Source organism: Pseudomonas sp. B8(2017) (assembly GCF_002113575.1).
Lineage (GTDB): Bacteria > Pseudomonadota > Gammaproteobacteria > Pseudomonadales > Pseudomonadaceae > Aquipseudomonas > Aquipseudomonas putida_Z.
Window position 1 is genome coordinate 1 of the sequence record NZ_NEIO01000005.1, and the last position, 113,334, is coordinate 113,334.

The window sequence follows — 113,334 nt, forward strand, 5'->3', positions numbered from 1 at the left end:
AAGCGCAGCGATTCATTCATCGCTTTTCTAGGCATGGATCTGAAAGTTGCCGAATCAGGCCAGAAATCCGGACGCCGATGCTTAACCAAGCGAGGCTGCTCAGAAGTGCGCCGGCTACTGCACAATGCAGCCATGGCGGCTAGCAAGACAGCTGCGTGGAAAGAGGTGTATGAACATTATCGGAATACAGGTAAGGCAACCACTCAGGCCCTTGTCATCCTGTCCCGAAAGCTGGCCAGAATTGCATTCGCCTTGATGAAGACTCAAGGCGAATACATGAGCAAAGGGGGCAAAAAGCATTGCCCACAACCATAGAATCTCCCACAGGGGATTGCGCCAACTTTAAGAAATTGAGCAAGACAGTTGCTCCCACAGGGTATGCGGACCGCTTGCGAATTCGGCTCTCTACGCGACAGCGCAGCCCAAAGGGCTTTCCGCTATCCAGCTGTCATCTGACTGCAACGAATATTCAGCAACCTTTCTGCCATCTCCCCGTGCCTCATTGCGAGTTCGAATGGGCCATCCCGCGCTGCATCTGCCACAGGACCACGACCTGTTCGGCCTGCTCTACGCCTTCGCCTTCCGCCCTGGCCAGCCGGGGCGCGAAATCGATTCGGCGCAGTTGTTGCGCACGCTCGGCCAGCCGCTGGAACCTGGCGAGTTTCTGTGGGTGCACCTGAACCTGGCCCACGCTGCCTGTGAGCGCTGGTTGCGCACCCACCTGCAGTTGCCCGAAGCCTTCTTCGAAACCCTGCGCGAAGGTTCGCGCTCGACCCGTATCGAACACGCCGACTCGGCGCTGCTGGCAGTGGTCAACGATGTGGTGTTCAACTTCGGCCTGGTGTCCTCGGACATCTCCACGCTGTGGGCCTGCGCCAGCAGCCAGTTGCTGGTGAGCGCGCGGTTGCAGCCGTTGCATTCGGTGGACAAGCTGCGCTCCTCGGTCAAGCGTGGCGAGCGCTTTCATTCATCCATCGAGTTGCTGGTCCATCTGTTGCGCGACCAGGGCGATGTGCTGACCCAGATCGTGCGTGAAACCACCACCAGCGTCGACCGCATCGAAGACCAGTTGCTGTCCCAGCGCCTGAGCGACAACCGCGCCGAACTGGGCAGCATGCGCCGGGTGCTGGTGCGCCTGCAGCGCCTGCTGGCGCTGGAGCCAGGGGCGTTGCTGCGCCTGCTCAACCGGCCGCCCGACTGGCTGCAGGAACAAGACATACGCCAGCTGCGCGCGGCCACAGAAGAGTTCACCCTGGTGATCAGCGACCTCACCGCCCTCGGTGAGCGGATCAAGCTGCTGCAGGAAGAAATCGCCGCCAAGCTCAACGAACAGACCAACCGCACCCTGTTCACCCTGACCGTGGTGACCGTGCTGGCGCTGCCCATCAACATCATCGCCGGCTTCTTCGGCATGAACGTCGGGGGTGTGCCGCTGGCGGAAAACCCCCATGGTTTCTGGGTGCTGGTGGCGCTGGTGGCGACCTTCACCGTGCTGGTGGGGCGCTGGGCGTTTCGCAAGCGGCGTGAGTACTGAAGCGACAATCGTCGGTCAGTTCGCCTCCCGCACTGCACTCAGGAACGCTCGGGTCCGCTCCTGTTGCGGGTTTTCGTAGATCTGCGCCGGCGTCCCCTGTTCGTGGATCTGCCCCTTGTAGAAGAAGCACACCCGATCCGCGAACTCCCTGGCAAAGCCCATCTGATGCGTCACCATCAGCATGGTCAGGTTGTGCTCGCTGCCCAACCGGCGGATCACGTTCAGCACCTCGCCACACAGTTCCGGGTCCAGCGCCGAGGTCACTTCGTCGAACAGCATCACCTTGGGCCGCATCGCCAGCGCCCGGGCAATCGCCACGCGCTGTTGCTGGCCACCGGACAACTGCGACGGGTAATGCTCGAACTTGTTGCCCAGGCCAACCATCTCCAGCAGCTCGGCAGCCCGTTCGCGCGCCTCGGCCGGCTTCACGCCCAACACCTGAACCGGGGCCTCGATCACGTTCTGCAAGGCACTCATGTGCGGGAACAGGTTGAAACTCTGGAAGACCATGCCGATCTTCGCCCGCACTTTGCGTACATGGCGCTCGTTGGCGATGAGCTGCGCGCCGTTGCGCCCGGGCATGTGGGTGAGCGATTCGCCATCGACTTCGATCATGCCCTGGTCGATGCCCTCAAGCGTCATCAGTACCCGCAGCAACGTCGACTTGCCCGAGCCGCTGGGGCCGATGATCGCCACCTTTTCGCCGGGGGCGACATCGAGGTTGAGGCCGTCGAGCACGGTGAAGCTGCCGTAGCGTTTGGTCACGTCCTTGAAACTGACGATCGGTTGGGCAATGGCCGGTGTGGGCATGTGGGTGTCCAGCGGCTGGGTGGCGGTGGCAGTGGCGAAGTGGGTCACAGGGGCGATCATCAGCGGAGCTCCAGGCGCACTTCAAGGCGCCGAACGAGGTAGGCCAGAGCGACGCTCAAGGCCAGGAAGAACAGACCGACCAGGGTGATCGGCTCGAGGTAGCGGAAGCTTTCGGAGCCGACGTTCTTGGCCTGCTGCATGATTTCCACCACGGTGATGGCCGACAGCACCGGGGTGTCCTTGAGCATGGCGATCAGGTAGTTGCCCAACGGCGGCAGGATCGGCCGAATCGCCTGGGGCAGGATGACTGCCCGGTAGGCGGTCCACGGCGCGAAGTTGAGGGCGACCACCGCTTCCCACTGGCTGCGCGCCACCGAGTCGAGGCCGCCGCGGTAAACCTCGGCCAGGTAACAGGCGTAGTGCACGCCGATACCGATGATGCCGGCCTGCATGGCCGTCATGTTGACCCCGTAGTTGGGCAGCACGTAGTAGAGGAAATACACCTGGATCAGCAGCGGCGTACTGCGGATGAACTCGATCAGCAATGCCACCGGCCACGACAGCCAGGCCTGGCGGCTGCGTCGGGCGATGGCCAGGAACAGGCCCAGCACCACTGCGATCAGGAAGCCAACCAAGGTGATGCCCAGGGTTTTCAGCGACGCCTGCAGCAAGTCGGGCAGGATTTGCGCGACGTAGTTCCAGTCCCAGAAATTCATGACAGGCTCCCCCGCAGGCGACCGCGGCTCAGGCGCCGTTCGACCCGACGCATGAGGAAGTTGATGACCTGCGCCAGGACGAAGTAGAGCAGCAGGGTGAGGCTGAAGATTTCCAGGGTCTGGAAGGTCGCCTGGTCCAGCTGACGGGCGCGGAAGCTAAGGTCCGACAGGGTGATCAGCGACACCAGCGAGGTGTTCTTCAGCAGTTCGATCAGCAGGTTGGTGCCAGGTGCGATGGCCGCCAGCAATGCCTGCGGCAGGATGATCCGCCGGAAGCGGATGGTGGCGGGCATGTTCAGCGCGGTGCAGGCTTCGTACTGCCCCTTGGCCACCGAGCTGATCGCCCCGCGCATCACTTCGGCACCGTAGGCACCGATATGCAGCCCGAGGCCGACGATGGCCACGGTGTAGGCGCTGAGTTCGAGGTTGAACGGTGGCAGCGGCAATACGAAGAACAGCCAGAACAACTGCACCAGCAACGAGGTGCCGCGGAACAGCTCGATGTAGGCCACGCACAGCCAGCTCAATGGCCGCCATGACGAACGCCGGCCGAGGGCGGCGAGGATCGCGGCGACGATGGCCAGCAGCGAGCCGAAGAAGGTGACCTGGATTGTGATCCAGGCGCCTTGCAGTAACAACGGTATCAATTCACCCATGGTTCGACCTGAATAATCGGATTACACAGGGAATGGCACGGCAAGCGCCATGCCACCTCGATTCACTGCTGGGCACAGAGCTCGGCGGCGGTCTTGTCAGTCACGTTGCTGCGGTCGAAGCCGAACGGCGCGACGGTCTTCAGATGCTCCTCGCTGCCCAGCCACTTCTTCATCTCGGCGTTGACCGCGTCGCGCAGGGCTTTGTCCTCGGGGCGGAAGGCCAGGGCACCGTAGCCGGTGTGGGCCGGGTCATCGGTGAAGTCGCTGATTGCCTCGACCTTGTCGCCACCCTTTTTCGCCAGGCCCTTCATGGTCAGCTGGGTGCCCACGGCAGCATCGGCGCGGCCGGCGCGCACGGCCTGCAACTGGGCGGTGGTGTCCGGCACCTGAAGGATCTGCGCATCCGTGATGCCTGAGTCGCGGGCATAGGCTAGGTTGACCGTGCCGGCCATGATCGCCAGCTTCACGTCCGGGTTCCTGGCGATGTCGGCGTAGCTGTGCAGGTTCTTCGGATTGCCCTGTGCCACCAGCAGGGTGTCGGGCAGGGCGTACTGCGGGTCGGTGAAGATCACCTGCTTGCAGCGTGCCGGGGTGATGTACATGCCGGCGGCAATCACATCGAAGCGCCCGGCGCGCAAGCCCGGGATCAACGAACCCCACTCGGTGAGCACGCCATCGACCTGTTTGATGCCCATCTTCTCGAAGATGATCTTGGCGATTTCCGGAGACTCCCCGGTTACCCGGCCATCGGTTTCGGTGAAGGCGAACGGAGTTTCGTTGGCGTAGCCGATGCGGATGTGGCTGGTTTCCTTGATTTCGTCCGGGCTGGCGGCCTGGGCGCTGGCAAGCACACCGAAGGTGGCACAGGCTATCAGCAGGCGCTGGAAGGGGCGTGGAACGTTGAAAGGCTGGCTCATCAATGAAGCTCCTGTTTGTTATAAAAACCGTCGTCGACGGCTCTGTGTTAGGAGGCAGTGGAGCAAAACAGCGAAAGCAGGTCGGTCTTTTGTTCGAAGCTGCCGGGCAGCGGGAGTTCGACCTTGGGCCGAGCATACAAAAGCTGAAACGGCGATGGCATTGCACTAGGACAATTGCCCGAAGCACTTGTACGGGGGATGCTGTGACCCTGGCCCCGGCAAGTGAAGCGAACATCATGATGCACAGTTGGAAGGCAGCCCTGGATGCCGCCCGCATCGGCGAGTCCAAATACAAGATCCTGGTCCAGGCCGTCACCGGCGAGATCGAGCGCGGCGTATTGGTACATGACCAGCGCCTGCCACCGCAGCGGCAGGTAGCCGATGCCCTGGGCATCAGCGTGCAGACCGTGACCAATGCCTACAAGGAACTGGAGCGCCAAGGCCTGGTGCGTTGCGAGATCGGCCGTGGCAGTTTCGTCAGCCGGCGCATGAGCGACCGTGTGTCGGATGACATCATCGACCTGCCCGAGCGTACCCTGGTCGACTTCTCCATCACCCGCATCCTGCATACCCAGGTGCATGAGCGCATCTGGCGCGACACCTGCGCCGAGCTGGCCGTGGAAGAGGAGCAGCCGTGGATCCATGCCTACCGGCCCATCGCCGGTTTCGAGAGCCACCGCGAGGCGGCGGTGCGCTGGCTTGCCGGCCTGGGCATGCAGGTCGAGCGTGACGATGTGCTGGTCACCAACGGCGCCGCCCACGCCATCTTCCTGGCCCTGGCCTCGCTGGCCGGGCCGGATGATGTGGTGCTGTGCGAGGGGTTGACCGACCATGGCGTGATCGGCAATTCACAGGTGCTCGGTTTCACCCTCAAAGGCTTGGAGATGGACCGCGAGGGCATCAACCCGGAACATTTCGAGGATATCTGCAGCAACGAGCGGGTGACCGCGCTGGTGTGCACACCCAACCTCAACAACCCGACCGTCAGCCTGATGCCCGACAGCCGTCGCCAGGAGATTGCCGAAATTGCCCGGCGCTTTGGCGTGCATATCATCGAAGATGACGTTTACGGGCCGCTGCTGGGTGGCAGCCATGCCAGGCCGCTCAGTTCCTATGCGCCGGAGCTGTCGTTCTACTGCACCAGCATGACCAAGTCGGTGCTTACCGGCCTGCGCGTGGGCTACCTGGCCATGCCCAAGCGCCTGGCGCTGCGCACCGAGAGCATCTTGCGGGTCAACAGCTGGATGGCCACGCCCTTGGTGGCGGAGATTGCATCGCGCTGGATCAACGATGGGCGCGCGACGCAGCTGGTGGCGCTGCAGCGCACCTTGCTGGGCGAGCGTCAGGCCTTGTTGCGTGAGTACCTGGGGGATTATGTGCGTGGTCAGCACGCCCATGCCCTGGGGGCATGGCTGAACATTCCCGAGCGCTGGGAAGTGGACAGCCTGGTGCGTGCCTTGCGCCGCCGGCAGATTGCGGTGACGCCGCCGGAGCCGTTTCTGGTGCGCGGTACACCGCGGCCACGGGCCGTGCGCTTGTGCGTGGGCGCCGAGTGTTCCGAGGCAAAGTTGCGCCAGGCCTTTGGCGATATGCGGGAGTTGTTCGGGCAGTATCCGCAGATCCACGAACTGTAAATCTCCTGCAGCGGCCTCTTCGCGGGCATGCCCGCGAAGAGGCCGGTACAGGCAAAAACAAATTCCCCGGCAAATTGCCCTAGTACATTCATCACGACAATTTTCGCCTCATACACTCCGCCCAACATCAGCTCACTTGTTGGGTCCCGGTCATGTCAGCGCTCTCGCTTCACGATCTCTACCTCGCCCGCCAGCGTATCCACGGCCTGGTGCGCAGCACGCCGCTGGAACTTTCCCCCAGCCTGTCGCGGCACCTGGGCACGCCGGTCTACCTGAAGCTCGAAGCCCTGCAGACCACCGGCAGCTTCAAGCTGCGCGGCGCCAGCAATGCCATCGCCGCACTCAGCGCTGAACAACGCGCTTGCGGCGTGGTTACGGCCTCCACCGGCAATCACGGCCGGGCGGTGGCCCACGCTGCTGCGCAACTGGGCGTGAAGGCAACCGTGTTTCTTTCGCAACTGGTGCCAGCCAACAAGGTCCAGGCCATCCGCGACCTGGGCGCCGAAGTGTGCATCGTCGGCCACTCCCAGGACGATGCCCAACAGGCCGCGCAACAACATGCCGAGCAACAGGGTGCAACGCTTATTCCACCTTTCGATCACCCTCAGGTCATCGCCGGCCAGGGCACGCTGGGCCTGGAAATCATCGAGCAGTTGCCCGAGGTGGAGCAGGTGCTGATTCCGCTCTCCGGTGGTGGCCTGTTCGCGGGTGTGGCGTTGGCCATGAAAAGCATCAAGCCGGCGATCACCACCCATGGCATCAGCATGCAGCGCGGCGCGGCGATGTACGCCAGCCTGCAGGCCGGCAGGCCAGTCGAGGTAGAGGAGCTGCCGACACTCGCCGACTCGCTTGGTGGCGGCATCGGCCTGGGCAACCAGCACACCCTGAGCATGACCCAGCGTCTGCTCGACCAACTCCACCTGCTGCCGGAAGCGTCGATCGCCAATGGCATGCGCCACGCCTACCAGCACGAGCGGTTGGTACTCGAAGGTGCCGGCGCAGTCGGCATCGCCGCGCTGCTCGACGGCCTGGTGACGGCCCGCGGCCCTGTCGTGGTGGTGGTCAGCGGGCGCAACGTCGACAGCGCACAGCATCAGCGCGTCCTCAACGGCGGCGACGCCTGAAATTCACGTTTCCTTCACTGGAGGTATTCGAATGCCGGCCATCACCTTGCTCAGCGAAGCCGACCTGCGTAGCTGCATCACCCTCGACCGCAACGCGATCGATGCCATCGAGCAGGCCTTTGCCCTGCTTGCCACGGCCAAGGTGGCGATGCCGCCGATCCTGCGTCTGGATGTGCCCGAGCACAACGGCGAGGTGGACGTGAAAACCGCCTACCTGCCTGGGCTGGAGCGTTTCGCGATCAAGGTCAGCCCGGGCTTTTTCGACAACCCCAAGCTTGGCCTGCCCAGCCTCAACGGCATGATGATGCTGCTGTCGGCCCGCACTGGCCTGCTCGATGCCTTGCTCCTCGACAATGGCTACCTCACCGCCGTGCGCACCGCTGCAGCCGGTGCGGTAGCTGCACGCTGGCTGTCGCGGCAGGACAGCCGCAGCGTGGCCTTGATCGGCAGTGGCGAACAGGCACGCCTGCAGCTGCAGGCACTGCGCCTGGTGCGGCCGATCGAGCAGGTCAAGGTGTGGGGGCGCGATGCGCAGAGAACCGCAGCGTTATGTGACGACCTGGGGCGTGATGGGCAACTGCAGGTACAGGCCTGCGACAGTGTCGACCAGGCCATGCAGGCGGTCGATATCGCCATCACTTGCACCCCCAGCCGCGAGCCGCTGATCCAGCCGCATCACCTGCAACCGGGGCTGCACATCACTGCCATGGGCTCGGATGCCGAGCACAAGAACGAGATCGCGCCCACGGCCCTGGCCCGGCTTGATCGTTATGTCGCCGACCGCCTGAGCCAGACCCGCGTGCTGGGTGAACTGCACCACGCATTGCGCGCTGGCGCGGTCAGCGAGCAGGCCGTTCATTCCGAGCTGGGCCAGATCATCGCCGGCCTGCACCCGGGCCGTGTACAGGCCGAAGAGGTCACCCTGTGCGACCTGACCGGCACCGGGGCCCAGGACACCGCCATCGCCAACCTTGCCTTCGAACGCGCAATCGCCGCCCACAAAGGCCTGGCGTTTCACAGCTGACAGTTTTCACAACCCACTCACAAGAAGGGCATCCGTATGTCACAGACAGTGGTCAACCTGCCGTTCAGCCGGCAGGAGTACGCCCAGCGCCTGGCCAAGACCCGCGCTGCCATGCAGGCACAGGGCCTGGAGCTTTTGCTGGTTACCGATCCATCGAACATGGCCTGGCTCACCGGCTATGACGGCTGGTCGTTCTACGTGCACCAGTGCGTGCTGCTGGCGCTCGATGGCGAGCCGATCTGGTTTGGCCGCGGCCAGGACGCCAATGGCGCAAGGCGCACGGTGTTCATGCAGCACGACAACATCGTCGGCTACCCGGACATCTATGTGCAGTCACGCGAGCGCCACCCGATGGACTACCTGTGCCAGGAGGTGATTCTGGCCAAGGGCTGGGGCGGCCTGAGCATTGGCGTGGAGATGGACAACTACTACTTCAGCGCGGCGGCCTACCAGGCGCTGTGCAAGCACCTGCCACAGGCGCGTTTCAGCGATGCCGCCGGGCTGGTCAACTGGCAGCGGGCGGTCAAGTCGCCGCAGGAAATCGAATACATGCGTATCGCCGCGCGCATCGTCGAACAGATGCACGGGTGCATCCTCGAACGCATCGAGCCGGGCATGCGCAAGAACGAGCTGGTGGCCGAGATCTACCGCAGCGGCATCCTCGGTGTCGATGGCCATGGCGGCGACTACCCGGCCATCGTGCCGTTGCTGCCGACTGGCGCTGATGCCAGCGCGCCGCACCTTACCTGGGACGATTCACCGTTCACCCGCGGCGCCGGCACGTTCTTCGAGATTGCCGGCTGCTACAAGCGCTACCACTGCCCGCTGTCGCGCACCGTGTACCTGGGCAAGCCGCCGCAACACTTTCTCGATGGCGAAAAGGCGGTGGTCGAAGGTATCGCGGCCGGCCTCGATGCCGCGCGGCCAGGCAACACCACCGGTGACATCGCCAGGGCGTTCTTCCGCGTGCTGGAGAAGTTCGGCATACACAAGGACAGCCGCTGTGGTTACCCGATCGGTATCAGCTACCCGCCAGATTGGGGCGAGCGCACCATGAGCCTGCGCCCGAGCGACACCAGCGTGCTGCAACCGGGCATGACCTTCCACTTCATGCCGGGGCTGTGGATGGATGACTGGGGCCTGGAGATCACCGAAAGCATCCTCATCACCGAGACCGGGGTCGAGACCCTGTGCAACGTGCCGCGCCAGCTGTTCGTGAAGGACTGACCCATGAATGCAATCGCACAGGCCGCCGCCACGGTGGCCAACCCCATCACCTGTACCTTGGATTTCGAGCAGGACGGCGTGCAGCACGGCTTCCTCAAGCTGCCGTACTCGCGTGACGACTCGGCCTGGGGGGCGGTGATGATTCCGCTGACGGTGGTCAGGAACGGCAATGGCCCGACAGCCTTGCTCACGGGTGGCAATCACGGTGACGAATACGAAGGTCCGGTGGCGCTGAGCAAGCTGGCCCAGCAGCTGCAGGCCGGGCAGGTAAACGGGCGGGTGATCATCGTGCCGTTCATGAACACACCGGCGTTCCAGGCGGGCACCCGCACCTCGCCGATCGACCGGGGCAACCTCAACCGCAGCTTCCCTGGCCGGCCTGATGGCAGCGTGACGGAAAAGATCGCCGACTATTTCCGCCGCACCTTGCTGCCGTTGGCCGATATCGTCCTGGACATCCACTCCGGTGGTCGCACCCTCGACTTCCTGCCGTTTGCTGCATGCCATGTGCTGCCCGACAAGGCCCAGCAGGCCCGTTGTGAAGCCGGCATGCAGGCCTTCGCCGCGCCCTACAGCATGCGCATGCTCGAGCTGGATGCGCAGGCGATGTACGACACCGCGGCAGAAGAGCAGGGCAAGGTGTTCATCACCACCGAACTGGGCGGTGGTGGCACCTCCACGGCGAAAAGCGTGGCCCTGGCGGAGCGCGGCGTGCGCAATGTGCTGATTCACACCGGCATCCTCGCCGGCGAAGTGGAGCAGGGCGAGACAACCCTGCTGGACATGCCCGATGGCGATTGCTTCATCGCCAGCGAGCACGACGGCTTGCTGGAGATGTGCCGCGACCTGGGCGAAACGGTCAGCCAGGGCGAAGTGATCGCCCGTATCCATGACATCCGCCGCACCGGCAGCGCCCCGGTCGAGTACCGCGCCCGACGCAATGGCTTGCTCGTAGCCCGGCACTTTCCCGGCCTGGTGCAGTGCGGCGACACCCTGGCGGTGATCGCCGACGTACTGGCCTGAACCTGGCGCCACGACAACGAGGTATGGAGAACAGTCATGTCACACCACTACCCATTCAACAGCCTGTGCCACGTCGATGGCCAATGGCTGCACAGCCACAGTGGCAACAGCGTCGCCGTGCATGACCCGGCCAACCGCCAGGTCATCGGCCATGTGCCGCTGCTCGACCATGAGCAGATCGTCGCCGCGGTGGATGCCGCCCAGCGGGCTTTCCCGGCCTGGCGCCAGCAGAGCCTGGACAGCCGCGCTGCGCTGTTGCGGCGCTGGGCCGAATTGATGCTCGAGCACCAGGAGGCTCTGGCGCGCATTCTCAGCGAGGAGCAGGGCAAGCCGCTGGCCGAAGCACGCGGTGAAATTGCCTATGCGGCAAGCTTCATTCCCTGGTTTGCCGAGGAGGCCCGGCGCCTCAACGGGCAGACCATCCCCAGCCATATTCCGGGTGCCCAGCTGAGTACGCTGAAGGAGCCCGTCGGGGTCTGCGCGCTGCTCACCCCGTGGAACTTTCCCAGCGCCATGATCACTCGCAAGGCGGCTGCGGCGTTGGCGGCCGGCTGCACGGTGGTGGTCAAACCGGCCCATGAAACACCGTTTTCGGCGCTGGCCCTGGCCCAGCTGGCAGAGGACGCCGGCTTCCCGCCGGGGGTGTTCAACGTGGTGATCGGCGAGCCGCAGATGGCCATGGAAACCCTGGTGCGTGACAGCCGCGTGCGGGCGGTCAGCTTCACCGGCTCGACCCGGGTCGGCAAGCTGGTGCTGCAAGCCGCGGCTCAGGATGTGAAGAAAGTGGCGCTGGAGCTGGGCGGCAATGCGCCGTTCATCGTCTGCGCCGATGCCGACCTGGAGCTGGCCGTGCGGGTGGCCGTGGCCGCCAAGTTCCAGACGTCTGGCCAGGACTGCTGCGCGGCCAACCGGATCATGGTGCAGCGGCCGTTGTACGAAGCATTCCTGGCGCGCTTCGCCGAAGCGGTGCGGGCGCTGAAGGTTGGCCCGGCGATGGTCGATGGCGAGGAGACGGCCGCAGAGGTCGGCCCGTTGATGCACCAGGCCGCGTTCGATGCCACCCAGGCCCGGGTCGAGGACGCCCTGCAGCGTGGCGCCCGGCGCCTGGTCGGTGGCGAGGGCCATGCGCTGGGTGGCTGGTTCTTCCAGCCGACGGTGCTTGCCGATGTCACGCCGGCGATGCGCATCTACCAGGAAGAAAACTTCGCGCCGATTGCCGGGGTCATGCCGTTCGACACGCTGGAGCAGGCCATCACCATGGCCAATGACACCGAGTACGGCCTGGCTGCCTACATCGTCGGCAACCGCCTCGATGTCGTGCACCCGCTGGTGCGCCGGCTCGACCACGCGATGGTGGCGATCAACGGCGTCAAGTTCACCGGCCACCCCATCCCGTTCGGCGGCATGAAGGCCTCGGGCCTGGGCCGCGAAGGCGGCAGCGAGGGCTTCGAACCCTTCGTCGAAACCAAATACGTTTGCTTGCACCACCACGGTCAGTTCTAAGGAGTGTTTGCCATGAGCCAAGATTTCAGCCAGCTGTTCGAACAGGACCGCGCCCACTTCATGCACCCCTCGACCCACGCCCATGACCACGCCAGCGGCGCGCTCAAGGGCCGGATCATCACCGGTGCCGAGGGCATCCGTCTGCGTGACCATGAAGGCCGCGAACTGATCGACGCCTTCGCCGGCCTGTACTGCGTGAACATCGGTTACGGGCGTACCGAGGTCGCTGACGCCATCCATCGCCAGGCCAAGGAGCTGGCGTATTACCACACCTACGTCGGCCACTCGACCGAAGCGATCATCGAGCTTTCCAGCCGCATCATCGACTGGGCGCCGGCCGGGATGAAAAAGGTCTATTACGGCCTGTCGGGGTCCGATGCCAACGAGACCCAGGTCAAGCTGGTGCGCTACTACAACAACATCCTCGGTCGCCCACTCAAGAAGAAGATCATCTCTCGCGACCGCGGCTATCACGGCTCGGGCATCATGACCGGCAGCCTTACCGGCCTGCCCAGCTTCCACCAGCATTTCGACCTGCCGGTGGAAGGCGTCAAGCATACGGTCTGCCCGCACTGGTACCGCAAGGCACCGGCCGGCATGGATGAGCAGGCCTTCGTGCGCTATTGCGCCGACGAGCTGGAGCAACTGATTCTGGCCGAAGGGCCCGACACCGTTGCCGCGTTCATTGGCGAGCCGCTGATGGGCACCGGTGGCATCATCGTGCCGCCGAAGGGCTACTGGAAGGCGATCCAGGCTGTGCTCGATCGCTACGACGTGCTGTTGATCGCCGACGAAGTGGTGTGCGCCTTCGGCCGCCTGGGCTCGAAGATGGGCAGCCAGCGCTACGACATCCGCCCGGACCTGATCACCACGGCCAAGGGCCTGACCAGCGCCTATGCGCCTCTGTCGGCAGTGATCGTTGGTGAGAAGGTGTGGAACGTGATCGAAGAAGGCTCGCAGAAGGCCGGCCCGATGGGCCACGGCTGGACCTACTCCGGGCACCCGATCTGCGCGGCGGCGGCGCTGGCCAACCTGGATATTCTCGAGCGCGAGAACCTGACCGAGAATGCCGAAGTGGTGGGGGCATACCTGAACCGGCGCATGCGCGAAACCTTCGAAGGCCACCCGCTGGTAGGTGAAGTACGGGGTGACGGCATGCTTTGCGCGGTCGAATTCATGGCCGATCGCGAGGCGCGCACGGCGTTCGACCCGGCGTTGAAAGTCGGGCCACAGGTGTCGGCAGCGTGCCTTGAGCGCGGGATGATCGCCCGGGCCATGCCGCATGGTGACATTCTCGGTTTTGCACCGCCGTTGGTGCTGAACCAGGAGGATGCCGAAAAGATCGTCGCCATCACCAAGGCGGCGGTCGATGAGGTGGCTGGCAAGGTGCTCGGCTGAGCATTGCAGGGGCCGCCATGCGGCCCCATCGCCGGCCTCGGCAGGCGAACCGACTGACGGTCCCCCCCACCCCGCATCCTTGCCTACGCTGATATTCCAACCCGCTGAAGCAAGGAGAACCGTCATGGCCTTCCAATACAAGCGTCTGGACAAGAACAACGCCGCCGTGCTGCTGGTCGACCACCAGACCGGCCTGCTCTCGCTGGTAAGGGACATCGACCCCGACCGCTTCAAGAACAACGTCCTGGCCCTGTCGGACCTGGCCAAGTACTTCAAGCTGCCGACCATTCTCACCACCAGTTTCGAGACCGGCCCCAACGGCCCGCTGGTGCCCGAACTGAAAGAGCAGTTCCCCGACGCCCCGTACATCGCCCGGCCTGGCAACATCAACGCCTGGGACAACGAAGACTTCGTCAAGGCCGTCAAGGCCACCGGCAAGAAGCAGTTGCTGATCGCCGGCGTGGTGACCGAAGTGTGCGTGGCCTTCCCGGCACTGTCGGCGCTGGAGGAGGGCTTCGAGGTATTCGTCGTCACCGATGCCTCCGGCACCTTCAACGAACTGACCCGTGACTCGGCCTGGCGGCGCATGGAGGCCGCCGGGGCGCAACTGATGACCTGGTTCGGCGTGGCCTGCGAACTGCACCGTGACTGGCGCAACGACATCGAAGGGCTGGGGACCCTGTTCTCCAACCATATTCCGGACTACCGCAACCTGATGACCAGCTACAACAAACTGGCCAAGTAATCCGGCCTCGAAGGCACCCCCGTACCCTGTGGGAGCGGGTTCACCCGCGAATGCGTCGGTAGCTTCAATGACGCATTCGCGGGCAAATCCGCTCCCACACCCTCCCCGGAACACTCACCAGCACCTGCAGAATCAATGAGATAGAAGCAAGCCTGCGAAATCCACAAGCGAAGCGGCAAACTGCCATGGATCGACCATACTGACTCTTCATTCGCCCTCAGGAGAGTGCCATGTCGAAGTCGTCCAGGAAAAAAGACCTCAAGGACCAGCCGGAGAAACTGGGCGGCAAGGCGTACGAGAAGGCACTCAAGCAGCTGCATGTGGAACTGGTGAAGCTGCAGGAATGGGTGGTGGCCAAGGGCCTGAAGGTGTGCATTGTCTTCGAGGGCCGCGATGGCGCCGGCAAGGGCGGTACCATCAAGGCCATTACCGAGCGCGTCAGCCCGCGAGTCTTCCGCGTGGTGGCGCTGCCGGCACCGACCGAGCGGGAAAAGACCCAGATGTATGTGCAACGCTACCTGGGCCACCTGCCTGCCGCGGGCGAGGTAGTGATCTTCGACCGCAGCTGGTACAACCGCGCCGGTGTCGAGCGGGTGATGGGCTTCTGCAGCGAAGAACAGAGCAGCAAGTTTCTCACCGTGGTGCCGCTGTTCGAAAAGATGATGGTCGAGTCAGGGATCATCCTCATCAAGTACTGGCTGGAGGTCAGCGCCGAAGAGCAGACCCGCCGCCTGCAGGACCGCATCAACGATGGCCGCAAGCTGTGGAAGCTGTCGCCGATGGACCTCAAGTCGTACACCCGCTGGGATGAATACACCCGGGCCCGCGACGACATGTTCGCCGCCTCCGATTCGTCCTGGGCACCGTGGTTCATGGCCCATTCCAACGACAAGCGCCGTGCCCGGCTGAACATCATCAGCCATCTGCTGACGCGCATTCCCTACAAGGACATTACCCGCGACGGGCTGGTGAAGTTGCCCAAGCGCGGCAAGATCGGCAAATACAAGGCCGTCAACTACCCGTTCAAAGTCGTCGAAGAGCGTTTCTGATCTCTCCCCACGGGGAGCAGCGAGGGTGCGAGCCTATGCCACATGATGGCAGCCTGTTGCAGGCGACGGTGGTGTTCCTGTTGGCCGTGGTGCTTCTGGTACCGCTGGCGCAGCGTTTGAAAATGGGGGCGGTGCCCGGCTATCTGCTGGCGGGCATCCTGATAGGGCCATCGGTATTTGGCTTGCTGAACAACCCGGATAACGTGGCACGCCTGTCGGAGATGGGTGTGGTGATGCTGCTGTTCGTCATCGGCCTGGAGCTGTCGCCGCGGCGTTTGTGGAGCATGCGCCGGGCGCTGTTTGGCGTCGGCTCGCTACAAGTGGGCCTGAGCGCTGTGGTGCTTGGCCTGCTGGCGTACTGGCTGTTCGGCCAGTCGAAGCCGGCTGCCATCGTGCTGGGCCTGGGCCTGGCGCTGTCGTCCACCGCGTTTGGCCTGCAGGTACTGGCCGAGCGCAAGGACCTGGGCAAGCCGCACGGCCGCCTGGCCGTGGCGATCCTGCTGTTCCAGGACATTGCCGCGATCCCGCTGATTGCCGTGGTGCCGCTGCTCGGTGGTGATGTCAGCACCGCCGACGAAGGTGCCTGGCCGGTGCTGGCGGTGGTGGTTGGCATAGGTGTGCTGATCATCTTTGGCCGCTACCTGTTGACCCCTGTCTTCAAATGGACAGTCGGTTCGGGCCTGCCCGAGCTGTCGACCGCTACCGCCTTGCTGGTGGTGCTGGGCACCGCCTGGGTGATGGAGCACGTGGGCGTGTCGATGGCGCTGGGGGCATTTCTGGCGGGCGTGTTGATGGCCGAGTCGCCTTTCCGCCACGAACTGGAAACCCAGATCGAGCCCATCAAGGGTTTGCTGCTGGGGCTGTTCTTCGTTGGCGTGGGGATGAGCGCCGACCTGCGCCTGCTGTTCGGCATGCCGTTAATGGTGCTGGGGCTGACCCTGCTGCTGGTGGTCATCAAGTTGCCGCTGCTGTATGGCCTGGGCCGCACGGTGGGTGGGCTGAACCAGGCCCAGGCGCTGTGCCTGGGCGTGGTGCTGGCCTCTGGCGGCGAGTTTGCCTTCGTGGTGTTCAAGCTGGCGCTGGACCATCAGGTGCTGGTGCAGCAGGTGCATGACCTGCTGGTGCTGGCCATCACCTTGTCGATGGCGGTAGTGCCGTTGGTAATGATGGCCCTGGCGCGGCAGTTGCGTGACGACAGCCCCACACAGGCAACCCCTGAAGCGGGCCACTGAATCGCGCCACATGGCGCGCGTAGAGTTCGGAGGTGAAGCATGCAACCGGGTATCAAGCTGGACAGCCGCCTGTCGCGGGGCTTGCTCGATGTGCTCATCAAGGCCGGCCTGGTGGCTGCCCTGGTGATATTCGCCTTCCAGACGTTCCAGCCGTTCCTGGAGCTGATGCTGTGGTCGGTGATCCTGGCGGTGACCTTGTACCCGTTGTATTGCCGCATCCAGCGCCGCACAGGGCTCAAGGACGGGCTTTCGGCGACGCTGGTCGTTCTGCTGGTACTGGTCGTGCTGCTGGTGCCGATCTACCTGGTGGTGATGTCCATCGGCGAGTCGGTGGACAGCCTGGTGACGTTGCTGAAAAGCGGTGCCTGGAGCGTGCCGGCGCCTCCCGATTCGGTGGCGGCCTGGCCGCTGATCGGGCCGAAGGTGCATGCCCTGTGGCTGGCAGCCTCGGAAAACATGGCCGGTGTGCTGAACCAGTGGATGCCCCAGCTCAAGGATGCCGGGCGCACGGTGCTGGGGGCTGCAGCCAGCGCAGGCGGCGCGTTCCTGTTGTTCATCGCGGCGATCATCGTCTCGGGCATCATCATGGCGTTCGGTGACCGCGGCGAAATCGCGGCGCAGCGCATAGCCATGCGGGTGTCGGGCGAGGAGCGCGGCAAGCCACTGGCCAAGCTGTGCACCGCCACCATTCGTGCGGTGGCCCAGGGCGTGATCGGCATTGCCTTCATCCAGATGCTGCTGATCGGTGTCGGCTTCGTCATCAAAGGGGTACCGGGGGCCGGGATGCTGGCCATCGTCATCCTCATGCTGGGGATTGCCCAGGCACCGGCCACGTTGATCACGGTGCCGGTGATCATCTACATCTTCAACGTCGAAGGCTTTACCGTGGCGACCATCATCTTCGCCATCTACAGCTTCGTCGCCGGGCTTGCCGACAACGTGCTCAAGCCGCTGCTGCTGGGGCGCGGGGTGGATGTGCCGATGCCGGTGGTGCTGATCGGGGCACTGGGCGGCATGGTGGTCAAGGGCATCATCGGCCTGTTCATCGGCCCGGTGATCCTGGGCGTCACTTATGTACTGTTCTGGCAATGGGTGGCGCTGCAGGTGCCGGAAAACCCCGTCGAGCCGTCGGCGTGAGCCAAGGCCTGCCATGCCCGGACGCCTCTGTGGTTGTGCACTGAGCCTGGCTGCCATGTTGGTGGGCTGTACCCAGGTCGGCCCGGATTTCCAGCCGCCGCAGGACCCGTGGCTGAGCACCTGGAACACCCCGCTGCTGGAGCAAGCCGGGCAGAAGGCCGCGGCGCCCGACCTGCGCCAGTGGTGGGCCGTGTTCGCCGACCCGGCCCTGGATGCCTTGATCGCCGAGGCCGATGCCAACAACAGCAACCTGCGCGTGGCCGGCTTGCGCATCGCCGAAGCCCGCGCCCAGTTGGCCATCGTGCAGACCGGGCGTTATCCACAGCTGCAGCAGCTGCGCGCCCAGAGCCTGTACCTCAAGCAGGACCAGTCCGGCACTGCTACCGCGCGTGATTCGGTGTTCTGGCAATCCAGCGCGGGCTTCGACATCGGCTGGGAAATCGACTTCTGGGGGCGCTTCAGCCGCGCCATCGAAAGCGCCGACGCCGTCTACTTCGCCTCCCAGGCCAATTACGCCGATGCCATGTTGCTGTTGCGTGCGCAGGTGGCCGACACCTACTTTGCCCTGCGCACCACCGAGGCGCGGCTGGATATCGCCGAAGAAAACGCCCGCCGCCAGGCGCGCAGCCTGGAGATAACCGAGCGGCTGTTCCGTCATGGGGAAAACGACGAACTCGACTGGCAACAGGCGCGCACCCAGTACCTGGCTACCCAGGCCACCATCCCCGAGTTTCAGAACCAGCTCAATGCCCTGCGCAACGTGCTGTGCTCGCTGCTGGGCCGGCCGCCCGGGCCGCTGCCACAGCTGGATGCCGGCCACGGCCAGTTGCCGTTGCCGGACCGCGCCGTGCTGCAGGGCGTGCCCGCCAGCCTGCTGCAGCGTCGCCCGGACATCCGCGCCGCCGAGCAGGCGGTGGCGGCGCAGTCGGCGCTGGTCGGGGTGGCCGAGGCCGACCTTTATCCACAGCTGAGCCTGCTGGGCAGCATCGGCTGGAGCTTCGTCACGGCCAATCACCTGCCCGATACCTTCGACATCGCCGCCGGGCCCAGCCTGATCTGGAACCCGTTCGACTACGGCCGGCGCAAGAACGCCGTGCGCGTGGAAGATGCCCGCTTGCAGCAGCTGATCGAGCTGTATCACCAGGGCGTGCGCGAAGCCGCCCGCGAGGCAGACGATGCCGCCAGCGGGCTGGTGCGCTCGCTGCAGAGCGCAAGCATCCGCGACCAGGCCTCGCAGGCCGCGCAGCGCTCGCTGAGCCTGGCCAGCTCGCAGTACCGCGAAGGCTTTGCCGACTTCCAGCGCGTGCTCGACGCCCAGCAACTGCTGCTGCAGCAACAGGACGGCTACCTGGTCAGCCGCGGCAATGCCGTCAGCAGCCTGGTGACGTTGTACAAGGCCCTGGGCGGCGGCTGGGACGCCAGCCGCGCACCGATCGACCCGGCCACCCGCCAGCAGATGCAGCAACGCACAGATTGGGGCGAACTGCTCGACGAGCCAGCCCCCAGCGCACATGCACAAGGTGAAACGAAATGAGCGACGCTACGCCGACGCCACCCCCGCCAGCCCCCGATCGCGGCATGCGCTGGGTGCTGCTGCTGATTGCCGTGAGCCTGCTGTGGTACCTGCTGGCCGACCGTTTCACGCCCTATACCCAGCAGGCCCGCCTGCAGGCCTACGTGGTGCCGGTGAGTGCCGAGGTGGCCGGGCAGGTGAAGCGTGTGGCGGTGGGCAACAACCAGGAAGTACGCAAGGGCGATGTGCTGTTCGAACTGGACCAGGAACAGTACCGCATCGCCCTGGCCCGCGCCGAAGCCGACCTGGACACGGTACGCCGGCAGATCGGTGCCCACACCGCTGGCATCGACTCGGCCCAGGCGGCGCTGTTGGCGGCCCAGGCCAACGAGCGCAAGGCGCGGCAGGACGCCGAGCGGCTCAAGCGCCTGATCGATGAAGACCCGGGCACGGTGTCGGTACGCCGCCTGGAGGGCGCCCAGGCCAACCGCGATCAGGCCATCAGCCAGGTCGCGGCAGCCCGTGCCGAAGTGGAGCGGGCCCGTGAGCAGCAGGGCGGGGCGCAGGACGACAACGCCCAACTGCGCAGCGCGGCGGCCAATGTGGAAAAAGCCCGGCTGGACCTGGCGCGTACCGTGGTACGCGCCGATGCAAACGGGCTGATCACCGACCTGCGCACCGACGTTGGCCACTATGTCGGCGCCGGCAGCCCGATGATGACCCTGATCGCCATCCATGACGTGTGGATAAGTGCCGACATGACCGAGAACAACCTCGGTCGGCTGCGCCCAGAAACTCCGGTGCTGGTAGTGCTCGATGCGCTGCCCGGCACGGTGTTGAAGGGGCGCATTCGCAGCATCGGCTACGGCGTGAGCGTGGGCCAGAGCAACCCGCCGGGCACGTTGCCGACCGTGCAGAACAGCCGCGAGTGGCTGCGCTCGGCGCAACGCTTCCCGGTGATCGTCGAACTGGAGCGTGACCAGTTGCAGGACAAGAGCGGTTTGCGGGTCGGCGGCCAGGCCGAAGTCATGGCCCTGCCAACCGAGGGCAATCCTTTGAACCTGCTGGGCCGGCTGTTCATGTGGCTGATGAGCTGGCTGTCGTATGCCTATTGAGCTGCGCCGCCTGCGCGCCCTGCGCCTGGCCTGGGGCGTGGCGCTGTGCCTGGCGGTGAGTTTTGGCATCGGCCTGCCGGTGCCGATCCTGGCGCCGGTGTTCGCGGTGTTGTTGCTGGCCATGCGCAGCCAGCCCTTGCCCCTGCGTGCGGCACCGGCCCTGGCGGTGCTGGTGCTGCTTGCCTGCGGCAGCGGGCTGCTGCTGATTCCGCTGCTGCGCCATGCCCCGATGAGTGGGGTGTTGCTGGTGGGGGTGGGGGTTTTCCTGACCTTGCGTTATGCGCTGAAGGGCGGCAACGGCCTGCTGGCCAATTTGCTGGTGATCGGCCTGACCATGATCGCTGCTGCCGGCACCAGCGATTTCAGCCTGGCGCTGTCGGTGGTCGAAGCGCTGGCCAAAGGCATGCTGCTGGCGGTGCTGGGTACTGCGGCAGCGCATGTGCTGTTTCCAGAGCCGGCCGATGCGCCGGCGCAACCGGCACCGCCTCTGCTCGACAGTGACCAGGTGAGCTGGGTCGCCTTGCGTGCTACGTTGATCGTCATGCCGGCTTTCCTGCTGGCGCTGATCGCCCCGGACCAGTACATGCCGCTGATCATGAAGGCAGTGAGCCTGGGGCAGCAGGCCGGCGAAACCCGCGCGCGGCATGCCAGCCGCGAGCTGATCGGCTCGACCTTGCTTGCCGGGTTGCTGGCGATACTGATGTGGGGCGCGTTGAGCCTGTTCGTGCACCTGTGGATGTTTTTCCTGTGGGTGCTGCTGTTCGTTCTCTGGCAGGGGCGCAGGCTCTACCGTGCGGTGGATACCAGGCAAAGCCCGGCGTACTGGGTGAGCTGCCTGACGACCATGCTGATCTTGCTGGGGCAGTCGGTGCAGGACAGCGCGGGCGGGCAGGATGTGTACCGCGCCTTTGCTGTGCGCATGGCGCTGTTTCTGGCGGTGTCGGTGTATGCCAGTGCCATGCTCATATGGATTGATCGGCGGCGGGTTCGGACTGCTTAGTTCTTCTGTAATGGCCTCTTCGCGGGCACGCCCGCTCCCACAGGTACAGCGACAACCTTGAGGTTTGTGCGGTCCCTGTGGGAGCGGGCATGCCCGCGAAGAGGCCAGCCCAGGAAAACCTAGGGTTTCCAGTCAACCCCACTCTCTTCCAGGTAGGCATCCACCGCTGCCCCAACAGTGGGATGAAACGCCGACTCCCCCATATGCTCGAACAACTCGAACTGCCGCATCTTGTCCTTTACCGGGTCCTTCATCTCGGCAAACTGCAACTCCACCCCCCGCGCCTCCAGCGCCCGGTCCAGTTCGGCCAGCATGTCCGCCGAGGTGATATCGATGCTGGTCACCGGCTCTGCCGCAATCACCAGCCGTTGTACCGGGGTAGGCGATGCATCCACCGCCGCCATCACTGTGCTCTGGAACTGCTCGGCATTGGCAAAGAACAGCGGCGCGTCCCAACGCAGCAGCACCAGCCCCGGAATGCGTCGGGCCTGTGGATAACGCTGCACATCATGGTAACCGCGGGTGCCATCCACCCGTCCCAGCACCGCATGATGCGGCCGCCAGCCGTCCCACAGGAACTCGATAACCGATATCGCCACGGCAATGCAGATGCCAGGAATGGCCCCGAATACCGCTACGCCGACGAAGCAGGTGAACGACAGCCAGAACTCCCATTGCTGCATGCGGAAGATGCGCTTGAGGTCGGCAAACTCGAACAGGCCCAACGCTGCGGCAATCACCACCGCCGCCAGGGTGCTGTTGGGCAGGTGTTGCATCAGGTTGGGCGCCACCAGCAGCAACAGCGTCACCGCCAGCGCGCCGATGATGCCGGTGAGCTGGGTCTGCGAGCCGGCCGCTTCGGCCACGGGGGTGCGTGACGAACTGCTGCTGATGGGGATGCCCTGGAACAGCCCCGAGGCCAGGTTGGCCACGCCCAGGCCGAACATTTCCTGGTTGGGGTTGACCGGGGTCTTCATGCGCGCGGCGTAGGAACGTGACAGCACGCTGGTATCGGCGAACGACACCAGTGCCACCGCGATGCCGCCGAGCAGCACCTCCACCAGGTCGATATCGCTGACCCAGGGGAACACGAAGCTGGGCAGCCCCTGGGGCAGTTCGCCGAGCACTTTCACGCCTTGCTGGTCGAGCCCCAGCAGGCTCACCGCCAGCGTGGCCAGCACCACCGCAATGAGAATGCCCGGCAGGCGCTTGAACGGCTTGAGCAGCAGGATCAGCGCCAGGCTACCGCCACCGACCACGAAGCTTGGCCAATGGCCTTCGCCGGCGAGCAAGCCCTGGATCAGGTTCCAGGTATCCCGCAGCGGGCCCTGGCTGTCGACCGACAGGCCGAACAGTTTGGGCAACTGGCTGATCAGCACCGTGAGGGCGATGCCGTTCATGTAGCCATAGCGGATCGGCTTGGACAGCAACTCTGTGATGAAGCCCAGGCGCAGCAGACCGGCGATCACGCAGAACGCCCCGGCCACCAGGGCCATCATGCTGGCGATGGCGATTGCCCGTTGCGGGTCGCTGGCGGCGTACTGCACCACCACCGCCAGGATCGGCGCGGCCAGTGCCGAGTCCGGGCCCAGCACCAGGATGCGGCTGGGGCCGAACAGGGCATAGGCCAGCAGCGGGATGATGGTGGCGTACAGCCCGTAGATGCCGGGCACGCCAGACGCTTCGGCATAGGCGATGCCCACCGGCACCAGCATGGTGGTGAGCACCAGGCCGGCGGCGATGTCTTTGGGCAGCCAGGCGGGTTGGTAGTGGAGCAGGGTGACCAGGCCGGGTAACCAGCGTTGCCAGTCGAGGCGGGGTTTTTCAGGCATGGGGCGTGCGTCCGGGGGAGGGTGCTGAATCACAGCTTAGATGCTGAATTCCGGGGCCGCTCTGCGGCCCTTTCGCTTTGATGCGAGGTCCAGAAAATGCGCGATACCTGTGGGAGCGGGCATGCCCGCGAACACCGGCGCAGCCGGTGCCATGCACCGCGTTGCATTTCTTTCGCGGCTAAAGCCGCTCCCACAGTGGGCGCGTGCCACTTGCCAGATGCCAGAAAAAACAAAACCCCTTGAGGCGTTGGCCTCAAGGGGTTCGTGGGTACTGCAGTCTGGCGCTTAGACGTTGAAGCGGAAGTGCATCACGTCACCGTCCTTGACGATGTAGTCCTTGCCTTCCAAACGCCATTTACCGGCTTCCTTGGCACCGCTCTCACCCTTGAACTGGATGAAGTCGTCATAGGCCACAACTTCAGCGCGGATGAAGCCTTTTTCGAAGTCGGTGTGGATCACGCCAGCGGCTTGTGGTGCAGTGGCACCGACGCGTACGGTCCAGGCACGTACTTCCTGCACGCCGGCAGTGAAGTAGGTCTGCAGGTTCAGCAGCTCGTAACCGGCGCGGATAACGCGGTTCAGGCCAGGTTCTTCCAGGCCCAGGGCCTCGAGGAACATGTCCTTCTCTTCACCGTCTTCCAGCTCGGCGATTTCCGCTTCGATCTTGTTGCACACCGGCACCACTACCGCGCCTTCTTCCTCGGCGATGGCCTTGACCACGTCCAGGTGCGGGTTGTTGTCGAAGCCGTCTTCGGCCACGTTGGCGATGTACATGACCGGCTTGCTGGTCAGCAGGTGGAAGCCGCGGATAACCGCCTTGTCTTCGGCGCTCATGTTCTTCATCAGGCTGCGCGCAGGCTTGCCTTCGGTGAAGTGCGGGATCAGCTGTTCGAGGATGGCCTTCTGCGCCAGGGCTTCCTTGTCGCCGCCCTTGGCGTTGCGGGCAACCTTCTGCAGTTGCTTCTCGCAGCTGTCGAGGTCGGCGAAGATCAGCTCGAGGTCGATGATCTCGATGTCACGCTTGGGGTCGACGCTGTTGGAAACGTGGATCACGTTCTCGTCTTCGAAGCAGCGCACCACGTGGGCAATGGCGTCGGTCTCGCGGATGTTGGCGAGGAACTTGTTGCCCAGGCCTTCGCCCTTCGAGGCACCAGCCACCAGGCCGGCGATGTCGACGAACTCCATGGTGGTCGGCAGGATGCGGTTTGGCTTGACGATCTCAGCCAAGGCATTCAAGCGCGCATCGGGCATCGGCACGATGCCGCTGTTAGGCTCGATGGTGCAGAAGGGGAAGTTCTCCGCCGCGATGCCAGACTTGGTCAGGGCGTTGAACAGGGTGGACTTGCCGACGTTGGGCAGGCCGACGATGCCGCAATTGAAACCCATGGGTATTCCCCTCTCTAAAGGAAATCAGGCCTTCTGGCTGTGCAGCTCGCGCATCGCCTTGGCGAAGTCGCCGGCAAGCACGTCCGGCAGCACGCCGAGGGCAAAATCGATGCTGGCGTCGAGCTTCTCCTGCTCGGCGCGCGGCGCGCGGCCCAGGACGAAGTTGGAGACCAGTTTGGCGTCGCCCGGGTGGCCGATGCCAAGCCGCAGGCGGTGGAAGTCGTTCTGGTTGCCGAGCTGCGCGATGATGTCGCGCAGGCCGTTGTGCCCACCATGGCCACCGCCGCGCTTGAGCTTGGCGACGCCCGGGGGCAGGTCGAGTTCGTCATGCGCCACCAGGATCGCTTCCGGCTTGATGCGGAAGAAATTGGCCAAGGCCGCCACGGACTGGCCGCTACGGTTCATGTAGGTGGTGGGGATGAGCAGACGAACGTCGTTGCCCTGATGGCTGAACTTAGCCGTCAGGCCGAAATATTTGCGGTCAGCGGTCAACGAGACGCGCTGGGCGCTGGCAATGCGTTCAACGAAAAGAGCCCCTGCGTTATGCCGGGTCTGTTCGTATTCGGGGCCGGGGTTACCCAGGCCGACGATCAACTGGATGGCGGTCACGTCAGGGGCTCTTCCTTGGAGTTGGTGGGTTACAGGGCGCGCGGCACTGTAACCCGATCAACGCCGGCGTGCGAGTGGATTACTCGGCAGCGCCTTCTGCTTCTGGAGCAACGCGTGGAGCGTGAACGTTGGCAACAGCTTTGTCATCACCGTGGGCCAGAGCTACGAACTCTACGCCTTTCGGAGCTTTCAGGTCCGACAGGTGGATGATGGTGCCGATTTCAGCGTTGGCCAGGTCGACTTCGATGAACTCAGGCAGGTCTTTGGCTTCGCAGGAAACTTCGATCTCGGCTTCTACGTGGGAGATCTCGCCGCCTTTCTTGACCGGGGCTTCTTCATTGATGAAGTGAACCGGTACCTTGGCGGTCAGTTTCTGGCCAGCAACGACGCGAACGAAGTCGGCGTGCATGATGAAACCTTTGGCCGGGTGGCGCTGCAGAGCCTTGACCACGACGTTTTGCTTGGCGCCGTCGACGTTCAGTTCCAGAACGTGGCTGAAGGCAGCCTCGTTTTCGAACAGCTTGGTGATTTCCTTGGCCAGGATGGTCAGGGACTGGGCGTCCTGGTTACCACCGTAGACAACGGCTGGGATGTTCGCGGAGTGACGCAGGCGGCGGCTCGCACCTTTCCCCAGGTCAGTACGCGCTTGGGCGTTCAGAGTGAATTCGGTCATTTTGTTTCTCCAAAATAGCCCCCCGAGGGCGTTTGCGACCAGCGCCAACGGGGATGGCAAAAAAGCCCCGCCCCAACAACCAGTGTTGGGGCGGGGCGCTTTTCGTCAGCGTGTGTTCCGCTTAGCGGAACATCGCACTGATCGATTCTTCGTTGCTGATGCGGCGGACCGCTTCAGCGACAACCGGTGCGATATCCAGCTGGCGGATACGGTCACAGGCTTGAGCAGCGGCGGACAGCGGAACGGTGTTGGTCACCACCAGCTCGTCCAGTACCGACTTCTCGATGTTCTCGATCGCGCGGCCCGACAGGACAGGGTGCGTGCAGTAGGCGTAAACCTTGGCAGCGCCGTGTTCTTTCAGGGCTTTGGCCGCGTGGCACAGGGTGCCGGCGGTGTCGACCATGTCGTCTACCAGGATGCAGGTGCGCCCTTCGACGTCGCCGATGATGTGCATCACCTCGGAGTGGTTAGCCTTCTCGCGGCGCTTGTCGATGATACCCAGGTCGACGCCCAGGGACTTGGCGACGGCACGTGCGCGCACGACACCACCGATGTCCGGGGAGACGATCATCAGGTTCTCGAAACGCTGGTCCTCGATATCGTCGACCAGTACGGGCGAGCCGTAGATGTTGTCGACCGGGATATCGAAGAAACCCTGGATCTGGTCAGCGTGCAGGTCGACGGTGAGTACACGGTCGATACCTACGACAGTGAGCATGTCAGCGACGACTTTGGCGCTGATGGCTACACGTGCCGAACGCGGACGGCGGTCCTGGCGGGCGTATCCGAAGTAAGGAATCACGGCGGTGATTCGGGATGCTGAGGAGCGGCGGAAGGCGTCGGCCATCACTACCAGTTCCATCAGGTTATCGTTGGTCGGGGCACAGGTCGGCTGAATAATGAAGACGTCTTTACCGCGGACATTTTCATTGATCTCAGTGCTGATCTCGCCGTCGGAGAACTTACCGACAGAGACGTCACCGAGAGGGATATGCAGCTGACGTACGACACGCCGAGCCAGATCGGGGTTGGCATTCCCCGTAAAGACCATCATCTTGGACACGCGCAGTACCTGAAGGCTGAGGGTAACCTGGATGAGTATAAGGAAAATGGCAGGGGCGGCTGGATTCGAACCAACGCATGGCAGGATCAAAACCTGCTGCCTTACCGCTTGGCGACGCCCCTGTATCTGTTGCTGCGAACGCTTATGCGCTCGACTTCTTGACCAGACTTTGCAGCTTGCGATGCAACATCGAAACGTTGCTTCCTTTCGCCACAAACCCTGTTTGGGTCGCTGAAAGAAGGGCCAGAACTTTATCAGCTTCGGCTTTGCTTGGGAAGGCCCCAAACACACAACTTCCAGTACCGGTCAGTCGAGCCTCAGTGAATTTACCCAGTGAATTCAACGCATTGCGAACTTCCGGGTAACTCTGCTCTACCACCGGTTGGCAGTCATTTCGACTGTTTCCCTCGGGAACGGGGCGCATCTTAAGGGGGAGTGAATCACGTGTCAACTGTGGATGTGAAAAAATTTCTACTGTGCTGACAGACACTTGCGGCACCAGCACGACATACCACGGCTCTTCCGGGTCGACCGGGGTCAGTTGTTCACCCACGCCCTGGGCGAACGCCGCGTGGCCGCGTACGAATACCGGTACGTCGGCGCCCAGGCTCAGGCCCAGTGCGGCCAGGCGGTCTTCGTCCCAGTCCAGTTGCCACAGGTGGGCGAGGGCCAACAGGGTAGTGGCGGCATCCGAGCTGCCACCGCCGATGCCGCCGCCCATGGGCAGCACCTTGCTCAGCCAGATGTCGGCGCCCATCGTCGTGCCGGATTGTTCCTGCAGCTTGCGCGCGGCACGCACGATCAGGTTGCTGTCGTGCGGTACCGCCTCGATCTCGGTATGCAGGCGGATCACGCCGTCGTCACGTACGGCGAAGCTCAGTTCGTCGCCGTGATCGAGAAACTGGAACACGGTTTCCAGCTCGTGGTAGCCGTCCGCGCGGCGGCCGATGATGTGCAGCCACAGGTTGAGCTTGGCCGGGGCGGGCAGGGTAAGGGTTTGCATGTATCAGTGCCCCAGCTGGCGCGGCTGCCAGTCCTTGACCACCAGGGTCACGTCGAGGTTTTTGCCGTGCAGCTTCAGGCGCTCGGGCAGCCAGTAGCCGTTCTGCTCGGTGTAGCTCAGGTACTGCACCTGCCAGCCATCCTGGTCGAGGCTGGCCAGGCGGCTGTCGCCGTCCAGGGTCAGCTTGCTCTTGCTGTCGGGGGCGGGCAGGCCGCGTACCCACCAGACCAGGTGCGATACCGGCAACTGCCAGCCCAGCTGTTCTTCCAGCAGCGCTTCGGGGCTGGGGGCCTCGTAGCGGCCCTGGTTGGCCACTTCCAGTACCACGCCGCCGGGGCGGCCGGTAAGGCGTGCGGCGCCACGGCCCAGCGGGCCGGCCAGGCGAATGTCGTAGTAGTCCTGGCGTTGCAGCCAGAACAGCGTGCCGCTGCCCGAGTCGCGCGGGGCACGGATGCCGACCTTGCCGTTGATCTGCCAGCCATCGAGGCTGCTCAGCTGCTCTTTATGGGCGCGCCACTGCTGCGGGTCGCCGTGGCCCTGCAGGGCCTCGCGGCTACCGAAGCCGGCACAGCCGGCCAGCAGGGCGATCAGGGTGAAGGTAATGCAATGGCGCAGGAACATGGCGTTAGAGAGTCTCGGATCCGGTCAGGCGCAGAATGGTCTTGCGCAGGATGGGGCTGTCGGCCTGGGCTTCGAAGCCCTTGGCCCAGACCTGGCGGGCTTCGCGGCGCTTGCCGTTGGCCCATAGCACTTCGCCCAGGTGGGCGGCCACTTCGTGGTCGGGGAAGCTGGCAAAGGCCTTGCGCAGGTAGGTTTCAGCCTCGTCGAGGTTGCCCAGGCGGTAATTGACCCAGCCCAGGCTGTCGAGTACCGCCGGGTCGTCCGGGGTCAGCTGATGGGCCTTGTCGATCAGCGCCTTGGCTTCGCTGTAGCGGGTGGTGCGGTCGGCCAGGGTGTAGCCGAGGGCGTTCAGGGCCATGGCGTTTTCCGGCTCGCGGGCGATGATGGCGCGCAGGTCTTTTTCCATCTGCGGCAGGTCGTCACGCTTTTCGGCCAGCATGGCGCGGGTGTAAAGCAGGTTGAGGTCGTCCGGGTAGCGCTGGATGGCTTGCTGCAGCACCTGGCTGGCCTGGGCGTCCTTGTTGTTGTTGCTGTAGCTTTCCGATTCGATCAGGAACAGCTGGATGGCGTAGTCCGGCTGGGCTTCGCGGGCATCGGCGAGCAGGCGTGAGGCTTCGGTACCTCGGCCGTTGGCGATCAGGATGTCGGCCTGGCGCAGTTGCGCCGGCAGGTAGTCGGGGCCCGGGCCGACCAGGGCGTATTCACGCAGGGCGCCTGCAGGGTCGTGGCGCTCCTCGCGGATGCGGCCCAGGTTCAGGTGCGCGGCGTCGACGTTGCTGTCGCGTTCGATCAGCTCCTGCAGGTAGCCCTCGGCTTCATCCCAGTCCTTGTTCTCCAGGCACACCAGGGCCAGCGAATAGCGCAGCTCGTCGTCCTCGGGGTATTGCTGGACCAGGCTGAGGAACTCGCCCTTGGCATCGGCGATGCGGTCCTGTTCGACCAGGGTGCGGGCGTAGGTCAGGCGCAGGCGCTTGTCGTCCGGGTTGTCGCGAATCGCCCCGCGCAGCAGTGGCAGGGCCTCCGGGCCGCGGTCCAGGGCTTGCAGCAGGCGCGCGCGCAGCAGGATCGGGGCGATTTCGCCGTTTTGCGGCGGGTGCGACTCGAGCAGTTCCAAGGCTTCTTCGGCCTTGCCGTCCTGGTTCAGCAGCAGGGCCTTGCCGAACACCAGTTGGCCGTTGTCCGGGTACTTCACCAGCAGGCGTTCGAAGCTTTGCAGCAGGCCGTCGCGGGTGCTCTGGTCGGTTTCGGCGGCGGACAGGGCGAGGAAATCGAAATGGGTGTCGCCCTGGCCCTGCAGGACCTTTTCCATGTACGCCATGGAGTCGTCATAGCGGCCGGCACGGGCCAGCTGGATGGCGGCGGCGCGCTGGGCATCGAGGTTCTGCGGGTCGTTGCGGGCCCAGACCAGGGCGTTGTCCAGTGCCGGTTCGTCGGCGCCGAGGTATTCGGCAATGCGGTAGGCGCGCTCGGAAACCCCGGGGTCCTGGGTTTTCGCGGCCTGGTCGGTGTAGTTGGCCAGGGCGATGTCGAAGCGGTTGCGCTGGCCGGCCAGTTCTGCCACCAGCAGGCTATAGAGCGTGTCCTGCTTGAACGAGCCATACACCACGGGCTTTTCCGCCTCGCTCTTGCCGGCCTCGGCGACGGGGGGCTCGGCCTTTTGCGGGGCCAGGCTCTGGCAGCCCTGGAGCAGGGCGAAGGCAAGCAGCAATGCGTATGGTTTGTTCATAGAAGGCTTTAAGAGGACTCACCGGCGGTCGGAGCATGATGACACAAGCGCGGGGGCAAACCCACCTGCGAAGGTCGTGGTTTACAGGCTGGGTGGTGCAGAGTGGGACAGCGGGGTGGGGGAGAGGTTCGAAGGGGCTTCTGACGCAATGACCCAGCCCCTGCCTGCGCCGACAATTTTGTCCAGATCACAGGTCAGGATAGATCCGCTCGTATAGTGCCACGTCGCTGGGGCAGTCAATTTCTCCCCAGGGAGCGTGCGTCGCCACGCCGGCGACTGGAAAACCTTCGCTGACTAGTGCCCCTAAAAGCGATGTCATGTCAGTTTGGTCGCGTGCCTGAGGCGTGAGCCCTTGCAATTGCCTTTTCAACGCCTGCCAACCCGCTGGCGTGACTTTGAACAAGCCTATGTACTGGCCCTGAATTACCTCAAGACTGGTAGCGGTCTGTCCAATAGCGCTCACCAATCCATCGACTAAGCGGAAGTTCTCCAGGTCTGGTAGCGGATCGTTGAAGCGTTGCTGCCAGAGACGCACTGCAGCGGGATCGTAGCCCAGGACAATATCGGCTGGATGGTTAATTAGCTCGGATACTAGGGTGCTGTCGTAGAAGATGTCACCGTAGCTAACAAGGCAAGGCTCTGCGCTCAACCAACCGCTGGCGCAATTTAGAGAGCTGAAAATACCGGAGCTGTGCCAGCGGTGGTTGTGAAACAAAGTGTCGGCGAATGGTGCAAGCATTTCGCTTCGATAGCCTGCAACGATGCCAACCTCGCTGACATCGCATCGACGGAGCGTTTCAATCGCGCGCTGTAGCAGTGGCACACCATTAAAGGGTACCAAGGCCTTGGGGCGTTCATCGGTCAGGGCTTGTAAGCGACTCCCGCGACCTGCAGCAAGAACAATGGCTTTCATGAAAAAGCTCCCAAGGCATTTCGCACGCGTTGAATATCCAATGGATCGGCAGGTAGCTCTCGCTCGGGGTGCCACATGATCCCGGTATGCCGACGGTGGTCGTCATACACAGCCTCGATCACGCCGTCGTCGGCCAGGGCTAGTACGCGGTAGCCGTCGGGCGCCTCCCGAAAGCCGTATTCATGATAGGAATTCACTCGCCGCCGTTGTTCTTGCATGTTGATCATGTGTTCGCCTACATGGCCGGCCAAGCGTTCCAAAGAGCCGCCAGCTCGCGTCAACATTACCTGCATGCCGCGGCATACACCGAGCACTGGAAGCCGTAGATTTTCCGCAAGATCAAGCAAGACCCTCTCAGTGGCGTCGCGTGTGTCGGCTGTCCCGCTCAGGGCCTGGCAGCTCCCTCCACCAGTAAGCAAGAGGCCCTGAGGGCGCAATGATTGGACTAGCGCCATGCTGACTCTCGGATCGTTTGGAAGGTACAGCGGGGTCAGCCCACATTGGTCTAAGAATTCAACCCAGCGCTGGTCGAGCGCGTCCCGCCATTCCTGGCGTTCGGCGTTGAACTGCCTGAGCATGGTCATCCCAACCAAAATCATGCCAACACCTGTATACGCCGCTCGGCGCAGTCGAGCAGCAGGTTTGTCGCCGCCAATAGAGTTTTGAATCGAGTATCGCCCACGCCGATAGCTGCGGGAATGGCGAACTCTCGGGCTCGGATCGACATATGCGAGTTCTCGCCGCCGTAGGCAGTGATGAAACCAGCAATGCGGTGGGTAAAAATCCAATCAAAACCCGGATCAGCGTTTTCGATTAAGACAATGCAATCCTCAATGTCCGGTGCCAATTGCCCTGGAAGCACTTGGGCCACCCGCGCGTGAGTGGCACGTCGAGTGATGAAGTTGGGATTGCACCAGTGCACTCGATGGCCGAATAGATCTTGCGGCTGACAGATGATGCTTGGCGTACGGACTAACTGCGTTTCATGCCAGCGGCTGCGGTTGTGGGCAATCGCTTGATGCAAACGTTTGCGATCGATGTCGGCGTAAACGCTGGTAAATTCGGTGATTTGCGCAAAGCTGAGTTGGTCGCGGTCAAAACCATGTACCTCACCCCAATCGCATAGTGAGCGCAAAACATCCGAAACAAACGCTGCATAGAGGTATTTGAGCTTCTCGCGCGATGCAATAGCGGCCTGAGCAAATTGCAGGAACTGCTCGGCGGAAACGTTAAGACCGCACTGGTCAAAAGCTTGCTGAATGGCGTTGACCTGGGCCCGAGATACAGTTAGCCCGTTCATAGATTTTTGGGGCCGCTGTAATGGGCGCTGCCAGTCAAAATAACGCTCCGGAGTCTCGTCGTAGCGTGACACACGTATATCGTAGGTACCCGGCCGGACATGACCGTGCAGCTTTAGGAAATCGTCCTTATGCAACGTCTGGAAATCGCTGGCCATCTCGCGACCAATACTATTGACCCCTCCGGTCACATGATCGATGAAACCGGCAGATACTACCCCCGCTGTTTCCAGCGATTTAATTATTGCGGTACCTATGAACGCTGCACGGGCAGCGCCAGCGAATATTTCAGCGACCACGTTGGCCGCCGATAGGCCATTCCTCATACGTTGCAAGGACTCGCGCCGAGGTTCCCCCGCCATTAAACTCTGCACCTTGTCAGTAATACTCGGTAGGCGTGTCAGGTCGGAGAAGAATGGGCCGCTGGGGGAGATAATGTGCTCGGTCAACTGGCGTAGCTCGTTCAAGTAGCATTCGTGCTGCTCGGTACTAAGAGTCCGGAGCGCCGGCAGCTCGGCAGCGGCACCGGGGCTAGTAAGCTCTGGCGTGAAGCAAGTAGGAATGATCGCGAACTCGATCTTGTCATGCAGATGAGGATGCATGGCCAAGTAGTCGCCGCACTGTTCGACTACGCGCTCGGCAACATCTTGAGGTACCGAGGCAGGGATGAATGACTCGATGCTGTGGGCAATGCAGATGTAAGGAGAGCCACCCACCTGGTACATCAGCGGTTTGCGCCGCAGATCCCGGTAGCCGTATCGGAACCTGGCAGAGGCCCAATTAAGGTCGGTGATCAGCTCCTTATATAGCGAGTAGGCTAGCGCCCGTGGCTTGGTACCGATCATTTCCGCCGGGTTCCAGTCCGGCATAAGGCCAAGGAAGGCTGTCGACGTAGGACGCGGATGGCGTTGCTTGCAGATCAGCTCTTCGAGCTGAGAGGCCTCGTGCTCCAAAACTTTGCGTAGTTGGGCGTCGGCAAGTGCGCTGGCATCACGGGGCCCATCCGCGGTCATGGGACGCACTTGGAATAGCAGAGGGCCATCGACAGTGATCGCGAACTCTATGTCCAAGGCATCGTGCCCGGTTAGAACTTGTACCTCTTCGAGCAACGAAAACAGCCCTGGTAATTCCGCAGGCTCGCTTGCCGCCTCGCTGCCAAGGGAGACGAAAGCGTGCACAGTCTCGTTGCCGGCAGTGACACCGTCGGTGCTGGCACCTAGTACATAGTCAACTACGTAATATGGCAAACCCGTCTCTGGATCACGGGTCATCGCCACTCCGCTGGCCAATACACCTCTCGCCATCTGCTGCACCAGCACCTCATCGCGCTCGCGAGCTAGGCCGTAGGATGCGATCACCGTCTTGATGGCTTCGCCGAGTGCCTGGCCGCCACACACATCTAGAATTGACGCGTACATCCCTGCACCGGAATGGCCGTCGCGGTCTTCGGCTAGACAGCTGGATCTTACAATCAGCGGCTCATCGCCAAAGAACGCCTGACAGTGCGCGATCACTGCCTGCCAGTCCTCCCGCCACTGTGCCACGGTGAATCGATGAAGGGGCAACACTTGCCCGGTGCTCAGAAGTGGTGCCAGTTGCTGCAGGGTATCGGCCTTGCCGGAAAAAACGAACACGGGAGAAGGATTTACCGAGTGCATATGTCTTCCCTAATCAGTCCAATCAGTCCTTCGCAGGGGGCTGTCAGTTTGTGTCAGGTTTAAGCCAACTCGGCGCCGGTATAAGTCGCGAGTTCAAGGCCGTAAAGTGAGGACAGCTCGCGCAGGAAGCGATTGCCCTTTTTCGCCGCAGCGTAGGGGCAGTCGTCCTCAACGATGACGTGGCCAATCGTGCCGATGTTGCCGCTATAGACGTTTACCGCCTGGCCAGGCGCAACGTGGGCGGTGCAAAACCGGATGTTGTACTTGTCCAGTAATGGCTGTAGGGAGTCGGGGGCGTAGTCGTTGGCGATATGACCGCCATTGCGGGAGGCGACAGTTACGACGCTACCTGCGCGCTGAAGCACTGAGTCGTCAATTAGAATGGGCTCGCCTAGGTGCAGGCGGACTAGCAGTTCGAACGGGTCGATGCCGGTCAGCATCCGGTACATCTGCGGCGCTACGCTACCCATCATGCGTGCGTTGATCTCCACTAGACAGGGCCCTTTGGCATCGCGCAACAGTTCAACATGATAAAGGCCAACATCCAGCCCCAGAGCGCTGAACACTGCCTGCACATATGCTTTGATCTCGTCGCGCTGTGCTGCGTCAAGGCCTGACGGCATGGTCGCGGTCATTTCTAATATTTCGCTATGGTCGGCGCGGAAACGGATGGTGGTCGCAAAGCAGGAGACTTTGGCGTCTTGGACGATGACTTCCGCTGAATGCAATGTACCGTCGATGTATTGCTCGACCAGATAGTCGCGGCTTATCAAGTGGTCGATCATAGGATCAGCACCCTTGCGACTCTGGCGCAGCTCGGCGAGAAAGGCGTCAAAGTCGGCCTGGCTATGGCAAATGGCGGAAAACTGCTTGGCGAATCCGCGGGTCGGCTTGACAACGAATGGCAGCGACAAACTCGGAGCGACCCCGTTGATCAGTTGCTCTTCGCTCAGTACTTCAAAATCAGGAGAGCGTAGTCCGTGTGCCCGCAGCGTCTCGCGCAATCGACTCTTGTATACCGCCCCGGACAGAGCTTCGTACCTCGGGTAGAGGGTGCCGATACGCTGGGCCTCACGCGCCACCGGTACTATGGCTGCTTCAGAGGTAGAGATGAGGGCGTCAATAGGACGCTCTGCGTGCAGGTTGGCCAACAACTGGCTGAGTTCGCCGTCTTCCAGGTTATCGATACGCAAATAAGTATCCACATATCGCAGGTAAGGCTCGAGACGGGAGGTGTCGTCCTTGATCGAGATCGTCAGGAACGAGGCGTCGCGCTGATGAATGAAGGTGACATGGCAGCCAAGCCGTTTGGCTGCCTCAAAAGCCAGCAGGCCGCTTACGGTGCTGTCGACGAAAACCACGTGTTTCATTGGAACCTCGGATTACCAGGGATGAAAGTAAATGGTGCTGAGCCCGAACAGCATTGCGAAGCAAGCGACCGTCGAAGGTGCGCCATACTTGGGAATTCTCAAGCTGGTGACCTGGAGGATGCCGACCAGGGCCACCAGGCCGACGATCACACCGGCACCGTAATGCCCGGCCGATAGCCCCATCAGCGCCAGCGCAAAGACAAATCCTGAATATGTGGTGGGTAGCCCCTGATATCCCCCGCCAGCCGATGTGCTGGGCATGCCAAACAGCGATAGCCGCAAAATGGCCGTGAAAACCAGAGTTGCTGCGGCCAGCGTGGCCGAAAGAGACTGGTCGAGGATTAGGATGACAAGGGCTGGCGTGATGCTGAAATTGAGCAAGTCTGCAAAACTGTCTAGATGCTTGCCGAAGGCCCGTTGCGCGCTGTTCGCCGCCAGGTAGCGTCGGGCTATGTGGCCGTCAAGGAAATCGAGCATCGCGGCCAGGCAAATCACCGTTGCCGCCAGAACGAACCGTCTTTGCAACGCAAAATAAACAGTACCGAAGGCCAAACCGATATTGAACATTGTTAATATGTTCGCCAAATCCAAAAGGCGGACGAACGGAAATGCACGCGCTAATGTGGGCATGCTGTTCTTCTTGAGGAAACTATTTAGACAGGTTGTTTTCCCTTGATCGCAACTGTCTTTCGAAGGGCGTTGGTTGCGACGAAATAGAAAGCAACGAAGATAACGCTCGTGCTGAACAGGCCTGCATACTTAACCAGAATTGAACCGGCGAAGATGGTAATTATCATGCCTAAGTACACCCCGGCATACTGGACAGATGCCATCAACGGCATGGCACTGGTAGGTGTGCTCCTGACAAGATCGGCTTGCAACTTGAAAAATGTCAGTTCGAAAAAGAATATGTAGAAAAAATACGCGATGTAACTGGACTGAATATCATGGCCGAAGGCTGCGAGCATCATGAACAGGCCGCTGGCTACAGCCATCGGCATAGGTAGCGGTCGCAAATTACACTTGTCCAAACGATAGAACAGTACTGCGCCCACCAAAGCTGCCACACTATTGACGGCCTGCAACAAACCGACATACACCTCTCCCAAGCCCAGCACATGGGCCGGTAACAGCACCCTGGACACATTGAAGAAGCCCTGAAAAAGGCTGACGAAGACGATGAACTGATAGAGGCTGAGGCGTAGCGCGGGATACTCCTGCAAAAGCGACCCAAGGGCAGTCAATAGTCTTGGTGTGACCTGCAAGGTGATCGGAGGCTTTGTTGGCGCAGGTAGTAGATAGCCTGCCAAAGCCGCGATGGAAAAAAGACTGACAGTAATGAGCAGGGCTAACCCAGGCGTCATGTTGGCTTTGAACAGTACCAGACTGATGCCTGCCAGGCCGCCGGCAATGAATTGTGCGGTGAGTGTCAGAGGCACTGAGCTGGCGATTTGCGCACTCGGGAAATAACACTTGATGGCAACAATACGCCCTACCCGTTGCAGCGCATCCAGGGCGCCAATGACTACCGCGCCTAACACGGCGACTTCCACATGATGTGGCAGGATCTTGTAGGTGGCCGCCGCGCAGCCCAGCGACAGCAAGTTGGCACTCCACAGCAAGGTGCGTGGCGCTAGATAGTCAGCCAGGCGGTAGATAGGAACGACAAGAATTACCGGCAGAACCATTGGCGCAAACAGCACCACTTGGGAAAGTATTAGGCTGGCAGTATTAGCATAAATATAGTAGGAAAGATAAATATAACTCAGCGTAGAGGCCGAAATGGCACACAAGTTAACGCCCCAAAGGAGCACTGAGTGCCTACGAGATGCTGCAAACTCTTCCATTGCTCGCGCCTATTATATAGCTTCCTGCCATGCATGAAGCATACCCTGCATAGAAAATCGTTTTAAGATAGGTTAAACAAGAATTAAAAATGCTTGTTTTGGGTGCGTCACCAAGTAAATGTGCATCATTGCAGTCCGTCAACATCTTTACTAATCCTCACCAACATAGCTTCTAATCATCAGCAAAATTAGTAGATAGAAAAAACCGACTGACTGATACAGCCATGCTATCCCACTCGTATCGCTGTCTCGGTGAGGAATATCGATGTAGCGGCGTCAAGACTAGGTGCGGAAGGAGGGTAGGGCAACAGCTGGGCATGTATTTGGGAAATGGACTACAAGACTGTGGATAAGTCTTATGGACATATGTCAAAAGTCTTCTCGGCCTGGTCGGCGTAGTTGGCTAGGGCGATGTCGAGCCGATGGCTCTGGCTTTTGCTGTGACTGTTGCTTCTAAGCGCGCGGTAGATCAGGTGCTGCAGATTGCGACTTCAGGAGGCCGAGCGTAGGGCTTGCTCCCGGGAGGACTGCGCTGCAGGCCTCATTCTGGGGCCCAGCGCTTGACGGGCATCCATGCCCGTCACCTCCATGCGCAAGGCCTGCGTTCGGCCTCCTGAAGTCGCGAAGATCAAGATCAGGATCAAAAGCCAGATCAAAAGCCGGCAAGACCTGAAAACACCGCTAGATCAGGCTACGAAAAGGCGATAGCCGCACGACTATCAGCGCAATAGCGAACGGTGGTTGTCCAAAAACCTGCGAAAGAGGACAATTATCGGCTTCCCGTCACAACCAGCGACCTTGCATGGCCTTTCTTGCACTTGGTATCAACCATAAGACTGCCTCGGTAGACGTACGCGAGCGCGTGGCGTTTACCCCAGAGCAGCTGGTAGACGCCCTGCAGCAGCTCTGCCGGCTGACATCCAGCCGCGAAGCGGCGATTCTGTCGACCTGCAACCGTAGCGAGCTCTATATCGAGCAGGACCACCTGTCCGCCGATGTGGTGCTGCAATGGCTCGCCGACTACCACCGCCTCAGCCTGGACGAGCTGCGCGCCAGCGCCTACGTGCACGAAGAGCACGAGGCGGTGAAGCACATGATGCGGGTGGCCTCCGGCCTGGACTCCCTGGTGCTCGGCGAGCCGCAGATCCTCGGCCAGATGAAGTCCGCCTACGCCGTGGCGCGTGAGGCTGGCACCGTCGGCCCATTGCTCGGGCGCCTGTTCCAGGCCACTTTCAGCGCCGCCAAGCAGGTGCGCACCGACACCGCCATCGGTGAAAACCCGGTGTCGGTGGCGTTTGCCGCGGTCAGCCTGGCCAAGCAGATCTTCAGCGACCTGGGCCGCAGCCAGGCCCTGCTGATCGGCGCCGGCGAAACCATCACCCTGGTCGCCCGCCACCTGCATGAGCAGGGCGTGCGCCGCATCGTCGTGGCCAACCGTACCCTTGAGCGGGCCAGCATTCTGGCCGAGCAGTTCGGTGCGCACGCCGTTCTGCTGGCCGACATCCCCCAGGAACTGGCCAACAGCGACATCGTCATCAGCTCCACCGCCAGCCAGTTGCCGATCCTCGGCAAGGGCGCGGTCGAGAGCGCGCTGAAACAGCGCCGGCACAAGCCGATTTTCATGGTCGACATTGCTGTACCGCGCGATATCGAAACCGAAGTCGGCGAACTCGACGACGTCTACCTGTACACTGTCGATGACCTGCACGACGTAGTGGCGGAAAACCTCAAGAGTCGCCAGGGCGCGGCCCAGGCCGCCGAAGAGCTGGTGTCGGTGGGGGCCGAAGACTTCATGCTGCGCCTGCGCGAGCTGGCCGCGGTGGATGTGCTCAAGGCCTATCGCCAGCAAAGCGAGCGCCTGCGCGACGAAGAACTGCAAAAGGCCCAGCGACTGCTGGCCAACGGCGGCAACCCCGAAGAGGTACTGGCCCAACTGGCCCGGGGGCTGACCAACAAACTCCTGCACGCACCCAGCGTGCAATTGAAAAGGCTCTCGGCCGAGGGCCGCCTCGATGCGCTGGCCATGGCCCAGGAACTCTTTGCCCTCAACGAGGGCTCGACGGACAAATCCCCGCAATGAAAGCGTCGCTGCTGAACAAACTGGAAATCCTCCAGGACCGCTTCGAAGAACTCACCGCACTGCTCGGTGATGCCGAGGTCATTTCCGACCAGACGCGCTTTCGCGCCTATTCCCGTGAATACGCCGAAGTCGAGCCGGTCTACGCTGCTTATAAAGAGTGGCGCAAAGTCCAGGACGACCTCGAAGGTGCCCAGGCGCTGCTCAAGGACAGTGACCCGGACCTGCGCGAAATGGCCGTGGAAGAAGTGCGTGAAGCCAAGGAACAACTGCTGACGCTGGAGTCGCAGCTGCAACGCATGCTGTTGCCCAAGGACCCCAACGACGGCCGCAACGTGTTCCTCGAAATCCGTGCCGGCACCGGTGGCGACGAGGCGGCGATCTTCTCCGGCGACCTGTTCCGCATGTATTCGCGCTACGCCGAAAAGCGTGGCTGGCGCCTGGAAATCCTCTCCGAGAACGAAGGCGAGCACGGCGGCTACAAGGAAATCATCGCCCGCGTCGAGGGTGAGAGCGTGTACGGCAAGCTCAAATTCGAGTCCGGCGCGCACCGCGTACAGCGCGTGCCCGAAACCGAATCCCAGGGCCGTATCCACACCTCCGCGTGCACCGTGGCGGTACTGCCCGAGCCGGACGAACAGGCGGCCATCGAGATCAACCCGGCCGACCTGCGCGTGGACACCTACCGAGCATCCGGTGCCGGTGGCCAGCACGTCAACAAGACCGATTCGGCGATCCGGATCACCCACTTGCCCACCGGTATCGTGGTCGAGTGCCAGGAAGAGCGCTCGCAGCACAAGAACCGTGCCCGCGCCATGTCCTGGCTGTCGGCCAAGCTCAACGACATGCAGACCAGCGCCGCGCAGAACGCCATCGCCACCGAGCGCAAGCTGCTGGTCGGCTCGGGTGACCGTTCCGAGCGCATCCGTACGTACAATTATCCACAGGGCCGGGTGACCGATCACCGCATCAACCTGACCCTGTACTCGCTGGACGACATCCTCGCCGGTGGCGTGGAGGCGGTGATCGAACCGCTGCTGGCCGAATACCAGGCCGATCAACTGGCCGCCCTGGGGGACTGATGACCATCATCGCCAGCCTGCTGCGCAACGCGCAGTTGCCAGAATCGCCCACCGAGCGGCTGGATGCCGAGCTGCTGTTGGCCGCGGCCATCGGCAAGTCGCGCAGTTACCTGCACACCTGGCCCGAGCGAATCGTCAGCAGCGAAGATGCCGAGACCTATGCCGGCTACCTGCAGCGCCGCCGTGGCGGCGAACCGGTCGCCTACATTCTCGGGCTGCAGGGCTTCTGGAAGATCGACCTGGAGGTTGCGCCGCATACCCTGATCCCGCGGCCGGATACCGAGCTGCTGGTCGAAGCCGCGCTTGAACTGCAACCCGCCACGCCGGCCAAGGTCCTTGACCTGGGCACCGGCACCGGCGCGATTGCCCTGGCCCTGGCCAGCGATCGCCCGGCCTGGCAGGTAACTGCAGTGGACCGGGTGGAAGAGGCCGCCGCCCTGGCCGAGCGCAACCGCCAGCGCCTGGGCCTGGCGAACGCCCAGGTACGGCTCAGCCACTGGTTCGACAGCCTGGCCGGCGAGCGTTTCGACCTGATTGTAAGCAACCCGCCCTACATCGCCGCCGCAGACCCGCACCTGGTCGCCGGTGATGTACGCTTCGAACCCAGCAGCGCGCTGGTGGCCGGCGCCGATGGCCTGGACGACTTGCGCGTAATCGCTGCCCAGGCCCCCGCGCACCTGGTGCCGGGTGGCTGGTTGCTGCTGGAACACGGCTACGATCAGGCAGCGGCGGTGCGCGCCTTGCTGGCTGAACAAGGCTTCATCGAGGTCGCCAGCCGCACGGACCTGGGCGGCCATGAACGCATTACCCTGGGGCGCCTGCCATGCTGAGTGATCAGGAACTGCTGCGTTACAGCCGGCAGGTATTGCTGGCCCAGATCGACATCGACGGCCAGTTGCGGCTCAAGCAGAGCAAGGCGCTGATCGTCGGGCTCGGTGGCCTTGGCTCGCCAGTCGCCTTGTACCTGGCCGCTGCCGGGGTGGGTGAGCTGCACCTGGCCGACTTCGACACCGTCGACCTGACCAACCTGCAACGCCAGGTGATCCACGACAGTGCCAGCGTCGGCATGAGCAAGGTCGATTCGGCCTTGCAGCGCTTGCAGGCGATCAACCCGGAAATCAGCCTGGTTGCCCATCGCCAGGCTCTGGACGAGGACTCGCTGGCGGCAGCTGTCGCAGCGGTGGACCTGGTGCTGGATTGCTCTGACAATTTCGGTACCCGCGAGGCGGTCAACGTCGCCTGTGTCGCGGCTGGCAAGCCGCTGGTCAGCGGTGCGGCGATCCGCCTGGAAGGGCAGTTGTCGGTATTCGACCCACGGCGTGACTACAGCCCTTGCTACCACTGCCTGTACGGCCATGGCAGCGAAGCCGAACTGACCTGCAGCGAAGCCGGTGTGATCGGCCCGCTGGTGGGCCTGGTGGGCAGCCTGCAGGCGCTGGAGGCGATGAAGCTGCTGGCCGGGTTCGGCGAGCCGCTGGTTGGCCGCCTGCTGCTGATCGATGCTCTCGGCACTCGTATCCGCGAACTGCGGGTCAAGCGCGACCCGGCCTGTGCGGTCTGCGGCAAGCGCGATGGCTGAGCGCTCGGCGCCGGTCGGCGTGATGGATTCCGGAGTCGGCGGCTTGTCGGTGCTCGCAGAGATCCAGCGCCTGCTGCCCAACGAGACGCTGTTGTATGTGGCCGATTGCGGGCACATACCCTACGGCGAGAAGTCGCCGGACTATATCCGTGAGCGTCTCCGACGCATTGCTGCGTTCTTCCATGAGCAGGGCGCCAAGGCCATGGTACTGGCCTGCAATACCGCCACGGTGGCGGCGGTGGCCGACCTGCGCGAGTTGTACCCGACCTGGCCGCTGGTGGGCATGGAGCCGGCGGTGAAGCCTGCTGCCGCCGCCACGCGCTCGGGCGTGGTCGGTGTGCTGGCCACCACAGGTACCCTGCAGAGCGCCAAGTTCGCCGCCTTGCTCGACCGCTTTGCCAATGACGTGCAGGTCATCACCCAACCTTGCCCGGGGCTGGTCGAGCTGATCGAGACCGGCGACCTGGCCAGTCCGGCGCTGCGCCAGTTGCTGCAAGGTTATGTGCAGCCGTTGCTGGCCGCTGGCTGCGACACGTTGATCCTCGGCTGCACCCATTACCCCTTCCTGCGCCCGTTGCTGGCCGGCATGGTGCCAGCCGACGTGGCCATCATCGACACCGGTGCCGCAGTGGCGCGCCAACTGCAGCGGCTGCTGGGCGCGGATGACCTGCTGGCCGATGGGCCAACCCGGGATACCCGCTTCTGGACCAGCGCCGATCCGCAATCACTCAGAAAAATCCTACCTTTGCTGTGGCATAAGTCCGACAGTGTGCAAAGCTTTTCATTGTGAAAAAAACGTGAAAAGAAGCTGAACTATCGTACCACTGCCGTTTTCTATCGCTTTGCCTGACATGAGGCGGATACCAATAACAGCAAAGAAGGATGTTGCTCATGAAGAAGCTGCTTGGCTTGGCGGCGGCTGCCGTCTTCACCCTGGGGCACTCACTGGCGGCGCAGGCTGCCGACGTTTCGTTTTCGGTGGGGCAGACCGGTGACTCGACCATGGTCTATCGGTTGGGGCTGCAATCGAATTGGGATGCGAGCTGGTGGCAGACCAGCGTCGGGCGCCTGACGGGGTACTGGGATGGGGCCTACACCTATTGGGATGGTGACGAGACCGCGAGCAACCATAGCCTGTCGTTCGCGCCGGTGTTCGTCTACGAGTTTGCCGGGGAGTCGGTGAAGCCTTATATAGAGGCGGGGATTGGCGTGGCGGCATTCTCCAGCACCGAGCTGGAAGACAACGAGCTGGGCTCGGCATTCCAGTTCGAGGACCGTATCGGCTTTGGATTGCGCTTTGCCGGTGGGCATGAGATTGGCGTGCGGGCGATTCACTATTCCAACGCAGGCATCAAGCAGCCCAACGATGGGGTGGAGAGCTATAGCCTGCATTACCGCATGGCGCTCTGAGCTCTCCTGTGCCGGCCTTTTCGCGGGTGAACCCGCTCCCACAGGGGGCTTACATAGCTTGAGATCTATGAGGTACCTGGAGGAGCAACTGTCTTGCTCCATTACTCAGGCTACCTCATCACCTTGTAGGAGCAGCCTTGTGCTGCGAAGAAGCCATTGCTGCAGAAGAACATCTGCTGCCCTACTGCCCTCTTCGCAGCACAAGGCTGCTCCTACAGGTTATGCGCATGACTTCAAGCCGATGCGGTCGAGGTGGGAGCCGGCTTGCCGGCGATAGGGCCGGAACGGTCACCACATCGATTACTTGAGTGGCAAAGGCCACAGGCTAGTCAGATCCAAAGCCTCCAGCACAAGCTCGGGCTCCCTCTGCGGCCACCGCCGCAGCAGCTCTTCTGCCGCATTCTGCGGCGTCCACGCCTCCGGTATCGCCTGCGCCGGTGTCACAGGTGTCTTCAGCGACTGCGGCCCCACCACGGTCAGCTCGACCCCCTGCGCCTTCAACGCCTGACGCTGCTCGCGCATCCACTGCGGCATGTTGTTCCAGCCCGCAGGCGCCTGCGTCGGTGCATGCAACTGCAGCGCCGAATAACGGTTGAACACCGCCATCACCTGGGGTGAGTCACCCTTCGCCAGCAAAGGTAGCGCTTTGGCCAGGCAATGCTCGCCGGCCAACTGGTTGTCAGTGACGATCGCCTCGAACAACTCGCTGTCCGCCACATCGTCCGCCAGGTAGTCGCTGGTACCGGCATTGATGATCAAACCGTCCAGCGCGCACCAGGCATGGCATATCTGCTGGCTGGCCTGGGCCGCCTGGTGTTCTTCGTGCAACTGCCACGGCAAGCGCAACAGCTGGCTGCCATAGCGTGCAGCCAAGGCATCCAGTGCCTCGCCATGCCTGCCGCTTGCAGCTACCCGGTGTCCTTGCTCGAGTAACCCTTCCACTAACGCCAGGCCAAGTCCATTGCCTGCTCCCGTCACCCAGATACTGCGTGCGTTGTTCAAGATGCTGCCCTCTGATCCTGCCGGCGCGGGAGGTTCTTGAATGCCTCCAGTGCGCGCTGACGACTGCTGTCGAGATCGACAATTGGACTGTGATAGGAATATCTAGCAAAAAGATCGGCCGACTTCACGGGGAAATGAATGGCTTTTTCATCCAGCCCCTGCAATTCCGGCAGCCAGTGCCGAATGAAACGCCCCTGCGGGTCGAAACGCTGCGACTGCGAAACCGGGTTGAAGATGCGGAAATAGGGCACTGCGTCGGTGCCAGTGGACGCGCTCCACTGCCAGCCACCGTTGTTGGCGGCCAGGTCGCCGTCTATCAGGTGGCGCATGAAATGCCGCTCGCCCTTGCGCCAGTCGATCAACAGGTTCTTGCTGAGGAACATGGCCACGATCATGCGCAGGCGGTTGTGCATCCACCCGGTATCCAGCAGTTGGCGCATGGCGGCGTCGATAATCGGGAAGCCGGTCCGGCCCTGTTCCCAGGCTTCGAGGTCGGCCGGTGCATCGCGCCAGGGCAGGGCTTCGGTCTGGGCGCGGAAGGCGCGGTGACGCGAGACCTGTGGATAACCGGTCAGGATGTGTTTGTAGAATTCGCGCCAGAGCAGCTCGTTGATCCAGGTTTGCACGCCGCTGCTGCCGCTGTCGAACTCGCCGCGGTTGCTGGCCAGGGCGCCGTGCAGGCACTGGCGCGGTGAAATCACGCCTGCGGCCAGGTAGGCCGAGAGCTGGCTGGTGCCGGGCTTGGCAGGCAAGTCGCGCAGCTGTTGGTAGTCGTCGATGGTTTCGTCGAGAAAACGGGTCAGCCGCGCCTGCGCTTCGGCTTCGCCGGCCGGCCAGTGGTCGCGCAGTGTTTGCGCGGGTTTTTCGAAGCCGTCCACGTGCTGGGGGATCGGGTCGCTGCTGACCTGCAGCGGTGCCTGGCGTTTCACCCGCTGGGCCAGGGCGGGGAGGCCGCGGTGCAGGTGCTCCAGGCAGTTCTTCTTGAACTGGCTGAACACCTGGAAGTAGTCGCCGCTGCGGGTAAGGATGGTGCCTGGGCGGAACAACAGCTGGTCGAGGTGGCTGTGGGCCTGGATGGACGACTTTTCCAGCAGCGCGCGGGTGGCGTCGTCGCGACGTTGCTCGTTGATGCCGTACTCCTCGTTCCAGTGCACGCTTTGCACCTGATGCTGGCGGCAGACATCGAGTACGGCCTGTGGCGCCTGGTCCCAGGTGTCGATCCTGCGGATCAGCAGGGGGATGTTCAGGCGCTCCAGCGCCTGGCGCAGGTCGCGCAGGTTGCGCAGCCAGAAGTCGACTTTGCAGGCGGCGTCGTCGTGGGCCAGCCATTGCCCGGGGCTGACCAGCCACAGGGCGAGGGCCGGGCCGCGTTCGCTGGCGGTGCTGAGCGCGGTGTTGTCATCGATGCGCAGGTCGCTGCGCAGCCAGGTCAGGTGCATGGTGCGGTCATCTCTCCAGGCTGGCGGTCATGGGCTTGCAGCAAACGCAATGCCGCCTGAGGGGTATCGAACAGGGCAAGGTTGGGCAGCCTGAGGGCACGCAGCCGGGCTTCGTGCAGCGCCAGCATCGGCCCGCCGGCCAGGGTCGGTACGGGCAGGTTGGACAGGGTGCGTTGCAGCGCCTTGTCATCGATGCGTGGCCCCAGGTGCAGCAGCACGGCGCGCGGCTTGAGCATGGTTACGGCGCGTTGCAGGTGCGCGCCGGCAATGGTGTGCTCCAGTACTTCGACCGGCAGGCCGTTGCTGGTGAACAGCCAGGCGCACAACCACAAACCGGGGCTGAAGGTGTGTTCGCTGTGTTCGGTCAGCAAGATGGCAGGGCCTTGCAGCAACTGGTTGTCGTGGTAGACCCGGGCGCCCAGCTTGCTGCGCAGCCAGCTGTGGAAAAACACCTGCTCCAGCCGTGCATTGAAATAGTTGCGCCAGCGCAGGTCGAGGAGGTCGAGCAGCGGCAATAGCAATTGCTCGCACAGGGTGACAGCCGGGTAAAGGGCCATCGCCTGGTTGAGCTGCTGGTCGAGGGCGCGCTGCGACAGCGTGGCGATGGCCTCGACCAGTTGGAACTGCCGGGCTTGCCAGTCGCCTTTCGGTGGCGTGCTGGCCGGTTTGTCGAGCAGCTCGCGTACCTGGCCGACGGAGGCGCCGCGTTGCAGCCAGGCGAGGATCGCCTCGACGCGTTCGACCTGCTCCAGCGGATACAGGCGATGGCCCTTGGCGGTACGCTGGGGCTTGAGCAGGCCATAGCGGCGCTCCCAGGCGCGCAGGGTGACGGGATTGACGCCCGTGCGGCGAGCCAGCTCGCCGATGGGCAACAGGATTTCAGACGCCATTGCGCAGGCCCAGGCGCTCGGGGTGCGGCTGCAGGTAGGCCTGCTGCTGCAGATACGGGTCGGGGTGCTTGCGCAAATGGTGCTTGAGCAGGGTCAGCGGCACTACCAGCGGTACCACGCCTTGGTGGTATTGGCCGATGATGGCTTGCAGCTCGGCTTTGTCCTGCTGTGTGAGGGTGTCCTTGAAGTAGCCGCTCAGATGCTGCAGCACGTTGCAATGAGTGCCACGGCTGGCACAGCGACGCAGGGCCTGCATCAGCTGGCTGAAATAGCGCGGGCCGATGCTTTGCGGGTCATCGTCCTTGCTCATGTTGCCGAGCAGGCGCCCGAGGCTGCGGTAGGCCTGCGGGTTGTTGGCCATCAGCAGGTACTTGTAGCGCGAGTGGAACCGCACCAAGGCGCCACGGCTCAGGCCTTCGGCCAGCAGGCGCTGCCAGTCGGCATAGGCGTACACACGGCTGATGAAGTTCTCGCGCAGCACAGGGTCGTGCAGGCGGCCTTCTTCTTCCACCGGCAGGTCCGGGCGCCGTGCGCAGAACGCCTGGGCATACACGCCCCGCCCACCGTGGAAGGCCGGGTGGCCATTGTCCTGGTACACCTTGACCCGCTCCAGGCCACAGGAAGGCGATTTCTGCATGAAGATGTAGCCGCAGATATCGTCGAGTTCGGCTGCCATTTGCTCGCCGTAGCTGCGCAGCGGGCCGGTAAGGTCCATGCCGGGGTTGCGGGTGCCTACCACTTCCGGCTGCTCGGGGTTGCCGACCAGTCGGATCGGGTCGCGCGGCACGCCCAGGCCGATGGCCACCTCCGGGCACACCGGCAACCAGTCGAAATGTTCCTCGAGTTGCATACGGCACAGGTCGGAGGCCTTGTGGCCGCCGTTATAGCGCACGCTGTGCCCGGTCAGGCAGGCGCTGATGGCGATACGCGGCTTGCTGTGGGCAAATGAGTCGTGCATGTGCTGCCTCCCAAAACCTGTACGAGACTAAAAAGTTGTACAGGTTCATTCCAGCACAGCCCGGAAGTTATGCAAACCAGTTTTTTTGTATAACCCTACATCACTCGAGGTGTTCGAGCAGCCGACGCGCCGCTTCCTGGCCACTGAGCCAGGCGCCTTCGACACGGCCGGACAGGCACCAGTCACCGCAGGCGTACAAACCTTGGTCAGCATCGGCCAGCGCGCCCCATTCATGGTTGCTGCTCGGGCGGGCATAAAGCCAGCGGTGGGCCAAGGCAAAAGTAGGTGCCGGCACCACGCAGCCGACCAGTTCGGCGAACTCGCCCCACAGCTGTTCGATCACTTCTTCCTTGGGCAGGTCGATGTGTTGCCGGCTCCAGTCCGAGGTGGCGTGCAGTACCCAGGTGTCGAGCTGCTCGTCACGCCCGGGCTTGCTGCGGTTGCGCGCCAGCCAGTCGAGCGGGTTGTCCTGCACGAAGCAGCCTTGCATCGGGGTGTCCAGCGGGGTCTGGAAGGCCAGGGCGACGGCCCAGGTGGGCTCCATCTGCACACCGGCGGCCACGGCAGCGAGCTTCGGGGTCGCGGCCAGCAGCGGCGTGGCCTGTGGCGCCGGCACGGCGATCACCACGCGGCTGTAGGGGCCGTGGCTGCAGCCTTCGGTGTCCTGCAGGTGCCAGTACTGCTTGCCGCGGAACACTTCGGCGATGCGGCAACCGAAGTTGACCGTCACGTCCTTGAGCAGGCCGCGGGTGATTGCACTCATGCGCGGCACGCCCACCCAGCGCGTCTGCTCGTCGGGTGAAGGGGTGAGTTCGCCATCGCGGTAATTGTACAGCTGTGGCTTCCATTGCTCGGCCCAACCAGCGGCAACCCACTGCTGTACCTGCTCGACAAAGCGCCGGTCACGGGCGGTGAAATACTGGGCGCCGAGGTCCAGCGCGCCAGCTTCGCTGCGCTTGCTGGCCATGCGACCGCCACTGCCGTGGCCCTTGTCGAACAAATGCACGGATTGCCCGGCCTTCTGCAAGGCCTGGGCGGCTGACAGACCGGCGATACCGGCCCCGATGATGGCAATAGGTACTGTCATGATGGCCTCTTCAAACCTTGCTGTAAGCAGACTACGCTGTCAGGCAAACCTGTACAATGCTCAAATGTTGTATAAGGTTATTCCGTGTTGGCAGGCAGGTTGGCCTATGTTTATCCGAGAGCGTCGGGTCAAAAAAGTGCCTTGATGTTAAAAATAGACCACCGCCGCATTCTGCGAGGACACAGCCATGCATATATTGCTGACAGGCGGCACCGGGTTGATTGGCAAGCACCTGTGCCAGTACTGGCTCGGCCAGGGTCATCGCTTGACGGTGTGGAGTCGGCGACCTGAACAGGTGCCGATAATTTGTGGGACCGGCGTGCGTGGCATTGCCCGCCTGGAGCAACTGGAGGCGGATGATCACCTGGACGCAGTGATCAATCTGGCCGGTGCGCCGATTGCCGATCGGCCCTGGACGGCGGCCCGGCGCAACCTGCTGTGGGCCAGCCGCGTCACCCTTACCGAGCAGTTGCTGGCTTGGCTGGGCAGCCGCGAGCAGCGCCCGGAAGTGCTGATCTCCGGCTCTGCGGTGGGCTGGTATGGAGACGGTGGCGAACGCGAGCTGACCGAGGCTTCACCGCCGGTGCGCGAAGATTTTGCCAGCCAGCTGTGCATTGCCTGGGAAGAGACAGCGCTGCGTTCCCAGGCCCAGGGCATTCGCGTGGTGCTGGTGCGTACCGGGTTGGTTCTGGCCAGTGATGGCGGCTTTTTGTCGCGCCTGCGCCTGCCCTTCAAACTGGGGCTGGGCGGGCCTTTGGGCGACGGGCGGCAGTGGATGCCTTGGGTCCATATAGAAGACCAGGTCGCCCTGATTGATTTTCTCTTGCAGCACAAGGATGCCAGCGGTCCTTATAATGCCTGCGCCCCGGAGCCGGTGCGCAACCGCGAGTTCGCCAGGCGCCTTGGCCGCACCTTGCACCGGCCGGCGCTGCTGCCAGTGCCGGCACTGCTGCTCAAGGCCGGGCTGGGTGAGCTGTCGACCCTGCTGCTCGGCGGCCAGCGCGCCCGCCCGGTACGCTTGCTGGCGGCAGGCTTCACTTTCCGCTTCAACGATTTGCAATCGGCCCTGGACAACCTGTCCAGCCGCCTCTGACATAGGACGCTGCATGACCGATCACGCCCTGCTGCTGGTCAACCTGGGTTCCCCGGCCTCCACCTCGGTGGCCGATGTGCGCCGCTACCTCAACCAGTTCCTCATGGACCCGTACGTGATCGACCTGCCCTGGCCGGTGCGGCGCCTGCTGGTGTCGCTGATCCTGGTCAAGCGCCCGGAGCAGTCGGCGCACGCCTATGGCTCGATCTGGTGGGAGGAAGGCTCGCCGCTGGTGGTGCTTACCCGTCGCTTGCAGGCGGCGATGGTCGAGCACTGGCCCCATGGCCCGGTGGAGATTGCCATGCGCTATGGCCAGCCGGCCTTGCCCGAGGTGCTGGAGCGCCTGGTGGCACAGGGGGTGCGCAAGGTGACCCTGGCGCCGCTGTACCCGCAGTTCGCTGACAGCACGGTGACCACTGTGGTGGAACTGGCCAGGCAGACGGTCAATGAACGCAATTTGCCGTTGCAACTTCGCGTGCTGCAGCCATTCTACGAGCACCCGGACTACATCGAGGCATTGGTCGCCAGCGCCCGGCCTTACCTGGAGCAGGATTACGATCACCTGTTGCTGAGCTTCCATGGCTTGCCGGAGCGCCACTTGAAGAAACTGGACCCTACCGGCAAGCATGACTTCCAGGCGGCCGATTGCTGCAAGGATGCCAGTGCCGACATGCGCGCGGTCTGCTACCGCGGGCAGTGCCTGGCAACGGCCAGGGCCTTTGCGCAGAAGATGGGCATACCCGATGGCAAATGGTCGGTGTCGTTCCAGTCACGACTGGGGCGGGCCAAGTGGATCGAACCCTATACCGAGGCGCGGCTGGACGAGCTGGCCAAGGCTGGAGTGAAGAAGCTGCTGGTAATGTGCCCGGCGTTCGTGGCCGATTGCATCGAGACCCTGGAAGAGATCGGCATGCGCGGGAGCGAGCAGTTTGTCGAGGCCGGCGGGCAGGAGCTGGTGCTGGTGCCTTGCCTGAATGATCACCCGGAGTGGGTGAAGGCGCTGGCGGGGATGTGCGAAAAGGCCTGACTTTCAGGTTGCCTGTACTGGCCCTATCGCCGGCAAGCCAGCTCCCACAGGTATTCCACAGTTCTCGAAATCTGTGGGGTACCTGTGGGAGCTGGCTTGCCGGCGATAGGGCCAGATCAGGCTAAAGCCGGATCAAGGCAACTGATCATCCAGCTTCTTGTGCTTCCAGCCATCATTGCCCGGCAAGATCAGGTTCAGGGCGATTGCCACGATGGCGCACAGGGCGATGCCCTTCAGGCCCCAGTCATCCGGGCCGTCACCGCTGCCGATCAGTACGCCGCCAATACCGAACACCAGGGTCACCGACACGATCACCAGGTTGCGCGCTTCGGCCAGGTCGATCTTGTGGCGGATCATGGTGTTCATGCCCACCGCCGCGATCGAACCGAACAGCAGGCACAGGATGCCACCCATCACCGGTACCGGGATGCTTTGCAGCAGTGCGCCGAACTTGCCGATGAAGGCCAGGGTGATGGCGAAGACCGCCGCCCAGGTCATGATCTTCGGGTTGTAGTTCTTGGTCAGCATCACCGCGCCGGTCACTTCGGCATAGGTGGTGTTGGGCGGGCCGCCGAACAGGCCGGCTGCGGTAGTGGCCAGGCCGTCGCCCAGCAGGGTGCGGTGCAGGCCGGGCTTCTTCAGGTAGTCGCGGCCAGTCACGCTGCCGACCGCGATCACCCCGCCGATGTGCTCGATCGCCGGTGCCAGGGCAACCGGGACGATGAACAGGATGGCCTGCCAGTTGAACGCTGGCGCGGTGAAGTTGGGCAGCTCCAGCCACGGTGCGGCGGCGATCTTGGCAGTGTCGACCACGCCAAAGGCGAACGACAGGGCAAAGCCTACGAACACGCCGGCAATGATCGGCACCAGACGGAAGATGCCCTTGCCGAACACGGCGACGATCAGCGTTGTCAGCAGGGCCGGCATCGAGATCATCATGGCGGTCTTGTAGGGCAGCAGCACGCTGCCGTCACCGGCCTTGCCCATCGCCATGTTGGCGGCGATCGGCGCCATGGCCAAGCCGATGGAGATGATCACCGGGCCGATCACCACCGGTGGCAGCATGCGGTCGATGAAACCGGTGCCTTTGATTTTCACCATCAGGCCCATGAAGGTGTACACGAAACCTGCGGCCATCACGCCGCCCATGGTCTCGGCCAGGCCGAACTGGCCCTTGGCGAGGATGATCGGGGTGATGAAGGCAAAGCTCGAGGCCAGGAACACGGGTACCTGGCGGCCGGTGACCAGCTGGAACAGCAGGGTGCCGATACCGGCGGTGAACAGCGCGACGTTCGGATCGAGGCCGGTGATCAGTGGCATCAGCACCAGCGCGCCAAATGCCACGAAGAGCATCTGCGCGCCCGAAACGACCTGGCGCCAGAGCGGGTCGTTGAAGCCGTCCTGCATGGTCAGGCGTCCTTTTGCTTGGTGCCGAAGATCTTGTCACCGGCATCGCCCAGGCCCGGCACGATGTAGCCGTGTTCGTTCAGGCGCTGGTCGATCGAGGCGGTGTAGATCTGCACGTCCGGGTGGGCTTTTTCCACCACTTCGATGCCTTCTGGCGCGGCGACCAGGACCATGGCGCGGATCTCTTTGCAGCCGGCCTTCTTCAGCAGGTCGATGGTGGCGACCATCGAACCGCCGGTGGCCAGCATCGGGTCGATGATCAGGGCCAGGCGCTGGTTGATGTCCGGCGCGAGCTTTTCCAGGTAGGTGTGGGCTTCGAGGGTTTCCTCGTTGCGGGCAACGCCGACGGCGCTGACCTTGGCACCCGGGATCAGGCTGAGCACGCCGTCGAGCATGCCGATGCCGGCACGCAGGATCGGCACCACGGTAATCTTCTTGCCGGCGATTTTTTCAACTTGCACCTTGCCGCACCAGCCATCGATCTCGTAGGTTTCGAGCGGCAGGTCCTGGGTGGCTTCGTAGGTCAGGAGCGCGCCGACTTCCTGGGCAAGTTCGCGAAAATTCTTGGTGCTGATATCGGCACGGCGCATCAGGCCGAGCTTGTGGCGGATCAGCGGATGGCGGATCTCACGAGTGGGCATAGGGGGGCTCCGAAAGGCGGGCAAAAAAACCGCGCTAGATTAATCTATTCAGCCTGTGCTGTCGTCTGGTCATTCTGGACGTTAGTCCATAAATGCTTGATCTGTGACGAGCGGATGCGTACCTTTGCCCGCTTTTCCAAAATGCACCCCCGGAGAGCGCCATGTCCGCCGATCTCGAGCATATCCGTCAAGTCATGCGTGAAGCTGACTGCCTGTACACCGAAGCCGAAGTCGAAGCGGCCATCGCCAAAGTCGGCGAGCAGATCTGCAAGGACCTGCACGACAAGAACCCGGTTGTGTTCTGCGTGATGAACGGCGGCCTGATCTTCTCCGGCAAACTGCTGACCCACCTGCAGTTCCCACTGGAAGCCAGCTACCTGCACGCCACCCGCTACCGCAACCAGACCAGCGGCGGCGAGCTGTTCTGGAAGGCCAAGCCCGAAGTGTCGTTCATCGACCGTGACGTACTGATCGTCGATGACATCCTCGACGAAGGCCACACCCTCAGCGCCATCATCGAGTTCTGCAAGCATGCCGGCGCGCGCTCGGTGCACACCGCGGTACTGATCGACAAGGACCATGACCGCAAGGCCAGCCCGGAGCTCAAGGCCAACTACGTGGGCCTGCCCTGCGTCGACCGCTACATCTTCGGTTATGGCATGGACTACAAAGGCTACTGGCGCAACGCCAACGGCATCTTCGCCGTAAAGGGGCTGTGATCATGCGCCAGCCTGCGTTCATCGACCAATCGTTGTTCGCCGGGCTGGCTGCACAGGCTGCCGCCAACCCACGCGGGCGGCAGCATCACAATTTCCATGAGATGGAAGAGCCTTGCCACCGCATGGCGGTCGGGCTGCAACCGAGCACCTACATCCCTCCGCATCGGCACCTCCGCGATGACAAAGCCGAAACGCTGGTCGTGCTTAAGGGTTGCCTGGGCCTGCTGCTCTTCGACGAGCAGGGGGCGGTGACCGACAAGCGAGTGCTGAAGGCGGGGGGTGATTGCCTGGGTGTGGACCTGGCACCTGGTATTTATCATGGGCTGGTGGTGCTGGAGCCGGACAGCATCATGTTCGAGTGCAAGGCCGGGCCGTATCGGCCGGTGGGTGAAGGCGAGCATGCGCACTGGGCTCCGCGCGAAGGTGAAGAAGGCGTGGCCGAGTACCAGGCCTGGATGCGCGCGCAGTTCGATTGATGTCAGGCCGGCGCACTCAACTGTAGGAGCGGCCTTGTGTCGCGATCGGGCTGCGCAGCAGCCCCTCGATTGAAGCTTCGCCACCAACATGGCCGGGGCCGCTTTGCGGCCCATCGCGACACAAGGCCGCTCCTACAAGAGCCTGTGCAGGCCGTGCTAGAGTGCTCCTTCATTCAAGGAGCCTCACATGCGTGCGTTTCTTCCCCTCCTGCTGGCGGTCAGCCTGCCACTCGCCGCCGCACCGCTGCACAGCCAGTTCCTGCCACCTGATGACCAGTCCCTGCGCCAGGAAGCGCCGACTGGCCAGCAATTGCTGCAAGTGACCGACTACTCGGTGGTAGTGGGTACCCAGCGCCAGTCCGACCAGCAGCCGATCCCGATCACCTCGTCGTTGCAGGTGCGCCTCAAGGGCAAGCCGCTGAGCAAGGGCGCGACCATAGCCCAGGTGCTGCTGACCTTTGACGGTGAAGCGGCCAAGAGCCTGAAGAAACCCGTATACGACGACAAAACCCGCACCCTGAGCCTGAATTACCCGCTCAGCGACTACCGCGTGATCATGGACCTGCTGCGTAACGAGACGCTGTATGTGCAGTTCCTCACGTACGGCAACGGCCACGTCTGGGCCGACCTGCACACCGGTACCGTACGTACGCGTTGAGGCGCCCGGCCTGCGGGGGGTACACTGCCGGCCTTCGAAATTTCGTGATGGTCCAGTTGGAGTCGGCAATGCGTAAAGACAAGAAACAGGTAATCGGTGACGAGATCAGCGACGACTACATCAAGTCGTTCCTTCAGTTCGAGCCGGCCGATGGCGTGACATCGCCGTCGCTGCACAAGCTGGTCAAGGCCTACCGCGGCCTGCGCATCGACGATTTCGAGCGTTTTGTCGGCTTCTTCGTCGAGGCTGGGCTGGACCTGGATGGCAAGGATGAGCACGGCAAGACCTTTGTCGAGCAGATTGCCGACCAGCGCAATGCGTCGGATTACATCGAGATCATCGCCAAGGCCCGTGGCTGATTTTTAACCTGTGACGGCCCTTTCGCGGGCACGCCCGCTCCCACAGGGATGGTGCACAGCCTGAGGGCGACGCCAAAACCTGTGGGAGCGGGCATGCCCGCAGAGGCCGGCACAGGTGAATGAGCAACCAGGCACAAAAAAACGCCCCGAGGGGCGTTTTTTCGTTACCGGCCGAATCAGGCGTAATGCTTGGCCGCCGGGCTGCTTTCCACCAGGTCCAGCGCCACGTCGTTGTCGGCACTGATCTTGTGGTACAGGGCAGCATCGGTCGCCAGGGTCTTCTCGCGAGCCGGGAAGATTTCCTTGAGCTTGGCAGCCCAGGCACCTTTGGCCTGCTCGGGGAAGCAGCGCTCGATCAGTTCCAGCATGATCGACACGGTCACCGAAGCACCCGGCGATGCGCCGAGCAGTGCAGCCAGGCTGCCGTCCTGGGCCGAGACCAGCTCGGTACCGAACTGCAGAACGCCGCCTTTCTTCGGGTCTTTCTTGATGATCTGCACGCGCTGACCAGCCACTTCCAGGCGCCAGTCTTCGGCCTTGGCCTGCGGGTAGAAGCGACGCAGGGCTTCCAGGCGCTGCTCCATCGACTGCATCACTTCGCTGACCAGGTACTTGGTCAGGTCCATGTTGTCACGGGCCACGGCCAGCATCGGGCCGATGTTGCCCATGCGCACCGACAGCGGCAGGTCCATCAGCGAACCGTGCTTGAGGAACTTGGTGGTAAAGCCGGCATATGGGCCGAACAGCAGCGATTTCTTGCCATCGACCACGCGGGTATCCAGGTGCGGTACCGACATCGGTGGGGCGCCGACCGCAGCCTGGCTGTAGACCTTGGCCTGGTGCTGCTTGACGATTTCCGGGTTGTCGCAACGCAGCCACTGGCCGCTGACCGGGAAGCCGCCGAAGCCTTTGCTTTCCGGGATGCCCGACAGCTGGAGCAGCGGCAGGGCCGCGCCACCGGCGCCGAGGAAGACGAAGCGGGCGTCCACTTCACGGCTGCCGCCGCTGTTGACGTCCTTGATGCTCACGGTCCAGCCCTTGCCGTTACGGCGCAGGCCGACGACCTTCTTGCTGTACTTGACCTGAGCATCCTGCGAGTCGCCCAGCAGCTTCAGCAGCTTGTTGGTCAGGGCGCCGAAGTTGACGTCGGTGCCCTTGAGCACGCGGGTGGCGGCGATGTGCTGGTCGGCTGGGCGGCCTGGCATCATCAGCGGCATCCAGTCATTCATCACGGCCTTGTCTTCGGTGTATTCCATGTCCGCGAAGGCATGGTGCTGCTTGAGCAGCTCATAGCGCTTCTTGAGGAAGGAAACACCCTTGTCACCCTCGACGTAGCTCAGGTGCGGGACAGGGTTGATGAAGGCACGTGCCGAGCCGAAGTTGCCCTTCTTGCTCAGGTAGGCCCAGAACTGGCGCGAAACCTCGAACTGGGTGTTGATGTGCACGGCCTTCTTGATGTCGATGCTGCCATCGGCGGCCTGGGGCGTATAGTTAAGCTCGCACAGGCCGGCGTGGCCGGTGCCTGCGTTGTTCCAGGGGTTGGAGCTTTCCGCGGCTCCGGAGTCCATCGCCTCCACGACCTCAAGCTTCAGGGTCGGGTCGAGCTCCTTGAGCAGTACGGCCAGGGTGGCACTCATGATGCCCGCGCCTACCAGTACCACATCAACCGATTCGTTCTGCGCCATTTAACGCGTCTCCACAATCTACAGCTACCTAATTGACAGCATAGGACCTGGGTTCGCCAGGGTCGCCATGTCCGACTTTTCGCAGTTCTTGCAACTTCCGCGGACACCGCCAATCAGTCTTCGGGTTCGCGTATTGAACGCGGTTTGCCACGGGTGCGGCAATTCGACTTATGGTCAAGGTGTCGTGCGTGCGTTATGGAACGGCTCAGACACTCATACGGGATGAGCGCATTTGCCGCCTGTTCAGGGCTGTTCGGGACACATCTGCCGCTTTTGCACATGCCAGACTGTTCATTTGCTCGCCACACTCTTGTGAAGTTGTGAAAACCGTTTTTTCACGCTCTTTTGGAGACGTGAACCTCAAAAGGGGACTGCGCGATGGCAACCCGCAGGTTCATGCAGTGTGAAGGGCCGGAAAAGCAGGCACGACAGCCGATGCAAGACCTGAGTGGAAGGCTCTCTGTGGGCGAAGCGTTGAAGTTGCCGGGGTCAATCGGCGAGTGCGGGGCCCGATCAGGAGACGTCCTTATAATCGGGGGGAGATTATAGCGATGTCGCGGGCAGAAATGTCGCCATTCGTGGTTTTTATTGCAGCGTTTGTCAGGCCGCGAGGATGCGCTGGTGCCAGCGGCGGCTTGCGCGGGCGCAAACCCGGGCACTGGCGGGCAGTTCGCGGCCCAGCCAGGCGAGCTGGATTTCGCTGATCTGGACCCAGCCGCTGCCGCTGGGCGCCTGGCTGCATTGCTTGAAGGCCAGGCATTTGCCGTTCGCGTCGAGGCGGGCATAGGTGTTGTGGCGCGGGCGTTGGAAGAGCAGGGTCCAGAGCGAGGCCATGGCAGCGAGTCCTGTGCGTTAGGGCTTGGCGCAAGGATAAGGGCGCGGCGATGAAACGATTGTGACAAGCGGGCCGGACCGATGACTGGTCGATGCGTGGCTAGGTATACTGTGGGCCTTCGCCGCATTTTCTGGAGTAACGCGCATGTTGCAACGTCTGTTGTTCGGTTTGATCGCCGTGGCCAGCCTCAGCCTGGTCGGTTGTGCCCACAGCCCGCAACAACTCAATCCGCAACCCACGCTCAAGGCCCAGCTCGCCCCGGTCGGCCATGGCCAGCCGGTAGTGGTCCGGGTGGTTGACGGCCGGGCCTCGCAGTCCCTGGGCACTCGCGGTGGCATGTACCCCGAGACCAGCACCATCAGCGTCAGCGGTAACGACATCGTGCCCAAGCTGCAGGCCCAGGCCGAAGCCGCCGTGCGCCTGCTCGGCTTCACCCCGACGCCGAACGCCTACAACGCGCCGCAGCTGACCGTGACCCTGGCGGAGCTGAAGTACCAGTCGCCGAAAGACAACCTGTACGTGACCGAGGCTACCATCGGCGCCACCTTCCGTGCCGACGTGTCCAATGGCGGCCGCCGCTACAGTGGCCGTTACGGCGCTTCGCTGGACCAGCGTTTCGGCATGGCGCCGAACCAGGAAACCAACACCCAGCTGGTGGGCGATGTGCTGAGCGATGCCCTGACCCGCATGTTCAAGGACCCGACCATCGGTCAGGTGCTGGGGCAGTAAGGCTTCAGCTGTAAAACAAAACCCGCTGCCTGTGTTCCAGGCAGCGGGTTTTTTGTTGTCTGTGCCCGCGAAGAGGCCGGCAAATCTTCATGCCATGCCAGATGAAATTTGATGACACTTTGTCGCCTGGGCCGGGCGTCTGGGCACGACTTGGGTAGAATGCCGGCCTTTGCCGTCGCTCATACCGAGGTTGCGTGATGTCCTTGCAAGTGCTCTGGGGGTTCCTGGCCGCCCACCCGACCAAGCTGATAAATCTGCTGGCGCTGCTGCTGACCTGCCCGGGTGGGTTGCTGCTGCACAGTGCGCGGCGGCGCGAGGCCGAGACCCGCGAATACATGGCGGTGGACGAGGGGGTGGTGGACGCGTTCGACCTGCGGGTACCGCGGTACTTCTACATTCTTGGGTTTTCGTGCCTGGCGATGGCGCTGCTGTTGTCCTGGTTCAGTACCTGGGTCTGAGATTCCGGGGCCGCTTTGCGGCCCATCGCCGGCAAGCCAGCTCCCACAGGATTACACAAGCCTGAGGGAAATGCGGTCTCTGTGGGAGCTGGCTTGCCGGCGATGGGCTGCAAAGCAGCCCCGGCATTCGCTCAGGCAACCGGTGCCTGCTGCCTTACCTGGTACTGGTTGCGCACCGGCGTCGCATACTGCAACACCAGGTACGGCCGTTGCTCCTCGGGGCAGGCATCCAGGCGGCGTTGCCATTCTTCCTTGGCCCGGGCCAGCTCATCAGCCGGGAACACCTTCTCGGCGCTCGGCACCTGCAGCGCCTCATCCTTGCCATCCCACATCGCATAGGCCAGGTAGTGCACCGGGAACAGCCGGTAGCCACCGAGGATCTGCCGGTCGATTTCCACTGCCAGCTGCTTGGTGTCCTCGTGGTACTCGGTCACCGGCGGGGCAAAGTTGATGTGCACCCGGCCCTTGTAGCCGGTAATGCCCTTGGCGATGCTGTTGTCGTCCTCGCCCGGCGCCTTCTTGTAGGTGCCGGTGGTGGCGCGGATGTACAGCTCGCGGGCCTTGGCCTGGTCGCAGGGGTCATATTCGTAGCTGATCGAAACCGGTGTCAGGTTAAGGCTTTGGATCACCGCGCCGAACGGCTCGTCCTTGCGGCTCATGTGGAACATCTTGAGGATCGCCGAATCGGTGCGGTCGTCACCGTCCTTGGCCCGGCCTTCGGCCTGGGCGATCCAGATCGACGTGGCGTCGTTGCGGATCGAATGGTTGATGTAGGCCGAGAGCAGCTGGTAGGCCGCCAGCTTTTCGCGGCGCCCACTGATCGAGCGGTGCACGATGAAGCTTTTGTTCAGGCGCATCATGTCGCTGACAAACGGCTTTTGCAGCAGGTTGTCGCCAATGGCGATGCGCGGCGTGGGCAGGCCGGCGTGGTACACCGCGTAGTTGACGAAGGCCGGGTCCATGACGATGTCACGGTGGTTGGCCAGGAACAGGTAAGCGGTGCCGGCCTTGAGCTGCTCCACGCCCGAATAGGTGACGCCGTCGGTGGCGCGGTCGATGGTCTGGTCGACGTAGTACTCGACTTTGTCCTGCAAGGTCGAGACACAGGTGACACCGGCGAATTCCTTGCGCAGGCGGCGGGCGATCAGCGGTTTGAGCAACCAGCCGAGAGCACCGGCCGCACGCGGGAAGCGGAAGTGGGTGAGGATATCGAGGAATGCCGGGTCGCTGAGCAGGCGTGCCAGAACGGCAGGGACCTCAGCGTCGTCGTACGGTCGGATGGCATCGAATTCGCCCATCATGCTCTCTTGTTGGAAACGGCTAGGGTAATAAGGTAGGGACGGGCTCCGAAAAACGGCTCGGACACACACAGGCCCTGTAAACAGACCGGCAATTATACGCATAAGTCACCCCGGAGGCCGCGATGCTGGAAACTGCTATCTACGATTGCCCTTATTGTGGCGAAGAAGTCGAAACCACGGTGGACCTGTCCGGTGGCGATCAGGAGTACATCGAGGACTGCCAGGTATGCTGCAAGCCTATCCGCTTCGTGCTGCAAGTTCATGGCGAGGAGTGGATGCTGGATGTATTCGGTGAGAATGACTGATGCAGCGCATCTACGAACCGGAAAGCCTGCTCGAGGCTGAAATGCTGGCGGGCATGCTCGCCAGCGAGGGGATCGAGGCACACCTGGTTGGCCGTGACCTGGTCGGTGCTGCCGGTGAGCTGCCGATGCAGGGTTTGCTGGGGCTTGCCGTGGCTGATGAGCAGGCCGAGTACGCACGGCAGCTGATCGATGCGTACAATGACGCCCAGCCACTGGTTGGCGACGAACCGGAGAGTTTCCCCGGTACCTTGATCTGCTAGGTTCTGAATTCGCCCATGTGTGGACGTTACGCCCTGTTTCGCTGGCCCCAGGCTCTTGCCAGTCTGCCGGGCTTTCCCGTTGGCCAGCCAGCCCAATGGAACATCTCGCCCGGGGCTTCGGTGCTGATCCAGCGCCAGCTCGACGGCCAGCTGCAACTGGCCAGGGCGCGCTGGGGGCTGACCCCGGCCTGGCTCACCGACCTGTCTCGTACCCCCGCCCATGCCCGTGCCGAAACCCTGGCCGAGCAGCCGATGTTTCGCGACGCGTTTCGCCAGCGCCGCTGCCTGATGCCGGCCAACGGCTTTTACGAATGGCGCGGTAGCGTGCGCAAGCGCCCGTACTGGCTGACCCCGGGGGAGGGCGCATCGCTGTACTTCGCCGCCGTGTGGGAGGCCTACCCGGTGCAGGACCAGGTTTGGCTGAGTTGTGCGGTGGTGACCCAGGCGGCGATGAACCAGCGTCGGCCGCTGATACTGGACGAGGCAGGGCAGGCCGCCTGGCTTGACCCGGACACGCCGCTGGCCCGGCTGCATGAGTTGCTGGCCAGCCCGCCGGCGACGTTGCGCGAGCGGGCCTTGGCGCATTTCGTCAATGACCCGAAGCTGGATGCGCCGGAGTGCCTGACCCCGGCTTGAGGGGCTACCCGCACCGGCCCCTTCGCGGGCATGCCCGCTCCCACAGGTATTACACGGCCTTCAGGTTTACTGTATCCACTGTGGGAGCGGGCGTGCCCGCGAAGAGGCCGGTGCAGGCAAATAAATTCTTCCGTGCGGCTATGGCGGCCCCAAGCGACTCGGCCTACGATACGGCGCATGTAAAAAGGGAGTGTTTTCATGCGTAAGTCTTTTGTCGTCAGCCTGTTGAGTGCTGGCATCCTGCTAGCCGGCTGCCAGGCGGTGAATACCACCAGCGGCGGTGCTGTCGGCGTCGAGCGCCAGCAGTACATGTTCAGCATGCTCTCGACCGATGAGGTCAACCAGATGTACGCCCAGTCGTACCAGCAGACCCTGGGTGAAGCATCGAACAAAGGCGTACTCGACAAGTCCAGCGCTGTTGCCAAGCGTGTGCAGGTAATTGCCAACCGCCTGATCGCCCAGACCCCCAAGTTCCGCCCGGATGCCGCGCAATGGAACTGGGAAGTGAACGTGATCAAGAGCGACGAGCTCAACGCCAACTGCGGCCCTGGCGGCAAGATCATCGTCTACACCGGGCTGATCGATCAGCTCAAGCTCACCGATGCGGAAATTGCTGCGGTGGTGGGCCACGAGATCGCCCACGCCCTGCGTGAGCACAGCCGCGAGGCGATGTCCAAGGCGTATGGTGTGGAAATGGCGCGCCAGGGCGCCGGTGCCCTCTTTGGCCTCGGCCAGGGGAGCATGGCCATGGCCGATACCGTGGTGAACTATGCCATGACCCTGCCCAACAGCCGGGCCAACGAGAACGAAGCCGACCTGATCGGCCTGGAACTCTCGGCGCGTGCCGGTTACGACCCGAATGCCGCGATCACCCTGTGGAACAAGATGAGCCAGGCTTCCGAAGGCGCACCGCCTGAGTTCATGAGCACTCACCCGGCGTCCCAGAGCCGCATTGCTTCGTTGCAGGCGGCCATTCCGAAGGTGATGCCGCTGTATCAGGCGGCCAAGAAGTAAGACCGTAAGGGGCTGCTTTGCAGCCCAATCGCCGGCAAGCCCCACAGGTATTGCACAGGCCTTGAGGCCGATAGAGCACCCTGTGGGAGCTGGCTTGCCGGCGATTGGGCCGCAGAGCGGGCCCCCGTCAGCAGTTAGCCCACCCAGCCACTGGCTTTCATCGCCGAGTACACGGCCACGATCGCCAGCACGAAGAACGCCGTGGCCGCCAGGCGACGGATCAGCGTCAGCGGCAGTTTGTCCGCCGCGAAGTTGCCCGCCAAAACCACCGGCACGTTGGCAATCAGCATGCCCAGGGTGGTACCGATAATGACCATGATCAGGTACGGATACTGTGCTGCCAGCATCACCGTGGCGACCTGGGTCTTGTCACCGATTTCAGCCAGGAAGAACGCGATCAGCGTGGTCAGGAACGGCCCGAAGCGGCGTGCCGGGTTCTCGTCGTCATCCATCTTGTCCGGAACCAGGGTCCACAGGGCTGTGGCGGTGAAGCTCGCAGCCAGGATCCAGTGCAGTGCCGAGTCGCTGAAGAAGCTGCCGACCCACGCGCCCACGGCACCAGCCGCGGCATGGTTGGCCAGGGTGGCGGCGATGATGCCGGCGATGATCGGCCAGGGCTTGCGGAAGCGGGCAGCGATTATGAGCGCGAGCAATTGCGTCTTGTCGCCGATTTCGGCGAGGGCAACGATGGCGGTGGGGACCAACAGAGATTCCAGCATCAGGATTCCTACGGGGGCGGGTCGACACGGCTATGACACGTACAGCCTCCCCGCCCCGGGTAAGGTGTGCGTGTCATAGGTCTTGTCAAACCCTGGATCCGTCTATACGGATCTCGCCATGCAGGCTGGCATGGAGGGTCGCACGCGCCATGGTCTGTGGACCAAGTATGTTGACGCGTACCGGGCGAGCTGGGCGCTCGCGGGAGACTACTCCCCTAGGACGGTGCGGATTCTGCCTAGGCAAAACGCTTTCGGCAAGCGCTGTTTTTATCCGTGTGTTGCCTGGTAGATGCGGAAACCGTCCGCCTCCTCGCGTACCTGGCAGTTGCCCAGCGCCCCTTCGATCAGTGGCTGGTAGCGCAGGAAACTGTTGGCAACCAGGCGCATTTCGCCACCTTTTCGCAGATGAACGGCCGATTTTTTCAGCAAGTTTTCCGATGCCTGGTAGTTGGTGTGCACCCCGGTGTGGAACGGCGGGTTGCTCAGGATCAGGCTCAGCTCGGTCGGCGCCGCGTCGATGCCGTCGCCGCTGATCACTTCGCCTTCCAGACCATTGGCGGCCAAGGTCAGGCGGCTGGCGGCCACGGCGAAGGCATCCACGTCCAGCAGGGTCACCCGGTTTTGCGGATAACGGCGTTTGACCGTGGCGCCCAGCACCCCGGCACCGCAGCCGAAGTCCAGCACATGCCCGCTCGGCAGGCCGTCGAGGTGCTTGAGCAGCAGGGCGGTACCGCGATCGAGGCGACCATGGCTGAACACACCGGGCAGGCTGACCACTTGCAGTGGGCCGTCTTCCAGGCTGAGCTCGAAGCGTTCGGCCAGGCTTTCCAGGGGCTTGGCTTCTGGCGCGTGCTCGATGGTCACCTGCCACAGCTGGCAATGGCGGGCGCTGTCGAGCTTGCGTGGCTTGCCAAAGGCCTGCAGCTGCTTGGCCGCGCCCTCGATGCCGCCACGTTTCTCGCCGACCAGGTACAGCTCTCGGCCAGCCAGGCGCGAGGCCAGGGCGTTGAGCAGGTAGGCGGCCAGTTCGCGGGACTTGGGCAGGAACAGCACGGCGCTGTCGAAAGCCACTTCAGGGGGCTCCACTGCATAGTGGCTGCGCCCGGCGAAGCGGCTCTCGAGCATGGCCTGGTCGCCCGCATGCCAGGTCCAGGCCCGGGCCTGGGGCAACTGGCCGAGCAGGCCGTCGGCGGGGGCGCCGGCGAGCAGCAGCGGGCCCTGGAACAGCTCTGCCTGGCGGAGCAACACTTCACTGCGCGGGTCCATGGACGACGCCTCCTGGAAAAAAGTGGCGCAGTGTAGCAGAGGCGGGCGTCGGGCTCAGCTGACCACGCGGCGTGGCTGCCCGGCGAAGAAGGCCTGGGCGTTCTCGCTGAGCTGGCCGACGATGCGCTGGCGCGATTCCACTGCGCCCCAGGCGCTGTGCGGGGTGATGATCAGGCGCGGGATGCCGGGTTCGAGCAGCGGGTTGCCATTGACCGGCGGTTCCACGCTCAGCACGTCGGTGGCGGCACCGCCCAGGTGGCCACTGCGCAGGGCGTCGGCCAGCGCTTGCTCGTCGATCAGGCCGCCGCGGGCGGTGTTGACCACCAACGCGTTGGGCTTGAGCAGGGCCAGTTCGCGGGCCCCGAGCATGTGTCGGGTGTGCTCGTTCAGCGGGCAGTGCAGGGTCAGGGCGTCGACTTGCGGCAGCAACTCGTCCAGTGGCAAACGGTCGGCGCGTTCCGGGCGGCCGGGGAGCTGCCCGCTGAGCACGCGCATGCCGAAGGCTTCGGCCAGCCTCGCCACCGCGCCGCCCAGTTCACCGTGGCCGAGCAGGCCAAGGGTCTTGCCCTCCAGTTCGACGATGGGGAAGTCCAGCAGGCAGAACTGGCTGGCCTTGGCCCACTGGCCGTCGGCTACCGCCTGGTTGTAGTCGCACAGGCGGGTGGCCAGGGCCAGCAGCAGGGCGAGGGTGTGCTGGGCGACGGACGGTGTGCCGTAGCCCTGGCAGTTGCACACGGTGATGCCCTGGGCGCGCGCGGCCGCCAGGTCGACATTGTTGGTGCCGGTGGCGGCCACCAGGATCAGCTTCAGTTGCGGGTTGGCGGCCAGGGTCGCGGCGTCGAGCATGACCTTGTTGCTGACTACCGCCACCGCGCCCTGCAGGCGTTCGGCGACCTGCTCCTGGTGAGTGGCGGCGAACAGTTCGAACTCATCGAACTGCTGCTTCAGGGGCGAGAGGTCGAGATCGCCCAGGTCCAGGGACTGGTGATCGAGAAACACGGCGCGACGCGGGCTGGGCATGAAGTTCTCCGAGGCTGGGCGGGATTTCGGTGTTGTGGCCATTCGCGGGCATGCCCGCTCCCACAGGACCCCACCAACCTGCGGGGTGTGTAGTACCTGTGGGAGCGGGCGTGCCCGCGAAAGGGCCTTTGGCTCCAGCACAAATCCTGAAGCTGCCGCCGCAGTGTCTAGTTCAACCTTGCCGCCCGTCAACGCCCGCCACTCATACCTTCATCATGCAAATCATTCCTTCGGCTGATTTAGCCGTCACATTGGCGAACTACAGTAGTTCCCAGACTTGTCCGGCCCGCTTTTCAGAAAAGGGATACCCATGTTGCAGACCCGCATCATCAAGCCCGCCGAGGGCGCCTACGCCTACCCCCTGCTGATCAAGCGCCTGCTGATGTCTGGCAGCCGCTATGAAAAAACCCGCGAAATCGTCTACCGCGACCAGTTGCGGCTGACCTACCCACAACTCAACGAGCGCATCGCGCGCCTGGCCAACGTGCTGACCGAAGCCGGGGTAAAGGCCGGTGACACCGTGGCGGTGATGGACTGGGACAGCCACCGCTACCTGGAATGCATGTTCGCCATTCCGATGATCGGCGCGGTGGTGCACACCATCAACGTGCGCCTGTCGCCCGAGCAGATTCTCTACACCATGAACCACGCCGAAGACCGCGTGGTGCTGGTCAACAGCGACTTCGTCGGCCTGTACCAGGCCATCGCGGGGCAACTGACCACCGTCGACAAGACCGTGCTGCTGACCGACGGCCCGGACAAGACAGCCGAGCTGCCCAACCTGGTGGGCGAGTACGAGCAACTGCTGGCCGCTGCCAGCCCGCGCTACGACTTCCCGGACTTCGACGAGAACTCGGTGGCCACCACCTTCTACACCACCGGCACCACCGGCAACCCCAAGGGGGTGTACTTCACTCACCGGCAGCTGGTGCTGCATACCCTGGCCGAAGCTTCGGTGACCGGCAGCATCGACAGCGTGCGCCTGCTGGGCAGCAACGACGTGTACATGCCCATCACGCCGATGTTCCACGTGCACGCCTGGGGCATTCCCTACGCCGCCACCATGCTCGGCATGAAGCAGGTGTATCCGGGGCGCTACGAGCCGGACATGCTGGTCAAGCTGTGGCGCGAAGAGAAGGTCACCTTCTCCCATTGCGTGCCGACCATCCTGCAGATGCTGCTCAACTGCCCGACCTCCCAAGGTCAGGACTTCGGCGGCTGGAAGATCATCATCGGCGGCAGCGCACTCAACCGCTCGTTGTACCAGGCCGCCCTGGCACGCGGCATCCAGCTGACCGCCGCGTATGGCATGTCCGAGACCTGCCCGCTGATTTCCGCCGCCCACCTGAACGACGAACTGCAGGCCGGCAGCGAGGATGAGCGCGTCACCTACCGCATCAAGGCCGGCGTGCCGGTGCCGCTGGTCGAGGCGGCCATCGTCGACGGCGACGGCAATTTCCTGCCCGCCGATGGTGAAACCCAGGGCGAGCTGGTGCTGCGTGCGCCGTGGCTGACCATGGGCTACTTCAAGGAGCCGGAGAAGAGCGAGGAGCTGTGGCAGGGTGGCTGGTTGCACACCGGCGATGTCGCCACGCTCGACGGCATGGGCTACATCGACATCCGCGACCGTATCAAGGATGTGATCAAGACCGGTGGCGAATGGATTTCCTCGCTCGACCTCGAAGACCTGATCAGCCGCCACCCGGCCGTGCGCGAAGTGGCGGTGGTAGGGGTGGCCGACCCGCAGTGGGGTGAACGCCCGTTTGCCCTGCTGGTGGTGCGCGATGGCCAGGCCATCGACGCCAAGGCATTGAAGGAACACCTCAAGCCTTTTGTCGAGCAAGGGCACATCAACAAGTGGGCGATTCCAAGCCAGATCGCCGTTGTTACTGAAATTCCCAAGACCAGTGTCGGCAAGCTGGACAAGAAACGCATCCGCCAGGACATCGTCCAGTGGCAGGCCAGCAACAGCGCGTTCCTCTCCACGCTGTAACCGCCATGCGGGTCGCGTACCGCAGCACGCGACCCGCATGCTAGAGGGGTGGAGCCTTGCCAAACGGCAGAAATACGCCATCCTTTAGCACTGCCAGCGCGCAGCCGGGGCAACATGGCAGCGAGTTGGCCGCACGGAGCGCAAATCACACTTTAGAGGGATCAAGCGCCTGTGCCTTGCTGGCTATAGTCGGGGCCAGGGGATTTTCAGGAATGGGGGAAGGCGACATGCGCAAGCCGTGTCGCCGCGGGCGCAAGCCTGCAAACCGGTCGCTCGGGCCGTTCTTGAAAGGACTCACTGCCATAACAAAAAAAGTACATGGAGTAGCGTCGATGAAATCTGCAAACCTGTTCTGGCGCCGGGCCAAGCTGCCCCTGGCTGTCAGCCTTGCTTCCACGCTCGCAAGTCCTGCTTTCGCTGTCAGTTTCAACATTGGTGAAATCGAAGGCCAGTTCGACTCGTCGCTCTCCATCGGCGCCAGCTGGTCGACGGCCAACCCCAACAAGAACCTGATCGGGGTGAACAACGGCGGCAAGGGCCTGTCGCAGACATCCGACGATGGCCACCTGAACTTCAAGAAGGGCGAAACCTTCTCCAAGATCTTCAAGGGCATCCATGACCTGGAGCTCAAGTACGGCGACACCGGCGTGTTCGTCCGCGGCAAGTACTGGTATGACTTCGAACTGAAGGACGAAGGCCGCGAGTTCAAGGACATCAGCGACTCCAACCGCAAGGAAGGCGCCAAATCGTCCGGTGCCGAGCTGCTCGACGCGTTCGTCTACCACAACTACTCCATCGGCGATCAGCCAGGCTCGGTGCGCCTGGGCAAGCAGGTGGTGAGCTGGGGTGAAAGTACCTTCATCGGTGGCGGCATCAACTCGATCAACCCGATCGACGTGTCGGCATTCCGCCGCCCGGGGGCCGAGATCAAGGAAGGCCTGATTCCGGTCAACATGTTCTACGTTTCGCAGAGCCTGACCGACAACCTGTCGGCCGAGGCCTTCTACCAGATCGAATGGGACCAGACGGTCGTCGACAACTGCGGCACCTTCTTCTCCCAGCCTGATGTGATCGCCGATGGCTGCAACAACAACTTGGCCGTTCTGGCCACCCAGAACTCGCTGGCCAGCCGGCTTGGGCCGCTGTCCCCTCGTGTAGCGGCCGCGTTGGCTGCGCAAGGCGTGACTCATGGCTCACCTGACGAGGGGGTGATCGTAAGCCGCGGTCCGGATCGTGATGCACGTGACAGTGGCCAATTTGGCGTTTCGCTGCGCTACATGTTCGAACCGTTGAACACCGAGTTTGGTGGTTACTTCATGAACTACCACAGCCGCGCACCAATATTCAGCGGTCGCGGGGCCGATCTTCAGTATTACAGTGCCACAGGCCTGGCGGGAGCGCTGGTCAGCGCAGGAGTACCAGCGGCGGCGCTGGGTAATCTGTTGCCCAGTCTGTTGCCGTTGCAGGTGGCAGGTAACTCCAGCTATTACGTCGAATACCCAGAAGATATCCGCCTGTACGGGCTGAGCTTCTCCACGACGCTGCCTACTGGCACTGCCTGGAGCGGTGAGATCAGCTACCGTCCGAACGCACCCGTGCAGTTGAATACTACCGATATTCTCTTTTCCGGCCTGACACCGCTCAACCCGGATGTATCGGTATTGCAAGGCAAGCCTGGCACCGACCAGCCAGGTTATCGTCGCAAGGAAATTACCCAGCTGCAGACAACCTTCACCCACTTCTTCGATCAGGTGATGGGGGCCGAGCGGTTGACCATGGTAGGGGAAGTCGGATGGACGCACGTTGGCGGCCTGGAAAGCACGTCCAAGCTGCGCTACGGGCGCGACCCGGTGTTTGGTCCGGGGCCGCTTCCAAATGGCCAGTGCGAGACGCTCAACGCCAATACTTTGGGTACCGCCAACGCGAACAACGTGTCGCGCTACTGCGAGAACGATGGCTACACCACTTCCGACTCTTGGGGTTACCGCATCCGCGCGATCTGGGACTACAACAACGTCTTTGCCGGAATTAACCTGCGCCCGAGCTTGGCCTGGTCGCACGACGTCGACGGTTACTCACCTGGTCCTGGCGGCAACTTCGAGGAAGGTCGCAAGGCGATCAGCCTGGGCCTGGATGCCGAGTATCAGCAAACCTACACGGCGAGCCTGTCGTACACCAACTTCTTCGACGGCAAGTACACCACCGTGGATGACCGCGACTTCGTCGCCCTCAGCTTCGGTGTGAACTTCTAAGCATACAGATCCAGGACGACACGACATGAACAAGACCAGAAGTCTGCTGCAAGCCGGTGTGCTGGGCCTGTCCCTGCTGGCGACCAGCGTCATGGCTGCAGTATCCGCCGACGAGGCGGCCAAGCTGGGCAGTACCCTGACCCCGATGGGCGCCGAAAAGGCCGGCAACGCCGATGGCTCGATCGGCCCGTGGGAGCCGCTGTCGAAGAGCGCGGGCAGTGCCGACGGCAAGGGCTTCCTGTCCGACCCGTACGGCAGCGACAAGCCGCTGTTCACCATCACCGCGCAGAACGCCGACCAGTACAAGGACAAGCTCTCGCCGGGCCAGTTGGCCATGCTCAAGCGCTACCCGGACACCTTCAAGATACCGGTATTCAAGACCCATCGCGGTTCCACGGTGCCGGCCGATGTGTTCGCCGCCATCAAGGAGAACGCCACCAAGACCACCCTGGTCGAAGGCGGCAACGGCCTGAGCAACTTCCGCACGGCTGTACCGTTCCCGATCCCCAAAAGCGGCCTGGAGGTGATCTGGAACCACATCACCCGCTACCGGGGTGGCAGCGTCAGCCGCCTGGTGACCCAGGCCACGCCGCAGCAGAACGGCTCCTTCAACCCTGTGTACTTCTCCGACCAGTTCGTCTTCCGCGACAAGATGAAGGATTACGACCCGAACAACCCGGGCAACATCCTGTTCTACTTCAAGCAGGAGGTGACCGCGCCCGCGCGTCTGGCCGGTACCGTGCTGCTGGTGCACGAAACCCTCGACCAGGTGAAGGAACCGCGCAAGGCGTGGATCTACAACGCAGGCCAACGCCGTGTGCGCCAGGCACCGCAAGTGTCGTACGACGGCCCGGGTACCGCCGCCGACGGTTTGCGCACCTCGGACAACCTGGACATGTTCAACGGTGCGCCGGACCGCTATGACTGGAAGCTGGAAGGCAAGAAGGAGATGTACATCGCGTCCAACGCCTTCAAGCTCGACGACCCCAAGCTCAAGTACACCGACATCATCAAGGCCGGGCACATCAACCAGGACCTTTCCCGTTACGAGCTGCGCCGCGTGTGGCACGTGGTCGCGACCCTCAAGCCAGGCCAGCGGCACATCTATGCCAAGCGTGACTTCTACATCGACGAGGACACCTGGCAGGCTGCGGTGATCGACCAGTACGACGGCCGTGGCCAGCTGTGGCGCGTGTCCGAGGCACATGCCCAGCCGTACTACAATGTGGAAGTGCCGTGGTACACCCTGGAGACTATCTACGACCTGCAGTCGGGCCGTTACCTGGCCCTGGGCATGAAGAACGAAGAGAAGCGCGCCTACGACTTCGGCTTCAGCGCCAGCAAGGCGGACTTCCAGCCAGCGGCACTGCGCCAGTCGGGTATTCGCTAAGTATCGCGCAACCTCGGAGCGCCCCGGCTTGTCCGGGGCGTTTCATTTTCCTGTACCGGCCCCTTCGCGGGCTCGCCCGCTCCCACAGGTACTGCGCTGGCCTGGAAGCCTGCGAAATCCCTGTGGGAGCGGGCGTGCCCGCGAAGAGGCCGGAACAGGCAATAAATCTGCTGAATACCTCCCCAAATCCCCGCCCCAGCCCCTGTCCATCAGCCATGTTGCTTTTTGTCGCAGTCTTTTCCAGGGGAATTGCGCCCATCATCTTCAAATGCGCAGCGTTACCCGCTAGTCTCGCAAGCATCCATACCGCCGTAGTCTTCCAACCAGAACGAGCCGGCCATGACAGATCTGTCCCGTACGCATGGATTCGCCAGCCAGGCCCTGGGCCTGCTGGACGGGCGTTTCTTCCGGCCGCCCTTGCCGGACGGCCATGTGCCGCGCCTGCGCCTGTGCCAGCGGCTGCAAGCCGGCCTCGGCGGGCGGCTGTTGCTGGTCAATGCTCCGGCGGGTTTCGGCAAAAGCTCCCTGGCCATCGAATTTTGCGAAGCGCTGCCCGAGCACTGGCGTAGCCTGTGGCTGGGCCTGAGCCAACGGGATGCCGACCCTGGCCGCTTCCTCGAACGCCTGCTCGAAGGCCTGCAGCAGTACTGCCCGGCGCTGGGCGGCCAGGCCATGGGCCTGCTGAAAATGCGCCAGCGCCACCAGCCGTTCGCCTTCGAGGAATGGCTCGACGGCCTGCTCGACGAGCTGGCGCTGTACCTGCAAGCCGATACGCCCTTGTTGCTGGTGCTGGACGACTATCACCTGGCCCAGGGGCCGGTGCTCGACCGCTGCCTGCAGTTCTTCCTCAATCACCTGCCCCCCGGCCTGGTGCTGCTGGTCACCAGCCGCCAGCGCCCAGACTGGCACCTGGCGCGCCTGCGCCTGTCGCGGCAACTGGTCGAGCTTAACGAACAGGACTTGCGCCTTACCGCTGACGAGTCGCTGGCGGTGATCGGTCGCCAACCCACCGGGCTGCGTGGCCAGGCCCTGGACAACCTGATCCAGCGCAGCGACGGTTGGGTGGCCGGGTTGCGTTTCTGGCAACTGGCGGCCAGCGAGTCCGCTGACGAGCAGGCCTTGCCACAGGCCTTGCACGGCGGCGAGGGCCTGATCCGCGACTATCTGCTGGAAGAAGTCATCGACATGCTGCCCGCCGATGTGCAGGCCTTCCTGTACGAAACGGCCTGCCAGGAGCGTTTCTGCGCACCATTGTGCGATGCCGTGCGCGGCCGCCACGACAGCGCCGCGATCCTGCGCTTCTTGCAGGCGCACCAGGTGTTCCTGGTGCCGCTGGACGAGCATGGCCACTGGTTCCGCTATCACCACCTGTTCTCCGACCTGCTGCGCAGCCGCCAGGCCAGCGAGCCGCTGGCCGGCCTGCAGTTGCGTGCCTGCCGCTGGTTCGAAAGCCAGGGCCTGCTGGACGAAGCGGTGGAGCAGGCGCTGCGGGCCGGTCACCTTGATGTCGCCGCCGATCTGGTGCAGAGCCTGTCCGAGGAGCAACTGCTGGCCGAACAGAACGTCGGCATGTTGCTGCGCTGGAAGATGGACCTGCCCGACAGCCTGCTGATCAGCACGCCGCGGCTGATCGTGCTGTACAGCTGGGCGTTGGGCCTGGCGTGCCAGCTGGACGCGGCCGAAGAGCTGGCGGGTTATCTCAGCCGCTTCCTGCCCGCGCCTTCGGCGACCGCGCAAAAGTCCATGCTGGCCCAGTGGCTGGCGCTGAGTGGTGTGATCGCCCGTGGCCGTGGCGACCGCGAGCGCACCCTGGCCTATTGCGGCGAAGCGCTGCAGAGCCTGCCGAGCAAGCGTTATGGCCAACGCCTGGTGTGCCTGTCGACGCTGTCCAACCTGGCGATTGCCGATGGCGATTTCTGGCGGGCCCGCGGCTGGAACCGTGAGGCCCTGGAGCTGGCCCAGCGCGTTGGCAACCCATTGTTCGAGGCCCTGGCCCATTACGACCGGGCGCGGGTGCTGCATGCCCGTGGCGAGGTGTTGCGCGCACTGGACGAAGTGCGCGAGGGGCTGCAGCGCCTGCAAGGGCTGTCGGCACAGCGGCTGTATGCCGTGCGCGCCCGCCTGACGCTTTACGAAGGCTACCTGCTGGTATCGCGCCTGCAGCCGTCCCAGGGCCGTGCCCGCTTGCGTGCGGGGCTGGGCGAGGCGCGGGCCTGCCGCGATATCAGCGTGCTCATCGGCCACTGCGTGATCGCTACGCTCGATGGCCGGGAAGGGCACTTTGCCGAGGCTTTTGCCGAACTGGCCGAGGCCGAGCGGCTGATGCACATCTGGGATGTGCCGCCGGTCTACTACCTGGCCATGATCACCCTGGTCAAATGCGAGTTGTGGCTGGCACAGGGACGCATCGACCTGGCCGAGTCCTGGCTGCTGCGCCTGGGCCAGACCTATGGCGGCGAGCAACCGGCGGCGGCCCCGGAGTTCCACCCGTTGCTGCCGTTGCACATCGCCTTGCAGCAGGCATCGCTCGAGCGTATCCAGTCGCATAGCGACGACGCGGCGCAACGCCTGGCCAGCCTGGTCGAGCGCGGCCAGGCCAGTGGCGGCATGATGCTCAGCGTCAGTGCCCTGTGCCAGTGGCTTGGCTTGTTGCTGGGCGAAGGCCGGGACGAGCAGGCCGCCCAGTTGTTGCCACGGTTGCTGGAGGCAGCCGAAGGCGGCGTGCTGCAACCGTTCCAGCCTTTGCTGGAGCAGCACCCGCAGTGGCTTCTCGAACAGCTGCAGGCAGTTGCCGCCTGCTCGGTGCAGGCCGAGCTGCTCAAGCGCCTGCCACCGCTGCCGAGCGCCAGCACCGGCAGCGGTGAAGCCCTGAGTAGCCGCGAGCTGGCCGTGCTCGAGCTGATTGCCCAGGGTTGTTCCAACCAGCAGATCAGCGAGCGGCTGTTCATTTCCCTGCACACGGTGAAAACCCACGCCAGCCATATCAACAGCAAGCTGGGGGTGGAGCGGCGTACCCAGGCGGTGGCCAAGGCCAAGTCCCTGGGAATGCTGGCGTGACAATAGCCCTGCAGGGCCTTGCTCGCTAAAGCGATGGCGCCAGGCCATCGTTCGTGGCCGCCAACGCTCTACCCTCATCTTTCCCGACCAGCTGCCGATACAGCTATCGGTGGCATCGCCTCGCGCGATTTTTCAATCATTCCAAGGCAGGTCGTGTTGATGCTGCAGTACGGGCAAAAGAGCTTTCTGATCGTCGACGACTTTACCGACTTTCGCACGTCGACCCGTTCCATGCTGCGCGAGCTGGGCGTACGTGACGTGGACACCGCCGACAGCGGCGAGCAGGCGCTGCGCATGTGCGCGCAAAAGCGCTATGACGTCATCCTGCAGGACTTCCACCTGGGTGACGGCAAGAAGAACGGCCAGCAGGTGCTCGAAGACCTGATCCTCGACAAGCACATCAGCCATGAGTGCATATTCATCATGGTCACGGCCGAGAGCAGCCAGGCCATTGTCCTCAGCGCCATCGAGCACGAGCCTGATGCCTACCTGACCAAACCGTTCAACCGGGTTGGCCTGGCCCAGCGCGTGGAGAAGCTGTACCAGCGCAAGACCTTGCTCAAGCCGATCCTGCAGGCCCTGGACCGCAATCGCCCGGCCGAAGTGCTGGCGGCCTGCGCCGAGCTGTGCAAGCGCGACCCACGCCTGGCCCCGCTGTGCCTGCGCTATCGGGCTGATGCCTTGCGCAACCTCAACCGTTTCGAGGAGCTGGAGAAGTTCCTCAAGGCCATCCTGGCCAGCCGCCCGCAGCCGTGGGTGTACTCGGCGTTGGGCAGCCTGATGCACAAGCGCGGCCAGAATGCCCAGGCCCAGGGCGTGTACGAGCAGGCGCTCAAGGCCTTCCCGATCATGCCAGGCCTGTACGATGGCATGGCCGAGGTGCTGGTGGCCCAAGGCGAAACCAGGCGTGCGCAGAACATGCTTGAAGAAGCCGTGCGCCTGTCGCCGCTGTCGGTGCGCCGGCAGTCGACGCTGGGCAAGCTGGCGTTGGAAAACGAAGACTTCGAGAGTGCCTCGAAAGCGTTCCGCCATGCGGTGAACCAGGGCCAGAGCTCACGCTACAAGGACCCCGAGAACAACCTGGGCCTGGTGCAGGCGCTGATGAGCAGGAATGCCGGCTTTGGCCTGGATGCGCGCACCCGGGTCGAGATCAACAGCACGCTCAGCGAAGTAGCCAAGGAAAACCCCGAGGACCAGGGCCTGCAGGTGCGTGCCCGCATGATGAAGGCCGCCAGCCTGCAGCAGGCCGGCGATCCTGAAACGGCTGCCAAGCTGACCGAACAGGCGATCCAGCGCCTGGACAAGATGAACCAGTTCTTCTCGGTCGATTCGGCCCTGACCGTTGCCGCGCAGTTGCAGGCCATGGGGCAGGAAGCCGCCGCCATCGGCGTGCTGAGGAGCTGTGTGGAAAGTTATGGCGACGACCCCAAGGTCATGGAGAGGGTCGGCAAGCTGACGGACGACCCCAGCGTGCTCAACGCCATTACCGAAGCGGTCACCCTCAATCGCCAGGGTGTGCGCAGTTACCAGGGGGGGCAGCTCGGCGAGGCGTTGCAGCTGTTCCGCAAGGCGCTGGGTTTGCAGCCGAAGAACATCAGCATCGCCCTCAACACTGCTCAGGCGCTGCTGCGCATCGGCGGAGACAGCCCTCAGCCCGCGATCATGCAGGAGTGCCGCGACGCCCTGACCAGCGTGGCCGGCATCCCCGCCAGCGACAACCGCTACGACCGCTACCGCAAACTGCACATCCGAGTGTTCGGCGCATGAATCAAGACAACCAGGGGCTGGATTTTTCCACGGTGATCGCCTCCACCGTGCACGACCTGAAGAATTCCCTGTCGGCGTTGATCCAGTCCCACAACCAGTGGATGCAGCGCTTGCCCGAGGAACTGCGCGGTGGTGCCGAGCAGGGGGTGATGGAGCATGAGTTTCGCCACCTCAATGGCATGCTGGTGCAGTTGCTGGGGTTGTACAAACTGGGCGTGAACCAGTTGCCGGTGTGCCCGGACTACCACGAACTGGACGATTTCATCGAAGCCCAGCTGGCTGCGCACGAGGAAGTGCTCAAGCACAAGGACATCCTTGCCACCTGGCGCATCGACACCGACAACCCGCTGGGCTTCTTCGACCGCGAGCTGGTGGCCTCGGTGATCGCCAACGTGATCACCAACGCCACCCGCTTTGCCGCGCATGCCTTGTTGATCACCATCGAAGAGGCAGACAACCAGCTGGCCATCTGCGTCAACGATGACGGCCCGGGTTATCCACAGCGCATGCTCGAACGCCAGGAAGAATTCATTCAGGGTATCGACTCGACCAGCGGCAGTACCGGCCTGGGCCTGTATTTTGCGGCGCGAATCGCGGCACTGCATGAAAGCGGCGGGGTGCGCGGGCGGATCGAGATCTCCAATGGCGGCGCGCTTGGGGGTGGGTTGTTCAGGTTGTTCTTGCCTTGAGAGAAGCTTGCAGAGCACGGCCCGTATTGACACATCAAGCAACGCTTCCTGCTAGTACAGCGGCGACGCTTCGTCGTGAGTTGTAGGAGCAATCTGATCTAAACCAAACGGGCTTTTGAGCTCTTTTTCATCGGCGTTCACGCTGGTAATTATTCGGTTTTCGATGACTACCAGCAGAGCGGTTATGAAGAGATTTACCCAGAAGTTGAACCACTGCTCACCGATTGAAAGCTTCCGAGCGAATGAGCATCAGAGGAATGCGGGCTTCGGCGCAAACCGTTATGACCTTGCGTCGCTCCTCGGTCAGTGCGACTTCAATGCCCCGCAACCGAAAGACATGCGGGTGTGGGACCGCATGCAACCAGTAGGTCGTGAGTTCTAAATGGACGGAGGCTCCATTTCGAATGCGGGGCTTGCATGAGAAGGCGAATCAGCAAACTCCGATACCAAATATTTCGATCCCAAGCCAGAACCCTCACTCATGAATTGCTGTGTCGGCAGCCAGAACTACTGAGCCGAGATGTCGAGCTGGATCAAGTCCGGATAGAGCCCATAACGCACGAGGCCGTCAGTGCTAGCCTGGAATGGCTGACAAGTGGGTGTATGTTTCCTTGGGAGGAAATTGTCGACTGGAAGGATAGCGATCCCAAAGGGTTCGATCTTGCCATCTGGTTCGGAAGCGAGCTCTGTGGTCTCTGCTATGCAAGCCCTAGAAAAAGTCGCTTATGTATCAAGGTCATTCTGCTCCAAGGTAATCCCAGCAGGTGGCATCCACTCCGGGGAGAGATCGCTGGTTTGGCGCTGACATCGATAGACTTCTACGCTCGCATGTTGGGTTGTCAAGAGATTGAAATACAAGACCCTATTGAGGGCGCAATGTCAGTTTATGAGGCGCTTGGCTTCACCTGGACCGCCGAGGGTCGGCTTGTGATCCAGGTTGATCCCTAATAACATCGATTGCGTCGATCAAGCTTTTGGGGGTAACCATGCGATCCAAAACGAGACAGGTAGAATTGCTTGCCATTGCAAGATTCGAAGCTGAAGCCAGACGTCTTGCTGGTCGAGTCTCCAGTAACCAGCTGCGGTTCCTGCAGGTCGCGAAGGCGAAGGGGGCAGAGCTTGAGCCCGCAGGCCCTCTGGCAGGAATCCCGTCCTGAACGACAGCACGTCAGGCCCTGGGATATGCGCCTTGCTGCACACTCGTATTAGTCTGAAAGCCGGCCTATTGGCCGGTTTTTCGTTTGCCTCAGGGGGCAGCTTGTAATCCCGGCGACCTGCCTGCGCTTGATTGAATATATAGACTCGACGCTTTTAGCGCGCTGCGCTTTCCTCATGAGAACGTCAATGATCCAACCCCCGTCTTCACTCATCCGCGAAACCTTCCCTGTAGGTCCCCTGCAATGCAACTGCACCCTGATCGGCGACCCGCTTACCAAAAAGGCCATCGTCGTCGACCCGGGCGGTGACCCGGACAAGATCCTTGCTCGCCTGCTGGCCCACGGGCTGACGCTGGTGAGCATCATCCACACTCACGCTCACTTCGATCACTTCCTTGCCTCGGGCAAGCTCAAGGAATTGACCGGCGCAACGCTGCACCTGCACAAGGACGACCAAGCGCTGTGGGACAACCTGGAAATGCAGTGCCAGATGTTCGGCGTGCCCTACACCCCGGTACCTGCGCCAGACCGCTGGCTGGGGGATGACGAGGAGCTGGCCTGCGGTTGTGGCGTGGCCCTGCATACGCCAGGCCACACGCCGGGCTCGATGAGCTTCTGGTTTGCCGATGCCAAGCTGCTGATCGCCGGCGATACCCTGTTCCGCCGTGGCATTGGCCGTACCGATTTGTGGGGTGGCGACCAGCGGGCTATCGTCCGTTCGATCAAGGAGCGGCTGTACCGGCTGGACGAGGAGGCCATCGTGGTGACCGGCCACGGGCCTGATACCCGCCTGGGCGACGAAATGCGCGAAAACCCCTTCGTGCGTGCCTGATGGCACATGAAGGCACTTTCATGGAATTTTTTGTTGCCGTTGCAATCCAAGGCTGGCATAGATCCCTTTATGATCTGCCGCATTCATGAATTCAGTAGGAGCTTGTCCATGTTCACCATGCGTCGTCTGATTATCGTCGCAACCGCCGCTGCCCTGATGACCGGCTGTGCCGGGCAGAACCCTTATGACAGCCAGGGGCAGGCGCAGGGCTCCACAGGGATGAGCAAGACCGCCAAGTACGGCGGCCTGGGCGCGCTGGCCGGTGCTATCGCCGGTGCCGCCATCGACCACAACAACCGTGGCAAGGGTGCACTGATCGGTGCCGCCGCCGTAGGTGCCGCCGCAGCCGGTTATGGCTACTACGCCGACAAGCAGGAAGCCGAGCTGCGCGCGCAGATGGCCAACACCGGCGTGGAAGTGCAGCGCCAGGGTGACCAGATCAAGCTGATCATGCCGGGCAACATCACCTTCGCCACCGACTCGGCCAACATCGCGCCAAGCTTCTATTCGCCGCTGAACAACCTGGCCGGCTCGTTCAAGCAGTTCAACCAGAACACCATCGAAGTGGTCGGTTTCACCGACAGCACTGGCAGCCGCCAGCACAACATGGACCTGTCCCAGCGCCGTGCGCAGGCGGTCAGCACCTACCTGACCTCGCAGGGTGTGGATGCCTCGCGCATCACCGTACGTGGCATGGGCCCGGACCAGCCGATCGCGAGCAACGCCGACGCCAATGGTCGCGCGCAGAACCGCCGGGTGGAAGTGAACCTGAAGCCGATTCCGGGTCAGCAGTATGACCAAGGGCAGGTTCAGCAGTAAGGCATCAATCCTGGGGCCGCTTTGCGGCCCATCGCCGGCAAGCCAGCTCCCACAGGTACTGCACAAGGCTCAAGGGCTATGCAAATCCTGTGGGAGCTGGCTTGCCGGCGATGGGCTGCAAAGCAGCCCCAGCTTTTAGCCCACCACGCTCGCCTGAATCGCCGTCAGGGCAATGGTATGCACGATATCGTCAACCTGAGCCCCGCGCGGCAAGTCGTTCACCGGCTTGCGCAACCCTTGCAGCATCGGCCCCAGGCTGACCCCGTCGGTGCTGCGTTGCACCGCCTTGTGGGTCGTGTTGCCGGTATTCAGGTCAGGGAACACGAATACCGTCGCCCGCCCGGCTACCGGGCTGCCCGGCGCCAGCTCCCGTGCAATCGCCGGGTTGGCCGCCGCGTCATACTGCAACGGCCCGTCGATCAGCAGCTTCTGCGCCGCGCCCTGTGCCAGGCGGGTCGCTTCGCGCACTTTCTCGACTTCCTCGTCGCTGGCCGAATCGCTTGAATAACTGATCATCGCCACCCGTGGCGCGATGCCGAAGGCCTGCGCCGATTCGGCACTCTGCCGGGCGATCTCGGCCAGTTCGACAGCACTTGGGTGCGGGTTCATCACGCAGTCGCCGTACACCAGCACCTGCTCGGGGAACAGCATGAAGAACACCGACGACACCAGGCTCGAACCCGGCGCGGTCTTGATCAGCTGCAGGGCCGGGCGGATGGTGTTGGCGGTGGAGTGCACCAGGCCCGAGACCAGGCCATCCACTTCGTCCAGGGCCAGCATCATGGTACCGATCACCACCGGGTCTTCCAGTTGCTGCTCGGCCATTGGGGCATTGAGGTTCTTGCTCTTGCGCAGCTCGACCATCGGCTCCACATAGCGCCCGCGAATCACCTCGGGGTCCAGTATTTCCAGGCCCGGCGGCAAGGTGATGCCCTGGGCGCGCGCCACGGCATCGACATCCTCGGGCTTGGCCAGCAGCACGCAGCGGGCAATGCCGCGGGCCTGGCAGATGGCCGCTGCCTGCACCAGCAGCGGCTCGGCGCCTTCCGGCAGGACGATGCGCTTGTTGGCCTGCTGCGCCCGCTGGATCAGCTGGTAGCGGAACACTGCCGGCGACAGGCGCAGTTCGCGCGGGGTGCCGCAGCGCTGGTGCAGCCAGGTGGCGTCGAGGTGGCTGGCGACGAAGTCGGTGATGAATTCGGCGCGCTCGCGGTCGTCCACCGGGATTTCGCGGTTCAGCGAGTTGAGCTGGTTGGCGGTGTCGTACGAGCCGGTACTAACCGACAGGATCGGCAGGCCGGCCTGCAGGGCGCCGCGGCACAAGCCCAGGATGCGTGGGTCTGGCTTGCCGTCACTGGTCAGCAGCAGGCCGGCCAGCGGTACGCCGTTGATCGCCGCCAGGCTGACGGCGAGGATGATGTCGTCGCGGTCGCCCGGGGTCACCACCAGGGTACCCGAGGTAAGCAGCGGCACCGTGTTGGCCACGGTGCGCGCGCAGATGATGATCTTGCTCATGCGCCGCTGCTCGTAGTCACCGGCATTGAGCACCTGGGCACCGAGCAGGTCGGCCACGTCACGGGTGCGCGGGGCGTTCAGTTCGGGCTGGTAGGGGATGCAGCCCAGCAGGCGGAAGTCGTTGCCGCGCAGCAGCGGCGAGTGTTCGCGCAGGCGGGTGGAAAAGTCCGCCATGCTTTCGTCGGTGCGCACCTTGTTGAGGATTACCCCGAGCACTTTCGGGTCGCGCGGGCCGCCGAACAACTGGGCCTGCAGTTCGACCCGGCCGGACAACTCGCTGAGCACTTCGTTTTCCGGTGCAGATACCAGTATCACCTCGGCATCCAGGCTCTTGGCCAGGTGCAGGTTGACCCGCGCCGCATAGCTGGCGTGGCGCGTAGGCACCATGCCCTCGACCACCACCACGTCGTTGCCGATGCAGGCTTGCTGGTACAGGCGGATGATTTCTTCGAGCAACTCGTCCAGCTGGCCATCGCCGAGCATGCGCTCGACGTGGGCCAGGCTCAGCGGCACAGGGGGCTTGATGCCGTGGGTGCGGGCGACCAGCTCGGTGGAGCGTTCGGGGCCGGTGTCACCCGGGTGGGGCTGGGCGATCGGCTTGAAGAAGCCGACCTTCAGCCCGGCGCGCTCCAGGGTGCGCACCAGGCCCAGGCTGATGGAGGTCAGGCCGACACCGAAATCGGTCGGCGCAATGAAAAATGTCTGCATGCGTGCTTCTCGAAATAAGCGGTGCAAGAAATTAACGGCCAAGGGTAGCGCTATCGGCCCCTTGTGCGCACCAGCCGCAAGCGAAAGGCTGGCCGATGCGTTGCGCGCGCTGGGCCGGGTCGAGCACCCAGGGGCGTGCCTGCCACGGCGGCTGGTGGCGCAGGTGCTGGGTGTGGCCGCAGGACAGTTCGGCCACCCAGTGGCCCTCTTCGTCCTGGTGGAAGCCGGTGATCCGACTGATGGGCCGTTGCTCGTCCGCAGTGCGTTCGCAATCGGGCGATGGCTTGGTTACACTTGTCCGCTCTACATACTTTTGCAAAAGGTCTTGCCCCATGCTGATCGCCGCCAACAAGGCTGTCTCCATCGACTATACCCTGACCAACGACGCCGGGGAGACCATCGACAGCTCCGCCGGCGGTGCGCCGCTGGTTTACCTGCACGGTGCCGGCAACATCATCCCGGGCCTGGAAAAAGCCCTGGAAGGCAAGCAGGCCGGTGACGAGCTGAACGTTTCCATCGAGCCGGAAGATGCCTACGGCGAATACCTGGCCGAGCTGGTCAGCACCCTGAACCGCAGCCTGTTCGAAGGTGTCGACGAGCTGGAAGTGGGCATGCAGTTCCACGCTTCGGCGCCGGATGGCCAGATGCAGATCGTCACCATCCGCGACATCGACGGCGACGACGTGACCGTCGACGGCAACCACCCGCTGGCCGGCCAGCGCCTGACCTTCCAGGTCAAGGTAGTCAACGTGCGTGATGCCAGCGACGAAGAAATCGCTCACCGTCACATCCACGGTGAAGGTGGCCATCACCACTGATTTTCTGCGCTAAGCTCAGAAAGTCGCCAGGCGCTCGGGCAAGCCGATTTGCCTTCCTACGGGAGGTGGACGGTTTGGACGAGCGCCTTTTTAGTGGGCGGAATTCACCTGCGCGGCAACCGGGAACCTGAGAGGGGATTCATCATGAGTGCATTTCACGACCTGAAACTGGACGCGTTGAACGGCGGGGAGCTGCCCCTCGCACCGTTCAAGGGCCAAGTGGTGCTGGTGGTCAACGTTGCCTCCAAGTGTGGTCTCACGCCGCAATACAAGGCCCTGGAGAACCTCTACCAGGTTTACAAGGACAAGGGCTTCAACGTGCTTGGCCTGCCGTGCAACCAGTTTGCCGGCCAGGAGCCTGGCAGCGAAAAGGAAATCCAGGAGTTTTGCAGCCTCAACTACGGGGTGAGCTTCCCGCTGGGTGGCAAGCTGGAGGTCAACGGGCCGCAGCGCCACTCGCTGTACCGCCTGCTGGCGGGTGAGGGGGCGGAGTTCCCGGGGGACATTACCTGGAACTTCGAGAAGTTTCTGGTGGGCAAGGACGGGCGGGTACTGGCGCGTTTTTCGCCGCGCACGGCACCGGATGATCCGGCGGTGGTACAGGCTATCGAGAAAGCCTTGGCCTGAAGCGCCTAGCGCGGTTTCTCTGTAGGAGCGGCCTTGTGTCGCGATCGGGCCGCATAGCGGCCCCCGGATATCAGCATTGTCGCAACTATCGAGGGGCTGCTCTGCAGCCCGATCGCGACACAAGGCCGCTCCTACACAGATCGCGTAGCACCCAGCCTCGAAGCTGGTGAAGTCGCAGCCTGGTTCCGGGCTGCATGCAGATACCCCTCGAACTGCTCGACAATCGCCGGCCAGCCCTGGCGGCTGGCATGCTTTCGCGCATTCAGGCGCACCCGCCGTAACGTCTCTTCTTCCTCCAGCAACCAGCAGGCTGCATCGATGAAAGCCGCCTGGTCCCCCGGCATGGCCAGCGCACCGCTATGGCCATGGCGAATATGCTGCGCGGCGGCCGCCTCGTCATAGGCGACCACCGCCAACCCCGAGGCCATGGCTTCGAGCACCACATTGCCAAAGGTTTCGGTCAGGCTCGGAAACAGGAACAGGTCACCGCTGGCATAGTGTTCGGCCAGTAGCTCGCCTCGCTGGGCGCCGCAGAACACGGCATCCGGTACCTGCTGTTCGAGGGCGGCACGCTGCGGGCCGTCACCCACCATGATCAGGCGCAGGCGTTTGTGTGGATAAGTTTTCTGCAGGGCCTCCAGGCTTGGCCGCAGCAAACCCAGGTTCTTTTCTGCCGCCAGCCGCCCGACGTGCAGCACGGCGATGTCGTCCGGGCCGAGCCCCCAGCGTTCCCGTAACACGGGGCTGCGCCGGGCCGGGTTGAACAGGCAGGCATCGACCCCCCGGGCCAGTAGCTCCAGGCGTTCGAAACCGCGGCGTTCTAGCTCCAGGCGCTGACTGAGGCTGGGTACCAGGGTGGTCGCCGTGCGCCGATGGAACCAGCGCAGGTAGTTGGTGAGCAGGCGCGTCAGCAGGCCCAACCCGTACTGGCCGGAATACTGCGGGAAGTTGGTGTGGAAGCCGCTGACCACCGCTACCCCCAGGCGCCGGGCCGCGCGCAGTGCGCTGAGCCCAAGCGGCCCCTCGGTGGCGATGTACAGCACATCCGGGCGCTGCCGGCGCCAGCGGCGCAACAGCTTGTGCATCGACACTTCGCCCCATTGCAAGCCCGGGTAACCAGGCAGGGGCCAGCCACGGCACAGCATCAGGTTCGGGTCGTTGTGCAGGGGGGCTTCACCGGCCTGGCGCGGGCGCACCACTTCGATCTCATGGCCGCGTTGGCGCAACCCTTCGCTGAGCCGGCCAAGGGTATTGGCCACGCCGTTGATCTCGGGTGGGAAGGTTTCGCTGACCAGGGTAATGCGTAGGGCGGGTGTATTCATGACAAAAAGTGTCCGCCTGCTGGATTGCGCCAATGTGACTGCCATGTGACGTACAGATGACGCCTGATCGGCGACGCTTTTCGCCTTGTGAATTTTTCCTTGCAAGGATGCTCAAGAGGGGGCACCGGCAGCCGATGAAGATGCATTCGACGATGCGCTCCAGGAGAGCGGTGATGTTCAACAACAAGCTCAAGCAAGAAATCCGGCAATTGCGCGAAGACCTGATGTCCATCGAACAGGTCAAGAGTAGCCTCGACAGCGAGATGCTGGTACTGCAACTCGACCCCCAGGGGCGGATCGAGATGGTCAACGGCAACTTCGAGAGCGAGATGCTCTACCGTGCCGAACAATTGCTTGGGCGCAACATCGAGGACATCGTCCCCGCCCATGTGAAGACGCTGGATTTCTACCAGCGCATGAAAGGCGCGATCAGCCGCGGTGAACACCTGAACGGTGCATTCCGCCTGCTGCGCGGCAATGGCCAGGAGGCCTGGTTACGGTCGATCCTGCAGCCGGTCAAGAACAGCGAGGGGCGCATCAAGTATTTCACGCTGCACTCCAGCGACCTTACCCGCACCATCGAGACCTCCCGCGAGCACGAAAGCCTGATCAAGGCGCTGATGCGTTCCACCGCCGTGATCGAGTTCGATCTCGATGGCACCGTGCTTACCGCCAACGAACGCTTCCTGGCCACCGTCGGTTACCGCCTGGAGCAGATCCGTGGCAAGCATCACCGCATGTTCTGCGAGCCGGAGGAGGCCAACTCGGCCGGCTATCAGGCGTTCTGGGACAAGCTGCGCCGTGGCGAGTACGTTGCCGACCGCTTCAAACGTATCGATGCCCATGGCCGGGTGGTCTGGCTGGAGGCTTCGTACAACCCCATCTTCGATGCCCATGATGTGCTGTACAAGGTGGTCAAGTTCGCCACCGTCATCACCGAGCAGGTCAACCAGGAGCAGGCGGTGGCCGAGGCGGCGGATGTTGCCTACAACACCTCGCTGGGTACCGATGCCAGCGCCCGCAAGGCCACCGATGTGGTCACGCAGAGCGTCAGCGTGATGCGCGGGCTGGAAGCGTCGATGCAAGAGGCGGCAGAGGGCATCCAGGCGCTGGATACCCAGTCGCGGGTGATTGGCTCGATCATCAAGACCATCAGCGACATTGCCGGGCAGACCAACCTGCTGGCGCTGAACGCGGCCATCGAAGCGGCCCGCGCCGGCGAGCAGGGGCGGGGGTTTGCCGTGGTTGCGGATGAAGTGCGCCAGCTGGCCTCGCGCACCAGCACCGCCACCGAGGAAATCGCCCGGGTGGTGCAGCAGAACGAGCAACTGGCCCAGGCGGCAGTGGCGATCATCGACACCAGCAAGCGCCAGGCCGAGCAGGGGCTGGCACTGGCGGACGAGACAGGGAGCGTGATTGTCGAGATCCAGGACGGGGCCAAGCGGGTGGTGGATGTGGTGGGGCAGTTTTCCAGCCGGTTGGGGCAGTAAGAGCGTCACCCAGTTTTCAATGCCTGCGCGTTTCCTGTGGGAGCGGGCACGCCCGCGAAACAGGCGCCGCGGTGGATGGCACGGGCTTCGCCCGTGTTCGCGGGCACGCCCGCTCCCACAGGATCAGTTCCGTTCCCGCACCCAGAACAACGTGGCCCCGGCCACCGCCGCCGGCATCATCAGCACGTTCACCAGCGGGATCATCAACGCCAGGTAGGTAATGCCGCCAAAGCCCAGGCTCTGCCAGCGTTTCTGGCGCAGCCAGGCGAGCATGTCCTGCCAGCTCATCTTGTTGTTGTCCGCCGGGTAGTCGATGTACTGGATAGCCATCATCCACACCCCGAAGATCAGCCAAAGCGGCGCCGCCACCACGTTGACCACCGGGATCAGCGACAGGATGAACAGGCCGATTGCCCGTGGCAGGAAGTAGCCCAGCTTGCGCATTTCACGGCCGAAGGTCCGTGGCACCATGGCCACCAGTTCGCCCCAGCTGAACGCCGGGAAGTTGTCCTGCCCACGCACCACCACCTCGACCTTTTCTGCCAGGAAACCATTGAAAGGCGCGGCAATGATGTTGGCTACCAAGGTGAAGGTGAAGAACACCATCAGCACCAACAAGGCAACGAACAGCGGCCAGAGAATGTAGCTGAGGAAGCTCAACCAATCCGGCAGCGTCGGCATCAGGGCATCAAGCCAAAGGTCGAATTGATGCCCGGCGAAGTAGATCAGGCCGCCGAACAGCAGCAGGTTAACCGCCAGCGGCAGCAGCACGAACAACCGCAGGTTGGGGCTCAGCACCAGTTTCAGGCCTTCGCGCAGGTACTGGGGGCCAGAGAGGACAGGGGCTTGCATCGAGAGACTCCGCAGAGAAGGAAACGCGCTGACCTTACCGAGTTTGCCGCGCCGACGAAAGGCGGGCAGCGGGCGGGAAACGGGCTGTAACAAAAGCAGCAGGGCTTGGCTATCGATGAAATCGCTGAATAGACGATGCCTATGAGGTGGATTGTCGAAGGATATTTCCTTAATCTTTGCGACCTCGCTACAGTGCGCTCAACTTTCCGCTTTCTGGGCCTGCGCGTTGTAGCCTTCCCCAAGTGCTGCGTGGGTCCTTTTTAATTTTCCTGCTGGCGCAGCCGGTACACCGATGCCGGCCCTGCGGCCCGCTCGACAGGAGTTCGACATGTCTGAAGTACGTCATTCGCGCGTCATCATTCTCGGTTCCGGCCCTGCCGGTTACAGCGCCGCGGTGTATGCCGCCCGTGCCAACCTCAAGCCGCTGCTGATCACCGGCATGCAGGCCGGCGGCCAGCTGACCACCACCACCGAAGTCGACAACTGGCCGGGCGACCCCCATGGTCTGACCGGTCCGGCCCTGATGCAGCGCATGCAGGAGCACGCCGAGCGTTTCGAAACCGAAATTGTCTTCGACCATATCAACGCCGTCGACCTGGCCAACAAGCCCTTCACCCTGCAGGGTGACAGCGGCAAGTACACCTGCGACGCGCTGATCATCGCCACTGGCGCCAGCGCCCGCTACCTGGGCCTGCCGTCGGAAGAAACCTTCATGGGCAAGGGTGTTTCGGCCTGCGCCACCTGCGACGGCTTCTTCTACCGCAACAAGCCGGTAGCCGTGGTGGGCGGCGGCAACACTGCCGTGGAAGAGGCACTGTACCTGGCGAACATCGCCAGCAAGGTGACCCTGGTACACCGTCGCGATACTTTCCGCGCCGAGAAGATCCTGGTCGACAAGCTGCACGCCCGTGTGGCCGAAGGCAAGATCGAGCTCAAGCTCAACGCCACCCTGGACGAAGTGCTGGGTGACAACATGGGCGTGACCGGTGCGCGCCTGAAGAACAACGACGGCAGCAGCGACGAAATCAAGGTCGACGGCGTGTTCATCGCCATTGGCCACACCCCGAACACCTCGCTGTTCGAAGGCCAGCTGACCCTCAAGGACGGCTACCTGGTGGTCAACGGTGGCCGTGAAGGCAATGCCACCGCCACCAACGTCGAGGGCGTGTTCGCCGCCGGTGACGTGGCTGACCACGTTTACCGCCAGGCCATTACCTCGGCCGGTGCGGGCTGCATGGCGGCGCTGGATGTCGAGCGTTACCTGGACGGGCTGGCCAACGCTTCGTTCTGATTCTGAATCGCCGGGGCTGCTGCGCAGCCCATCGCGACACAAGGCCGCTCCTACAGGGATATGCGATCCCTGTAGGAGCGGCCTTGTGTCGCGAAAGGGGCGCAAAGCGCCCCCAAAGAAAAAACCGGCCGTGAGGCCGGTTTTTTCATGCCTGCGATCAGCTCACAGGCTCAACCGCATCGACAGGTCCACCGCCTTCACATCCTTGGTCATTGCACCAATCGAGATGTAGTCCACCCCAGTCTCGGCAATCACCCGCAAGGTCGTCTCGTTGACCCCGCCACTGGCTTCCAGCTTGGCCTTGCCCGCGGTAATGCGCACTGCTTCGCGCATCTCCTCCAGGTTCAGCTCGTCGAGCATGATGATGTCGGCACCTGCGGCCAGTGCCTGGCGCAGTTCGTCCAGGCTTTCCACTTCGATTTCCACCGGCTTGCCCGGCGCAATGCGGTGCGCCGCCGCCACGGCCTCGGCCACGCCGCCGCTGGCTGCGATGTGGTTTTCCTTGATCAGGAAGGCGTCGTACAGGCCGATGCGGTGGTTGTCGCAACCGCCGCAGGTCACTGCATACTTTTGCGCCAGGCGCAGGCCCGGCAGGGTCTTGCGGGTGTCCAGCAGGCGCACCTGGGTGCCTTCCACCAGGTCGGCCAGGAAGCGCGCACGGGTGGCGACCCCCGACAGCATCTGCAGGAAGTTCAGTGCACTGCGCTCACCGCTGAGCAGCGAACGCGCGGGGCCCTCCAGATGGAACAGCGGCTGGTTGGCCGTGGCGCGCTCGCCATCGGCCACCTGCCAGTGCACGGCCACGCGCGGGTCAAGTTGGCGGAACACGGCGTCGACCCATGCGGTGCCTGCGATCACGCAGTCTTCGCGGGTGATGATGGTCGCCTTGGCCAGGCGCTCCGCCGGGATCAGCTGCGCTGTGATATCGCCACTGCCGATGTCCTCCAACAGCGCACGGCGCACGTTGGCTTCGATTTCAGCGGTCAGGTCGGCAAGGCGTAGGTTCGGCATGGTCGGCTCCACAAGCTAGATGCCGGCGATTATAGGGCAGCGGGCCGGTGTGTACAGTCGCCTTGGCGATGACCTTTGGTCGGCCGGTGTGAGCAAGCGGGATAAATCAGGGTCATTAGCCAGCCAGTGAAACGGCGCTGGCAGCTGTGCGGGTTTTTACCGATAATGGTGACCAGTATTTGGCGTCATGACTTTGACGATCTTCAGCCCCTTCGGGCGAGACACCCTGCAAGGAGTACAGGATGCAAAAAGAAGGCAAGGTGGTGCCCTTGGCGGCAGCCATCGATCGAGGCGGGCGTGCGCCTCTGCCTTGCCTTCCGGTGTTGCTCCTGCAGGTGCGGGACAAGGCCGCCTTGCAGTTGCGTCAGGGCCTGCAGGATTTGTTCGACAACGCCGACGACACCCTCTTCGAGATGGCCGACAAGGCCTTCGACCGCAGTGACCAGAACCTGTACTTCGAGGCCATGCGTGACCTGCGCCTGAAGCGCAAGAGCATCGAGCGCGGTTTTCTCGACACGTTCTATGATGCCTTTGCCCGTATCGGCCAGGTCGACCTGCTGGCGCACCTGGTCGAGCCGGGCAACCTGCGCAGCAAGGCCCAGGTGGAGCGGGCCGCCGCGATCGAAGGCATGGTCGCGCGGGTGCTGTCACGCGACGGCATTGCCCTGCAGCAACTGGGCCTGCGCTTGCAGGTACTGCTCGACCGCCCCCTGCACGAGCAGCACAACCCGCTGGGGCCCGCAGCGCTGTGCGGCTACTTCCTCGACGCTGGCCGCAACCTGGGGGTTGGCCTGCGGGTCAAGCTGGTCCTGCTGAAACTGTTCGAGCGCTATGTGTTGCGCGATGCCGATGTGATCTATGGCGAAGCCAACCAGTTGCTGGCCGCTGCCGGTGTGTTGCCCGAGTTGCCAACGGCACCGCGCCGGCGCGCCGAAGACCGGCGCATGAACGCACGACGCGGGCCGGCGAACCTGGGGCACGAGGTGGGCGCGGACGCGGCAGGGCAGGCTTTCTTTGCCTCGTTGCAAACACTGCTGGCCCCGGCGCGCGGGCAGTTCGCGCCTCGTTTGCAGGCGGTGGCCGCCGCCCAGCCAATCAGCACCGCCGACCTGCTGCGCCTGCTTTCGCATTTGCAGCACTACGTGCCCGCTACCCACGAGGCCGATGATTTCGAGCTTGGCCAACAGCTAGAACAACTGCTGCTACGGGTCAGCGTGCGCAGCGGCACACGCCGGCGCATCGACGTGGCCGACGAGGACATGATCAACCTGGTTGGGCTGCTGTTCGCCTTCATCCAGAACGACGACAACCTGCCGGCCAGCCTGCGTGCGCTGATCGGGCGCCTGCATATTCCGCTGCTGAAGGTAGCCCTGCTGGACAAGGGGCTGTTCAGTCGGGCCAGCCACCCGGCCCGCCGCCTGCTCAACGAGATCGCTGGCGCGGCAATCGGTTGGGAATGCGGCAGCGACGGCATGCGCGACAGCCTGCACCTGCGGGTGGAGCGTATCGTCCAGCGCCTTCTCAATGATTTTGCCGAAGATGCCAGCCTGTTCGCCGAACTGCTCGAAGACTTCCTCGCTTTCAACCAGGACGAGCGGCGGCGCAACGAGCTGCTTGAACAACGTACCCGCGACGCCGAAGAAGGGCGTGCACGAGCCCTGCAGGCCAGGCAGCAGGTGCAGCATGCACTCAACCAGCGGCTACGTGGCCGGTTATTGCCGCAGGTGGTGGTACAGATGCTGGTGCAGGCCTGGAGCCAGGTACTGCTGCTGGCCTGGCTCAAGCAGGGCGAGGCATCCCAGGCCTGGCGAGACGCCTTGCAGACGATGGACACGCTGCTGGCCAGCATCACCCCGCCGCACGAGCCACATACCTTGCTGCAGCAGGTACCGGGCCTGCTCAAGGCACTTCGCGATGGCCTGTCCAGCGTGGCCCTGGATTCGGCAGCGACCCGCGAATTCTTCCTGCAACTGGAGCAGCTGCACCTGCGTGCTTGCGCAGGTACCGCGATGCAGTCCGGTGGTGAGGGCCAACCCCTGAGCGAGGTGCTGGTGGACGAGGACATCGTCTTGGCGATTGCTGAAGAACCCGCTTGTGCTCCGTTGCAGTTTGCCGACGGGCAGGCTGTGGCGCTGCGCCAGGTGCAGCGCCTGCGTATCGGTACCTGGGTCGAGGTGCTGGACGAGGACGAACCGTTGCGTTGCAAACTGGTGGCGCGCATCGACAGCAGCGACCGGCTGGTGTTCGCCAACCGCACCGGCATGAAAGTGCGCGAATGGAATGGTGCCAGCCTGGCCCAGGCACTGCACCGAGGCGACGTGCGAGTGCTGGATGACGGGCTGTTGTTCGAGCGGGCGCTGGAGGCGGTGCTCGACAGCTTGCGCCGGTAGGAGCAACTGCCCTGCGCAAAACCTGCAAGCACGCCCAATTTTTGTGGGAGGTCACTCAGTCCTTCGTGCTGCGCTGTTGCATAGAGAGCCGAGTTGGCAGGCAGTTCGCTTACTCTGTGGGAGCGGGTTCACCCGCGAAGAATCCAACGCGGTGCTTGGCACCGGCTGCGCCGGTGTTCGCGGGTGAACCCGCTCCCACAGAGACCCCGTTGAATCAATAATTTATGTGCAGCTCTATGAGAGTGCCGCCGGGATTACATTCATTCACATGCAAACGCCGTTGGTCGCAGGGCATACTGTTGACCTGTTCACGGCGTTTTCAGGATCTGCCCCATGCAATTGGACCGTGCCACTGGCTGGTTCCACGGAATCGGAATCACCCACTGCCCCTCGCCGAACTTCAATACCCGCCCCGAAGGCGAATCGATTTCCCTGCTGGTGATCCACAACATCAGCCTGCCGCCTGCCTGCTTCGGTACCGGCAAGGTCCAGCAATTCTTCCAGAACTGCCTGGACCCCGACGAACACCCCTACTTCGCCAGCATCAACCACCTGACCGTGTCGGCGCACCTGTTCGTCGAGCGTGACGGTGCGGTGACCCAGTTCGTGTCGTTGCTCGACCGCGCCTGGCACGCCGGTGTGTCGTGCTTCGACGGGCGTGAAGGCTGTAACGATTTCTCCATCGGCATCGAACTGGAAGGCACCGACGATCTGCCTTATACCGATGCCCAGTACAGGGTGCTGGAGCAACTTACCCGGCACATCCGCGATGCCTGGCCGGCCATCGACCTGAGCCGCATCCAGGGCCACAGCGACATTGCCCCGCAGCGCAAGACCGACCCCGGCCCGGCCTTCGACTGGCCGCGCTACCGACAGGCGCTGCAGCAAAACGAGGACAAGGCATGAGTTTTCTGGTGTTGTTGCTGGCGCTGTGGGTCGAGAAGTTCTCGGCCCTGCGCCATCAGGTGCAGCGCGATGGGTTCTTCCTTGGCGAACTGGTGCGCCTGGAGCGCAGCGGCAAGGTGCACCCGTGGTGGACGCTGGCCATCCTGGTACTGGCACCGGTAGCGCTGCTGGTGTTGCTGCTGCATGTGCTGGACCCGGTGGCGTATGGCTTGCTGGCATTGCCGGTGCACCTGCTGGTGCTGATCTACAGCCTGGGCCGCGGCGATGCCAAGGCATCGTTGGGGCCGTTCCGCGATGCCTGGCGGCGCGGTGATGACCAGGCCGCTTTGCATGTGGCCGAGCGCGACCTGGGGCTGGCGGCCGACGAACCGCACAGCCTGTTGGTGCGGGTGCAGGGCAACCTGCTGTGGCAGGTGTACCAGGGCTTTTTCGCGGTGATCTTCTGGTACTTCGTGCTGGGCCCGGGTGCCGCGCTGGCCTACCGCCTGCTGGCGCTGTGTGGCGAACACAGCAAGCAACCGACGTTGAAGGCTCGTGCCGAGCAGCTCAGGCATATCATGGACTGGCTGCCGGTACGGGTGCTGGCCTTGAGTTTTGCCCTGGTCGGCAACTTCCTCGCGGTCACGCGAGTGATGCTGCACGAGGTGCTCAACTGGCACATCAGCGCCGCACACCTGGTGGCCCGGGTCGGGCGCATTGCCGATGACATTCCCGAGGAAGAGGACAGCCAGCGCGGGCTGGGGCGGCTGGACAGCCTGTGGGAGCTGCTGCTGCGCTGTGCGGTGCTGTGGTATGCCGGGTTTGCGCTGTGGACGGTGCTTGTCTGAACTGGCTCGCTGGCTTCTTCGCGGGCTTGCCCGCTCCCACAGGTACTGCGCCGGTCTACGATTTGCGCGGTCCCTGTGGGAGCGGGCAAGCCCGCGAAGAGGCCCATGCAGGTGCCAGCACTTCAGCTACCAGCCAAACAACTCGCAAGCATTGCGGGTGCTGGCTTCAGCCAGCTCCGCGACTTCCACACCCATCACCTGTGCCAGCGCCTCGGCGATCTCCGGCAGGTGCTCCGGGCTGTTCCTCACCCCGGGGAACATGACCGGCGCCATGTCCGGCGCATCGGTCTCCAGCACCACGCTGTCCAGCGGCAACCGCGCCAGGGTCTTGCGCAGCCGTAGGGCCTGCGGCCAGGTACCCGCACCGCCAAGCCCAAGCCGGAAGCCCAGCTTGATGTACTCGCGGGCCTCTTCGAAACTGCCGGCAAACGCATGTATCACCCCCGCCCGCGCCGGCTTGAAGCGCTTGAGCGTGGCGATCACCTGCGCATGGCTGCGGCGCACGTGCAGCAGGGCGGGCAGTTCGAAGTCGCAGGCCATCTGCAGTTGCGCTTCGAACAGCTCCTGCTGGCGGGCCTTGTCCAGGTCTTCGAGGTAATAGTCCAGGCCAAACTCGCCCACGGCACATAGCCGTGGGTCACCGTGCAGGCGCTCCAGCCACTCGCGCAGCTGCGCCAGGTGCTCCGGGCGATGCTGGTCAAGGTAGATCGGGTGCAGGCCGAGCGCGGCGAACAGGCGCTGGTCGGCACAGGCCAGGTCCCACACCCGCTGGAAATTCGCCTGGTACACCCCCAGCACCACCATCCGCTCAACCCCGCGCGACGCCGCGTTGGCCAGCAGGCGCGGGCGGTCGGCGTCGAAGTCGGGGAAGTCCAGGTGGGTGTGGGTGTCGATCAGGTGCATGTTCAGGCCGCTGTAATGCGTTGCTTGAACGTTCGACCGACGGCATGCACGCCAGGTTCGTAGCGTTTGTCCTCGATCGCGGCCAGTGCCAGTTCCAGGGCGGTGGCGGCAATCAGGCCATGCTGCTGGGCCATGGCATTGACTGGCAGCGGCAGGAAGTCGAGCAACTGGTTGTCGCCAAACGTACCCAGCTGCAGCTGGCGTGAGTCGGCAGGGCGCGCCTGTAGGGTATCGAACACCCCTTGCAGCAGCACGTAGGAGGTAGTCACCAGGGCATCCGGCAGGCCGCCAAGGTCGTCGATCAACTGCTGCATCAGGCGCTGGCCGCACTCACGGCTGAACGCTTCGCCCTGATAGCGGCGAACTTCGCCGGCATAGCCTTGCAGGGCTTCGTCGAAGCCGCCGGCACGTGCCTGGCTGACCGACAGCTCGGGGCGTGCGCCGATCAGTGCGATGCTGCGCGGGGCGGCGCTCAGCAGGCTGGCGGCCAGTTGGCGGCTGGCGTCGCGGTCGTCGCTGATCACCGAGCAGAAGTGCGCCGGGTCCAGGCGGCGGTCGATGGCGATCACCGGCAGGCCTTTGTCCTGCAGTTCGCGGTAGCTGTCGTCCTCTGGCGGCAGGCAGCTGGCGACGAACAGTGCATCGCAACGGCGGGCGCGGAACAGCTGCTGCAACTGGCGCTCGCTGTCGGGCTGGTCGTCGCTGCTGGCGATCAGCAACTGGTAGCCACGGGCGCGGGCACCTTGTTCGAGCTGCTTGGCGATGCGGGCGTAGCTGGGGTTCTCCAGATCCGGGAGAATGAAGCCCAGGGTGCGGGTATGCCGGCTGCGCAGGCCAGCGGCCTGCGGGTTGGGGGTGAAGCCGTGGGCCTCGACCACCGCGCGTACCCGTTCGACAGTGCTGTTGCTGATGCGCTGCTGTTCGGCCTTGCCATTGATGACGTAGCTGGCAGTGGTCACGGACACACCGGCCAGACGGGCGATATCGCTGAGTTTCACCGAATTTTCCTTGTTATTACCGGGGCTGGCTGTGAGCCCTGACCGGGTAGTTTGACCCGGCGAGGGCGCCACGCGCAGACGACCATTGTCGCAATTGTCCGACAGGATGGGGCTTTTTCCTCGGCAGATTATCGAGTAACGTGGCCGTCTGGTCAGATTAATCGTTTCAGCTGCCGAATTTTCTGCCTCGGCTGCCATCCGTGCAAGGCTGTTGAACTGGCCGTTCAAGTGAATTTCACAACAATACTCCAGTACCCGACCGGGAACTGCAAAAGGAGAAGGTCATGCTCGAGCTCGCCAAGGAGCAGATAGCCATGGGCCAGAAGGCCGCCGACAAGGCCGAGGCATTGCGCCTGCTGGCCGACCGGCTGGTCGCCGATGGCCTGGTCGCCGAGGGATACCTGCAAGGGCTGCAGGCCCGAGAGGCACAAGGCTCCACCTTCCTTGGGCAGGGCATTGCCATCCCCCATGGCACGCCGCAGACCCGTGACCTGGTGTACGCCACCGGCGTACGCCTGTTGCAGTTTCCCGAGGGCGTGGACTGGGGCGATGGCCAGATGGTCTACCTTGCCATCGGCATCGCCGCCCGTTCCGACGAGCACCTGCGCCTGCTGCAACTGCTGACCCGCGCCCTGGGCGAGACCGACCTGGCCGAAGCATTGCGCCGCGCCGGTTCCGCCGAGGCGTTGCTGAAACTGTTGCAGGGCGCGCCGCAGGAACTGGCGCTGGATGCACAACTGGTCGGCCTGAACCTGGCTGCCGAGGACTTCGATGAGTTGGCCTGGCGCGGTGCCCGCCTGTTGCAGCGCGCCGACTGCGTCGACAGCGGTTTTGCCGCCGTGCTGCAGCAGGCCGAGCCGCTACCGCTGGGCGAGGGCCTGTGGTGGCTGCACAGCGAGCGCCAGGTGCGCCAGCCGGGCCTGGCCTTCATCACCCCGCAGCAGCCGCTGCGTTACCGCGACCAGCCGCTCAACGGCCTGTTCTGCCTGGCCAGCCTCGGTGCTGCCCACCAGGCCTTGCTCGAACGCCTGTGCGAAGTGCTGATCGAAGGCCGCGGGCAGATGCTCTACCAGGCCACCAGCAGCCGCGCGGTGCTGGAAGTGCTGGGCGGTGAGGCGCCGGCGGACTGGCCCAGCGCGCGGGTCGTGCTGGCCAACCCGCACGGTTTGCACGCCCGCCCGGCAAAGGTATTGGCGCAACTGGCCAAAGGTTTCGAGGGGGAAATCCGTGTACGCCTGGTCGACAGTGCACAGCCAGCGGTGTCGGTGAAGAGCCTGAGCAAGCTGCTCAGCCTCGGCGCCCGACGTGGCCAGGCGCTGGAACTGGTGGCTGAGCCAGCCATCGCCGCCGATGCCTTGCCGGTGCTGCTGGCCGCCATCGAGCAAGGCCTGGGCGAAGAGGTGGAGCCACTGCCACAGAGCGCGGCGACTGCAGCCGGCGCAGCGGCTGAAGTGCTGCAAGCGCCCGCAGCTGGTAGCCGCATCCACGGCGTGGGTGCTGCGCCCGGCATTGCCAGTGGCCCGGCGCATGTGTGTGTCGAGCGTGAGTTCGACTACCCCCTGCGCGGCGAGTCCTGCGCCCTGGAGCGGCAGAAGCTGCGTGAAGCCGTTGCGACTGTCAATGGCGAGCTGCAGGCCTTGGTCCAGCGCAGCGACAAGGCCATTGGCGAAATCTTCGTCACCCATCAGGAGATGCTCGCCGACCCGGCCCTGACCGATGATGTGGAGCAGCGCCTGGGCCAGGGCGAAAGCGCCGCGGCAGCCTGGATGGCAGTGATCGAGGCGGCGGCGCGCCAGCAGGAGTCGCTGCACGATGCCTTGCTCGCCGAACGCGCTGCCGACCTGCGTGACATTGGCCGCCGCGTGCTGGCGCAGTTGTGTGGCGTTCAGGCCCAGGCTGAACCCGAGCAACCCTACGTGCTGGTGATGACCGAAGTCGGCCCGTCCGATGTCGCCCGGCTGGACCCGAGCCGCGTCGCCGGTATCGTCACCGCCCAGGGTGGCGCCACCGCCCACAGCGCCATCGTCGCCCGTGCCCTGGGCATTCCGGCGGTAGTGGGCGCGGGGGCGTCGATACTGCTGTTGGACAGTGGCACGCCATTGCTGCTCGATGGCCAGCGTGGCGTGGTCAGCGTGGCGCCGCCGGCGGATGAACTGCAACGGGCCCTGGCCGAACGCGACCTGCGCGAGCAGCGCTTGCAGGCCGCCTGGGCCAAGCGCTTCGAGCCGGCGGTCACGCGTGATGGTCACGCGGTCGAGGTGTTTGCCAACATCGGCGAGAGCAACGGCATTGCCAAGGTAGTGGAGCAGGGCGCCGAAGGCGTGGGCCTGCTGCGCACCGAGCTGATTTTCATGGCCCACACCCAGGCCCCGGACGTAGCGACCCAGGAAGCCGAGTACCGCCGCGTGCTCGATGGCCTCGGCGGGCGCCCGCTGGTGGTGCGCACCCTGGATGTCGGCGGTGACAAACCGCTGCCGTACTGGCCGATCGCTGCCGAGGAAAACCCGTTCCTCGGTGTGCGCGGCGTACGCCTGACCCTGCAGCGCCCGCAGGTGATGGAGGACCAGCTGCGCGCCTTGCTGCGCGCGGCCGATCAGCGCCCGCTGCGCATCATGTTCCCGATGGTCGGGCAGGTGCATGAATGGCGCGAGGCGCGTGCCATGGTCGAGCGCCTGCGCGCCGAGATCCCGGTAGCCGACCTGCAGCTGGGCATCATGGTCGAAGTGCCCTCGGCAGCGCTGCTGGCACCACAGCTGGCGCGCGAAGTGGACTTCTTCAGCATCGGCACCAACGACCTGACCCAGTACACCCTGGCCATCGACCGTGGTCACCCCAGCCTCTCGGCCCAGGCCGACGGCCTGCACCCGGCGGTGCTCAGCCTGATCGACATGACCGTGCGCGCCGCCCATGCCCGTGGCAAGTGGGTGGGCGTGTGCGGCGAGCTGGCGGCCGACCCGCAGGCGGTGGCCGTGCTGCTGGGCCTGGACGTGGACGAACTCAGCGTCGCCGCGCGCAGCATTGCCGAAGTCAAGGCCCTGGTCCGCCAGGCCGATCACCAGACGGCCCGCGCCCTGGCGCGCGAGGCCCTGCAACAGGACAGCGCCGCAGCGGTTCGCGCGCTGGTGGAGCGTTACTGAATGGCCAAGATCCTCACCCTCACCCTGAACCCGGCGCTGGATATCACCATCGGCCTGGATACCCTGCGCCCGGGGCAGGTCAACCGCAGCCAGGAGCAGCACAGCCACGCTGCGGGCAAGGGGCTGAACGTTGCCCAGGTACTGGCCGACCTGGGGCACAGCGTCACTGTTGGCGGCTTCCTCGGGCGTGACAACCTGCAGCCCTTCGAGGCGCTGATCGACTGGCGCGGCTTCGTCGATTGCTTTGTCCGCGTACCGGGCGAAACCCGCAGCAACATCAAGCTGGTCGAGTCTGATGGCCGTGTCACCGACATCAACGGCCAAGGCCCGGAAGTCGACGAAGCGGCACGCAGTGCATTGCTGCGCCGCCTGACGCAGATTGCCCCGGGCCACGACGCGGTGGTGGTGGCTGGTAGCCTGCCACGTGGGATCAGTGCCGACTGGTTCCGACAGTTGCTCGAACAGCTCAAGGCGCAAGGCCTCAAGGTGGCCCTGGACAGCAGCGGCGAAGCCCTGCGTGCCGGCCTGCAGAGCTCGCCCTGGCTGGTCAAGCCAAATACCGAAGAGCTGGGCGAGGTGCTTGGCCTGGCTGTGGATAACCCGGCGCAGCAGCGCGCTGCTGCCGAGCGCCTGCTGGCCAGTGGCGTCGAACACGTGGTGGTGTCGGCGGGCGAGCAGGGCGTCAGCTGGTTTACCCATGACCATGCCGTACATGCTTGCCCGCCCAAGGTGCAGGTCGCCAGCACGGTGGGCGCAGGTGATTCGCTGGTGGCCGGCATGGTCCACGGCCTGCTGCAGGGCGAAGCTCCGGCGCAGACCTTGACCCGTGCCACCGCGATCGCAGCACAGGCTGTTACCCAGGTTGGTTTCGGCATCCGTGACCGCGAGCAACTGGCGCGTCTGGAAGCCGCCGTGCAACTGACAGAACAACAAGAGGGTTGCCGATGAACATTGCCATTGTCACTGCCTGCCCCAACGGCCAGGTGTCGAGCGTGCTGAGCGCGCGCTTGCTGTCCGCCGCTGCCCAGCGGCGCGGCTGGAGCACCAGCGTCGAAGTGCAGGATGCCGGCCACCCTGAGCGGCAACTGAGCGCCGCGCAGATCGCCGAGGCCGACTGGGTGCTGGTGGTCAGCACCGGCCCGGTGGACCTGGCGCGTTTCGTCGGCAAGCGCGTGTACCAGAGCACGCCGTCCCAGGCTTTGGCCGACCGCGAAGGCTTCCTCGATGAGGCGGCGGCCAATGCCCGGCTGCTGGCCGCTGTGCCCGGCCTTGCGGCCGAAGCTGGCAACGCAGGCGCACGCATCGTCGCCGTCACGGCTTGCCCGACTGGCGTCGCGCATACATTCATGGCCGCAGAAGCCTTGCAGCAGGCCGCGCAGCAACTGGGCTACCAGCTCACCGTCGAGACCCAGGGTTCGGTCGGTGCGCGCAACCCCTTGTCCGCCGAAGCCATCGCCGCAGCCGATGTTGTGCTGCTGGCCGCCGACATCGAAGTGCCCACCGCGCGTTTCGCCGGCAAGCGCATCTACCGTTGTGGCACCGGTATCGCCCTCAAGCAGGCCCGTGCCACCCTGGACAAGGCCTTGGCCGAAGCCAAGGTGGAAAACAGCAGCGATGCTGCAGCGGCGAGCACGCCAGCGAAGGGCGAGAAGACCGGGGTATACAAGCACCTGCTCACCGGCGTGTCGTTCATGCTGCCGATGGTGGTGGCTGGCGGCTTGCTGATTGCCTTGTCGTTCGTGTTCGGTATCGAGGCCTATAAAGAACCGGGCACCTTGCCGGCGGCGTTGATGCAGATCGGCGGCGAGGCTGCATTCAAGCTGATGGTGCCGCTGCTGGCGGGCTATATCGCCTGGTCCATCGCTGACCGCCCGGGGCTGGCGCCCGGCATGATCGGCGGCCTGCTGGCCAGCACCCTGGGCGCCGGTTTCATCGGTGGTATCGTCGCCGGCTTCCTCGCCGGCTACAGCGCCAAGGCCATTGCCCGCTGGGCGCGCCTGCCCAGCAGCCTGGAGGCACTTAAGCCGATCCTGATCATTCCGCTGCTGGCCAGCCTGTTCACCGGCCTGGTGATGATCTACGTGGTCGGCCAGCCGGTGGCGGCGATGCTGGAAGGGCTCACGCATTTTCTCGACAGCATGGGTACCACCAATGCCATCCTCTTGGGCCTGTTGTTGGGCGGCATGATGTGTGTCGACCTGGGCGGGCCGATCAACAAGGCCGCCTATGCCTTCTCGGTGGGGCTGTTGGCCTCGTCGAGCTATGCGCCGATGGCCGCGACCATGGCCGCCGGCATGGTGCCGCCGATTGGCCTGGGTATCGCCACCCTCCTGGCCCGACGCAAGTTTGCCCAGAGCGAGCGTGAAGCGGGCAAGGCGGCCCTGGCGCTGGGGCTGTGCTTCATCTCCGAAGGGGCGATTCCGTTTGCCGCCAAGGACCCGCTGCGGGTGATCCCGGCCAGCGTGGCCGGCGGGGCATTGACCGGGGCATTGTCGATGTACTTCGGCTGCAAGCTGATGGCGCCGCATGGCGGCCTGTTCGTGCTGCTGATCCCCAATGCGATCAACCATGCGCTGCTGTACTTGTTGGCGATCGTGGCGGGTAGCCTGCTGACGGCGGTGGTGTATGCGGTGATCAAGAAGAGCGAGCGGGTGGAGTTGGCGGTAGCGCCGGTGAAGGGTTAGAGATTTCAGCGGGCCTTACTGGCCTCTTCGCGGGCACGCCCGCTCCCACAGGGTCACTGCAAGCTTCAGGATCATGCAGTACCTGTGGGAGCGGGCGTGCCCGCGAAGAGGCCGGAACAGGTCACCGCCGATGCTTCTGCCGCAACGGCACAAGCAGATCGCCCAGCCCGTTGTGATCGATCTCGTGCATCAGCGCCAGCAACCCACCCAATTCCCCCGCCGGGAAACCCTTGCGCGCAAACCAGGCCAGATAATCCCCCGGCAGGTCGGCAATGATTCGTCCCTGGTACTTGCCAAACGGCATGGTGCGGGTCACCAGCAGTTCGAGGGTTTCCGGCTTCATGATCGGCGCACCTGGCTGTTGAAAAGCGCCGACCATACTGCAATCTGCACGAAGGCCCAAGCGGCAATCATGCAGAACGCCATTTTCAGGTTCTGCTGTGATATTTGTATCTAATTGATTTGGAAGGATTTTATTGAGATTAAAGGCTTGGCACGAACACTGCTCCATTACAGATGACTATCACCTGCCAAGGAGTTTGTGCCATGAGCAATCCCAACAAAGATGTGATCGACGTGCTGAACGACCTGATCGAGTACAGCAAGGATGGCGAGAAAGGCTTCAAGGCCTCGGCCGATGATGTGAAGAACCCCGAACTGAAAGCGTTCTTCGTTCAACGTGCCGGTGAGTGTGCCAATGCGGCCGGCGAACTGCAGAGCGAGGTGCGTCGCCTGGGTGGCGACCCGGAAACCTCCACCAGCATCAGCGGTGACCTGCATCGGGGTTGGGTCAACCTCAAGGCGATGGTCACCGGCAAGGATGAGGAAGCGGTGCTGAACGAGGTGGAGCGGGGCGAGGACCATGCCCTCAAGGCCTACAAGGAAGCCCGCGAGAAACTGGTGAAGCTGGGCCGCACCGCCAGCGACCAGACCTACACCCTGGTGGAAAAACAGCTGCAAGGTGTACAGCGCAACCATGACCAGGTCAGGGCCCTGCGCAACGCCGCCCGCGCCCGCGCCTAGTCGGCAGGCCCCTCTACCCGGTTGCGGCCTTTGGCCTTGGCCCGGTAGAGCGCTTCGTCCGCAGCACCCAGCACCCTCGCCAGATCGTGCTGGGTGCCTGACAGGCCGATGCCGATGCTCACCGTGACCGAGTGGGCATCATCGGCAAACGGCGCCAGCGCCTCGACACTGGCGCGGATGCGCTCGGCCAGCAGCTGCGCACCGGCCAGGTCGGTTTCCGGCAGCACCACCTGAAATTCCTCCCCACCGTAACGCGCTGCCAGATCGGCCGGGCGGCGGATGCATTCCTCGATGGTCCTGGCCACTTCGCGCAAGGCATGGTCGCCACCGGCATGGCCGTGGCGCTGGTTGAACGCCTTGAAATGGTCGACGTCCACCATCAGCACCGCCAACGGCTTGCGGTTGCGCTGGGCACGGGCCCACTCCTGGCGCAATACCTGGTCCAGGCGGCGGCGGTTGGCCAGGCCGGTCAGGCTGTCGGTGGCGGCCAGGGTCGCCAGGCCCTGTTCGGCCTCTTGGCGGCGGCGCAGTTCGCGGCCCAGCAGCAGGGTCAGCGAGAGGATGCCCACACAGAGTACCCCGGTGGCCACGCTGACCAGGATCGCAGTGCGGCGCCAGGACTCGAACACGTCTTCGGCCGAATGCACCACCAGTACGATCAGCGGCAGCTGCGCGACCCGGGCGAAGGTGTACATGCGTGGTTTGCCGTTGCGGCTGGAGCGGGCGGTGAAGCTGCCGCTCTGCTCGCTGAGTATGCGTTTGAAATTGGGCCGCTCGGCATAGTTGCTGCCGATCCCTGGGTCTTGCGTGCGGCTGGGCTGGCGAGCCAGCAGTTGGCCGTCGGTGTTGAGCAGGTTGATGCTGCTGTCATCACCAATGTCCAGGCGCTGGAACAGCTCACTGAAGTACGACAGGCGCAGTGCGCCCGCTGCCAGGCCGGTGAACTCGCCATTGGCGTCAGAGATACGCCGGCTGAAACTGATGCACCAGTCCAGGTCGCCCAGCTTGGCCTTGAATGGCGGGCCCACCAGCAGGCCGAGGTTGGGGTTGTGCAGGTGCGCCTGGAATACCCCGGTGTCGCCGAAGTTGGCCTTGCGTGGCACGCTGCTGGTGGAGTCGCCCACCACGTTGCCTTGCTTGTCCAGCCACAGTACGTCACCGCGCTTGCGGTCGACGAAGGCTTCATTGAATAGCAGGCGTTGGCGCACCGGGCCGGGGATTTCCGGCAGCTCCTTGCGCCCAACTGCCCAGATCAGGCCCTGCAGCGATTGGTCGTAGAGTTCGACGTTGCGCAGGATGTCGCTTTCGATCAGCTGGACGATATTGTTGGACGAGCGAATTGCCGACAGCTCGACATTGTCGCGCTCGCGCGCCAGCAGGTAGCTGACGATGGCCACGATGGCGAGCACGGCAAGGCAACTGCCCAGATTGAGGATCAGCTCGGGGTGCGACCTGTAGTGTGCGAAACGCGGTAATCGGGTGGTCATGCTCGCTACTGCGTGGGCAGGGCCATTCGCGGCGGCGACATTCTAGGGAAGCGGGGATTGTCGGACAAGATTTGTCCGACGGAATCACGCCGGGGCTGCTGCGCAGCCCATCGCCGGCAAGCCAGCTCCCACAAGTACCGCACAAGGCTTTAGGTCAATGCGGTCAAGGTGGGAGCTGGCTTGCCGGCGAAACGAGGGCGAAGCCCTCGCATCCAAGCCTGGATCAGAACACGTTCAACGGGTAATCCACGATCACCCGCAGTTCATCGTTGTCGCTGTTGCTGTCGATCGACGCATAACCCTGGCTGCCACGGTGGGTGGCGTAGCGCACCAGCACCGACAGGTCCTTCAGGTCACCCTCCTGGAACACATACTTCACGTCCAGGTCGCGCTCCCAGTGCATGGCGTTCTTGCCATCGGCACGGTAGTAGTCGTAGTGGGTGGGGTCCTGGACGGCCTTGGTCAGGTCGGCTTCACCGCGCGAGTACGACAGCACCGTGGTCAGGCCAGGGATGCCCACACCAGCGAAGTCATAGTTGTACTGCAGCTTCCACGAGCGCTCGTTCGGTGCGTTGAAGTCCGAGTACATGCGCGAGTTGTCCAGGTAGATGCTGTCACCCAGGTTGATGTAGTCGAACGGCGTGTTGCCATTGACCCGCTGGTAGGCGGCGGTGACGCTGTGGAACCCGGCGTTGACGGTGAAATGCACGCTATAGGTGTTGTTGTCGATCTTGCCCAGCAAGGCCTGGCCGGTGTCCTGGGTGTGATAGAAGTGCACGCCCGGGTTCAGGCTGACCAGGTCGTTGACCACGTAGGTGTAGTCGAAATCGGCGTAGTACTGGTTCCAGATGTCCTTCAGCTCGGCCGCATACAGGTTGGCGGTGATGTTCGGGGTACCGCTCCACGACGCGCCGGCCCAGTTCAGGTGCTTGCTCTTGTCATGCTCGCCCAGCGAACCGTAGTAGGTGTCGATGCGGCGGTGGCCGCTCTGGTTGTACGGCTTGGTGAAGCTCACCTGGCCGCCTTCGAGCAGCAGGCCGTCGATGCTGGTGTTGGTCAGGCTCACACCACGGAAGGTCTGCGGCAGCATGCGGGTTTCGCCGCCGGCGATCACCGGGTTGGTGAGGAACAGGTCACCGGCTTTCAGCTCGGTGTCGAACGCCTTGAGCTTGACTGCGGCACCGGCGGTGGAGAACGAGTGCGGCGCAGCACCCAGTTCGTCTTCGTTCTTTTGGTGGGTCGGCAGGATGCTGGTGCCAGCATGGCCGCCGCCACCGTCGAGTTTCAGGCCCAGCATGGCGTGGGCGTCCAGGCCAAAGCCGACCACACCTGGGGTGTAGCCCGACTCGAAGCGTGCAACCGCGCCCTGGCCCCACTCGCGGGTATCGCGCACGCCGGCGTTGTGGTTGTCGCGGTTGAAGTAGGCATTACGGAAATGCAGGTTGAAGGACGAGCCTTCGATGAAGCCATCAGCCTTGTCTTCATCTGCCTGGGCGGCGAAAGGGATCGTTGCAGTCAACGCAATGAACAACGGGGTAAAACGAAACGCGGAAGGCACCGGTACTAGCTCCTTGGGTCTGGCGGTGGGGCAGTTTTTATTTTCGAATGTGCGTCTTTTTTATAGGTGGACGTTACAGCTTGGCTGATAGTTGAAGCACATAAAAAAAGCCGCTGATCGGCAGCGGCTTTAAAAGGCTAACATATCGGCACCGGTGGTGCCCATGGCGTAGCCAAGGGAAAACGGGAGCAGCGACAGCGCTTGATCAGCTGTCGGCGTTGGCATCGACAGAAACCTTGGAAGCTGTCTGGTTTGCGTCTTTGGCGGCGTCTGCCTGCTGTGCGGCTACGGCTTCGCGGGCCTCTTGGTGGACCGCGGCGAACTCAGCATTACGGGTGACGAAAGCCTTGGATTCTTCGGCCATGGCCAGGGGCGACAACAACAGGGAAGACAGGACGAAGACGCTGGCAATACCCATACTGTTGGACATTTGAAACTACCTTCTTGCGGTGCAAGTGCTAATGAGGACGGGGGTAAAGTTAGTCCTTTCAATGCACTTGAAACAGAGCGAAGTGCGATAAGCACTGTTGCGCAAAAGGTAACTATCGCAGGAAAAGCAATTGGACTTTCGCCGCAAACCCCCATGCTAGACGCGCTACGCGTTCATTGTGGGAGCGGGCGAGCCCGCGAAGCAGGCACCGCGGTGGATGGCACGGGCTTCGCCCGTGTTCGCGGGCTTGCCCGCTCCCACAAAGATTGCGGCTGTTTTCAGACTCTGAGCAAGGCAATTGTTCCCACAAGGACGGCGTTGGATGGTCAGATATGGGCCGGCAGCCTGATCCCAAAGGTATTGGCCCCAGCGGCACTACGCACGAACACCTCCCCACCATGCATCAGCGCAATCGCCTTGACGATCGCCAACCCCAACCCATGGTTACCCCCACCACTGTTGCTACGTGCCGCATCCACCCGGTAGAAGCGTTCGAACAGCAACGGCAGGTGCTCATCGTCGATCGCCGGCCCCGGGTTGCTCACGGCGATGCTGACCTGCTCCGGCCCGGCATCGATCTGCACCTTGATCACCTGGTGCGGTGCGGTGTGCTGCACGGCGTTGTTCAGCAGGTTGATCAGCGCCCGGCGCAGCTGGGCCTTTTCGATGGGCGCCTGGGCATCGCCGCTCACGCTCACGCTGACCTGTGCGTCTTCGAGAATGTAGTCCAGGTAATCGAGGGTGGTCGCCACTTCCTCGGCCAGCGAGGCCTGGGTCAGGGCAGTGGCCTTGCTGCCTTGGTCGGCACTGGCCAGGAACAGCATGTCGTTGATGATGCTGCGCAGGCGCTCCAGCTCCTCAAGGTTCGATTGCAGCACTTCGAAGTAATGCTCGGCGCTGCGCCCGCGGGTCAGCGCCACCTGGGTCTGGCCGATCAGGTTGGTCAGCGGCGAGCGCAGTTCGTGGGCGACGTCGGCATTGAACGCCTCCAGCCGCGAGTAGGCCTGGCTTACCCGGTCGAGCGCAGCATTGAAGGCGCCGGCGAACTGCGCCAGCTCCGGGGCCAGGGCGTGGGTCTGCAGGCGCCCGTCCAGGCGCGGAGGGGCCAGGGCCTGGGCCTCAACGGACAATGCCAGCAGCGGGCGCAGGCCGATACGCGCCACCCAGTAGCCCAGTAGCGAGGCCAGCAGCACGCCGAGCACCGCCAGCCCGACAATCGCCACCAGCAGGCTGTGCTGCGCCTGCCAGAATGTTTCGGTGTCGATGCCAATCAGAAAGCGCAACGGCGGCCGCTCGCCCAGGGCCGGCAGTTCGCTGACCAGCACCTTGTAAGGGTAGGGCCGGTCGGGCAGGCGCAGGTCGCGCATGCCCTGCGCGCCTTCGGCGAAGGCGCGGACCAGCTCGCTGGGGTGGCCGTATTCGTAGGCCGGGTTGCTGCTGACCACCCAGAAGCGAATGCGCTTGTCCTCTTCACTGAGCAGGTTGAGCTTGTTGTTGATCTTGACCCAGTGCTCCGGTGTGCCGAAGCGGTTGAGGGTGGACTCGAGCACGCTGAAACGCGCATCCAGCTCGGCCTGCGGAAGCAGGTCGAGGCTGCGGTCGACCTGGCGGTACAGCGCCGAACCGATCAGCAGGAACACGCCCAGCGCCACCAGGATGAACAGCGCCGACAGGCGCAGCGCGATGGAATTACCCTGCACGGTTTTCCAGGACATAGCCCATGCCTCGGATGGTGTGCAGCAACTTGTTGTCGAAAGGCCCGTCGAGCTTGGCGCGCAGGCGCTTGATCGCCACTTCGACGACGTTGGCATCGCTGTCGAAATTGATGTCCCAGACCAGCTCGGCAATCGCCGTCTTCGACAGGATTTCACCTTGTCGGCGGGCCAGCACGCTGAGCAGCGAGAACTCCTTGGCCGTCAGCTCCAGGCGTTGGCCGGCGCGCGTGGCCTTGCGCGCCATCAGGTCGATCCACAGGTCACCCACCTGCACCTGCAGCGGTTCATGGTTGCTGCTACGGCGGGTCAGGGCTTGCAGGCGGGCGACCAGTTCGAGGAAGGAAAACGGCTTGCCCAGATAGTCGTCGGCACCCTCGCGCAGGCCATGGATACGGTCTTCGACCCGTTCACGGGCGGTCAGCATGATGACCGGTGTCTGCTTGCGCGCGCGCAGGGCGCGCAGCACGCCATACCCGTCCAGGCCAGGCAGCATCACATCCAGCACGATCACCGCGTAGTCACCTTCCAGGGCCAGGTGCAGGCCATCGATGCCATCCCGCGCCAGGTCGACGGTAAACCCCTGCTCGCTGAGGCCGCGATGCAGGTAGTCGGCGGTTTTTTCTTCGTCTTCGATGATCAGCACACGCATGGTCTTGTCCTAACTGGCACTGGGCGCCGCCGCACGGGCGGCCTGGCGGCGGTGGAACAGGCGCTCCAGGGCCAAGTATATGACCGGGGTGGTGAACAGCGTCAGCGCCTGGCTCACCAGCAGGCCGCCAACCACGGCGATGCCCAGTGGCTGGCGCAGTTCGGAACCGGTGCCGAAGCCGAACATCAGCGGCACCGCGCCGAGCAAGGCGGCCAGGGTGGTCATGATGATCGGCCGGAAGCGCGTCAGGCAGGCCTGGTGGATCGCCTGCTCCGGGGTCAGGCCCTGGCGGCGTTGGGCTTCGAGGGCGAAGTCGATCAGCAGGATGCCGTTTTTCTTGACGATACCGATCAGCAGCACCACACCGATCAACCCCATGATGCTGAAGTCCTGGCCCATGGCCCACAGCAGGATCAGTGCGCCGAGGCCGGCCGAGGGCAGGGTGGAGATGATGGTCAGCGGGTGGACGAAGCTTTCGTACAGCACGCCGAGGATGATGTACACCGCCACCAGCGCAGCCAGGATCAGCCACGGCTGGCTCGACAGCGAACTCTGGAAGGCCTGGGCCGCGCCCTGGAAGTTGCCGCTGATGGAGTCGGGCATGCCCAGCTCGCGCTGGGTGCGCTCGAGGATGGTCACCGCATCGCCCAGGGCCACGCCCGGGGCCAGGTTGAACGACAGGTTGGCTGCCGGGAACAGGCCATCGTGGCTGATCGACAGCGGCCCGGTGCTGGGCGGTGCCACATGGGCTACTGCCGACAGCGGCACCATCTCGTTGGTCAGCGGCGAGCGCAGGTAGAAGTAGTTGAGGCTTTCGGCCTTGCCGCGCTGGCGGGCATCCAGTTCGAGGATCACCTTGTACTGGTTGGTCTCGGTCTGGAATTCACTGATCTGCCGCTGGCCGAAGGCGTCGTACAACGCCTGGTCGACGTCGGTGGTGGTCAGGCCGAAACGTGCCGCGGCCTGGCGGTCGATATCGATGCGGGTGACGCTGGCGCCCAGTTGCAGGTCGTTGGACAGGTCACGGAACGCCGGGATTTCCCGCAGGCGCTCGGTCAGGCGCTGGGTCCACAGGTTCAGCGCCGTGCCGTCGTTGCTCTTGAGCACGTACTGGTACTGGGTGCGCGACGGGCCGGAGCTCAGGTTGATGTCCTGGCCGGCACGCATGTACAGGACGATGCCTGGTACCTGGGCCAGCTTGGGCCGCAGCCGGTCGATCAGTTCGCTGGCCGATACATCGCGTTCGCCACGCGGCTTGAGGGCGATCCAGAAGCGGCCGTTGGCGATGGTCTGGTTGCTGCCGGTGACGCCCACCGAGTGGGAGAACGCGCGCACCGCCGGGTCGGCCTCGATGATTTTGGCCAGCGCCTGGTGCTTCTCGATCATCGACGGGTACGACACATCCGCCGCCGCCTCGCTGGTGCCGAGGATGAAGCCGGTGTCCTGCAGCGGGAAAAAGCCCTTTGGGATACCCACGTAACCGGCTACCGCCAGGGCCAGGGTCAGGCCGAACATGCCGAGGGTCAGGCGCTGGTGGGCGAGGGCGCGGTCCAGGCCCTTTTCGTACCACCTGACCAGCCGCTCGCCGAAGCCGCCCTTGTGCTCTCCGGGCGGGCGGCGCATGAACAGTGCGCACAGGGTTGGCGCCAGGGTCAGTGAAACCACCACCGAAATCAGGATGGTGGCGGTGGCGGTAAGGGCGAACTCCTTGAACAGCCGGCCGACCACGCCGCCCATGAACAGCAGCGGGATGAACGCGGCGATCAGCGAGAAACTGATCGACACCACGGTGAAGCCGATTTCCCCGGCGCCCTTGAGCGCCGCCGTGCGGCTGTCGTCGCCGGCCTCCAGGTGGCGATGGATGTTCTCCACCACGACGATGGCATCGTCGACCACGAAGCCCACCGAGATGACGATGGCCACCAGGGTCAGGTTGTTCAGGCTGAAGCCGAAGATGTACATCAGCGCGCAACTGGCGATCAGCGATACGCCGAGCACGCTGGACACCACCATGGTCGCCGACCACTGGCGCAGGAACAGCGCCATCACCCCGATCACCAGGGCCACGGCGATCATCAGGGTCAGCTCCACTTCATGCAGCGAGGCACGGATGGTCTGGGTGCGGTCCTGCAGCACCGACACTTCGACCGAGGCTGGCAGCATCTCCTGCAGCTTGGGCAGGGCAGCCAGTACCCGGTCCACGGTATCGACGATGTTGGCGCCAGGCTGGCGGAAAATCACCAGGTTCAGCCCGGGCTGGTCGCCGGACCAGGCTTTGACATAGGCGTTCTCGGCGCCATTGATCACCTTGGCCACGTCCTTCAGGTGCACCGGTGCACCGTCACGGTAGGAGACGATCAGCTGGGCGTAGTCGTCGGGGTGGAACAACTGGTCGTTGGCGGCGATGGTCGACACGCTGTGTTCGCCGTACAGCGCACCCTTGGCCAGGTTCAGGCTGGTCTGCTGGATGGCCTGGCGCAGGTCGGCCAGGGTCAGGCCTATGGCGGCCAGTTTCTCGGGTTGCGCCTGCACGCGGATCGCCGGGCGCAGTTGCCCGGTGATGTTGATCAGGCCGACCCCGTCGATCTGGCTCAGCTGGCGCGCGAGCAGGGTTTCGGCGTAGTCGCTGAGGTCGTTGCCAGGCATCTGGCTGGAGCTGACCGTCAGCACCAGCACCGGGCTGTCGGCCGGGTTGACCTTGCGCCAGGTCGGCGGGTTGGGCAGGTCTTGCGGCAAGCGCGCGGTGGCGGTGTTGATGGCTGCCTGCACTTCCTGGGCGGCGGTGTCGATGTTCTTGTCGAGCGTGAACTGCAGGATCAGGTTGGTCGAGCCCAGTGCGCTGCTGCTGGTCATCTGGGTCATGCCGGGAATGGCGCTGAACTGCACTTCCAGCGGCGTGGCCACCGACGAGGCCATGGTTTCCGGGCTGGCGCCGGGCAGCTGGGCGGTGACCTGGATGGTCGGGAAGTCGGCTTCCGGCAGTGGTGCCACCGGCAGGCGCGGGAAGGCGATGGCCCCCAGCAGCACCAGGGCGAAGGTCAGCAGCAGGGTGGCGATGGGGTGGTCGATGCACCAGGCCGAAACACCGTTGCGCGTGTTCATGGCTGGCTCCGGCGGTCGGCCATTTCCGACGGCGCGGGGGCGTCGGGGGCCACCTCGACCCGCGAACCGGGCTTGAGCCGCGACTGGCCATCGAGCACCAGGCGCTCGCCCGGCTTGACCCCGGCAATGATGTTCAGCCCGCTGTCCTGGTACAGCACCTTGACCGGCACACTGGTGACCTTGTCACCGTCCAGGCGGTAGACAAAGTGCCCGTCGACGCCGCGCTGTACCACAGGCGGCGGTACCACCAGGGCGTTTTCTTCCACGGCGGTGCGCAGGCGGATGGTGACCAGCTGGCCCGGCCACAGGCGGCCGTCCTTGTTGTCGAACTCAGCTTTTACCCGCACGGTGCCGGTGGTGGCGGAGATCTGGTTGTCGATCAGTGCCAGGTGGCCTTCACCGAGCAGGCTGCGTTCGCCGTCGGCATCCATGTAGGCCTGCACCAGTGCCGGGGTGGGCGCCTTCAGCAGGCTTTGCAGGGTCGGCAGCATTTGCTGCGGCAGGGCGAATTCGACGGCGATCGGGTCGATCTGGGTGACGCTGAACAGGCTGCGGGTATCGCTGGTGCGCACCAGGTTGCCGGGGTCGACGTTGCGAATACCCACCCGGCCGGTCACTGGCGAGCGGATCTGCGTGTACGACAGCTGCACCTCGGCATTGGCGATGGCCGCCTGGTTGCCCTTGACCGTGGCTTGCAGGCGGTTGACCAGGGCCTGCTGCTGGTCGAGGGTCTGCTTCGAAACGCCGTTGTCGGTACTCAGCAGGCGGTAGCGCTGCAGGTCGACGTTGGCTACCTGGATCTGCGCCTGGCTCTGGCCAAGTTCGGCACGGGCCTGGTCGAGGTTGGCGCGGATGGCGCGGTCGTCGAGGGTGGCCAGCAGGTCGCCTTCCTTCACCCACTGGCCTTCCTTGACCAGCACCTGGGTCAGTACCCCCTCCACTTGCGGGCGCACCTCGACGCTGTGCAGCGACAGCACCGAGCCGATGGCGCTGGCATAGCGCGGCACGTTCTGCTGGACGACACTGACCACGCGCACCGGGATGGCGGTTTGCGCGCGGGTGGCAGGTGCTGGCTGGCGCTGGCCGAACCAGATACCCGCTACCGCCAGGACCAGGAGTGCCAGGGCGGCGAGGATGACAGGGCGGGACGGACGTCGCATCGGTGCGGGCACCTTGGCCAGAGGGGAGGGGAATGGTTGTCTGTATTCAAGCTTATAGCCCCCGAACCGGGTCGGCAGCGTGACCGCTGGCTGACAGCGCTGTCAGTTTTGCGCCCTTTGGTCATGCGCGGATTTCTTTTGTGGGAGCGGCCTTGCGTCGCGAAAGGGCTGCAGAGCAGCCCCAGCAATATCAGCACCATGGCCAAAATCCCGGGGCTGCTTCGCAGCCCATCGCGACACAAGGCCGCTCCCACCCTGACCGCGTCGACCTGAAGCCATGTGCTATCCCTGTGGGGCTTGCCGGCGATAGGGTCGGTACTGCTTACCTAGAAACCGATGAAGGCGTAATACACCGGGGGCTCGTTGGTGGTGCGCAAACCATGTTCCTGCAAGATCGCCACCAGCGTCGCGTCCTCCACATGCAAGGCCCACTGTGCCCGGCCAGCCTCCGGTACCTGGGCCAGGGCCGCGCTGAATGCGCCCATGTCAGGTAAGTAGGCAGTAAACCCGTTGCCCTTGAGCGCACTGGTGGTCATGCCCAGCGCCTGGCACACCGCCACCTTGGCGGCGATGTCATCGCGGTCGGCCTGGCGCGAGGCCTGCACCAGCGCCTCCAGCCCGGCATCGACCAGTTGCTTGCCGTGAATCAGCTCCGGCCCCTGTTGCCAGGCTTCCGGCGGGCAGTCCTTGCTGCCTGGCCGCAGCGGGATATGCGGGTTTATTTCCACCGGGTAGATGCGACAGACCAGCGGCCGCTGGTCATAGATGGTGCACAGGTCGTTGTCGTCGAGGTTGCGGCAGCGCCCGGGGTTGAAGGCGGCGAAGGTCACCGAAACGCGCGCCTCGCCGTCGCCGCAGGGCACGGGATGGGAACGACGCAGCACATGATCACGCTGTTCTACCGGCATGCCAGGGCCGTCTGCCACGAAGGCTTCGATCAGCACCACCACCTGGCCGCCGTTGTCCGCCCAGCGGCGCGCTTCGGCCAGGGTCAAGGGCACGTGGTGGCCGGTACAGCACTTGCCGCAGCCGGTACAGGCGAAACGCAGGCTGTCGGTCACTTGGCTTCCGGGCTCCACTCGCTGACGAAGGCGCGCTGGTGCTGGCGGTCGTACAGGCAAAGTTCGGTGCCGGTGCGCTGCTGCATGTGCTTCTGGGGGTAGACGCCTTCGATCAGCAGCGCGCTCATGCCGACCTGGTCATCGAACTCGGCGGGCTTGCTGCGGGCGTGGGCATCCTTGAACTGGCTGGCGGCCAGGCAGGCCTTGAGCATCTGCTGGCGCTGCT

The 113,334-nt window shown here is 63.6% G+C and carries 100 protein-coding genes, 1 tRNA gene, 2 pseudogenes and 1 riboswitch (1 of these 104 only partly in view); of the genes and pseudogenes, 54 read left to right on the plus strand and 49 right to left on the minus strand.

From position 1 onward, the window contains the following. A partial coding sequence (locus CAG22_RS09635; protein WP_139833438.1) for a transposase occupies window positions 1-315 on the plus strand: 315 nt, incomplete at its 5' end. Window positions 316-514: 199 nt separating this feature from the next. Then, entirely contained in the window at window positions 515-1,534 is a 1,020-nt protein-coding gene (locus tag CAG22_RS09640; protein ID WP_085593272.1) for a transporter, read from the plus strand. 15 nt (window positions 1,535-1,549) lie between these two features. Here the strand turns inward: CAG22_RS09640 and ehuA are convergent, their stop codons facing one another. The 4 genes from ehuA to ehuB all read right to left on the minus strand — a co-directional run bounded on the left by ehuA (window position 1,550) and on the right by ehuB (window position 4,633). After that, window positions 1,550-2,344 (minus strand): ectoine/hydroxyectoine ABC transporter ATP-binding protein EhuA, encoded by a 795-nt coding sequence (ehuA, locus tag CAG22_RS09645; RefSeq protein WP_075046875.1) that lies wholly within the window; start codon window positions 2,342-2,344, stop codon window positions 1,550-1,552. Window positions 2,345-2,403: 59 nt separating this feature from the next. Continuing rightward, complete coding sequence (gene ehuD, locus CAG22_RS09650) at window positions 2,404-3,060, minus strand: ectoine/hydroxyectoine ABC transporter permease subunit EhuD (protein WP_003256382.1); 657 nt, start codon at window positions 3,058-3,060, stop codon at window positions 2,404-2,406. Further along, window positions 3,057-3,716, minus strand: coding sequence for an ectoine/hydroxyectoine ABC transporter permease subunit EhuC (gene ehuC / locus CAG22_RS09655; RefSeq protein ID WP_025337663.1), 660 nt, complete (start codon window positions 3,714-3,716; stop codon window positions 3,057-3,059). Before ehuC ends, ehuD begins: the two co-directional genes overlap by 4 nt. Before the next feature lie 62 nt (window positions 3,717-3,778). After that, a complete protein-coding gene (ehuB, locus tag CAG22_RS09660; protein ID WP_085693373.1) occupies window positions 3,779-4,633 on the minus strand; it encodes an ectoine/hydroxyectoine ABC transporter substrate-binding protein EhuB in 855 nt (284 codons plus the stop codon). Between the two features lie 239 nt (window positions 4,634-4,872). Between ehuB and CAG22_RS09665 the strand changes: the two genes are divergently transcribed. The 14 genes from CAG22_RS09665 (at window position 4,873) to CAG22_RS09730 (ending at window position 21,357) form a co-directional block, all read left to right on the plus strand. Next, a complete protein-coding gene (locus CAG22_RS09665) occupies window positions 4,873-6,267 on the plus strand; it encodes a PLP-dependent aminotransferase family protein (RefSeq protein ID WP_085593274.1) in 1,395 nt (464 codons plus the stop codon). A 152-nt stretch (window positions 6,268-6,419) separates the two neighbouring features. Continuing rightward, window positions 6,420-7,391, plus strand: a complete 972-nt coding sequence (gene eutB, locus CAG22_RS09670; RefSeq protein WP_085593268.1) for a hydroxyectoine utilization dehydratase EutB — start codon at window positions 6,420-6,422, stop codon at window positions 7,389-7,391. Between the two features lie 31 nt (window positions 7,392-7,422). Further along, window positions 7,423-8,415 (plus strand): ectoine utilization protein EutC, encoded by a 993-nt coding sequence (gene eutC, locus CAG22_RS09675; protein ID WP_025337667.1) that lies wholly within the window; start codon window positions 7,423-7,425, stop codon window positions 8,413-8,415. A 36-nt stretch (window positions 8,416-8,451) separates the two neighbouring features. Beyond that, window positions 8,452-9,642: an ectoine hydrolase DoeA gene (gene doeA, locus CAG22_RS09680; protein WP_013970849.1), complete on the plus strand. Its 1,191-nt coding sequence runs from the start codon at window positions 8,452-8,454 to the stop codon at window positions 9,640-9,642. A gap of 3 nt (window positions 9,643-9,645) precedes the next feature. Then, window positions 9,646-10,665, plus strand: coding sequence for a N(2)-acetyl-L-2,4-diaminobutanoate deacetylase DoeB (gene doeB / locus CAG22_RS09685; protein ID WP_085705372.1), 1,020 nt, complete (start codon window positions 9,646-9,648; stop codon window positions 10,663-10,665). 36 nt (window positions 10,666-10,701) lie between these two features. Next, window positions 10,702-12,168 (plus strand): NAD-dependent succinate-semialdehyde dehydrogenase, encoded by a 1,467-nt coding sequence (locus tag CAG22_RS09690; RefSeq protein WP_025337670.1) that lies wholly within the window; start codon window positions 10,702-10,704, stop codon window positions 12,166-12,168. A 12-nt stretch (window positions 12,169-12,180) separates the two neighbouring features. Continuing rightward, complete coding sequence (locus tag CAG22_RS09695; protein WP_025337671.1) at window positions 12,181-13,566, plus strand: aspartate aminotransferase family protein; 1,386 nt, start codon at window positions 12,181-12,183, stop codon at window positions 13,564-13,566. Window positions 13,567-13,690: 124 nt separating this feature from the next. Continuing rightward, window positions 13,691-14,311, plus strand: coding sequence for an isochorismate family cysteine hydrolase YcaC (ycaC, locus tag CAG22_RS09700; protein ID WP_010951959.1), 621 nt, complete (start codon window positions 13,691-13,693; stop codon window positions 14,309-14,311). 230 nt (window positions 14,312-14,541) lie between these two features. Further along, window positions 14,542-15,360 carry a polyphosphate kinase 2 gene (ppk2, locus tag CAG22_RS09705; protein WP_075043745.1) on the plus strand — a complete coding sequence of 273 codons (819 nt, stop codon included), beginning with the start codon at window positions 14,542-14,544 and terminating at the stop codon, window positions 15,358-15,360. Between the two features lie 35 nt (window positions 15,361-15,395). Further along, on the plus strand, window positions 15,396-16,592 hold the full coding sequence (locus CAG22_RS09710) for a monovalent cation:proton antiporter-2 (CPA2) family protein (RefSeq protein ID WP_085593260.1): 1,197 nt from the start codon (window positions 15,396-15,398) through the stop codon (window positions 16,590-16,592). A 39-nt stretch (window positions 16,593-16,631) separates the two neighbouring features. Further along, window positions 16,632-17,729 (plus strand): AI-2E family transporter, encoded by a 1,098-nt coding sequence (locus CAG22_RS09715; protein WP_025337674.1) that lies wholly within the window; start codon window positions 16,632-16,634, stop codon window positions 17,727-17,729. A gap of 13 nt (window positions 17,730-17,742) precedes the next feature. Beyond that, window positions 17,743-19,263, plus strand: a complete 1,521-nt coding sequence (locus tag CAG22_RS09720; RefSeq protein WP_085593257.1) for an efflux transporter outer membrane subunit — start codon at window positions 17,743-17,745, stop codon at window positions 19,261-19,263. After that, window positions 19,260-20,357: an HlyD family secretion protein gene (locus CAG22_RS09725; RefSeq protein WP_025337676.1), complete on the plus strand. Its 1,098-nt coding sequence runs from the start codon at window positions 19,260-19,262 to the stop codon at window positions 20,355-20,357. The genes CAG22_RS09720 and CAG22_RS09725 overlap by 4 nt, the downstream gene beginning before the upstream one ends. Continuing rightward, on the plus strand, window positions 20,347-21,357 hold the full coding sequence (locus tag CAG22_RS09730) for a DUF2955 domain-containing protein (protein ID WP_085705374.1): 1,011 nt from the start codon (window positions 20,347-20,349) through the stop codon (window positions 21,355-21,357). The genes CAG22_RS09725 and CAG22_RS09730 overlap by 11 nt, the downstream gene beginning before the upstream one ends. 119 nt (window positions 21,358-21,476) lie before the next feature. Here the strand turns inward: CAG22_RS09730 and CAG22_RS09735 are convergent, their stop codons facing one another. The 15 genes from CAG22_RS09735 to CAG22_RS09805 form a co-directional block, all read right to left on the minus strand. Then, entirely contained in the window at window positions 21,477-23,189 is a 1,713-nt protein-coding gene (locus tag CAG22_RS09735; protein ID WP_085705376.1) for a SulP family inorganic anion transporter, read from the minus strand. Window positions 23,190-23,474: 285 nt separating this feature from the next. After that, window positions 23,475-24,575: a redox-regulated ATPase YchF gene (ychF, locus tag CAG22_RS09740; protein ID WP_013970895.1), complete on the minus strand. Its 1,101-nt coding sequence runs from the start codon at window positions 24,573-24,575 to the stop codon at window positions 23,475-23,477. 24 nt (window positions 24,576-24,599) lie between these two features. Then, a complete protein-coding gene (gene pth, locus CAG22_RS09745) occupies window positions 24,600-25,184 on the minus strand; it encodes an aminoacyl-tRNA hydrolase (protein WP_008099045.1) in 585 nt (194 codons plus the stop codon). A 79-nt stretch (window positions 25,185-25,263) separates the two neighbouring features. After that, window positions 25,264-25,857, minus strand: a complete 594-nt coding sequence (locus tag CAG22_RS09750) for a 50S ribosomal protein L25/general stress protein Ctc (protein ID WP_013970896.1) — start codon at window positions 25,855-25,857, stop codon at window positions 25,264-25,266. A gap of 121 nt (window positions 25,858-25,978) precedes the next feature. Beyond that, entirely contained in the window at window positions 25,979-26,920 is a 942-nt protein-coding gene (locus CAG22_RS09755) for a ribose-phosphate pyrophosphokinase (protein ID WP_003247410.1), read from the minus strand. A 47-nt stretch (window positions 26,921-26,967) separates the two neighbouring features. Beyond that, a tRNA-Gln gene (locus tag CAG22_RS09760) sits at window positions 26,968-27,042 on the minus strand. 20 nt (window positions 27,043-27,062) lie between these two features. After that, on the minus strand, window positions 27,063-27,923 hold the full coding sequence (ispE, locus tag CAG22_RS09765) for a 4-(cytidine 5'-diphospho)-2-C-methyl-D-erythritol kinase (RefSeq protein WP_075043753.1): 861 nt from the start codon (window positions 27,921-27,923) through the stop codon (window positions 27,063-27,065). A 3-nt stretch (window positions 27,924-27,926) separates the two neighbouring features. Continuing rightward, a complete protein-coding gene (gene lolB / locus CAG22_RS09770) occupies window positions 27,927-28,544 on the minus strand; it encodes a lipoprotein insertase outer membrane protein LolB (protein WP_075043754.1) in 618 nt (205 codons plus the stop codon). A 4-nt stretch (window positions 28,545-28,548) separates the two neighbouring features. After that, entirely contained in the window at window positions 28,549-30,270 is a 1,722-nt protein-coding gene (locus tag CAG22_RS09775) for a tetratricopeptide repeat protein (RefSeq protein ID WP_085705378.1), read from the minus strand. A gap of 187 nt (window positions 30,271-30,457) precedes the next feature. Then, entirely contained in the window at window positions 30,458-31,183 is a 726-nt protein-coding gene (locus CAG22_RS09780) for a phosphocholine cytidylyltransferase family protein (protein WP_085705380.1), read from the minus strand. Continuing rightward, the gene (locus tag CAG22_RS09785) at window positions 31,180-31,782 is read right to left on the minus strand and encodes a type 1 glutamine amidotransferase (RefSeq protein WP_085705382.1); all 603 of its coding nucleotides are present in this window, start codon (window positions 31,780-31,782) and stop codon (window positions 31,180-31,182) included. Before CAG22_RS09785 ends, CAG22_RS09780 begins: the two co-directional genes overlap by 4 nt. Beyond that, window positions 31,779-34,139, minus strand: a complete 2,361-nt coding sequence (locus CAG22_RS09790) for a PEP/pyruvate-binding domain-containing protein (RefSeq protein ID WP_085705384.1) — start codon at window positions 34,137-34,139, stop codon at window positions 31,779-31,781. Before CAG22_RS09790 ends, CAG22_RS09785 begins: the two co-directional genes overlap by 4 nt. Before the next feature lie 59 nt (window positions 34,140-34,198). After that, window positions 34,199-35,509, minus strand: coding sequence for an ATP-grasp domain-containing protein (locus CAG22_RS09795; RefSeq protein ID WP_085705386.1), 1,311 nt, complete (start codon window positions 35,507-35,509; stop codon window positions 34,199-34,201). A gap of 12 nt (window positions 35,510-35,521) precedes the next feature. Continuing rightward, window positions 35,522-36,139, minus strand: a complete 618-nt coding sequence (locus CAG22_RS09800; protein WP_085705388.1) for a phosphatidylcholine/phosphatidylserine synthase — start codon at window positions 36,137-36,139, stop codon at window positions 35,522-35,524. Window positions 36,140-36,162: 23 nt separating this feature from the next. After that, window positions 36,163-37,356: a hypothetical protein gene (locus CAG22_RS09805; protein ID WP_256582418.1), complete on the minus strand. Its 1,194-nt coding sequence runs from the start codon at window positions 37,354-37,356 to the stop codon at window positions 36,163-36,165. A gap of 802 nt (window positions 37,357-38,158) precedes the next feature. Here CAG22_RS09805 and hemA point away from each other — a divergent pair. From hemA to CAG22_RS09835, 6 genes are all read left to right on the plus strand, one after another. Beyond that, a complete protein-coding gene (hemA, locus tag CAG22_RS09810) occupies window positions 38,159-39,436 on the plus strand; it encodes a glutamyl-tRNA reductase (protein ID WP_085587332.1) in 1,278 nt (425 codons plus the stop codon). Next, window positions 39,433-40,515, plus strand: coding sequence for a peptide chain release factor 1 (gene prfA / locus CAG22_RS09815; RefSeq protein ID WP_013970909.1), 1,083 nt, complete (start codon window positions 39,433-39,435; stop codon window positions 40,513-40,515). Before hemA ends, prfA begins: the two co-directional genes overlap by 4 nt. After that, window positions 40,515-41,345, plus strand: coding sequence for a peptide chain release factor N(5)-glutamine methyltransferase (gene prmC / locus CAG22_RS09820; RefSeq protein WP_013970910.1), 831 nt, complete (start codon window positions 40,515-40,517; stop codon window positions 41,343-41,345). Before prfA ends, prmC begins: the two co-directional genes overlap by 1 nt. Beyond that, entirely contained in the window at window positions 41,339-42,094 is a 756-nt protein-coding gene (locus CAG22_RS09825; RefSeq protein WP_025337684.1) for a molybdopterin-synthase adenylyltransferase MoeB, read from the plus strand. The genes prmC and CAG22_RS09825 overlap by 7 nt, the downstream gene beginning before the upstream one ends. Beyond that, entirely contained in the window at window positions 42,087-42,884 is a 798-nt protein-coding gene (gene murI / locus CAG22_RS09830) for a glutamate racemase (RefSeq protein WP_085705390.1), read from the plus strand. The genes CAG22_RS09825 and murI overlap by 8 nt, the downstream gene beginning before the upstream one ends. Window positions 42,885-42,985: 101 nt before the next feature. Beyond that, the gene (locus tag CAG22_RS09835) at window positions 42,986-43,504 is read left to right on the plus strand and encodes an acyloxyacyl hydrolase (protein WP_025337686.1); all 519 of its coding nucleotides are present in this window, start codon (window positions 42,986-42,988) and stop codon (window positions 43,502-43,504) included. Between the two features lie 300 nt (window positions 43,505-43,804). Here the strand turns inward: CAG22_RS09835 and CAG22_RS09840 are convergent, their stop codons facing one another. The 5 genes from CAG22_RS09840 to CAG22_RS09860 form a co-directional block, all read right to left on the minus strand. Continuing rightward, window positions 43,805-44,506, minus strand: a complete 702-nt coding sequence (locus CAG22_RS09840) for an SDR family oxidoreductase (protein ID WP_085587336.1) — start codon at window positions 44,504-44,506, stop codon at window positions 43,805-43,807. Then, a complete protein-coding gene (gene phrB / locus CAG22_RS09845) occupies window positions 44,503-45,945 on the minus strand; it encodes a deoxyribodipyrimidine photo-lyase (RefSeq protein WP_085705392.1) in 1,443 nt (480 codons plus the stop codon). Before phrB ends, CAG22_RS09840 begins: the two co-directional genes overlap by 4 nt. Beyond that, a complete protein-coding gene (locus CAG22_RS09850) occupies window positions 45,936-46,835 on the minus strand; it encodes a MerR family transcriptional regulator (protein WP_085587340.1) in 900 nt (299 codons plus the stop codon). Before CAG22_RS09850 ends, phrB begins: the two co-directional genes overlap by 10 nt. Continuing rightward, a complete protein-coding gene (locus CAG22_RS09855) occupies window positions 46,825-47,793 on the minus strand; it encodes a DUF523 and DUF1722 domain-containing protein (RefSeq protein WP_085705396.1) in 969 nt (322 codons plus the stop codon). Before CAG22_RS09855 ends, CAG22_RS09850 begins: the two co-directional genes overlap by 11 nt. Window positions 47,794-47,893: 100 nt before the next feature. Continuing rightward, the gene (locus tag CAG22_RS09860; protein WP_025337691.1) at window positions 47,894-48,880 is read right to left on the minus strand and encodes an NAD(P)/FAD-dependent oxidoreductase; all 987 of its coding nucleotides are present in this window, start codon (window positions 48,878-48,880) and stop codon (window positions 47,894-47,896) included. Between the two features lie 187 nt (window positions 48,881-49,067). On the opposite strand from CAG22_RS09860, the gene CAG22_RS09865 reads away from it, so the two are divergent. Both CAG22_RS09865 and hemH read left to right on the plus strand, forming a co-directional pair. Beyond that, on the plus strand, window positions 49,068-49,973 hold the full coding sequence (locus CAG22_RS09865) for a TIGR01777 family oxidoreductase (protein WP_085705397.1): 906 nt from the start codon (window positions 49,068-49,070) through the stop codon (window positions 49,971-49,973). 13 nt (window positions 49,974-49,986) lie between these two features. Further along, window positions 49,987-51,000: a ferrochelatase gene (gene hemH / locus CAG22_RS09870; RefSeq protein ID WP_085705403.1), complete on the plus strand. Its 1,014-nt coding sequence runs from the start codon at window positions 49,987-49,989 to the stop codon at window positions 50,998-51,000. Between the two features lie 132 nt (window positions 51,001-51,132). Here the strand turns inward: hemH and CAG22_RS09875 are convergent, their stop codons facing one another. Both CAG22_RS09875 and upp read right to left on the minus strand, forming a co-directional pair. Continuing rightward, window positions 51,133-52,407, minus strand: a complete 1,275-nt coding sequence (locus CAG22_RS09875) for a uracil-xanthine permease family protein (protein WP_085587350.1) — start codon at window positions 52,405-52,407, stop codon at window positions 51,133-51,135. A 2-nt stretch (window positions 52,408-52,409) separates the two neighbouring features. After that, window positions 52,410-53,048: a uracil phosphoribosyltransferase gene (gene upp / locus CAG22_RS09880; RefSeq protein WP_011532223.1), complete on the minus strand. Its 639-nt coding sequence runs from the start codon at window positions 53,046-53,048 to the stop codon at window positions 52,410-52,412. A gap of 161 nt (window positions 53,049-53,209) precedes the next feature. Between upp and CAG22_RS09885 the strand changes: the two genes are divergently transcribed. From CAG22_RS09885 to CAG22_RS09900, 4 genes are all read left to right on the plus strand, one after another. Continuing rightward, window positions 53,210-53,767 (plus strand): hypoxanthine-guanine phosphoribosyltransferase, encoded by a 558-nt coding sequence (locus CAG22_RS09885; protein ID WP_003256346.1) that lies wholly within the window; start codon window positions 53,210-53,212, stop codon window positions 53,765-53,767. A gap of 2 nt (window positions 53,768-53,769) precedes the next feature. Further along, window positions 53,770-54,243: a WbuC family cupin fold metalloprotein gene (locus CAG22_RS09890; protein WP_025337695.1), complete on the plus strand. Its 474-nt coding sequence runs from the start codon at window positions 53,770-53,772 to the stop codon at window positions 54,241-54,243. Between the two features lie 187 nt (window positions 54,244-54,430). Then, window positions 54,431-54,901: a hypothetical protein gene (locus CAG22_RS09895; protein WP_025337696.1), complete on the plus strand. Its 471-nt coding sequence runs from the start codon at window positions 54,431-54,433 to the stop codon at window positions 54,899-54,901. Window positions 54,902-54,969: 68 nt separating this feature from the next. Continuing rightward, complete coding sequence (locus CAG22_RS09900) at window positions 54,970-55,260, plus strand: PA4642 family protein (RefSeq protein WP_015268954.1); 291 nt, start codon at window positions 54,970-54,972, stop codon at window positions 55,258-55,260. Between the two features lie 176 nt (window positions 55,261-55,436). On the opposite strand, the gene mqo is transcribed toward CAG22_RS09900, so the two are convergent. Further along, entirely contained in the window at window positions 55,437-56,945 is a 1,509-nt protein-coding gene (mqo, locus tag CAG22_RS09905; protein ID WP_025337698.1) for a malate dehydrogenase (quinone), read from the minus strand. A gap of 600 nt (window positions 56,946-57,545) precedes the next feature. Beyond that, window positions 57,546-57,779, minus strand: coding sequence for a hypothetical protein (locus CAG22_RS09910; protein ID WP_085587352.1), 234 nt, complete (start codon window positions 57,777-57,779; stop codon window positions 57,546-57,548). Between the two features lie 145 nt (window positions 57,780-57,924). Here CAG22_RS09910 and CAG22_RS09915 point away from each other — a divergent pair, with 145 nt between their 5' ends. Next, window positions 57,925-58,509 (plus strand): YajG family lipoprotein, encoded by a 585-nt coding sequence (locus tag CAG22_RS09915; RefSeq protein ID WP_013970929.1) that lies wholly within the window; start codon window positions 57,925-57,927, stop codon window positions 58,507-58,509. Window positions 58,510-58,706: 197 nt separating this feature from the next. Beyond that, on the plus strand, window positions 58,707-58,967 hold the full coding sequence (locus CAG22_RS09920) for a hypothetical protein (protein WP_012270506.1): 261 nt from the start codon (window positions 58,707-58,709) through the stop codon (window positions 58,965-58,967). A gap of 131 nt (window positions 58,968-59,098) precedes the next feature. On the opposite strand, the gene CAG22_RS09925 is transcribed toward CAG22_RS09920, so the two are convergent. Further along, on the minus strand, window positions 59,099-60,265 hold the full coding sequence (locus CAG22_RS09925; protein WP_025337700.1) for a 1-acyl-sn-glycerol-3-phosphate acyltransferase: 1,167 nt from the start codon (window positions 60,263-60,265) through the stop codon (window positions 59,099-59,101). A 125-nt stretch (window positions 60,266-60,390) separates the two neighbouring features. Between CAG22_RS09925 and CAG22_RS09930 the strand changes: the two genes are divergently transcribed. From CAG22_RS09930 to CAG22_RS09945, 4 genes are all read left to right on the plus strand, one after another. Beyond that, complete coding sequence (locus tag CAG22_RS09930) at window positions 60,391-60,573, plus strand: CPXCG motif-containing cysteine-rich protein (protein ID WP_012270508.1); 183 nt, start codon at window positions 60,391-60,393, stop codon at window positions 60,571-60,573. Continuing rightward, window positions 60,573-60,833, plus strand: coding sequence for a putative signal transducing protein (locus CAG22_RS09935; protein ID WP_025337701.1), 261 nt, complete (start codon window positions 60,573-60,575; stop codon window positions 60,831-60,833). The genes CAG22_RS09930 and CAG22_RS09935 overlap by 1 nt, the downstream gene beginning before the upstream one ends. Window positions 60,834-60,848: 15 nt before the next feature. Continuing rightward, window positions 60,849-61,469 carry an SOS response-associated peptidase gene (locus tag CAG22_RS09940; RefSeq protein WP_025337702.1) on the plus strand — a complete coding sequence of 207 codons (621 nt, stop codon included), beginning with the start codon at window positions 60,849-60,851 and terminating at the stop codon, window positions 61,467-61,469. 198 nt (window positions 61,470-61,667) lie between these two features. Beyond that, the gene (locus CAG22_RS09945; protein ID WP_025337703.1) at window positions 61,668-62,483 is read left to right on the plus strand and encodes a M48 family metallopeptidase; all 816 of its coding nucleotides are present in this window, start codon (window positions 61,668-61,670) and stop codon (window positions 62,481-62,483) included. A gap of 134 nt (window positions 62,484-62,617) precedes the next feature. On the opposite strand, the gene CAG22_RS09950 is transcribed toward CAG22_RS09945, so the two are convergent. From CAG22_RS09950 to CAG22_RS09960, 3 genes are all read right to left on the minus strand, one after another. Then, the gene (locus CAG22_RS09950) at window positions 62,618-63,202 is read right to left on the minus strand and encodes a TMEM165/GDT1 family protein (protein WP_085705405.1); all 585 of its coding nucleotides are present in this window, start codon (window positions 63,200-63,202) and stop codon (window positions 62,618-62,620) included. A gap of 88 nt (window positions 63,203-63,290) precedes the next feature. Then, window positions 63,291-63,430, minus strand: a riboswitch (yybP-ykoY riboswitch). 39 nt (window positions 63,431-63,469) lie between these two features. After that, a complete protein-coding gene (locus CAG22_RS09955; RefSeq protein WP_085705407.1) occupies window positions 63,470-64,468 on the minus strand; it encodes a class I SAM-dependent methyltransferase in 999 nt (332 codons plus the stop codon). 54 nt (window positions 64,469-64,522) lie between these two features. Further along, window positions 64,523-65,488, minus strand: coding sequence for a 2-hydroxyacid dehydrogenase (locus tag CAG22_RS09960; RefSeq protein WP_085587358.1), 966 nt, complete (start codon window positions 65,486-65,488; stop codon window positions 64,523-64,525). A 310-nt stretch (window positions 65,489-65,798) separates the two neighbouring features. On the opposite strand from CAG22_RS09960, the gene CAG22_RS09970 reads away from it, so the two are divergent. The 8 genes from CAG22_RS09970 to CAG22_RS10020 all read left to right on the plus strand — a co-directional run bounded on the left by CAG22_RS09970 (window position 65,799) and on the right by CAG22_RS10020 (window position 79,444). Beyond that, entirely contained in the window at window positions 65,799-67,481 is a 1,683-nt protein-coding gene (locus CAG22_RS09970) for a fatty acid--CoA ligase (protein ID WP_085705409.1), read from the plus strand. A 332-nt stretch (window positions 67,482-67,813) separates the two neighbouring features. Beyond that, complete coding sequence (locus tag CAG22_RS09975; RefSeq protein WP_025337707.1) at window positions 67,814-69,733, plus strand: DUF1302 domain-containing protein; 1,920 nt, start codon at window positions 67,814-67,816, stop codon at window positions 69,731-69,733. 25 nt (window positions 69,734-69,758) lie between these two features. Then, window positions 69,759-71,123, plus strand: a complete 1,365-nt coding sequence (locus tag CAG22_RS09980; protein ID WP_075043774.1) for a DUF1329 domain-containing protein — start codon at window positions 69,759-69,761, stop codon at window positions 71,121-71,123. A gap of 339 nt (window positions 71,124-71,462) precedes the next feature. Beyond that, window positions 71,463-74,180: a LuxR C-terminal-related transcriptional regulator gene (locus CAG22_RS09990; protein WP_085705411.1), complete on the plus strand. Its 2,718-nt coding sequence runs from the start codon at window positions 71,463-71,465 to the stop codon at window positions 74,178-74,180. A 159-nt stretch (window positions 74,181-74,339) separates the two neighbouring features. Next, window positions 74,340-75,947: a response regulator gene (locus CAG22_RS09995; RefSeq protein WP_025337710.1), complete on the plus strand. Its 1,608-nt coding sequence runs from the start codon at window positions 74,340-74,342 to the stop codon at window positions 75,945-75,947. Next, window positions 75,944-76,636 (plus strand): sensor histidine kinase KdpD, encoded by a 693-nt coding sequence (locus CAG22_RS10000; RefSeq protein WP_025337711.1) that lies wholly within the window; start codon window positions 75,944-75,946, stop codon window positions 76,634-76,636. Before CAG22_RS09995 ends, CAG22_RS10000 begins: the two co-directional genes overlap by 4 nt. A 1,344-nt stretch (window positions 76,637-77,980) precedes the next feature. After that, complete coding sequence (locus CAG22_RS10015) at window positions 77,981-78,625, plus strand: MBL fold metallo-hydrolase (RefSeq protein WP_085705413.1); 645 nt, start codon at window positions 77,981-77,983, stop codon at window positions 78,623-78,625. 108 nt (window positions 78,626-78,733) lie between these two features. Further along, window positions 78,734-79,444 (plus strand): OmpA family protein, encoded by a 711-nt coding sequence (locus CAG22_RS10020; protein ID WP_015268963.1) that lies wholly within the window; start codon window positions 78,734-78,736, stop codon window positions 79,442-79,444. Window positions 79,445-79,579: 135 nt separating this feature from the next. Here the strand turns inward: CAG22_RS10020 and pta are convergent, their stop codons facing one another. Then, the gene (pta, locus tag CAG22_RS10025) at window positions 79,580-81,667 is read right to left on the minus strand and encodes a phosphate acetyltransferase (RefSeq protein ID WP_085705415.1); all 2,088 of its coding nucleotides are present in this window, start codon (window positions 81,665-81,667) and stop codon (window positions 79,580-79,582) included. A 31-nt stretch (window positions 81,668-81,698) separates the two neighbouring features. After that, on the minus strand, window positions 81,699-82,001 hold the full coding sequence (locus CAG22_RS10030) for a DUF3565 domain-containing protein (RefSeq protein ID WP_015268965.1): 303 nt from the start codon (window positions 81,999-82,001) through the stop codon (window positions 81,699-81,701). Here CAG22_RS10030 and CAG22_RS10035 point away from each other — a divergent pair. Next, on the plus strand, window positions 82,000-82,485 hold the full coding sequence (locus tag CAG22_RS10035; RefSeq protein ID WP_003259610.1) for a peptidylprolyl isomerase: 486 nt from the start codon (window positions 82,000-82,002) through the stop codon (window positions 82,483-82,485). The genes CAG22_RS10030 and CAG22_RS10035 overlap by 2 nt on opposite strands. 144 nt (window positions 82,486-82,629) lie before the next feature. Next, window positions 82,630-83,112: a glutathione peroxidase gene (locus CAG22_RS10040; protein ID WP_025337716.1), complete on the plus strand. Its 483-nt coding sequence runs from the start codon at window positions 82,630-82,632 to the stop codon at window positions 83,110-83,112. A 131-nt stretch (window positions 83,113-83,243) separates the two neighbouring features. Here CAG22_RS10040 and CAG22_RS10045 read toward each other — a convergent pair whose 3' ends face one another. Then, window positions 83,244-84,434: a glycosyltransferase family 1 protein gene (locus tag CAG22_RS10045; protein WP_085587377.1), complete on the minus strand. Its 1,191-nt coding sequence runs from the start codon at window positions 84,432-84,434 to the stop codon at window positions 83,244-83,246. 302 nt (window positions 84,435-84,736) lie between these two features. Between CAG22_RS10045 and CAG22_RS28960 the strand changes: the two are divergent. Beyond that, a pseudogene (locus CAG22_RS28960) lies at window positions 84,737-85,336 on the plus strand (PAS domain-containing protein); the annotation flags it as partial. A 228-nt stretch (window positions 85,337-85,564) separates the two neighbouring features. Then, window positions 85,565-85,924, plus strand: a pseudogene (locus CAG22_RS28965) (methyl-accepting chemotaxis protein); the annotation flags it as partial. A gap of 123 nt (window positions 85,925-86,047) precedes the next feature. On the opposite strand, the gene cysZ reads toward CAG22_RS28965, so the two are convergent. Then, window positions 86,048-86,776, minus strand: coding sequence for a sulfate transporter CysZ (cysZ, locus tag CAG22_RS10055; protein WP_085587379.1), 729 nt, complete (start codon window positions 86,774-86,776; stop codon window positions 86,048-86,050). 328 nt (window positions 86,777-87,104) lie between these two features. Here cysZ and trxB point away from each other — a divergent pair, with 328 nt between their 5' ends. Beyond that, the gene (gene trxB / locus CAG22_RS10060) at window positions 87,105-88,067 is read left to right on the plus strand and encodes a thioredoxin-disulfide reductase (RefSeq protein WP_025337720.1); all 963 of its coding nucleotides are present in this window, start codon (window positions 87,105-87,107) and stop codon (window positions 88,065-88,067) included. 162 nt (window positions 88,068-88,229) lie between these two features. Here trxB and nadC read toward each other — a convergent pair whose 3' ends face one another. Next, a complete protein-coding gene (nadC, locus tag CAG22_RS10065; RefSeq protein WP_025337721.1) occupies window positions 88,230-89,078 on the minus strand; it encodes a carboxylating nicotinate-nucleotide diphosphorylase in 849 nt (282 codons plus the stop codon). Window positions 89,079-89,320: 242 nt separating this feature from the next. Here nadC and CAG22_RS10070 point away from each other — a divergent pair, with 242 nt between their 5' ends. From CAG22_RS10070 to ampE, 3 genes are all read left to right on the plus strand, one after another. Continuing rightward, window positions 89,321-91,468 carry a DUF1631 domain-containing protein gene (locus CAG22_RS10070; protein WP_085705417.1) on the plus strand — a complete coding sequence of 716 codons (2,148 nt, stop codon included), beginning with the start codon at window positions 89,321-89,323 and terminating at the stop codon, window positions 91,466-91,468. 333 nt (window positions 91,469-91,801) lie between these two features. Next, on the plus strand, window positions 91,802-92,374 hold the full coding sequence (gene ampD, locus CAG22_RS10075) for a 1,6-anhydro-N-acetylmuramyl-L-alanine amidase AmpD (protein ID WP_085705418.1): 573 nt from the start codon (window positions 91,802-91,804) through the stop codon (window positions 92,372-92,374). Beyond that, entirely contained in the window at window positions 92,371-93,201 is an 831-nt protein-coding gene (ampE, locus tag CAG22_RS10080) for a regulatory signaling modulator protein AmpE (protein ID WP_025337724.1), read from the plus strand. Before ampD ends, ampE begins: the two co-directional genes overlap by 4 nt. A 126-nt stretch (window positions 93,202-93,327) precedes the next feature. Here ampE and CAG22_RS10085 read toward each other — a convergent pair whose 3' ends face one another. After that, the gene (locus tag CAG22_RS10085; protein ID WP_085705419.1) at window positions 93,328-94,104 is read right to left on the minus strand and encodes a TatD family hydrolase; all 777 of its coding nucleotides are present in this window, start codon (window positions 94,102-94,104) and stop codon (window positions 93,328-93,330) included. Between the two features lie 2 nt (window positions 94,105-94,106). Continuing rightward, window positions 94,107-95,102 carry a catabolite repressor/activator gene (gene cra, locus CAG22_RS10090; protein ID WP_025337726.1) on the minus strand — a complete coding sequence of 332 codons (996 nt, stop codon included), beginning with the start codon at window positions 95,100-95,102 and terminating at the stop codon, window positions 94,107-94,109. A gap of 284 nt (window positions 95,103-95,386) precedes the next feature. Between cra and ptsP the strand changes: the two genes are divergently transcribed. Genes ptsP through CAG22_RS10105 form a run of 3 tightly spaced genes read left to right on the plus strand, consistent with a single transcriptional unit; the run spans window position 95,387 to window position 100,923 of the window. Beyond that, window positions 95,387-98,239 (plus strand): phosphoenolpyruvate--protein phosphotransferase, encoded by a 2,853-nt coding sequence (gene ptsP / locus CAG22_RS10095; protein ID WP_085587387.1) that lies wholly within the window; start codon window positions 95,387-95,389, stop codon window positions 98,237-98,239. Then, window positions 98,240-99,187 (plus strand): 1-phosphofructokinase, encoded by a 948-nt coding sequence (pfkB, locus tag CAG22_RS10100; protein WP_085587389.1) that lies wholly within the window; start codon window positions 98,240-98,242, stop codon window positions 99,185-99,187. After that, window positions 99,184-100,923 carry a PTS fructose-like transporter subunit IIB gene (locus CAG22_RS10105; protein WP_085705420.1) on the plus strand — a complete coding sequence of 580 codons (1,740 nt, stop codon included), beginning with the start codon at window positions 99,184-99,186 and terminating at the stop codon, window positions 100,921-100,923. Before pfkB ends, CAG22_RS10105 begins: the two co-directional genes overlap by 4 nt. Window positions 100,924-101,044: 121 nt before the next feature. Here the strand turns inward: CAG22_RS10105 and CAG22_RS10110 are convergent, their stop codons facing one another. Beyond that, window positions 101,045-101,266, minus strand: coding sequence for a DUF3820 family protein (locus CAG22_RS10110; protein WP_016713256.1), 222 nt, complete (start codon window positions 101,264-101,266; stop codon window positions 101,045-101,047). A 203-nt stretch (window positions 101,267-101,469) separates the two neighbouring features. Between CAG22_RS10110 and CAG22_RS10115 the strand changes: the two genes are divergently transcribed. Then, complete coding sequence (locus CAG22_RS10115; protein WP_025337730.1) at window positions 101,470-101,946, plus strand: PA2169 family four-helix-bundle protein; 477 nt, start codon at window positions 101,470-101,472, stop codon at window positions 101,944-101,946. Here CAG22_RS10115 and CAG22_RS10120 read toward each other — a convergent pair. From CAG22_RS10120 to CAG22_RS10160, 9 genes are all read right to left on the minus strand, one after another. Beyond that, window positions 101,943-103,433, minus strand: a complete 1,491-nt coding sequence (locus tag CAG22_RS10120; RefSeq protein ID WP_085587393.1) for a GGDEF domain-containing protein — start codon at window positions 103,431-103,433, stop codon at window positions 101,943-101,945. The genes CAG22_RS10115 and CAG22_RS10120 overlap by 4 nt on opposite strands. A 223-nt stretch (window positions 103,434-103,656) precedes the next feature. After that, window positions 103,657-104,991, minus strand: coding sequence for an OprD family porin (locus tag CAG22_RS10125; protein ID WP_075043801.1), 1,335 nt, complete (start codon window positions 104,989-104,991; stop codon window positions 103,657-103,659). A 205-nt stretch (window positions 104,992-105,196) separates the two neighbouring features. After that, window positions 105,197-105,421 (minus strand): hypothetical protein, encoded by a 225-nt coding sequence (locus tag CAG22_RS10130; protein ID WP_085705421.1) that lies wholly within the window; start codon window positions 105,419-105,421, stop codon window positions 105,197-105,199. 326 nt (window positions 105,422-105,747) lie between these two features. Further along, window positions 105,748-107,136 carry a heavy metal sensor histidine kinase gene (locus tag CAG22_RS10135; RefSeq protein WP_085705422.1) on the minus strand — a complete coding sequence of 463 codons (1,389 nt, stop codon included), beginning with the start codon at window positions 107,134-107,136 and terminating at the stop codon, window positions 105,748-105,750. Further along, window positions 107,111-107,785, minus strand: coding sequence for a heavy metal response regulator transcription factor (locus CAG22_RS10140; RefSeq protein WP_025337735.1), 675 nt, complete (start codon window positions 107,783-107,785; stop codon window positions 107,111-107,113). Before CAG22_RS10140 ends, CAG22_RS10135 begins: the two co-directional genes overlap by 26 nt. Before the next feature lie 9 nt (window positions 107,786-107,794). Continuing rightward, window positions 107,795-110,887, minus strand: coding sequence for a multidrug efflux RND transporter permease subunit (locus CAG22_RS10145; RefSeq protein ID WP_085705423.1), 3,093 nt, complete (start codon window positions 110,885-110,887; stop codon window positions 107,795-107,797). Next, window positions 110,884-112,047: an efflux RND transporter periplasmic adaptor subunit gene (locus CAG22_RS10150; RefSeq protein ID WP_085705424.1), complete on the minus strand. Its 1,164-nt coding sequence runs from the start codon at window positions 112,045-112,047 to the stop codon at window positions 110,884-110,886. Before CAG22_RS10150 ends, CAG22_RS10145 begins: the two co-directional genes overlap by 4 nt. A 326-nt stretch (window positions 112,048-112,373) precedes the next feature. Beyond that, window positions 112,374-113,108, minus strand: coding sequence for a YkgJ family cysteine cluster protein (locus tag CAG22_RS10155; protein WP_085587406.1), 735 nt, complete (start codon window positions 113,106-113,108; stop codon window positions 112,374-112,376). After that, window positions 113,105-113,334, minus strand: partial view of a hypothetical protein gene (locus tag CAG22_RS10160; RefSeq protein ID WP_025337739.1) — the 3' portion only. The gene runs 82 nt beyond the window's last position; only the last 230 of its 312 coding nucleotides appear in the window; its start codon lies beyond the right edge, outside the window — the gene reads right to left on this strand; the stop codon is at window positions 113,105-113,107. The genes CAG22_RS10155 and CAG22_RS10160 overlap by 4 nt, the downstream gene beginning before the upstream one ends.

What these genes read in the sequence shown, in the direction of transcription:
- CAG22_RS09785 (WP_085705382.1), bottom strand. Translation starts at nt 31,782, where the DNA reads ATGATTTTGGTTGGGATGACCATGCTCAGGCAGTTCAACGCCGAACGC.
- CAG22_RS10135 (WP_085705422.1), bottom strand. Translation starts at nt 107,136, where the DNA reads ATGTCCTGGAAAACCGTGCAGGGTAATTCCATCGCGCTGCGCCTGTCG.
- CAG22_RS09970 (WP_085705409.1), top strand. Translation starts at nt 65,799, where the DNA reads ATGTTGCAGACCCGCATCATCAAGCCCGCCGAGGGCGCCTACGCCTAC.
- nadC (WP_025337721.1), bottom strand. Translation starts at nt 89,078, where the DNA reads ATGCCGAACCTACGCCTTGCCGACCTGACCGCTGAAATCGAAGCCAAC.
- CAG22_RS09865 (WP_085705397.1), top strand. Translation starts at nt 49,068, where the DNA reads ATGCATATATTGCTGACAGGCGGCACCGGGTTGATTGGCAAGCACCTG.
- CAG22_RS09915 (WP_013970929.1), top strand. Translation starts at nt 57,925, where the DNA reads ATGTTGCAACGTCTGTTGTTCGGTTTGATCGCCGTGGCCAGCCTCAGC.
- ehuA (WP_075046875.1), bottom strand. Translation starts at nt 2,344, where the DNA reads ATGCCCACACCGGCCATTGCCCAACCGATCGTCAGTTTCAAGGACGTG.
- CAG22_RS09795 (WP_085705386.1), bottom strand. Translation starts at nt 35,509, where the DNA reads ATGAAACACGTGGTTTTCGTCGACAGCACCGTAAGCGGCCTGCTGGCT.
- CAG22_RS09940 (WP_025337702.1), top strand. Translation starts at nt 60,849, where the DNA reads ATGTGTGGACGTTACGCCCTGTTTCGCTGGCCCCAGGCTCTTGCCAGT.
- ispE (WP_075043753.1), bottom strand. Translation starts at nt 27,923, where the DNA reads ATGCAAACCCTTACCCTGCCCGCCCCGGCCAAGCTCAACCTGTGGCTG.
- CAG22_RS09640 (WP_085593272.1), top strand. Translation starts at nt 515, where the DNA reads ATGGGCCATCCCGCGCTGCATCTGCCACAGGACCACGACCTGTTCGGC.
- ehuD (WP_003256382.1), bottom strand. Translation starts at nt 3,060, where the DNA reads ATGAATTTCTGGGACTGGAACTACGTCGCGCAAATCCTGCCCGACTTG.
- CAG22_RS09875 (WP_085587350.1), bottom strand. Translation starts at nt 52,407, where the DNA reads ATGCAGGACGGCTTCAACGACCCGCTCTGGCGCCAGGTCGTTTCGGGC.
- CAG22_RS09995 (WP_025337710.1), top strand. Translation starts at nt 74,340, where the DNA reads ATGCTGCAGTACGGGCAAAAGAGCTTTCTGATCGTCGACGACTTTACC.
- CAG22_RS09975 (WP_025337707.1), top strand. Translation starts at nt 67,814, where the DNA reads ATGAAATCTGCAAACCTGTTCTGGCGCCGGGCCAAGCTGCCCCTGGCT.
- pta (WP_085705415.1), bottom strand. Translation starts at nt 81,667, where the DNA reads ATGCAGACATTTTTCATTGCGCCGACCGATTTCGGTGTCGGCCTGACC.
- ehuC (WP_025337663.1), bottom strand. Translation starts at nt 3,716, where the DNA reads ATGGGTGAATTGATACCGTTGTTACTGCAAGGCGCCTGGATCACAATC.
- CAG22_RS09900 (WP_015268954.1), top strand. Translation starts at nt 54,970, where the DNA reads ATGCGTAAAGACAAGAAACAGGTAATCGGTGACGAGATCAGCGACGAC.
- cysZ (WP_085587379.1), bottom strand. Translation starts at nt 86,776, where the DNA reads ATGCAAGCCCCTGTCCTCTCTGGCCCCCAGTACCTGCGCGAAGGCCTG.
- doeB (WP_085705372.1), top strand. Translation starts at nt 9,646, where the DNA reads ATGAATGCAATCGCACAGGCCGCCGCCACGGTGGCCAACCCCATCACC.
- CAG22_RS09735 (WP_085705376.1), bottom strand. Translation starts at nt 23,189, where the DNA reads ATGCCTGAAAAACCCCGCCTCGACTGGCAACGCTGGTTACCCGGCCTG.
- CAG22_RS09775 (WP_085705378.1), bottom strand. Translation starts at nt 30,270, where the DNA reads ATGAACAAACCATACGCATTGCTGCTTGCCTTCGCCCTGCTCCAGGGC.
- CAG22_RS09890 (WP_025337695.1), top strand. Translation starts at nt 53,770, where the DNA reads ATGCGCCAGCCTGCGTTCATCGACCAATCGTTGTTCGCCGGGCTGGCT.
- CAG22_RS09895 (WP_025337696.1), top strand. Translation starts at nt 54,431, where the DNA reads ATGCGTGCGTTTCTTCCCCTCCTGCTGGCGGTCAGCCTGCCACTCGCC.
- CAG22_RS10110 (WP_016713256.1), bottom strand. Translation starts at nt 101,266, where the DNA reads ATGAAGCCGGAAACCCTCGAACTGCTGGTGACCCGCACCATGCCGTTT.
- hemA (WP_085587332.1), top strand. Translation starts at nt 38,159, where the DNA reads ATGGCCTTTCTTGCACTTGGTATCAACCATAAGACTGCCTCGGTAGAC.
- phrB (WP_085705392.1), bottom strand. Translation starts at nt 45,945, where the DNA reads ATGCACCTGACCTGGCTGCGCAGCGACCTGCGCATCGATGACAACACC.
- CAG22_RS09980 (WP_075043774.1), top strand. Translation starts at nt 69,759, where the DNA reads ATGAACAAGACCAGAAGTCTGCTGCAAGCCGGTGTGCTGGGCCTGTCC.
- mqo (WP_025337698.1), bottom strand. Translation starts at nt 56,945, where the DNA reads ATGGCGCAGAACGAATCGGTTGATGTGGTACTGGTAGGCGCGGGCATC.
- ampD (WP_085705418.1), top strand. Translation starts at nt 91,802, where the DNA reads ATGCAATTGGACCGTGCCACTGGCTGGTTCCACGGAATCGGAATCACC.
- hemH (WP_085705403.1), top strand. Translation starts at nt 49,987, where the DNA reads ATGACCGATCACGCCCTGCTGCTGGTCAACCTGGGTTCCCCGGCCTCC.
- ychF (WP_013970895.1), bottom strand. Translation starts at nt 24,575, where the DNA reads ATGGGTTTCAATTGCGGCATCGTCGGCCTGCCCAACGTCGGCAAGTCC.
- CAG22_RS09910 (WP_085587352.1), bottom strand. Translation starts at nt 57,779, where the DNA reads ATGGCCTCGCTCTGGACCCTGCTCTTCCAACGCCCGCGCCACAACACC.
- CAG22_RS09730 (WP_085705374.1), top strand. Translation starts at nt 20,347, where the DNA reads ATGCCTATTGAGCTGCGCCGCCTGCGCGCCCTGCGCCTGGCCTGGGGC.
- ppk2 (WP_075043745.1), top strand. Translation starts at nt 14,542, where the DNA reads ATGTCGAAGTCGTCCAGGAAAAAAGACCTCAAGGACCAGCCGGAGAAA.
- ehuB (WP_085693373.1), bottom strand. Translation starts at nt 4,633, where the DNA reads ATGAGCCAGCCTTTCAACGTTCCACGCCCCTTCCAGCGCCTGCTGATA.
- CAG22_RS09855 (WP_085705396.1), bottom strand. Translation starts at nt 47,793, where the DNA reads ATGCACGACTCATTTGCCCACAGCAAGCCGCGTATCGCCATCAGCGCC.
- CAG22_RS09800 (WP_085705388.1), bottom strand. Translation starts at nt 36,139, where the DNA reads ATGCCCACATTAGCGCGTGCATTTCCGTTCGTCCGCCTTTTGGATTTG.
- prfA (WP_013970909.1), top strand. Translation starts at nt 39,433, where the DNA reads ATGAAAGCGTCGCTGCTGAACAAACTGGAAATCCTCCAGGACCGCTTC.
- CAG22_RS10040 (WP_025337716.1), top strand. Translation starts at nt 82,630, where the DNA reads ATGAGTGCATTTCACGACCTGAAACTGGACGCGTTGAACGGCGGGGAG.
- CAG22_RS10030 (WP_015268965.1), bottom strand. Translation starts at nt 82,001, where the DNA reads ATGGGGCAAGACCTTTTGCAAAAGTATGTAGAGCGGACAAGTGTAACC.
- pfkB (WP_085587389.1), top strand. Translation starts at nt 98,240, where the DNA reads ATGGCCAAGATCCTCACCCTCACCCTGAACCCGGCGCTGGATATCACC.
- murI (WP_085705390.1), top strand. Translation starts at nt 42,087, where the DNA reads ATGGCTGAGCGCTCGGCGCCGGTCGGCGTGATGGATTCCGGAGTCGGC.
- CAG22_RS09805 (WP_256582418.1), bottom strand. Translation starts at nt 37,356, where the DNA reads ATGGAAGAGTTTGCAGCATCTCGTAGGCACTCAGTGCTCCTTTGGGGC.
- CAG22_RS09860 (WP_025337691.1), bottom strand. Translation starts at nt 48,880, where the DNA reads ATGACAGTACCTATTGCCATCATCGGGGCCGGTATCGCCGGTCTGTCA.
- CAG22_RS10130 (WP_085705421.1), bottom strand. Translation starts at nt 105,421, where the DNA reads ATGTCCAACAGTATGGGTATTGCCAGCGTCTTCGTCCTGTCTTCCCTG.
- CAG22_RS10045 (WP_085587377.1), bottom strand. Translation starts at nt 84,434, where the DNA reads ATGAATACACCCGCCCTACGCATTACCCTGGTCAGCGAAACCTTCCCA.
- CAG22_RS09960 (WP_085587358.1), bottom strand. Translation starts at nt 65,488, where the DNA reads ATGCCCAGCCCGCGTCGCGCCGTGTTTCTCGATCACCAGTCCCTGGAC.
- CAG22_RS09710 (WP_085593260.1), top strand. Translation starts at nt 15,396, where the DNA reads ATGCCACATGATGGCAGCCTGTTGCAGGCGACGGTGGTGTTCCTGTTG.
- prmC (WP_013970910.1), top strand. Translation starts at nt 40,515, where the DNA reads ATGACCATCATCGCCAGCCTGCTGCGCAACGCGCAGTTGCCAGAATCG.
- CAG22_RS09835 (WP_025337686.1), top strand. Translation starts at nt 42,986, where the DNA reads ATGAAGAAGCTGCTTGGCTTGGCGGCGGCTGCCGTCTTCACCCTGGGG.
- CAG22_RS10085 (WP_085705419.1), bottom strand. Translation starts at nt 94,104, where the DNA reads ATGCACCTGATCGACACCCACACCCACCTGGACTTCCCCGACTTCGAC.
- CAG22_RS09920 (WP_012270506.1), top strand. Translation starts at nt 58,707, where the DNA reads ATGTCCTTGCAAGTGCTCTGGGGGTTCCTGGCCGCCCACCCGACCAAG.
- CAG22_RS09930 (WP_012270508.1), top strand. Translation starts at nt 60,391, where the DNA reads ATGCTGGAAACTGCTATCTACGATTGCCCTTATTGTGGCGAAGAAGTC.
- CAG22_RS10000 (WP_025337711.1), top strand. Translation starts at nt 75,944, where the DNA reads ATGAATCAAGACAACCAGGGGCTGGATTTTTCCACGGTGATCGCCTCC.
- CAG22_RS09955 (WP_085705407.1), bottom strand. Translation starts at nt 64,468, where the DNA reads ATGGACCCGCGCAGTGAAGTGTTGCTCCGCCAGGCAGAGCTGTTCCAG.
- eutB (WP_085593268.1), top strand. Translation starts at nt 6,420, where the DNA reads ATGTCAGCGCTCTCGCTTCACGATCTCTACCTCGCCCGCCAGCGTATC.
- CAG22_RS09720 (WP_085593257.1), top strand. Translation starts at nt 17,743, where the DNA reads ATGCCCGGACGCCTCTGTGGTTGTGCACTGAGCCTGGCTGCCATGTTG.
- CAG22_RS10035 (WP_003259610.1), top strand. Translation starts at nt 82,000, where the DNA reads ATGCTGATCGCCGCCAACAAGGCTGTCTCCATCGACTATACCCTGACC.
- CAG22_RS09885 (WP_003256346.1), top strand. Translation starts at nt 53,210, where the DNA reads ATGTCCGCCGATCTCGAGCATATCCGTCAAGTCATGCGTGAAGCTGAC.
- CAG22_RS10140 (WP_025337735.1), bottom strand. Translation starts at nt 107,785, where the DNA reads ATGCGTGTGCTGATCATCGAAGACGAAGAAAAAACCGCCGACTACCTG.
- ptsP (WP_085587387.1), top strand. Translation starts at nt 95,387, where the DNA reads ATGCTCGAGCTCGCCAAGGAGCAGATAGCCATGGGCCAGAAGGCCGCC.
- ampE (WP_025337724.1), top strand. Translation starts at nt 92,371, where the DNA reads ATGAGTTTTCTGGTGTTGTTGCTGGCGCTGTGGGTCGAGAAGTTCTCG.
- CAG22_RS09715 (WP_025337674.1), top strand. Translation starts at nt 16,632, where the DNA reads ATGCAACCGGGTATCAAGCTGGACAGCCGCCTGTCGCGGGGCTTGCTC.
- CAG22_RS09695 (WP_025337671.1), top strand. Translation starts at nt 12,181, where the DNA reads ATGAGCCAAGATTTCAGCCAGCTGTTCGAACAGGACCGCGCCCACTTC.
- doeA (WP_013970849.1), top strand. Translation starts at nt 8,452, where the DNA reads ATGTCACAGACAGTGGTCAACCTGCCGTTCAGCCGGCAGGAGTACGCC.
- upp (WP_011532223.1), bottom strand. Translation starts at nt 53,048, where the DNA reads ATGCCCACTCGTGAGATCCGCCATCCGCTGATCCGCCACAAGCTCGGC.
- CAG22_RS10105 (WP_085705420.1), top strand. Translation starts at nt 99,184, where the DNA reads ATGAACATTGCCATTGTCACTGCCTGCCCCAACGGCCAGGTGTCGAGC.
- CAG22_RS09665 (WP_085593274.1), top strand. Translation starts at nt 4,873, where the DNA reads ATGCACAGTTGGAAGGCAGCCCTGGATGCCGCCCGCATCGGCGAGTCC.
- CAG22_RS09945 (WP_025337703.1), top strand. Translation starts at nt 61,668, where the DNA reads ATGCGTAAGTCTTTTGTCGTCAGCCTGTTGAGTGCTGGCATCCTGCTA.
- CAG22_RS10015 (WP_085705413.1), top strand. Translation starts at nt 77,981, where the DNA reads ATGATCCAACCCCCGTCTTCACTCATCCGCGAAACCTTCCCTGTAGGT.
- CAG22_RS09750 (WP_013970896.1), bottom strand. Translation starts at nt 25,857, where the DNA reads ATGACCGAATTCACTCTGAACGCCCAAGCGCGTACTGACCTGGGGAAA.
- eutC (WP_025337667.1), top strand. Translation starts at nt 7,423, where the DNA reads ATGCCGGCCATCACCTTGCTCAGCGAAGCCGACCTGCGTAGCTGCATC.
- CAG22_RS09825 (WP_025337684.1), top strand. Translation starts at nt 41,339, where the DNA reads ATGCTGAGTGATCAGGAACTGCTGCGTTACAGCCGGCAGGTATTGCTG.
- CAG22_RS09990 (WP_085705411.1), top strand. Translation starts at nt 71,463, where the DNA reads ATGACAGATCTGTCCCGTACGCATGGATTCGCCAGCCAGGCCCTGGGC.
- CAG22_RS10150 (WP_085705424.1), bottom strand. Translation starts at nt 112,047, where the DNA reads ATGCGACGTCCGTCCCGCCCTGTCATCCTCGCCGCCCTGGCACTCCTG.
- CAG22_RS09780 (WP_085705380.1), bottom strand. Translation starts at nt 31,183, where the DNA reads ATGAAAGCCATTGTTCTTGCTGCAGGTCGCGGGAGTCGCTTACAAGCC.
- CAG22_RS10120 (WP_085587393.1), bottom strand. Translation starts at nt 103,433, where the DNA reads ATGACCACCCGATTACCGCGTTTCGCACACTACAGGTCGCACCCCGAG.
- CAG22_RS10115 (WP_025337730.1), top strand. Translation starts at nt 101,470, where the DNA reads ATGAGCAATCCCAACAAAGATGTGATCGACGTGCTGAACGACCTGATC.
- CAG22_RS09790 (WP_085705384.1), bottom strand. Translation starts at nt 34,139, where the DNA reads ATGCACTCGGTAAATCCTTCTCCCGTGTTCGTTTTTTCCGGCAAGGCC.
- CAG22_RS09925 (WP_025337700.1), bottom strand. Translation starts at nt 60,265, where the DNA reads ATGGGCGAATTCGATGCCATCCGACCGTACGACGACGCTGAGGTCCCT.
- CAG22_RS09725 (WP_025337676.1), top strand. Translation starts at nt 19,260, where the DNA reads ATGAGCGACGCTACGCCGACGCCACCCCCGCCAGCCCCCGATCGCGGC.
- ycaC (WP_010951959.1), top strand. Translation starts at nt 13,691, where the DNA reads ATGGCCTTCCAATACAAGCGTCTGGACAAGAACAACGCCGCCGTGCTG.
- CAG22_RS09690 (WP_025337670.1), top strand. Translation starts at nt 10,702, where the DNA reads ATGTCACACCACTACCCATTCAACAGCCTGTGCCACGTCGATGGCCAA.
- CAG22_RS10145 (WP_085705423.1), bottom strand. Translation starts at nt 110,887, where the DNA reads ATGAACACGCGCAACGGTGTTTCGGCCTGGTGCATCGACCACCCCATC.
- CAG22_RS09850 (WP_085587340.1), bottom strand. Translation starts at nt 46,835, where the DNA reads ATGGCGTCTGAAATCCTGTTGCCCATCGGCGAGCTGGCTCGCCGCACG.
- trxB (WP_025337720.1), top strand. Translation starts at nt 87,105, where the DNA reads ATGTCTGAAGTACGTCATTCGCGCGTCATCATTCTCGGTTCCGGCCCT.
- CAG22_RS10020 (WP_015268963.1), top strand. Translation starts at nt 78,734, where the DNA reads ATGTTCACCATGCGTCGTCTGATTATCGTCGCAACCGCCGCTGCCCTG.
- lolB (WP_075043754.1), bottom strand. Translation starts at nt 28,544, where the DNA reads ATGTTCCTGCGCCATTGCATTACCTTCACCCTGATCGCCCTGCTGGCC.
- CAG22_RS10070 (WP_085705417.1), top strand. Translation starts at nt 89,321, where the DNA reads ATGCAAAAAGAAGGCAAGGTGGTGCCCTTGGCGGCAGCCATCGATCGA.
- CAG22_RS09950 (WP_085705405.1), bottom strand. Translation starts at nt 63,202, where the DNA reads ATGCTGGAATCTCTGTTGGTCCCCACCGCCATCGTTGCCCTCGCCGAA.
- CAG22_RS09935 (WP_025337701.1), top strand. Translation starts at nt 60,573, where the DNA reads ATGCAGCGCATCTACGAACCGGAAAGCCTGCTCGAGGCTGAAATGCTG.